General features: G+C 54.6%; 102 protein-coding genes, 1 tRNA gene and 1 pseudogene (1 of these 104 only partly in view). 57 read left to right on the forward strand and 47 right to left on the reverse strand.

Annotated features, from left to right (window positions below):
• From serS to WFN75_RS03325, 6 genes are all read left to right on the forward strand, one after another.
• A protein-coding gene (gene serS / locus WFN75_RS03300) for a serine--tRNA ligase (protein ID WP_040076342.1) crosses the window boundary here: on the forward strand, positions 1-154 show its 3' end. It extends 1139 nt beyond the left edge of the window; only the last 154 of its 1293 coding nucleotides appear in the window; the start codon falls outside the window, past its left edge; it ends in the stop codon at positions 152-154.
• Between the two features lie 210 nt (positions 155-364).
• The gene (dmsA, locus tag WFN75_RS03305) at positions 365-2809 is read left to right on the forward strand and encodes a dimethylsulfoxide reductase subunit A (protein WP_336995617.1); all 2445 of its coding nucleotides are present in this window, start codon (positions 365-367) and stop codon (positions 2807-2809) included.
• A 10-nt stretch (positions 2810-2819) separates the two neighbouring features.
• Positions 2820-3437 carry a DMSO/selenate family reductase complex B subunit gene (locus WFN75_RS03310; protein ID WP_327061698.1) on the forward strand — a complete coding sequence of 206 codons (618 nt, stop codon included), beginning with the start codon at positions 2820-2822 and terminating at the stop codon, positions 3435-3437.
• A 1-nt stretch (position 3438) separates the two neighbouring features.
• Positions 3439-4302 (forward strand): dimethyl sulfoxide reductase anchor subunit family protein, encoded by an 864-nt coding sequence (locus WFN75_RS03315; RefSeq protein ID WP_327061699.1) that lies wholly within the window; start codon positions 3439-3441, stop codon positions 4300-4302.
• A gap of 274 nt (positions 4303-4576) precedes the next feature.
• Positions 4577-5725: an MFS transporter gene (locus WFN75_RS03320; RefSeq protein ID WP_046887192.1), complete on the forward strand. Its 1149-nt coding sequence runs from the start codon at positions 4577-4579 to the stop codon at positions 5723-5725.
• Positions 5726-5848: 123 nt separating this feature from the next.
• On the forward strand, positions 5849-6358 hold the full coding sequence (locus tag WFN75_RS03325) for an anti-virulence regulator CigR family protein (RefSeq protein ID WP_263616804.1): 510 nt from the start codon (positions 5849-5851) through the stop codon (positions 6356-6358).
• Positions 6359-6390: 32 nt separating this feature from the next.
• On the opposite strand, the gene pflA is transcribed toward WFN75_RS03325, so the two are convergent.
• The 5 genes from pflA to WFN75_RS03350 all read right to left on the reverse strand — a co-directional run bounded on the left by pflA (position 6391) and on the right by WFN75_RS03350 (position 13025).
• On the reverse strand, positions 6391-7131 hold the full coding sequence (gene pflA, locus WFN75_RS03330) for a pyruvate formate lyase 1-activating protein (RefSeq protein WP_040076337.1): 741 nt from the start codon (positions 7129-7131) through the stop codon (positions 6391-6393).
• Between the two features lie 202 nt (positions 7132-7333).
• Positions 7334-9616 carry a formate C-acetyltransferase gene (pflB, locus tag WFN75_RS03335; protein WP_046887190.1) on the reverse strand — a complete coding sequence of 761 codons (2283 nt, stop codon included), beginning with the start codon at positions 9614-9616 and terminating at the stop codon, positions 7334-7336.
• A 50-nt stretch (positions 9617-9666) separates the two neighbouring features.
• On the reverse strand, positions 9667-10524 hold the full coding sequence (gene focA, locus WFN75_RS03340; protein WP_046887189.1) for a formate transporter FocA: 858 nt from the start codon (positions 10522-10524) through the stop codon (positions 9667-9669).
• A gap of 405 nt (positions 10525-10929) precedes the next feature.
• A complete protein-coding gene (gene ycaO, locus WFN75_RS03345) occupies positions 10930-12690 on the reverse strand; it encodes a 30S ribosomal protein S12 methylthiotransferase accessory factor YcaO (RefSeq protein WP_212477500.1) in 1761 nt (586 codons plus the stop codon).
• A gap of 107 nt (positions 12691-12797) precedes the next feature.
• The gene (locus WFN75_RS03350) at positions 12798-13025 is read right to left on the reverse strand and encodes a hypothetical protein (protein WP_207293363.1); all 228 of its coding nucleotides are present in this window, start codon (positions 13023-13025) and stop codon (positions 12798-12800) included.
• A 206-nt stretch (positions 13026-13231) separates the two neighbouring features.
• Between WFN75_RS03350 and WFN75_RS03355 the strand changes: the two genes are divergently transcribed.
• From WFN75_RS03355 to WFN75_RS03415, 13 genes are all read left to right on the forward strand, one after another.
• A complete protein-coding gene (locus WFN75_RS03355) occupies positions 13232-13924 on the forward strand; it encodes a DUF421 domain-containing protein (protein ID WP_263616805.1) in 693 nt (230 codons plus the stop codon).
• A gap of 162 nt (positions 13925-14086) precedes the next feature.
• Positions 14087-15175, forward strand: a complete 1089-nt coding sequence (gene serC / locus WFN75_RS03360) for a 3-phosphoserine/phosphohydroxythreonine transaminase (RefSeq protein ID WP_040076331.1) — start codon at positions 14087-14089, stop codon at positions 15173-15175.
• Between the two features lie 68 nt (positions 15176-15243).
• Positions 15244-16527, forward strand: a complete 1284-nt coding sequence (gene aroA, locus WFN75_RS03365) for a 3-phosphoshikimate 1-carboxyvinyltransferase (RefSeq protein WP_046887185.1) — start codon at positions 15244-15246, stop codon at positions 16525-16527.
• A 185-nt stretch (positions 16528-16712) separates the two neighbouring features.
• Entirely contained in the window at positions 16713-17396 is a 684-nt protein-coding gene (gene cmk, locus WFN75_RS03370) for a (d)CMP kinase (RefSeq protein ID WP_040076329.1), read from the forward strand.
• Positions 17397-17507: 111 nt separating this feature from the next.
• Positions 17508-19181 carry a 30S ribosomal protein S1 gene (rpsA, locus tag WFN75_RS03375; RefSeq protein ID WP_006174462.1) on the forward strand — a complete coding sequence of 558 codons (1674 nt, stop codon included), beginning with the start codon at positions 17508-17510 and terminating at the stop codon, positions 19179-19181.
• A 168-nt stretch (positions 19182-19349) separates the two neighbouring features.
• Entirely contained in the window at positions 19350-19637 is a 288-nt protein-coding gene (gene ihfB, locus WFN75_RS03380; protein ID WP_040076328.1) for an integration host factor subunit beta, read from the forward strand.
• Between the two features lie 213 nt (positions 19638-19850).
• Positions 19851-22115: a ComEC family protein gene (locus tag WFN75_RS03385; protein ID WP_336995618.1), complete on the forward strand. Its 2265-nt coding sequence runs from the start codon at positions 19851-19853 to the stop codon at positions 22113-22115.
• Positions 22116-22151: 36 nt separating this feature from the next.
• Positions 22152-23900 (forward strand): lipid A ABC transporter ATP-binding protein/permease MsbA, encoded by a 1749-nt coding sequence (msbA, locus tag WFN75_RS03390; RefSeq protein WP_040076326.1) that lies wholly within the window; start codon positions 22152-22154, stop codon positions 23898-23900.
• Entirely contained in the window at positions 23897-24901 is a 1005-nt protein-coding gene (gene lpxK, locus WFN75_RS03395) for a tetraacyldisaccharide 4'-kinase (protein ID WP_336995619.1), read from the forward strand. Before msbA ends, lpxK begins: the two co-directional genes overlap by 4 nt.
• A 15-nt stretch (positions 24902-24916) precedes the next feature.
• Positions 24917-26146: a winged helix-turn-helix domain-containing protein gene (locus WFN75_RS03400; protein WP_336995620.1), complete on the forward strand. Its 1230-nt coding sequence runs from the start codon at positions 24917-24919 to the stop codon at positions 26144-26146.
• A 45-nt stretch (positions 26147-26191) separates the two neighbouring features.
• Entirely contained in the window at positions 26192-26374 is a 183-nt protein-coding gene (gene ycaR, locus WFN75_RS03405; RefSeq protein WP_040076323.1) for a protein YcaR, read from the forward strand.
• Positions 26371-27117: a 3-deoxy-manno-octulosonate cytidylyltransferase gene (gene kdsB, locus WFN75_RS03410; RefSeq protein WP_336995621.1), complete on the forward strand. Its 747-nt coding sequence runs from the start codon at positions 26371-26373 to the stop codon at positions 27115-27117. The genes ycaR and kdsB overlap by 4 nt, the downstream gene beginning before the upstream one ends.
• Positions 27118-27253: 136 nt before the next feature.
• Positions 27254-28147, forward strand: a complete 894-nt coding sequence (locus tag WFN75_RS03415) for a YcbJ family phosphotransferase (RefSeq protein WP_336995622.1) — start codon at positions 27254-27256, stop codon at positions 28145-28147.
• Here the strand turns inward: WFN75_RS03415 and elyC are convergent.
• The gene (elyC, locus tag WFN75_RS03420; RefSeq protein WP_046887180.1) at positions 28124-28903 is read right to left on the reverse strand and encodes an envelope biogenesis factor ElyC; all 780 of its coding nucleotides are present in this window, start codon (positions 28901-28903) and stop codon (positions 28124-28126) included. The genes WFN75_RS03415 and elyC overlap by 24 nt on opposite strands.
• 124 nt (positions 28904-29027) lie before the next feature.
• On the opposite strand from elyC, the gene cmoM reads away from it, so the two are divergent.
• The 7 genes from cmoM (at position 29028) to WFN75_RS03455 (ending at position 39665) form a co-directional block, all read left to right on the forward strand.
• The gene (gene cmoM / locus WFN75_RS03425) at positions 29028-29807 is read left to right on the forward strand and encodes a tRNA uridine 5-oxyacetic acid(34) methyltransferase CmoM (RefSeq protein WP_212477514.1); all 780 of its coding nucleotides are present in this window, start codon (positions 29028-29030) and stop codon (positions 29805-29807) included.
• Positions 29808-29810: 3 nt separating this feature from the next.
• Complete coding sequence (gene mukF, locus WFN75_RS03430) at positions 29811-31133, forward strand: chromosome partition protein MukF (RefSeq protein ID WP_040076318.1); 1323 nt, start codon at positions 29811-29813, stop codon at positions 31131-31133.
• A complete protein-coding gene (gene mukE, locus WFN75_RS03435) occupies positions 31114-31818 on the forward strand; it encodes a chromosome partition protein MukE (RefSeq protein ID WP_046887179.1) in 705 nt (234 codons plus the stop codon). The genes mukF and mukE overlap by 20 nt, the downstream gene beginning before the upstream one ends.
• The gene (gene mukB / locus WFN75_RS03440) at positions 31818-36266 is read left to right on the forward strand and encodes a chromosome partition protein MukB (RefSeq protein WP_286933343.1); all 4449 of its coding nucleotides are present in this window, start codon (positions 31818-31820) and stop codon (positions 36264-36266) included. Before mukE ends, mukB begins: the two co-directional genes overlap by 1 nt.
• 181 nt (positions 36267-36447) lie before the next feature.
• On the forward strand, positions 36448-38271 hold the full coding sequence (gene ldtD / locus WFN75_RS03445) for a L,D-transpeptidase (protein ID WP_336995623.1): 1824 nt from the start codon (positions 36448-36450) through the stop codon (positions 38269-38271).
• Positions 38272-38449: 178 nt separating this feature from the next.
• Positions 38450-38998 (forward strand): YcbK family protein, encoded by a 549-nt coding sequence (locus WFN75_RS03450; RefSeq protein ID WP_040076314.1) that lies wholly within the window; start codon positions 38450-38452, stop codon positions 38996-38998.
• Between the two features lie 19 nt (positions 38999-39017).
• Positions 39018-39665 carry an MBL fold metallo-hydrolase gene (locus WFN75_RS03455; protein WP_046886687.1) on the forward strand — a complete coding sequence of 216 codons (648 nt, stop codon included), beginning with the start codon at positions 39018-39020 and terminating at the stop codon, positions 39663-39665.
• Positions 39666-39707: 42 nt separating this feature from the next.
• Here WFN75_RS03455 and WFN75_RS03460 read toward each other — a convergent pair whose 3' ends face one another.
• From WFN75_RS03460 to pncB, 4 genes are all read right to left on the reverse strand, one after another.
• Positions 39708-40898, reverse strand: coding sequence for an amino acid aminotransferase (locus WFN75_RS03460; protein WP_336995624.1), 1191 nt, complete (start codon positions 40896-40898; stop codon positions 39708-39710).
• 184 nt (positions 40899-41082) lie between these two features.
• Positions 41083-42171: a porin gene (locus WFN75_RS03465; protein ID WP_046886685.1), complete on the reverse strand. Its 1089-nt coding sequence runs from the start codon at positions 42169-42171 to the stop codon at positions 41083-41085.
• Between the two features lie 601 nt (positions 42172-42772).
• The gene (asnS, locus tag WFN75_RS03470) at positions 42773-44173 is read right to left on the reverse strand and encodes an asparagine--tRNA ligase (RefSeq protein ID WP_046886684.1); all 1401 of its coding nucleotides are present in this window, start codon (positions 44171-44173) and stop codon (positions 42773-42775) included.
• A gap of 166 nt (positions 44174-44339) precedes the next feature.
• Positions 44340-45542: a nicotinate phosphoribosyltransferase gene (gene pncB / locus WFN75_RS03475; protein WP_046886683.1), complete on the reverse strand. Its 1203-nt coding sequence runs from the start codon at positions 45540-45542 to the stop codon at positions 44340-44342.
• A gap of 265 nt (positions 45543-45807) precedes the next feature.
• On the opposite strand from pncB, the gene pepN reads away from it, so the two are divergent.
• Positions 45808-48420 (forward strand): aminopeptidase N, encoded by a 2613-nt coding sequence (gene pepN / locus WFN75_RS03480; protein WP_336995625.1) that lies wholly within the window; start codon positions 45808-45810, stop codon positions 48418-48420.
• A gap of 85 nt (positions 48421-48505) precedes the next feature.
• Here the strand turns inward: pepN and ssuB are convergent, their stop codons facing one another.
• Genes ssuB through ssuE form a run of 5 tightly spaced genes read right to left on the reverse strand, consistent with a single transcriptional unit; the run spans position 48506 to position 52746 of the window.
• The gene (gene ssuB / locus WFN75_RS03485) at positions 48506-49276 is read right to left on the reverse strand and encodes an aliphatic sulfonates ABC transporter ATP-binding protein (RefSeq protein WP_336995626.1); all 771 of its coding nucleotides are present in this window, start codon (positions 49274-49276) and stop codon (positions 48506-48508) included.
• Positions 49273-50064 (reverse strand): aliphatic sulfonate ABC transporter permease SsuC, encoded by a 792-nt coding sequence (gene ssuC / locus WFN75_RS03490; protein ID WP_336995627.1) that lies wholly within the window; start codon positions 50062-50064, stop codon positions 49273-49275. Before ssuC ends, ssuB begins: the two co-directional genes overlap by 4 nt.
• Positions 50065-50073: 9 nt before the next feature.
• The gene (gene ssuD / locus WFN75_RS03495) at positions 50074-51219 is read right to left on the reverse strand and encodes an FMNH2-dependent alkanesulfonate monooxygenase (protein WP_207293405.1); all 1146 of its coding nucleotides are present in this window, start codon (positions 51217-51219) and stop codon (positions 50074-50076) included.
• Positions 51216-52178 (reverse strand): sulfonate ABC transporter substrate-binding protein, encoded by a 963-nt coding sequence (locus WFN75_RS03500; protein ID WP_040076301.1) that lies wholly within the window; start codon positions 52176-52178, stop codon positions 51216-51218. Before WFN75_RS03500 ends, ssuD begins: the two co-directional genes overlap by 4 nt.
• On the reverse strand, positions 52171-52746 hold the full coding sequence (ssuE, locus tag WFN75_RS03505; RefSeq protein WP_233803899.1) for an NADPH-dependent FMN reductase: 576 nt from the start codon (positions 52744-52746) through the stop codon (positions 52171-52173). Before ssuE ends, WFN75_RS03500 begins: the two co-directional genes overlap by 8 nt.
• Positions 52747-52994: 248 nt before the next feature.
• On the opposite strand from ssuE, the gene pyrD reads away from it, so the two are divergent.
• Both pyrD and zapC read left to right on the forward strand, forming a co-directional pair.
• A complete protein-coding gene (pyrD, locus tag WFN75_RS03510; RefSeq protein ID WP_040076299.1) occupies positions 52995-54005 on the forward strand; it encodes a quinone-dependent dihydroorotate dehydrogenase in 1011 nt (336 codons plus the stop codon).
• A gap of 167 nt (positions 54006-54172) precedes the next feature.
• Positions 54173-54715: a cell division protein ZapC gene (zapC, locus tag WFN75_RS03515; RefSeq protein ID WP_263617718.1), complete on the forward strand. Its 543-nt coding sequence runs from the start codon at positions 54173-54175 to the stop codon at positions 54713-54715.
• On the opposite strand, the gene WFN75_RS03520 is transcribed toward zapC, so the two are convergent.
• A complete protein-coding gene (locus tag WFN75_RS03520; protein ID WP_263617719.1) occupies positions 54712-55821 on the reverse strand; it encodes a YcbX family protein in 1110 nt (369 codons plus the stop codon). The two genes, zapC and WFN75_RS03520, sit on opposite strands and share 4 nt — an antisense overlap.
• 98 nt (positions 55822-55919) lie before the next feature.
• On the opposite strand from WFN75_RS03520, the gene rlmKL reads away from it, so the two are divergent.
• The 6 genes from rlmKL to rmf all read left to right on the forward strand — a co-directional run bounded on the left by rlmKL (position 55920) and on the right by rmf (position 63849).
• Positions 55920-58028 carry a bifunctional 23S rRNA (guanine(2069)-N(7))-methyltransferase RlmK/23S rRNA (guanine(2445)-N(2))-methyltransferase RlmL gene (gene rlmKL / locus WFN75_RS03525; protein ID WP_336995628.1) on the forward strand — a complete coding sequence of 703 codons (2109 nt, stop codon included), beginning with the start codon at positions 55920-55922 and terminating at the stop codon, positions 58026-58028.
• 12 nt (positions 58029-58040) lie between these two features.
• Positions 58041-59948: an ABC transporter ATP-binding protein gene (locus tag WFN75_RS03530; RefSeq protein ID WP_040076294.1), complete on the forward strand. Its 1908-nt coding sequence runs from the start codon at positions 58041-58043 to the stop codon at positions 59946-59948.
• Positions 59949-59965: 17 nt separating this feature from the next.
• Positions 59966-61231: a membrane integrity-associated transporter subunit PqiA gene (pqiA, locus tag WFN75_RS03535; RefSeq protein ID WP_233803895.1), complete on the forward strand. Its 1266-nt coding sequence runs from the start codon at positions 59966-59968 to the stop codon at positions 61229-61231.
• Positions 61224-62861: an intermembrane transport protein PqiB gene (pqiB, locus tag WFN75_RS03540; protein ID WP_046886671.1), complete on the forward strand. Its 1638-nt coding sequence runs from the start codon at positions 61224-61226 to the stop codon at positions 62859-62861. Before pqiA ends, pqiB begins: the two co-directional genes overlap by 8 nt.
• Positions 62861-63427, forward strand: a complete 567-nt coding sequence (gene pqiC, locus WFN75_RS03545) for a membrane integrity-associated transporter subunit PqiC (protein WP_040076290.1) — start codon at positions 62861-62863, stop codon at positions 63425-63427. Before pqiB ends, pqiC begins: the two co-directional genes overlap by 1 nt.
• Positions 63428-63681: 254 nt before the next feature.
• On the forward strand, positions 63682-63849 hold the full coding sequence (gene rmf, locus WFN75_RS03550) for a ribosome modulation factor (RefSeq protein WP_010429337.1): 168 nt from the start codon (positions 63682-63684) through the stop codon (positions 63847-63849).
• A gap of 67 nt (positions 63850-63916) precedes the next feature.
• On the opposite strand, the gene fabA is transcribed toward rmf, so the two are convergent.
• Positions 63917-64435: a bifunctional 3-hydroxydecanoyl-ACP dehydratase/trans-2-decenoyl-ACP isomerase gene (fabA, locus tag WFN75_RS03555; RefSeq protein WP_040076289.1), complete on the reverse strand. Its 519-nt coding sequence runs from the start codon at positions 64433-64435 to the stop codon at positions 63917-63919.
• A 68-nt stretch (positions 64436-64503) separates the two neighbouring features.
• On the reverse strand, positions 64504-66264 hold the full coding sequence (locus WFN75_RS03560) for a Lon protease family protein (RefSeq protein WP_336995629.1): 1761 nt from the start codon (positions 66262-66264) through the stop codon (positions 64504-64506).
• 185 nt (positions 66265-66449) lie between these two features.
• Here WFN75_RS03560 and matP point away from each other — a divergent pair, with 185 nt between their 5' ends.
• Entirely contained in the window at positions 66450-66902 is a 453-nt protein-coding gene (matP, locus tag WFN75_RS03565; protein WP_040076287.1) for a macrodomain Ter protein MatP, read from the forward strand.
• 63 nt (positions 66903-66965) lie between these two features.
• On the opposite strand, the gene ompA is transcribed toward matP, so the two are convergent.
• On the reverse strand, positions 66966-68021 hold the full coding sequence (gene ompA, locus WFN75_RS03570) for a porin OmpA (protein WP_046886669.1): 1056 nt from the start codon (positions 68019-68021) through the stop codon (positions 66966-66968).
• Positions 68022-68377: 356 nt separating this feature from the next.
• Positions 68378-68887 (reverse strand): SOS-induced cell division inhibitor SulA, encoded by a 510-nt coding sequence (sulA, locus tag WFN75_RS03575; RefSeq protein ID WP_233803889.1) that lies wholly within the window; start codon positions 68885-68887, stop codon positions 68378-68380.
• 216 nt (positions 68888-69103) lie between these two features.
• Here sulA and WFN75_RS03580 point away from each other — a divergent pair, with 216 nt between their 5' ends.
• Entirely contained in the window at positions 69104-69709 is a 606-nt protein-coding gene (locus WFN75_RS03580; RefSeq protein ID WP_207293416.1) for a TfoX/Sxy family DNA transformation protein, read from the forward strand.
• 2 nt (positions 69710-69711) lie between these two features.
• Here WFN75_RS03580 and yccS read toward each other — a convergent pair whose 3' ends face one another.
• Together yccS and WFN75_RS03590 are read right to left on the reverse strand one after the other, a co-directional pair.
• A complete protein-coding gene (gene yccS, locus WFN75_RS03585) occupies positions 69712-71847 on the reverse strand; it encodes a YccS family putative transporter (protein ID WP_286777809.1) in 2136 nt (711 codons plus the stop codon).
• 15 nt (positions 71848-71862) lie between these two features.
• Positions 71863-72312, reverse strand: coding sequence for a YccF domain-containing protein (locus WFN75_RS03590; protein ID WP_040076281.1), 450 nt, complete (start codon positions 72310-72312; stop codon positions 71863-71865).
• Positions 72313-72434: 122 nt separating this feature from the next.
• Here WFN75_RS03590 and helD point away from each other — a divergent pair, with 122 nt between their 5' ends.
• Entirely contained in the window at positions 72435-74489 is a 2055-nt protein-coding gene (gene helD / locus WFN75_RS03595; RefSeq protein WP_336995630.1) for a DNA helicase IV, read from the forward strand.
• A 34-nt stretch (positions 74490-74523) separates the two neighbouring features.
• Here the strand turns inward: helD and mgsA are convergent, their stop codons facing one another.
• Both mgsA and csgI read right to left on the reverse strand, forming a co-directional pair.
• Positions 74524-74982 carry a methylglyoxal synthase gene (gene mgsA / locus WFN75_RS03600; protein WP_040076279.1) on the reverse strand — a complete coding sequence of 153 codons (459 nt, stop codon included), beginning with the start codon at positions 74980-74982 and terminating at the stop codon, positions 74524-74526.
• Positions 74983-75062: 80 nt separating this feature from the next.
• On the reverse strand, positions 75063-75725 hold the full coding sequence (csgI, locus tag WFN75_RS03605) for a curli synthesis inhibitor (protein WP_212477542.1): 663 nt from the start codon (positions 75723-75725) through the stop codon (positions 75063-75065).
• 171 nt (positions 75726-75896) lie between these two features.
• On the opposite strand from csgI, the gene WFN75_RS03610 reads away from it, so the two are divergent.
• Positions 75897-76310, forward strand: a complete 414-nt coding sequence (locus WFN75_RS03610; RefSeq protein ID WP_040076277.1) for a CoA-binding protein — start codon at positions 75897-75899, stop codon at positions 76308-76310.
• Positions 76311-76345: 35 nt separating this feature from the next.
• Here the strand turns inward: WFN75_RS03610 and hspQ are convergent, their stop codons facing one another.
• Positions 76346-76663 carry a heat shock protein HspQ gene (hspQ, locus tag WFN75_RS03615; RefSeq protein ID WP_040076275.1) on the reverse strand — a complete coding sequence of 106 codons (318 nt, stop codon included), beginning with the start codon at positions 76661-76663 and terminating at the stop codon, positions 76346-76348.
• 60 nt (positions 76664-76723) lie between these two features.
• The gene (rlmI, locus tag WFN75_RS03620) at positions 76724-77914 is read right to left on the reverse strand and encodes a 23S rRNA (cytosine(1962)-C(5))-methyltransferase RlmI (protein WP_207293419.1); all 1191 of its coding nucleotides are present in this window, start codon (positions 77912-77914) and stop codon (positions 76724-76726) included.
• Between the two features lie 92 nt (positions 77915-78006).
• Between rlmI and yccX the strand changes: the two genes are divergently transcribed.
• On the forward strand, positions 78007-78288 hold the full coding sequence (gene yccX, locus WFN75_RS03625; protein WP_336996221.1) for an acylphosphatase: 282 nt from the start codon (positions 78007-78009) through the stop codon (positions 78286-78288).
• Here yccX and tusE read toward each other — a convergent pair.
• Together tusE and yccA are read right to left on the reverse strand one after the other, a co-directional pair.
• The gene (tusE, locus tag WFN75_RS03630; protein WP_040076271.1) at positions 78285-78614 is read right to left on the reverse strand and encodes a sulfurtransferase TusE; all 330 of its coding nucleotides are present in this window, start codon (positions 78612-78614) and stop codon (positions 78285-78287) included. The two genes, yccX and tusE, sit on opposite strands and share 4 nt — an antisense overlap.
• Positions 78615-78706: 92 nt before the next feature.
• Positions 78707-79366: an FtsH protease modulator YccA gene (gene yccA, locus WFN75_RS03635; protein WP_040076269.1), complete on the reverse strand. Its 660-nt coding sequence runs from the start codon at positions 79364-79366 to the stop codon at positions 78707-78709.
• Positions 79367-79635: 269 nt separating this feature from the next.
• Here yccA and WFN75_RS03640 point away from each other — a divergent pair, with 269 nt between their 5' ends.
• Complete coding sequence (locus tag WFN75_RS03640; protein ID WP_212477548.1) at positions 79636-81264, forward strand: ABC transporter substrate-binding protein; 1629 nt, start codon at positions 79636-79638, stop codon at positions 81262-81264.
• A gap of 144 nt (positions 81265-81408) precedes the next feature.
• Positions 81409-81496, forward strand: a tRNA-Ser gene (locus tag WFN75_RS03645).
• 101 nt (positions 81497-81597) lie between these two features.
• Here the strand turns inward: WFN75_RS03645 and WFN75_RS03650 are convergent.
• Entirely contained in the window at positions 81598-82065 is a 468-nt protein-coding gene (locus WFN75_RS03650; protein WP_336995631.1) for a tyrosine-type recombinase/integrase, read from the reverse strand.
• On the opposite strand from WFN75_RS03650, the gene WFN75_RS03655 reads away from it, so the two are divergent.
• The 3 genes and pseudogenes from WFN75_RS03655 to WFN75_RS03665 all read left to right on the forward strand — a co-directional run bounded on the left by WFN75_RS03655 (position 82064) and on the right by WFN75_RS03665 (position 83639).
• On the forward strand, positions 82064-82390 hold the full coding sequence (locus tag WFN75_RS03655) for a PerC family transcriptional regulator (protein WP_336995632.1): 327 nt from the start codon (positions 82064-82066) through the stop codon (positions 82388-82390). The two genes, WFN75_RS03650 and WFN75_RS03655, sit on opposite strands and share 2 nt — an antisense overlap.
• A gap of 498 nt (positions 82391-82888) precedes the next feature.
• Positions 82889-83065 (forward strand): annotated as a pseudogene (locus tag WFN75_RS03660) (ead/Ea22-like family protein); the annotation flags it as partial.
• Between the two features lie 175 nt (positions 83066-83240).
• A complete protein-coding gene (locus WFN75_RS03665; RefSeq protein ID WP_212477554.1) occupies positions 83241-83639 on the forward strand; it encodes a hypothetical protein in 399 nt (132 codons plus the stop codon).
• A 62-nt stretch (positions 83640-83701) separates the two neighbouring features.
• Here the strand turns inward: WFN75_RS03665 and WFN75_RS22620 are convergent, their stop codons facing one another.
• On the reverse strand, positions 83702-84010 hold the full coding sequence (locus WFN75_RS22620) for a colicin Z C-terminal domain-related protein (RefSeq protein ID WP_442913256.1): 309 nt from the start codon (positions 84008-84010) through the stop codon (positions 83702-83704).
• Here WFN75_RS22620 and WFN75_RS03670 point away from each other — a divergent pair.
• On the forward strand, positions 83924-84247 hold the full coding sequence (locus WFN75_RS03670) for an antiterminator Q family protein (protein ID WP_249220362.1): 324 nt from the start codon (positions 83924-83926) through the stop codon (positions 84245-84247). The genes WFN75_RS22620 and WFN75_RS03670 overlap by 87 nt on opposite strands.
• Positions 84248-84692: 445 nt before the next feature.
• Here the strand turns inward: WFN75_RS03670 and WFN75_RS03675 are convergent, their stop codons facing one another.
• The 12 genes from WFN75_RS03675 to WFN75_RS03730 form a co-directional block, all read right to left on the reverse strand.
• Entirely contained in the window at positions 84693-85073 is a 381-nt protein-coding gene (locus WFN75_RS03675; protein ID WP_212477556.1) for a hypothetical protein, read from the reverse strand.
• Between the two features lie 99 nt (positions 85074-85172).
• Entirely contained in the window at positions 85173-85709 is a 537-nt protein-coding gene (locus WFN75_RS03680) for a nucleotidyltransferase family protein (protein ID WP_212477558.1), read from the reverse strand.
• Complete coding sequence (locus WFN75_RS03685; RefSeq protein WP_327061708.1) at positions 85709-86632, reverse strand: XdhC family protein; 924 nt, start codon at positions 86630-86632, stop codon at positions 85709-85711. Before WFN75_RS03685 ends, WFN75_RS03680 begins: the two co-directional genes overlap by 1 nt.
• 10 nt (positions 86633-86642) lie before the next feature.
• Entirely contained in the window at positions 86643-88841 is a 2199-nt protein-coding gene (gene paoC / locus WFN75_RS03690; protein ID WP_336995633.1) for an aldehyde oxidoreductase molybdenum-binding subunit PaoC, read from the reverse strand.
• Positions 88838-89794: an FAD binding domain-containing protein gene (locus tag WFN75_RS03695; RefSeq protein ID WP_327061710.1), complete on the reverse strand. Its 957-nt coding sequence runs from the start codon at positions 89792-89794 to the stop codon at positions 88838-88840. The genes paoC and WFN75_RS03695 overlap by 4 nt, the downstream gene beginning before the upstream one ends.
• Positions 89791-90462, reverse strand: a complete 672-nt coding sequence (paoA, locus tag WFN75_RS03700; RefSeq protein WP_040076262.1) for an aldehyde dehydrogenase iron-sulfur subunit PaoA — start codon at positions 90460-90462, stop codon at positions 89791-89793. The genes WFN75_RS03695 and paoA overlap by 4 nt, the downstream gene beginning before the upstream one ends.
• Before the next feature lie 123 nt (positions 90463-90585).
• The gene (locus WFN75_RS03705) at positions 90586-91344 is read right to left on the reverse strand and encodes an ABC transporter ATP-binding protein (protein ID WP_327061711.1); all 759 of its coding nucleotides are present in this window, start codon (positions 91342-91344) and stop codon (positions 90586-90588) included.
• The gene (locus WFN75_RS03710) at positions 91341-92393 is read right to left on the reverse strand and encodes a FecCD family ABC transporter permease (RefSeq protein WP_216595803.1); all 1053 of its coding nucleotides are present in this window, start codon (positions 92391-92393) and stop codon (positions 91341-91343) included. Before WFN75_RS03710 ends, WFN75_RS03705 begins: the two co-directional genes overlap by 4 nt.
• Positions 92390-93412: an ABC transporter substrate-binding protein gene (locus WFN75_RS03715; RefSeq protein ID WP_336995634.1), complete on the reverse strand. Its 1023-nt coding sequence runs from the start codon at positions 93410-93412 to the stop codon at positions 92390-92392. Before WFN75_RS03715 ends, WFN75_RS03710 begins: the two co-directional genes overlap by 4 nt.
• 146 nt (positions 93413-93558) lie before the next feature.
• Positions 93559-94572, reverse strand: coding sequence for an alpha/beta fold hydrolase (locus WFN75_RS03720; protein ID WP_207293428.1), 1014 nt, complete (start codon positions 94570-94572; stop codon positions 93559-93561).
• Positions 94573-94701: 129 nt separating this feature from the next.
• Positions 94702-96159: a UbiD family decarboxylase gene (locus WFN75_RS03725; protein ID WP_336995635.1), complete on the reverse strand. Its 1458-nt coding sequence runs from the start codon at positions 96157-96159 to the stop codon at positions 94702-94704.
• 10 nt (positions 96160-96169) lie between these two features.
• Positions 96170-96739 (reverse strand): UbiX family flavin prenyltransferase, encoded by a 570-nt coding sequence (locus tag WFN75_RS03730; RefSeq protein WP_046886654.1) that lies wholly within the window; start codon positions 96737-96739, stop codon positions 96170-96172.
• Positions 96740-96830: 91 nt separating this feature from the next.
• Between WFN75_RS03730 and WFN75_RS03735 the strand changes: the two genes are divergently transcribed.
• The gene (locus WFN75_RS03735) at positions 96831-97292 is read left to right on the forward strand and encodes a MarR family winged helix-turn-helix transcriptional regulator (RefSeq protein ID WP_040076254.1); all 462 of its coding nucleotides are present in this window, start codon (positions 96831-96833) and stop codon (positions 97290-97292) included.
• A gap of 23 nt (positions 97293-97315) precedes the next feature.
• On the opposite strand, the gene WFN75_RS03740 is transcribed toward WFN75_RS03735, so the two are convergent.
• Entirely contained in the window at positions 97316-98431 is a 1116-nt protein-coding gene (locus WFN75_RS03740; RefSeq protein WP_336995636.1) for an ABC transporter ATP-binding protein, read from the reverse strand.
• A gap of 329 nt (positions 98432-98760) precedes the next feature.
• Here WFN75_RS03740 and WFN75_RS03745 point away from each other — a divergent pair, with 329 nt between their 5' ends.
• From WFN75_RS03745 to WFN75_RS03770, 6 genes are all read left to right on the forward strand, one after another.
• The gene (locus tag WFN75_RS03745; protein WP_040076252.1) at positions 98761-99978 is read left to right on the forward strand and encodes an extracellular solute-binding protein; all 1218 of its coding nucleotides are present in this window, start codon (positions 98761-98763) and stop codon (positions 99976-99978) included.
• Positions 99979-100034: 56 nt separating this feature from the next.
• Positions 100035-101339 carry a carbohydrate ABC transporter permease gene (locus WFN75_RS03750; protein ID WP_288821437.1) on the forward strand — a complete coding sequence of 435 codons (1305 nt, stop codon included), beginning with the start codon at positions 100035-100037 and terminating at the stop codon, positions 101337-101339.
• Positions 101340-101350: 11 nt separating this feature from the next.
• Positions 101351-102202, forward strand: coding sequence for a sugar ABC transporter permease (locus WFN75_RS03755; RefSeq protein ID WP_327061717.1), 852 nt, complete (start codon positions 101351-101353; stop codon positions 102200-102202).
• 4 nt (positions 102203-102206) lie between these two features.
• Positions 102207-103409, forward strand: coding sequence for a glycoside hydrolase family 53 protein (locus WFN75_RS03760; protein ID WP_207293436.1), 1203 nt, complete (start codon positions 102207-102209; stop codon positions 103407-103409).
• Between the two features lie 29 nt (positions 103410-103438).
• Positions 103439-105496, forward strand: coding sequence for a beta-galactosidase (locus WFN75_RS03765; RefSeq protein ID WP_336995637.1), 2058 nt, complete (start codon positions 103439-103441; stop codon positions 105494-105496).
• Between the two features lie 143 nt (positions 105497-105639).
• Positions 105640-105888, forward strand: coding sequence for a PTS transporter subunit EIIB (locus WFN75_RS03770; RefSeq protein ID WP_080346648.1), 249 nt, complete (start codon positions 105640-105642; stop codon positions 105886-105888).
• Between the two features lie 105 nt (positions 105889-105993).
• On the opposite strand, the gene WFN75_RS03775 is transcribed toward WFN75_RS03770, so the two are convergent.
• A complete protein-coding gene (locus tag WFN75_RS03775) occupies positions 105994-107259 on the reverse strand; it encodes a maltoporin (protein ID WP_046886646.1) in 1266 nt (421 codons plus the stop codon).
• 269 nt (positions 107260-107528) lie between these two features.
• Between WFN75_RS03775 and WFN75_RS03780 the strand changes: the two genes are divergently transcribed.
• Together WFN75_RS03780 and WFN75_RS03785 are read left to right on the forward strand one after the other, a co-directional pair.
• The gene (locus tag WFN75_RS03780) at positions 107529-108605 is read left to right on the forward strand and encodes a LacI family DNA-binding transcriptional regulator (protein ID WP_336995638.1); all 1077 of its coding nucleotides are present in this window, start codon (positions 107529-107531) and stop codon (positions 108603-108605) included.
• A gap of 166 nt (positions 108606-108771) precedes the next feature.
• The gene (locus WFN75_RS03785; RefSeq protein WP_336995639.1) at positions 108772-109167 is read left to right on the forward strand and encodes a VOC family protein; all 396 of its coding nucleotides are present in this window, start codon (positions 108772-108774) and stop codon (positions 109165-109167) included.
• 490 nt (positions 109168-109657) lie between these two features.
• Here WFN75_RS03785 and WFN75_RS03790 read toward each other — a convergent pair whose 3' ends face one another.
• A complete protein-coding gene (locus WFN75_RS03790) occupies positions 109658-110917 on the reverse strand; it encodes an amino acid permease (RefSeq protein WP_442913306.1) in 1260 nt (419 codons plus the stop codon).
• A 701-nt stretch (positions 110918-111618) separates the two neighbouring features.
• Between WFN75_RS03790 and WFN75_RS03795 the strand changes: the two genes are divergently transcribed.
• Positions 111619-112275 (forward strand): hypothetical protein, encoded by a 657-nt coding sequence (locus WFN75_RS03795; RefSeq protein ID WP_336995641.1) that lies wholly within the window; start codon positions 111619-111621, stop codon positions 112273-112275.
• 658 nt (positions 112276-112933) lie between these two features.
• Complete coding sequence (agp, locus tag WFN75_RS03800; protein WP_046886642.1) at positions 112934-114175, forward strand: bifunctional glucose-1-phosphatase/inositol phosphatase; 1242 nt, start codon at positions 112934-112936, stop codon at positions 114173-114175.
• Positions 114176-114208: 33 nt separating this feature from the next.
• Here agp and WFN75_RS03805 read toward each other — a convergent pair whose 3' ends face one another.
• Both WFN75_RS03805 and wrbA read right to left on the reverse strand, forming a co-directional pair.
• Positions 114209-114436 carry a YccJ family protein gene (locus WFN75_RS03805; protein WP_040076238.1) on the reverse strand — a complete coding sequence of 76 codons (228 nt, stop codon included), beginning with the start codon at positions 114434-114436 and terminating at the stop codon, positions 114209-114211.
• 20 nt (positions 114437-114456) lie between these two features.
• A complete protein-coding gene (gene wrbA / locus WFN75_RS03810; protein ID WP_040076237.1) occupies positions 114457-115053 on the reverse strand; it encodes an NAD(P)H:quinone oxidoreductase in 597 nt (198 codons plus the stop codon).
• Positions 115054-115343 lie beyond the last annotated feature (290 nt).

Below are 115343 nucleotides of genomic sequence, written 5' to 3' on the forward strand. Positions count from 1 at the left end.
GAAAACCCGTCTGGTACACACCCTGAACGGTTCTGGTCTGGCTGTGGGACGTACGCTGGTTGCAGTGCTGGAAAACTACCAGCAGGCCGATGGCCGCATCGAAATCCCTGAAGTGCTGCGTCCTTACATGAAAGGCCAGCAGTTCATCGGTTGATTTGCTTTCAAGCATAAAAAGCGCCTACGGGCGCTTTTTTTATCCCCTTGTTTTGACTCGACGCAATAACCCCTCCCTCTAAAGTAGTAATACTTCCCTGCAGATTTGCCAGCACAAAATACTGCTAAAGGGCTAATCTCGTTATTTATATAAGTATATAGCGGTAACTACCGCACTCTCTTTCTTTGTGAGCAACCAGAGCGAATAGCTATGAAAATCAAAGCGCCAGAGGCTTTGCTGACAGCGGAAGTCAGTCGTCGTGGGTTAATGAAAACTACGGCGGTTGGCGGTCTGGCTGTGGCAAGTAGCGCGATCACACTCCCTTTTACCCGTCTGGCATCAGCCGCGAATGCGCTGGCGCCCGCAGGTGTAAATGAAAAGGTAGTCTGGAGCGCATGTACTGTTAACTGCGGCAGTCGCTGTCCACTGCGCATGCACGTTGTTGATGGCGAGATCAAATACGTCGAGACCGATAATACGGGCGATGATAACTACGAAGGGCTGCATCAGGTACGCGCCTGTCTGCGCGGCCGCTCAATGCGTCGTCGGGTCTATAACCCGGATCGACTCAGGTATCCGATGAAGCGTGTGGGGAAACGTGGCGAAGGCAAATTTGAGCGTATCAGCTGGGAAGAGGCGTTCGATACCATCGCTGGCAATATGCAGCGCTTAATCAAAGAGTACGGTAACGAATCGATCTATCTGAATTACGGTACAGGTACGTTAGGCGGTACCTTAACGCGCTCCTGGCCGCCGGGTAAGACGCTTATTGCCCGTCTGATGAACTGCTGCGGCGGATACCTGAACCACTATGGTGACTACTCTACCGCCCAGATTGCCGCCGGTCTGAACTATACCTATGGCGGCTGGGCCGATGGCAATAGCCCGTCCGATATCGAAAATAGCCAGTTGGTCGTGCTGTTCGGTAATAACCCCGGTGAAACACGCATGAGCGGCGGCGGGGTCACTTACTATGTAGAGCAGGCCCGCGAAAAATCCAGTGCGCGGATGATCATCATTGACCCGCGCTATACCGATACTGGCGCAGGGCGTGAGGATGAGTGGATCCCTATCCGTCCAGGCACCGATGCCGCGCTGATCTCGGCGCTGGCATGGGTGATGATCACGGAAAACCTCGTTGATCAGCCTTTCCTCGACAAATATTGCGTGGGATACGATGAAACCACGCTGCCTGCAGGCGCACCGGCTAATGGCCATTACAAAGCCTGGATTCTGGGCCATGGCAATGACGGTATCGCCAAAACGCCGGCCTGGGCCTCTGCGATTACCGGCATTCCACAAGAACGGATCGTCAAGCTGGCGCGTGAAATCGCGGGGGCGAAACCGGCCTTTATTTCACAGGGGTGGGGGCCGCAGCGCCATGCCAACGGCGAGCTGGTCTCCCGTGCCATTGCCATGCTGGCGATCCTGACCGGTAACGTAGGGATCCACGGCGGCAACAGCGGGGCGCGAGAAGGCTCTTACTCCCTCCCGTTTGAGCGGATGCCAACCCTTGAAAACCCGGTGCAGACCAGTATCTCCATGTTTATGTGGACCGATGCCATCGAGCGCGGCCCGGAAATGACCGCCACGCGCGACGGCGTACGCGGTAAAGATAAGCTGGATGTGCCGATTAAAATGATCTGGAACTATGCCGGTAACTGCCTCATTAACCAGCACTCGCAGATCAACCGCACCCATGAAATCCTCCAGGATGACAAAAAATGCGAGCTGATTGTGGTCATTGACTGCCACATGACCTCATCTGCGAAGTATGCCGATATCCTGCTGCCGGACTGCACCGCATCTGAGCAGATGGATTTCGCACTGGATGCCTCATGCGGCAACATGGCCTACGTCATCTTTGCCGATCAGGCCATCAAGCCGCGCTTCGAATGCAAAACCATCTATGAGATGACCACCGAGCTGGCGAAGCGCATGGGCGTGGCGCAACAGTTCACCGAGGGGCGGACTCAGGAAGGGTGGATGCGACATCTTTATGAGCAATCCCGCGAGGCGATCCCGGATCTGCTTCCTTTTGACGAATTTCGTAAGCAAGGCATCTTCAAACAACGCGATCCGCAAGGACACCACGTGGCTTATAAAGCCTTCCGCGCCGACCCCGTAGCCAATCCGCTGACCACACCGTCCGGCAAAATTGAGATCTACTCTGCGCAGCTGGCTGAGATAGCGGCCACCTGGGAGCTTGAAAAAGGCGACGTGATTGATCCGCTTCCGGTTTATAGCCCGGGCTTTGAAAACTATGACGACCCGCAGAGCAAGGATTATCCGCTGCAATTAACCGGGTTCCACTATAAAGCGCGTACTCACTCAACCTATGGCAATGTCGATGTATTAAAGGCGGCCTGCCGCCAGGAGATATGGATCAATCCGCTCGATGCGCAAAAGCGAGGCATTAAAAATGGCGATCGCGTGCGCATCTACAACGGTCGCGGTGAAGTGCATATCGAGGCCAAAGTGACGCCCCGCATCTTGCCTGGCGTGGTCGCGTTAGGGGAGGGGGCCTGGTACAACCCGGATGCTAACCGCGTCGATCAGGCGGGCTGCATCAATGTGCTTACGACGCAGCGGCCTTCACCGTTGGCAAAGGGCAACCCATCACACAGTAACCTGGTCCAGGTTGAGAAGGCATAAGGAGTAGCCGATGACCACTCAGTATGGATTTTATATTGACTCCAGCCGCTGCACCGGGTGCAAAACCTGCGAGCTGGCCTGTAAAGATTACAAAGATCTGACCCCGGATGTGAGCTTCCGTCGCATTTACGAATACGCAGGCGGCGACTGGCAGGAGGATAACGGCGTCTGGCAGCATAACGTCTTTGCCTACTATCTGTCGATTGCCTGTAACCACTGCGAAGACCCGGCCTGCACCAAAGTCTGCCCGAGCGGCGCCATGCACAAGCGGGAAGACGGCTTTGTGGTGGTTAACGAAGAGGTCTGCATTGGCTGCCGTTATTGCCATATGGCCTGCCCGTACGGCGCGCCACAGTACAATGCCGCCAAAGGCCACATGACCAAATGCGATGGCTGTTACGATCGCGTGGCAGAGGGCAAAAAGCCGGTCTGCGTGGAGTCCTGCCCGCTGCGTGCACTGGACTTCGGCCCGATCGACGAGCTGCGGCAGAAACACGGCAAGCTGGCAGCCGTTGCGCCGCTGCCGTCGGCGCACTTTACGAAACCAAGTATTGTCATTAAACCCAATGCCAACAGCCGACCGACAGGTGATACCACCGGCTATCTGGCCAATCCGAAGGAGGTGTGAGATGGGAAGCGGATGGCATGAATGGCCGTTAATGATCTTCACGGTGTTTGGGCAGTGCGTGGTGGGAGGCTTTATTGTCCTCTCATTGGCGCTGTTAAAAGGGTCGTTGCGGGCAGATAAACAGCAACGGCTGATAGGCACCATGTTTGGGCTATGGGTGCTAATGGGAATCGGTTTTATCGCCTCTACCCTGCACCTGGGTTCGCCGATGCGGGCATTCAACTCCCTGAATCGTATTGGTGATTCGGCACTCAGCAACGAAATTGCCAGCGGCGCACTCTTTTTTGCGGTTGGCGGGCTTGGCTGGCTGCTGGCGATGGTGAAAAAACTGCCTGCGGGCCTGCGTACACTGTGGTTGATCGTCACCATGGTGCTCGGCGTGATCTTCGTCTGGATGATGGTGCGGGTCTATAACACCATCGACACGGTACCGACGTGGTACAGCGTCTGGACGCCACTGAGCTTCTTCCTGACCCTGTTTATTGGCGGGCCGCTGCTGGGTTATCTGTTACTGCGTATAGCGAATGTTGACGGCTGGGCAATGCGTCTGCTGCCAGTCGTCACGCTCATTGCGTTGACGGTAAGCGTGGTGGTGGCGCTGATGCAGGGGGCAGAGCTGGCGACTATCCATAGCGCAATCCAGCAGGCCTCGTCGCTGGTACCGGCATACGGTTCCCTGATGGCCTGGCGGGTGGTGGTTCTGGTCGCCGCGCTGGTGTGTTGGATTGTGCCACAACTGAAAGGGAATCAGCCTGCGCTGCCGCTTCTCTCACTGGCTTTTATACTGGTGTTGGTTGGTGAAATGATTGGCCGTGGCGTCTTTTATGGTCTGCATATGACGGTGGGTATGGCTGTCGCAAGTTAACGCGTTTTTTTGTTATATCAAGCCGGGCCGTCGTGCCCGGCTTTCTCTTTTTTCTTCATGAAATTTTTCAACTGAGCGTTTCGCTTGCAATAAACATTAAATCAATAAAAACAGTGGGATGAATTCTGCTGAGTGCGCCACATTGCTTAGCAGGATTAGTTTTATCAATCGACGTCGAACAAATCGTGCGAGGCCCTGAAACCAGTGGATTGACTTTGTTTTTACCAGTGGCATGATGCGCACGAAATCTATACTTCCTCACGGTTTTTAATTCATGTCCACCTATACCCGGCCAGTGCTGTTACTGCTCTGCGGCCTTCTTTTGTTGACGCTGGCGATTGCGGTGTTAAATACCCTCGTCCCGCTTTGGCTCGCCCATGAAAACTTACCGACCTGGCAGGTGGGTATGGTTAGCTCGTCTTTCTTTACGGGCAACCTGCTTGGCACCTTAATGACGGGAAGCCTGATCAAACGTTTTGGTTTTAACCGTAGCTATTATGTGGCGTCGCTGATATTTGCCGTGGGATGTGCCGGATTAGGGCTGATGGTGGGCTTCTGGAGCTGGATGGTCTGGCGTTTTATTGCGGGCGTGGGCTGCGCGATGATCTGGGTGGTCGTGGAAAGTGCGCTGATGTGCAGCGGAACCTCCCGCAACCGTGGGCGTCTGCTGGCTGCCTATATGATGGTTTACTACATCGGTACCGTGCTGGGACAGTTAATGGTCAGCAAATTCCCGACCGACTTGATGAGCGTGCTGCCGTGGGTCACCGGCATGGTGCTGGCGGCGATCCTGCCTCTGCTCTTTACGCGCATTGTGAACCAACATAGCGAACATCAGGAAGCCACGCACGTCTGGCCGATGCTGAGATTGCGTCAGGCGCGTCTGGGCGTTAATGGATGTATTATTTCCGGCATTGTACTGGGTTCACTCTATGGCCTGATGCCGCTTTATCTGAATCACCAGGGCGTCAGCGATTCCGGAATTGGCTTCTGGATGGCGGTGATGGTCAGTGCCGGCATCGTCGGGCAGTGGCCTGTCGGCCGCCTTGCCGACCGTTTTGGTCGCCTGCTGGTTTTGCGCGTACAGGTATTCGTGGTGATCATGGGTTGTCTGGCGATGCTTAGCAACGCGGCGATGGCGCCCGCGCTATTTATTTTAGGCGCAGCGGGCTTTACGCTCTATCCGGTAGCGATGGCCTGGGCCTGCGAGAAAGTAGAACATCATCAGCTGGTCGCAATGAACCAGGCGCTGCTGCTGAGCTACACGATTGGCAGTTTGTTGGGGCCCACCTTTACTGCCATGCTGATGCAGAACTATTCCGACAATTTGTTGTTCATCATGATTGCCAGCGTGTCGTTTATCTATCTGTTGATGTTGCTGCGCAAAGCGGGCAAGCATCCAACCCCGGTTGCACATGCCTGATTAAATAAAAGCCTGTCCATGACAGGCTTTTTTGTCCTCATCACATATCAGAGTTTTACGCATTGTTTGTTTATTACGCCAGGTAATAATTCACACGAGTACTACCACAATAAGGCAGCAATCATGTCTTCTCGTCGTTTTACCACTACAGCGCTGGCGATAGTGTTGTCCTTAAGCTTTGCAACCGTACCTGCGATGGCTAATCCGGGAAATGGAAATGGCCACGGTAACGGGCAGGGTAATAGCGGCAATCATGGCAACGGCAATGCCAATAAAGGTAATGCTGGCAACCCGGACCATAAACAAAAAAACGGTCATCAGAACCACGGCAAATCAAATAAAAGCGTCAGGGATGATGTCGATGCCCGCGTCAGCTACGATCATGCCCGGCATCTGGCGTTGAATTACGGCTTAACGGGGTATGATTCACTGCCGCCGGGGATTGCGAAAAACCTTGCGCGCGGCAAACCTCTGCCTCCGGGCATCGCGAAAAAAGCCGTTCCGGCGTCGATGCTGGGGCAATTACCCTCTTATCCGGGCTATGAATGGCGCGTGGTCGGGAAGGATCTGGTCTTAATTGCGCTGAGTACGGCGATCGTGACCACCATTATTAATGGCGTCTTTGACAAATAAATAATACGCCCGGTGAATACCGGGCGTATTTGTTAATACATGACCTTATGACCGTACTGCTCAAGAATGCCTTTTACGCGTTCCATGGTCTCTTTCTTCGGCGGCTTAACGCCGTCCAGCTTATACTCTTCGCCCATTGCCACCCATTTGTGTTTTCCCAACTCGTGGTATGGCAGCAGCTCAATTTTTTCGACATTACCCATATCGCGGGTAAATTCTCCCAGACGATGGGCAGAATCGTCATCGTCTGACCAGCCTGGCACCACGACGTAGCGGATCCAGGTTTTGATGCCTTTGCCGGAGATGTATTTCGCAAACTCCAGGGTACGATGGTTCGACACGCCAACCAGGTTCTGGTGTATCTCATCGTTCATCTGTTTGAGATCGAGCATCACCAGGTCGGTCACTTCCAGCAGTTCATCAATAACGGGATCGTAACGACGCACAAAGCCATTAGTATCGAGGCAAGTATGGATGCCTTCTTCGTGGCAGGCGCGGAACCAGTCGCGGACAAACTCTGCCTGCAGGATGGCTTCGCCTCCTGATGCCGTCACGCCGCCGCCGGAAGCATTCATAAAGTGGCGGTAGGTTACCACCTCTTTCATCAGCTCTTCGACTGTAACTTCTTTACCACCGTGCGTATCCCAGGTATCACGGTTATGGCAGTACAGGCAGCGCATCAGGCAGCCCTGGAAAAAGGTGATAAAACGGATGCCCGGGCCATCGACGGTGCCACAGGACTCAAAGGAGTGAATGCGACCAATAGTTGACATTGCGGTGATATCTCCAGCTTCGGCCCGTCCGGGGCCTGTTATGTGCACAGCTCGTGCTGACTGTGTCGAGTCTATTTTGGCTGTTATCCATCAAGTATAGATAGCGGGCAAAAGAGACTGTTGCGGGGAGGTGTTAAAAAGGCCCCACTTGCGTGGAGCCTTTATTGTACGCGCTTTACCGCGTGATTTCAGTCAATTCCCGTTACATGGATTGAGTGAAAGTACGGGTAATGACGTCTTTCTGCTGTTCTTTAGTCAGCGAGTTGAAACGTACTGCGTAGCCAGATACACGGATGGTCAACTGAGGATATTTCTCAGGATGTTCCATCGCATCGAGCAGCATTTCACGGTTCATGACGTTCACGTTCAGGTGCTGACCACCTTCGATGGACGCTTCGTGGTGGAAGTAACCATCCATCAGGCCTGCCAGGTTGGTCTTACGCACTTCGTCGTCTTTACCCAGCGCGTTTGGCACGATGGAGAAGGTGTAAGAGATACCATCTTTCGCGTAGGCAAACGGCAGTTTAGCAACGGAGGTCAGAGAGGCAACGGCACCTTTCTGGTCGCGACCGTGCATTGGGTTAGCACCTGGGCCGAATGGCGCGCCAGCACGACGACCATCTGGGGTGTTACCAGTTTTCTTACCATACACAACGTTAGAAGTGATGGTCAGAACAGACTGGGTCGGGATAGCGTTACGGTAAGTAGTGAGTTTCTGAATTTTCTTCATGAAACGTTCTACCAGGTCAACCGCCATGTCATCAACGCGTGCGTCGTTGTTACCAAACTGCGGGTATTCGCCTTCGATTTCGAAGTCGATAGCCAGACCGTCTTCGTCACGAATTGGTTTAACTTTCGCATATTTGATAGCAGACAGGGAGTCAGCCGCAACGGACAGACCTGCGATACCACATGCCATGGTGCGAACAACGTCACGGTCGTGCAGCGCCATCAGAGAGGCTTCGTAGCTGTACTTGTCGTGCATGTAGTGGATAACGTTCAGTGCAGTCACATACTGCTTAGCCAGCCAGTCCATGAAGTGATCCATGCGGTCCATGACTTCGTCATAGTTCAGCACGTCGCCTTTGATTGGCTCAGACTTAGGACCTACCTGCATTTTCAGTTTTTCATCAACGCCGCCGTTGATTGCGTACAGCATGGTTTTCGCCAGGTTTGCACGCGCACCGAAGAACTGCATTTGCTTACCAACAACCATTGGGCTTACGCAGCAAGCGATAGCGTAGTCATCGTTGTTGAAGTCAGGGCGCATCAGGTCATCGTTCTCGTACTGCAGAGAAGAGGTATCGATGGACACTTTAGCGGCGAATTTCTTGAAGTTCAGAGGCAGTTTTTCAGACCACAGAACGGTGATGTTCGGCTCCGGAGAAGGACCCATGGTGTACAGGGTGTTCAGGAAGCGGAAGCTGTTTTTGGTTACCAGCGTACGACCGTCAACGCCCATACCGCCGATAGATTCGGTTGCCCAAATTGGGTCACCAGAGAACAGTTCGTCGTACTCAGGGGTACGCAGGAAGCGAACCATACGCAGTTTCATGACCAGGTGGTCAATCATTTCCTGAGCGTCTTGTTCGGTGATTTTGCCCGCTTTCAGGTCACGTTCAATGTACGCATCCAGGAAGGTGGATACGCGACCGAAGGACATTGCGGCACCGTTCTGAGACTTAACGGCGGCCAGGTAGCCGAAGTAGGTCCACTGGATAGCTTCCTGAGCGTTAGTTGCAGGACCAGAGATATCGCAGCCGTATTTCGCTGCCATCTCTTTAATCTGACCCAGCGCACGATGCTGTTCAGCAATCTCTTCACGCAGACGGATAGTCGCTTCCAGGTTTACGCCGTTTTCCAGGTCAGACTGCAGGGACAGGAACTGGGAGTATTTGTCTTTCAGCAGGAAGTCGATACCGTACAGCGCAACGCGACGGTAATCACCGATGATACGGCCACGGCCATACGCATCTGGCAGACCAGTCAGAACGCCAGATTTACGGCAGTTCAGAATATCTTTGGTGTAAACATCGAATACACCCTGGTTGTGGGTTTTGCGGTATTCGGTGAAGATTTTTTTCAGCATTGGGTCCAGCTCGCGGTTATACGCTTTGCAGGAACCTTCAACCATTTTGATACCACCGAACGGGATAATCGCACGTTTCAGTGGGGCTTCAGTTTGCAGACCAACGATTTTCTCAAGGGCTTTGTTGATGTAGCCAGCATCGTGAGAAGTGATGGTGGAAGCAACGGAGGTGTCAAAATCAACTGGCGCGTGAGTGCGGTTTTCCAGTTTAACGCCTTCCATTACGCTGTCCCACAGCTTGGTGGTCGCATCAGTTGCGCCAGCCAGGAAGGATTCGTCACCTTCATACGGGGTGTAGTTTTTCTGAATAAAGTCACGGACATTGACTTCATTCTGCCAGTCACCTTTCGCAAAACCTTCCCAGGCTGTGGCTAACTTTTCATTAAGCTCGGACATGTAACACCTACCTTCTTAAGTGGATTTTTTATTTACTGCCTGAGACATCATCAATGATGATTATCGCCACGCAGGTAAATGACCCAGTATGTCAACCCGACCAGCAGACCCCCACCGATAATGTTCCCGATAGTGACAGGGATCAGGTTATCTGTGATGAAATTCATAATAGTCAGGTGAGAGAAACTTTCCGGGGAAGAACCGATAGCGGTCCAGAACTCCGGGCTTGCAAAATTACGGATGACGATGCCCATCGGGATCATAAACATGTTTGCAATACTGTGCTCAAAGCCGCTGGCGACAAACATGGCGACAGGCAGAACCATAATCATGGCTTTGTCCATCAGGCTACGGCCGGAGTAGCTCATCCAGACCGCCAGGCAGACCATCAGGTTTGCAAGGATACCCAGCGCCACGGCTTCAATAAATGTATGGTGCATTTTGTGGTCAGCGGTCTGCAGGACATTTAGCCCCCATCCGCCGTTGGCTGTCATATATTCACCCGACAACCACATCAACAGTACAAACAGCAGGCAGCCAATGAGGTTGCCGATGTAAACGTTGACCCAGTTTTTCGCTAACTGCCCCCAGGTAATCTTACCGCTCGCTTTGGCGACAACGATCAACACCGTGGAGGTAAAGAGGTCGGCGCCGCAAATGACGCAAAGAATCAGACCCAGCGAGAAGCAAATGCCGCCAATCAGTTTCGCGATACCAAAGGGCATAGCGGCGGTGCCGGTGGTAGCAGTGATGTAGAAAACGAAGGCTATGGAGATGAACACACCGGCAGTAATCGCCAGGAAAAACGTGGTCATCGGCTGTTTCGTTGCTTTATAGACACCCGCTTCTTCGGCAACTTTCGCCATGGCAGCTGGGAGTAAAAGATCAAAAGGGTTGTCAGCTTTCACACTAACTCTCTCTTTATTAAGTCGGCGACGAGATACTAACAAAGCATTATAGAAGAGAAATTGATATAGATCATATCTCGCCTGGCTTATAGGCCCGCACTCTGCATGGTTTTACAGCAAAAGCGGAGTAAGTATTTGATTATCCGTATAAAAATAAATTTTAAAAGTTATAAAATGATTTGATTTTTTTCTTTGGCCGTCCTCCATAACAGTTAATTATAATGGAGTATTTACTATAAAAAGTTACAACAATAACCAGGTCGCTATTATTATAGTTACCGTTATTTAACTTTATTATTACAATTAAACTTGATTGCCTTATAAATAAAAAACGGGGCAATTAAATTGCCCCGTAATATAACGTAGGCGACGGAATACGCCTACTCTCTATAATGCTATTTGCGGTTATTTTGCCCAGTAAGCGCTTTTGGCTTTCTGCAGTTTCTCGTAGGCTTTTAACAGCGACTGATGCGCCGGGAAGGCTTTCAAATCGCTGTCCACTGCCTGCAGGCCGTAGAACGGTGCCTCACCACTCAGGGCTGCACTGGCAGCCTCAACGGCGTCTGCGCCATACATACGAACGAAGGCGTGTAGATACTGCAGCGGCTCACGCTCTTCTTCCTGAGAGAGCAGCAGCAAGGTCTGCAGGCAACGGTAGTAGTTCGCACGCTCAGCCGAGAAAATAGAGCCGTTGAACTCAATGGTCCATTCAACCCAGGTCAGAGCCTGCTCCAGATCGCCGCCCGCCAGGGCCAGCATTGCCTTTAGCTCACCGATGCGCAGGGTGTACCAGCCGTTGTCTTTACCGGTTGCCAGCCCCAGCAATTCACGTACGCGAGTAAAATCGTCATTACCTTCGTCATCGAGTTGGGTGATGAGGTTGAGATAATCATCTTTTTCCCAACGGCTTTCCGGGAGGGAGAGCAGGGTTTCGCGCAGATGCGTGCCCATGGTGTTATTGGCCAACCACAGATCTTCAACCGGATAGATATCAGACATGCCCGGCGCAAGAATACGGCAAGCATAGACACCCAGATGTTCGTAATCGGCGATATACACTTCCTGATCTTCTTCACGGAAGATAGCCATCAGCGTGGCGAATTCCTCTTCGGTGGTGCCGGAGAAGCTCCAGTCCACGAACGGGTAATCTGCATCCTGCTTGAACATATCCCAGGAGATCAGACCGCTGGAATCGATAAAGTGGGTTTCAAGGTTAGCGTGTTCAGCGACTTCTTCGTCGTCAAAGGTGGGTGGCGTAAAGACGTCGAGATCTTTCAGACCGCGGCCCTGCAGCAACTCGGTAACCGTACGCTCAAGCGCTACGCCGAAGTCTGGGTGCGCGCCAAAGGAGGCAAAGCAGGTCCCGTTGGCCGGGTTAAACAGGACCACACAGATAACCGGGTATTTACCGCCCAGCGAGCCGTCATATGCGAAAATAGGGAAACCTTCGGCTTCCAGTTTAGCAATGGATTCCACCACGCCCGGGTAACGCGCAAGAACCTCGCTCGGGATCTCCGGCAGGCTGATTGATTCGGCGATAATGCGGTTTTTGATATGACGCTCAAACACTTCAGACAGACCCTGCACACGCGCTTCGTTGCGGGTGTTACCGGCGGACATACCGTTAGAGACATACAGGTTGCCAACGATATTCATTGGAATGTAGACGGTCTGTTCGTCGGACTGACGGGTAAACGGCAGGGCACAAATCCCACGCTCGTCATTACCGGATTGCAGATCCACCAGCATGCTGGCGGTCAGTTCGTTGTCCAGATCGTAAAACGCGCGCAGACGATCGTCCAGAATACCTTCCGGCAGCTCGTCATCTTCGGTCAGCGGGAACCACTTCTCGTTCGGATAGTGCACAAACGGGCCGTTGGCAATGGTGTCGCCCAGCCAGAAATCCGCAAAGAAATAGTTGGTGGAGAGACGCTCAAAGTACTCACCCAGCGCAGAAGCCAGGGCCGCTTTTTTCGTGGCGCCTTTACCGTTAGTAAAGCACAGGGCACAGTCTTTATCGCGAATATGCACGGACCAGACGTGAGGTACAGGGTTCAGCCAGGACGCTTCTTCAATATTAAAGCCCAGATCGGTCAGTTTTTGCTGGAAGCGTGCGATGGAATCTTCCAGAGCGGCGTCTTTGCCGGGGATAAAGGTTTGGGTCATGATTAGTCAGTTGTTGATGGCAGGATGCGCAATAATACGGCTTTTAAGGAAGGATGGCTATTAACGGGAGAGTGTCAGGGCATGGGGTGACCACATACCCTGGAAGATTAAAGAATAGGGGCGCAGATACTCACGATCATTGCGGCACCCGACAGACTGGTCCCAACAATTCCGGCCGCCATAACGGCGAAGCCAATGCCCAGCGTAAAGGGCCCGGCGATAGCGCCAAGCACAATAGTGGGAATAAACGCCCCCAGACCAAGGCCGGCCGGTAGAGATAGCAGCCCAAAGCCACCACTGACGACGCAGATTTCGTCACAGGTTAATTCACGCATAAAAAATCCTTTTCAATGAGTTTTGATTTCCAGACGAAAGATTTTAGGGAACAGGCATACCGGGAGTAAATCCCGCGATTGGGAGCAACGTCTGAAATCAGAAGAAATCAGATTTGATTTAGCCCCTGAGCAGCGCAGTCAGGCGGCGGAAAGCGGAACCTGAGCTATGCTTACAGGGAGTAACTTACTGTAAAGGAACAACAAAAATGAAAGCGTTCGATCTCCAACGGATGGCATTCGATAAAGTCCCTCCTGAATTTTTAGGCGAAGTTGCGCTGCGTAGCCTCTATACCTTTGTTTTGGTGTTTCTATTTCTCAAAATAACCGGTCGACGCGGCGTGCGTCAGATGTCGCTTTTCGAAGTGTTAATCATTTTAACCCTGGGCTCCGCGGCCGGAGACGTCGCGTTTTATGACGACGTGCCGATGGTGCCCGTGTTTATTGTTTTTGTGTCACTTGCCTTGCTCTACCGACTGGTGATGTGGCTGATGTCTAAAAGTGAAAAGCTGGAAGACCTGCTGGAAGGGAAGCCGGTCGTTATCATTGAAGAGGGGCAACTGGCCTGGGAAAAAGTGCAAAGCGCGAATATGACGGAGTTTGAGTTCTTTATGGAGCTACGTCTCAACAGCGTTGAACAACTGGGCCAGGTCCGACTGGCTATTATGGAAACCAATGGGCAGATCAGCGTCTATTACTACCCCGATGACGAGGTCAGGCCCGGCCTGTGTATCTTGCCGGATATGCTGATTGACCGTTTTAAGACCGTACCTGAGAGCGGGCAGTATGCCTGCATAAAGTGTAGCCATGTCGTGTCTATGCAGGCAGGCGATCATATGTTATGCCCGCGCTGTACCAATCCAGAATGGACGAAGGTTAGCCGGGCCAAACGGCTCGCCTGACAGCCAATTTGTCGGTTTTGTGACAGGGCGGTGGTAGATTGTATTGTGTGACCTGCGCCACATTTCCAGGGTCATAAGTTTTAGACATTGCGGCGCGTGTCACTGAATGATAAAACCGATATCCACAGTTATAACTTATTGCTTTAAGCGTGGTGAGGGGAAATGGCTCAGGTCTTTAATTTCAGTTCAGGTCCGGCAATGTTACCGGCAGAGGTACTTAAGCAAGCTCAGCAAGAGCTGGTTGACTGGCAGGGTCTCGGTACGTCGGTGATGGAGATTAGCCACCGTGGTAAAGAGTTTATCCAGGTGGCGGAAGAGGCAGAAAAGGATTTTCGCGATCTGCTGAATATTCCCTCGAACTACAAAGTATTGTTCTGCCACGGCGGGGGACGCGGTCAATTTGCTGGCGTTCCGCTGAATATTCTCGGTGACAAAACCACGGCAGATTACGTGGATGCGGGCTACTGGGCGGCAAGCGCAGTAAAAGAAGCGCACAAATATTGTACGCCGAACGTTATCGACGCCAAAGTCACCGTCGACGGACTGCGCGCTGTGAAGCCAATGCGCGAATGGCAGCTTTCTGATAACGCCGCATATCTGCACTACTGCCCGAATGAAACCATCGACGGTATTGCCATTGATGAGACCCCGGACTTCGGTAAAGATGTTGTCGTTGCCGCCGATTTCTCCTCCACTATCCTTTCCGCGCCGCTCGATATCAGCCGCTTCGGTGTTATCTACGCTGGCGCGCAGAAGAACATCGGCCCGGCGGGTTTGACTATCGTCATCGTACGTGAGGATCTGTTGGGTAAAGCCCATACAGCTTGCCCATCCATTCTGGACTACACCGTGTTGAACGATAACGACTCTATGTTCAACACCCCGCCAACCTTTGCCTGGTATCTCTCCGGTCTGGTCTTCAAGTGGCTCAAGCAAAATGGCGGTGTGGCGCAGATGGATAAAATCAATCAGCAGAAAGCTGAACTGCTTTATGGCACCATCGATAAGAGCGACTTTTACCGCAACGATGTGGCTAAAGCCAACCGCTCCCGCATGAACGTCCCGTTCCAGCTGGCGGATAGCAATCTGGACAAAGTGTTCCTGGAGGAGTCCTTCGCTGCGGGTCTGCATGCGTTGAAAGGCCACCGCGTCGTCGGCGGAATGCGCGCCTCTATTTATAACGCGATGCCGCTGGAAGGCGTGAAGGCCCTGACCGATTTCATGATCGACTTCGAACGTCGTCACGGTTAATCGCGCTGTTTTCACCCCCGCAGCATCGCTGCGGGGTTTTTATTATGTTGAGTTGAGAGTTAAGTTTCATGGAATCCCTGACGTTACAACCTATCGCGCGAGTAGACGGCACCATCAATCTGCCGGGTTCAAAGAGTGTTTCGAACCGCGCCCTGTTGCTGGCAGCGCTGGCAAATGGCACGACAGTCCTGACCAACCTGCTGGATAGCGATGACGTACGTCATATGCTCAATGCGTTACAAGCGTTGGGCGTTCACTACACGCTCTCTGACGATCGAACCCGTTGTGAAGTTACTGGCAACGGTGGGGCGCTGCGCGCTGCAGAAGAGCTCGAGTTGTTCCTGGGTAACGCCGGCACCGCTATGCGCCCCCTGGCCGCAGCCCTGTGTCTGGGTAACAGCAATATCGTGCTGACGGGCGAACCGCGCATGAAAGAGCGTCCGATTGGTCATCTGGTGGATGCCCTGCGTCAGGGCGGCGCGAAAATTGACTATCTGGAGCAGGAAAACTATCCACCACTGCGCCTGCGCGGAGGCTTCACCGGCGGTCATGTTGAGGTAGATGGCAGCGTTTCCAGCCAGTTCTTAACGGCACTGCTGATGACCGCGCCGCTGGCACCGCAGGACACCGTGATTACCATCAAAGGCGATCTGGTCTCTAAGCCCTATATCGATATCACGCTGCATCTGATGCAAACCTTCGGCATTGAGGTGGAAAACCACGCTTATCAGCGCTTCGTAGTGCGCGGTGCACAGCAGTATCAATCGCCGGGCCACTATCTTGTTGAGGGCGATGCCTCTTCCGCCTCCTATTTCCTGGCCGCGGGGGCAATTAAGGGCGGTACCGTTAAAGTAACCGGCATTGGCCGTAATAGTGTGCAAGGCGATATCCGCTTTGCAGACGTTCTGGAGAAGATGGGCGCCACGGTGACCTGGGGGGAGGACTTCATCTCCTGTACGCGTGGCGAACTCAACGCCATCGACATGGACATGAACCATATCCCGGATGCGGCGATGACCATTGCGACGGCAGCGCTTTTCGCAAAAGGGACCACCACGCTGCGTAACATCTATAACTGGCGTGTGAAAGAGACCGACCGTCTGTTTGCAATGGCAACCGAGCTGCGCAAAGTGGGCGCAGAGGTAGAAGAGGGCGAAGACTACATCCGCGTCACACCGCCGGCACAACTGCAGGTGGCTGAAATCGGCACCTATAACGATCACCGCATGGCGATGTGTTTCTCGCTGGTGGCGCTCTCGGATACCCCGGTGACCATTCTCGATCCGAAATGTACCGCGAAAACCTTCCCGGACTACTTCGAACAGCTTGCGCGCATCAGTACGCTGGCGTAATCATCCTTTGCCGCATCATCGGATGCGGCATTTCCTTACGTTTCCTGACCCACACTCCCGCGCATTTCTTCTACACTCTGCTTCATTAATTTCGTTATTTGCACGCAAAGGTAACAGTTGCGCAAGATGACGCGTATAATGCGCGGCGTTTATATGAACGGTATGCCTTATTTAAGGAGAAAACGATGACGGCAGTTGCCCCGGTAATCACCATTGATGGGCCAAGTGGCGCAGGGAAAGGTACGCTGTGCAAAGCAATGGCGGAAGCATTGCAATGGCATCTTTTAGATTCGGGAGCAATCTATCGCGTACTGGCTTTGGCTGCGCTGCACCACCATGTGGATGTCGCGTCTGAAGAGGCACTGGTCCCGCTGGCTGCGCATCTGGATGTTCGTTTTGTCTCGACCGACGGCAACCTTGAAGTCATTCTCGAAGGTGAAGACGTGAGCGGTGAAATCCGCACCCAGGAAGTGGCCAATGCGGCTTCGCAGGTTGCCGCCTTCCCGCGCGTACGTGAAGCCTTGTTACGACGCCAGCGTGCATTCCGTGAAACACCCGGTTTGATCGCCGACGGTCGCGACATGGGAACCGTGGTTTTCCCTGATGCGCCTGTGAAAATTTTCCTTGATGCCTCATCGGAAGAGCGAGCGCAACGCCGCATGCTTCAGTTGCAGGAGAAGGGGTTTAGTGTTAACTTTGATCGCCTTTTATCCGAGATAAAAGAACGTGATGACCGCGATCGTAACCGCGCCGTCGCGCCACTTGTTCCTGCAGAAGATGCGTTAGTGCTGGACTCTACCAGTTTAACTATTGAGCAAGTGATTGAAAAAGCGCTACAATATGCGCGCCAGAAATTGGCTCTCGCGTAATCGCGACCGATTTAGTAGTACCCCCGCTGCAATGGATTGACGGCGGGTATGTGAAACAACCCCATCCGGCACGGAGCCAGGTGGACGTTAATATTAACCTGAAGATTAAACATGACTGAATCTTTTGCTCAACTATTTGAAGAATCCTTAAAAACAATCGAAACCCGTCCGGGTTCCATCGTTCGCGGTGTTGTTGTTGCTATTGACAAAGACGTAGTACTGGTTGACGCCGGTCTGAAATCTGAGTCCGCCATTCCGGCTGAGCAGTTCAAAAACGCCCAGGGCGAGCTGGAAATCCAGGTCGGTGACGAAGTTGACGTTGCACTGGACGCAGTAGAAGACGGCTTCGGCGAAACCCTGCTGTCTCGTGAGAAAGCTAAACGTCACGAAGCATGGATCACCCTGGAAAAAGCTTACGAAGAAGCTGAAACTGTGGTCGGTGTTATCAACGGCAAAGTTAAAGGTGGCTTCACTGTTGAGCTGAATGGTATTCGTGCGTTCCTGCCAGGTTCACTGGTAGACGTTCGTCCAGTCCGTGACACCCTGCACCTCGAAGGCAAAGAGCTTGAGTTCAAAGTAATCAAGCTGGACCAGAAGCGTAACAACGTTGTTGTATCCCGTCGTGCCGTTATCGAATCCGAAAACAGCGCAGAACGCGATCAGCTGCTGGAAAACCTGCAGGAAGGCATGGAAGTCAAAGGTATCGTTAAGAACCTCACTGACTACGGCGCATTCGTTGACCTGGGCGGCGTTGATGGCCTGCTGCACATCACCGACATGGCGTGGAAACGCGTTAAGCACCCAAGCGAAATCGTGAACGTGGGCGACGAAATCACTGTTAAAGTGCTGAAGTTCGACCGCGAGCGTACTCGTGTATCCCTCGGCCTGAAACAGCTGGGCGAAGATCCATGGGTAGCTATCGCTAAGCGTTACCCAGAAGGTACTAAACTGACTGGTCGCGTTACCAACCTGACCGACTACGGCTGCTTCGTTGAAATCGAAGAAGGCGTTGAAGGCCTGGTGCACGTTTCCGAAATGGACTGGACCAACAAAAACATCCACCCATCCAAAGTTGTTAACGTTGGTGATGTAGTGGAAGTGATGGTTCTGGATATCGACGAAGAACGTCGTCGTATCTCCCTGGGCCTGAAGCAGTGCAAAAACAACCCATGGCAGCAGTTCGCGGAAACCCACAACAAGGGTGACCGTGTTGAAGGTAAAATCAAGTCTATCACTGACTTCGGTATCTTCATCGGCCTGGACGGCGGCATCGATGGCCTGGTTCACCTGTCTGACATCTCCTGGAACGTTGCAGGCGAAGAAGCAGTACGTGAATTCAAGAAAGGCGACGAAATCGCTGCAGTTGTTCTGCAGGTTGACGCAGAGCGTGAGCGTATCTCCCTGGGCGTTAAGCAGCTGGCAGAAGATCCGTTCAACAACTGGGTTGCACTGAACAAGAAAGGCGCAATCGTAAACGGTAAAGTAACTGCAGTTGACGCTAAAGGCGCAACCGTAGAACTGGCTGACGGCGTTGAAGGTTACCTGCGCGCTTCCGAAGCTTCCCGTGACCGCGTTGAAGATGCAACTCTGGTTCTGAGCGTTGGCGATGACGTTGAAGCTAAGTTCACCGGTGTTGACCGTAAGAACCGTGCAATCAGCCTGTCTGTTCGTGCTAAAGACGAAGCTGATGAGAAAGATGCAATCGCAACTGTTAACAAACAGGAAGATGCAAACTTCTCTAACAACGCAATGGCTGAAGCTTTCAAAGCAGCTAAAGGCGAGTAATTCAAGTAATCCGATTCCTTTGAGCTATAACGCAGTTACAGCTCTAAGGATAACGAGTCTACTTGACAGATTGCAGGATTCGTCCTGTAATCAATAACAAAGGGCGGCTACGGCCGCCCTTGTTTAATAAGCTGTTCAGCTAATAGGTTTGAAGGAACCGGAGGAATCATGACCAAGTCAGAATTGATCGAAAGACTTGCCAGCCAGCAATCACACATCCCTGCAAAAGCTGTCGAAGATGCAGTGAAAGAGATGCTTGAGCATATGGCCTCGACTCTGGCACAGGGCGAGCGCATTGAAATCCGCGGTTTCGGAAGTTTTTCACTGCACTATCGTGCACCACGCACCGGGCGTAACCCGAAGACTGGCGATAAAGTAGAGCTGGAAGGTAAATACGTTCCGCACTTCAAGCCGGGTAAAGAATTGCGCGATCGCGCCAATATTTATGGCGACTGATTCTGCCCTGCTGGCGTGAATGAGTTGTTGAAGAAAAGCACCTGCGGGTGCTTTTTTTTCGTCTTAAATTCCTCTTCCTGAAAGAACCGCGCAATTTTTAGTGCAACCTTGCAATCATCTTGAAAACTTTTCGTACGCGCTTCCTTATTCATCTTAAGCCATATGACCAGGACTGAATGACCGGGCACACTCCCTGCTAACAGGGAGGTGGAAATGAGTCTGACTGCACTATCAACATGCGTCATCCTGGCGATCGTGCCATTGCTATGGCTGCCTGCGTTGCCAGATTTACATGTTATTCAGGCTATCGCCTTCGCAGGGGCCATCGGTGCCTGGTGTCGCTATCGGCCTGTGCGGTTGACCGGCTTCTGGCTTCTCTTTATGGCCTGGGGGCTGCTTGCCGGGCAGGCGATAGTCTGGCCGATGACCCACCTGACCAAAGGCCGGCAGGAGGCCGAGGTCATTCTTACCGCCAGCGATGGTGACACTACGCACCGGGCGAAAATTATCCGCATCAATGGTCAACGCGTCTCACCTGCCGTCGGGGTGAAGCTCTATAGTCAGGCGCTTCCCCAGGCCGGGTGTGCAGGGCAACGCTGGCGCATGACGCTCGCCTTGCGTCCAGTGCATGGACAGCTCAATGAAGGGGGTTTTGACGCGCAGCGCCATGCCCTGTCACAACATTTACCGTTGACCGGGCGTTTCACGCACGCCCAGCTGCTGGATGCCCGATGCAGTCTGCGTGCCCGCTATCTCGCCTCTCTGAGTGCGACGCTGGAGCCATATCAATGGGGATCCGTCATGCTGGGATTAGGCATGGGGGAGCGGCTGACGGTCAAGCCAGAAGTAAATGACCTGATGCGGGAAACCGGTACATCCCATCTGATGGCGATTTCTGGATTACATATTGCGCTGGCCGCATCAGCTCTCTGGCTTTTGGTGCGTGCTTTCCAGTTTTTTATCCCTGTACATCGAATAGGCTGGCGAAGCCCGCTGGTGGCCGGTTTTTGCTTTGCTACATTTTACGCGGGGCTGACCGGTATGCAGCCTCCTGCGCTGCGTACCGTGGTATCGCTGGCGGTTTGCCTCGCCTTACAACTCAGCGGGCGACGCTGGTCATCATGGCAGGTATGGCGGGTTTGCATAGCCGCGATCCTGTTTGTCGATCCGCTGGCTGTGCTCTCTCATAGCCTGCTGCTTTCCGCCTTTGCGGTAGCGGCGCTTATCTTCTGGTTTCAGTGGTTGCCCGTGACGAATAGGAGGTTACCCCGGGGAGTGCAGTCCATTGCGAACTTGCTGCATCTACAGTTGGGAATGCTGTTTTTACTACTGCCCCTGCAGGTTGCGTTGTTTCATGGATTCAGCCTTTCTTCGCTGGCGGCGAACCTGGTTGCCGTACCGCTGGTCACTTTTGTGGCGGTACCGCTCATTTTGCTGGGAATGTTTTGCCATCTTGTGGCCCTGAGCATGGTTGAAAATGGGCTGTGGATGGTCACTGATGCCGTACTTGATCTGCTGTTCAGGTTTTTGAAAATTCTGCCCAATGGCTGGATTGGGGTAGACAATCGGTGGACTGGGTTGGCACTCCTTCCCTGGCTTGCGCTTATCGGCTGGCGGATGCGCGTCTGGAAGAGCTCGCCGGTACTTGGTCTGGTGGTCATCATTGTGTTCACGTTCCCGTTTTGGCGAGCCAGGCACGATAACAGCTGGGCACTGCATATGTTGGATGTTGGACAAGGACTGGCTATGGTCATTGAACGTCAGGGCAGGGCGGTGCTTTATGACACAGGCCCGGCGTGGCCGGGGGGAGACAGCGCTCAACTGCACATTATTCCCTGGCTACGCTGGCATCATTTATATCCTGACGGCGTTATTCTCAGTCACGATCATCTGGATCACGCCGGAGGCCTGAACACCTTGCGCAAAACCTGGCCAGATATGTGGGTTCGTAGTCCGCTGCGTCAGGAAGACCATATGCCCTGTTTTCGCGGTGAACGCTGGCAATGGCAGGGGCTGAGCTTTACCGCACACTGGCCTGTCGATGCCGTTCGCTGGCGCGGAAATAATCGCTCCTGCGTGGTGAAAGTGGATGACGGGGTACACAGCGTATTATTAACAGGCGATATTGAAGCTGAGGCGGAAAAGGCGATGCTGAGTCACCACTGGCAATATCTTCCGTCTACACTTATCCAGGTGCCTCACCACGGGAGCAATACCTCCTCAACGCTGCCTTTGATACAGCGCGTTAATGGGCATATCGCACTGGTCTCTGCTTCACGATTTAACGCCTGGCGCTTGCCGTCGGTGAAAGTGGCAAATCGCTATCGTAAGGAGGGTTATCAGTGGGTCACTACGCCCCAGAGCGGGCAAATCACGGTGACGTTTACACCGCAAGCGTGGCAAATCCAACGTTTACGATATCAATATTTCCGTCGTTGGTATCATCAGTGGTTTGGCGTGCCCGGCGATAACGGGTAGAATATGCGGCTATTTCAACAAATGCTGGTTTTATGAATGCATAACGATAAAGATCTCTCCACGTGGCAGACCTTCCGCCGTCTCTGGCCGATGATTGCACCTTTCAAGCCTGGTCTGATCGTGGCAGCCGTCGCGTTAATTCTCAACGCTGCCAGCGATACTTTCATGCTATCGCTTCTCAAGCCACTGTTGGACGAGGGTTTTGGTAAAACGGATCGCTCTGTGCTGCTGTGGATGCCTTTGGTGGTTATCGGCCTGATGGTCATGCGTGGTATCACCAGCTATGTCTCTAGCTACTGCATCTCCTGGGTGTCAGGAAAAGTGGTAATGACGATGCGCCGCCGTCTGTTCAGCCACATGATGGGCATGCCGGTCTCTTTCTTCGACAAGCAGTCCACCGGGACGCTGTTGTCGCGCATTACATACGACTCAGAACAAGTTGCCTCTTCCTCTTCGGGCGCGCTGATTACCGTGGTGCGTGAAGGCGCGTCGATTATCGGCCTGTTCATCATGATGTTTTACTACAGCTGGCAGCTGTCGCTGATACTCATCGTACTCGCCCCGGTTGTCTCTATCGCCATTCGCGTCGTCTCCAAACGTTTCCGCAATATCAGTAAAAATATGCAGAACACCATGGGACAAGTGACCACCAGCGCAGAGCAGATGCTGAAAGGCCACAAAGAGGTGCTGATCTTCGGCGGTCAGGAGGTTGAAACCAAACGCTTCGATAAGGTCAGCAACAAAATGCGTACCCAGGGGATGAAAATGGTTTCCGCTTCATCCATCTCCGATCCAATCATTCAGTTGATTGCCTCCCTTGCCCTGGCGTTTGTACTGTATGCTGCGAGCTTCCCAAGCGTGATGGAAACCCTGACGGCCGGTACGATTACCGTTGTCTTCTCGTCAATGATTGCCCTGATGCGCCCGCTCAAATCGCTGACTAACGTCAACGCGCAGTTCCAGCGCGGTATGGCAGCCTGCCAGACGCTGTTCAGTATCCTCGATTCAGAGCAGGAGAAAGACGAAGGGACGCGCGTGATTGAGCGTGCAAAAGGCAATGTCCAGTTCCGCAACGTCACCTTTACCTACCCGGGCCGTGAAGCGCCTGCGCTGCGTAATATCAATCTGGATATTCCGGAAGGTAAAACCGTGGCACTGGTTGGCCGGTCTGGTTCGGGTAAATCGACCATCGCTAGTCTGATGACCCGTTTTTACGATATCGATGAGGGTGAGATTTTACTCGATGGGCACGATTTGCGGGAATATACCCTGCAGTCGCTGCGTAACCAGGTTGCGCTGGTTTCTCAGAACGTCCACCTGTTCAATGATACCGTTGCCAATAACATCGCCTATGCCCGTACAGAAGAGTACAGCCGCGAGCAGATCGAAAACGCTGCCCGTATGGCCTATGCGATGGACTTTATCAATAAGATGGATAACGGTCTTGATACCGTTATTGGTGAAAACGGCGTGCTGCTCTCCGGCGGTCAGCGTCAACGTATCGCGATTGCCCGCGCGCTGCTGCGTGATAGCCCGATACTGATTCTCGACGAAGCCACCTCTGCGCTTGATACCGAGTCAGAGCGTGCCATTCAGTCGGCACTGGATGAGCTGCAGAAAAACCGTACCTCGCTGGTGATTGCGCACCGTCTCTCTACCATCGAACAGGCCGATGAGATTGTGGTGGTGGAAGATGGCGTCATTGTTGAGCGCGGCAGCCATGCCGATCTGCTTGAACAACGCGGTGTCTATGCTCAGCTTCATAAGATGCAGTTTGGCGCATGATTGCCCGCATCTGGTCCGGTGAGTCACCCCTGTGGCTGTTGCTGTTACCGCTCTCCTGGCTGTATGGCCTGGTGAGCGGTCTCATACGCCTCAGCTACAGGCTGGGCCTGAAAAAAGCATGGCGTGCTCCCGTGCCCGTTGTGGTCGTTGGAAATCTTACCGCCGGTGGCAACGGCAAAACGCCGGTTGTTATCTGGCTGGTAGAGCAGTTAACGCGTCAGGGGATTCGCGTGGGCGTTGTCTCACGGGGTTATGGCGGCAAAGCGGCTAGCTATCCTCTGGTGCTTAATGCGCAGACAACGACAGCAGAAGCTGGCGATGAACCCGTATTAATCTTCCAGCGTACCGGAGTGCCGGTGGCGGTGTCCCCGGTACGCAGCGAAGCAGTACAGGCGCTGCTGGAACATGTTCCGGTACAGCTGGTCATTACGGATGACGGTCTGCAGCACTACGCGCTGGCGCGTGATAAAGAGATAGTGGTCGTGGACGGTGTCCGTCGTTTTGGGAATGGCTGGTGGTTGCCAGCCGGGCCGATGCGCGAGCGGGCTTCCCGTTTAGATTCCGTCGATGCGATTATCGTCAATGGCGGCGCGGCCCAGGCGGGTGAGATCCCGATGCGGCTGCAGCCGGGGCTGGCAGTTAATCTGCTCAGCGGTGAACGTCGTAACGTGGCTGAACTCCCGGGCCTGGTTGCGATGGCGGGCATTGGCCATCCGCCGCGCTTCTTCGCTACCCTGGAGCAGTGCGGCGCCACGCTGGTAAAAAAAATCCCGCTGGCTGACCATCAGGCAGTGAGCCAGCAGCAGGTTGCGGCGATGACCACTCCGGGCCAGACATTGATCATGACCGAAAAAGACGCCGTAAAATGTCGCCCCTTTGCGCGTGATAACTGGTGGTATTTGCCTGTCGATGCAGAGTTAGAGGGCGAACGCCCTGAAAAACTGCTTCTGGAACTGATCGCCCTCGCGCGCCAGGCTAATGAGGTCGCCACCGCGCATTAACTGACAGGACACGCTATGGCTCTCCCCTGGCTTACGCTTTCAGCTGCACGTCATCTTCATCTTTCTGCCCAGGGGCTGCTAAAAAAGCCTCGCCGCCGCGCAAAGCCTACGGACATCCTTCCTGCCATTCAACGCATGTCGTTGCTGCAGATCGATACCATCAATATTGTCGCCCGCAGCCCTTACCTAGTGCTCTTCAGTCGTCTTGGTGCGTATTCGCCTGAGTGGCTTGATAACGCCCTCAGTAACGGCGAACTGATGGAGTACTGGGCCCATGAGGCCTGCTTTCTGCCGCGCAGTGATTTTGCCCTGGTGCGCCATCGCATGCGCGCCCCGGACAAGATGGGCTGGAAATACCGTAAAGAGTGGATGGAACAACACGCCGAGGAAATTAAAGCGCTGACAGAGCATATCCAGCAAAACGGCCCGGTCCGTTCCGCTGACTTTGAACATCCGCGTAAAGGTGCCAGCGGCTGGTGGGAGTGGAAGCCCCATAAACGCCATCTCGAAGGACTCTTTACCGCCGGGGAAGTGATGGTGATCGCGCGGCGGAATTTCCAGCGAGTCTACGATTTGACCCACCGGGTGATGCCGCACTGGGACGATGAGCGGGATATGCTCTCTCAGAGCGCGGCTGAAGCTATCATGCTGGAAAACAGCGCCCGCAGTCTGGGCATTTTTCGCCCGCAATGGCTGGCCGATTATTATCGGCTGCGCCAGCCAGCCCTGGCGCCCCTTATGCAGGAGTGGCAGGCGCAACAGCGGATCATTCCCGTGGAGGTAGAGTCCTTAGGCGCAATGTGGCTGCACAGCGATCTGCTACCTGAACTGGAACTCGCGCTGGCAGGAAAACTGACAGCAACCCACAGTGCGGTTTTATCCCCCTTTGACCCGGTGGTATGGGACCGCAAACGCGCCGAACAGTTTTTTGATTTTAGCTATCGGCTGGAGTGCTATACCCCGGCTCCCAAACGCCAGTATGGCTATTTTGTCCTGCCCTTGCTGCATAAAGGGCAGCTGGTGGGGCGAATGGATGCCAAAATGCACCGTAAAGCTGGCGAGCTTGAGATTATTTCTCTCTATCTGGAAGAGGGGACGCGAGTCACCGCCGGGCTGGAGAAGGGGCTGCGCGCCGCAATAACCGAATTTGCTGCCTGGCAGGGAGCAACGCGCGTTCGGCTGGGTCAACTGCCGCACGGTCTATTTGCTACCTGTCGAAGTGGCTGGGAAATAGACGCGGTCTGAAAAAGGAATATGGTAAGCTTTAGCCATAACCTATACGGAGGAATCATGGATCACCGTTTACTTGAAATCATTGCCTGCCCGGTGTGCAACGGCAAACTCTATTACAGCCAGGATAAGCAGGAACTTATCTGTAAAGTGGATAGCCTGGCGTTCCCTCTGCGTGACGGGATCCCTGTCCTGCTGGAAACCGAAGCCCGCGCGCTGGCGGCAGAAGAGAGCAAACCATGAGTTTTGTGGTCATCATTCCTGCGCGTTTTGCCTCCACCCGTCTGCCGGGTAAACCGCTGGTCGATATCAATGGCAAACCCATGATTGTGCATGTCCTTGAGCGTGCGCGGGAATCGGGTGCCGAGCGTGTGATCGTGGCAACCGATCATGAAGAGGTGGCTCGTGCGGTGGAAGCCGCCGGGGGCGAAGTGTGCATGACCCGTGCCGATCACCAGTCTGGTACCGAACGTCTGGCCGAGGTGGTTGAGAAGTGCGGTTTTAGCGCCGACACGGTCATTGTTAACGTCCAGGGCGATGAGCCCATGATCCCGGCGGTGATTATCCGTCAGGTCGCGGAAAATCTGGCGCAGCGTCAGGTGGGAATGGCCACGTTGGCGGTGCCCATTCACAGTGCGGAAGAGGCATTTAACCCTAACGCCGTAAAAGTGGTGATGGATGCCGAAGGCTACGCGCTCTACTTCTCCCGCGCGACCATTCCATGGGATCGCGACCGTTTTGCCGCTTCGCGCGAAACCGTGGGCGATACTTTTCTCCGTCATCTGGGGATCTACGGCTACCGCGCCGGGTTTATCCGCCGCTATGTGACCTGGGCTCCGAGCCCGCTGGAGCAGATCGAACTGCTTGAGCAGCTGCGCGTGCTCTGGTACGGCGAGAAGATCCATGTCGCCGTGGCCGAACAGGTGCCTGGGACAGGGGTCGATACCCAGGAAGATCTTGAGCGCGTTCGCGCAGAGTTACGCTAATCCCGCCCATCCCCTCCGTCGAGGGGATTTTTCGCTTCATTTGATGAAATCTTTTCCCGGATTGATCTCAGAAGGGTGACATCCGTCGTCCGCGCGCCCATTATAAAAGCAGTAGTCTTGATGGGGGTAATCTAAAATGGAACAGCTGCGAGTGGAGCTCAGCCATCTGCTGGGAGAAAAATTGAGCCGCGTGGAGTGTGTCCACGAAAAGGCCGATACCACGCTCTGGTCTCTGTATGACAGCCAGGGTAATCCGCTGCCGCTACTGGCCAGAAGTTTCTCCTCCCCGGACGTTGCCCGACAGCTGGCGTGGAAGATCTCCATGCTGGCGCGCAGCGGTACGGTGCGCATGCCCACGGTTTACGGTGTCATGACCCACGAGGATCATCCCGGCCCGGATGTATTACTGATTGAACGTCTGCGCGGGGTCTCTGTTGAAGCCCCGGCGCGCACCCCGGATCGCTGGGAACAACTTAAAGATCAGATCGTCGAGGCGCTGCTCTCCTGGCATCGACACGATAGTGGCGGGCTGGTCGGCCCGGTCGACAGCACTCAGGAAAACCTCTGGCCGCTCTGGTATCGCCAGCGCGTTGAAGTCCTTTGGGGAACACTGAATCAGTATCAGAACACCGGATTAACGATGCAGGACAGGCGGATCCTGTTTCGTACCCGGCAGTGTCTGCCCGCACTTTTCGAAGGTTTCAACGACAACAGCGTTTTGATTCACGGCAACTTTACGCTGCGTAGCATGCTTAAAGATCCGCGTAGCGATCAGCTGCTGGCGATGGTGGAGCCGGGGGTTATGCTTTGGGCACCGCGCGAGTACGAGCTGTTTCGTCTGAGCGACAGCGGCTTGGCAGAAGGATTGCTCTGGCACTACCTACAGCGCGCACCCGTGTCCGAATCCTTCCTCTGGCGTCGCTGGCTTTATATATTGTGGGATGAAGTGGCACAGCTGGTGAATACCGGCCGTTTCAGCCGTGCCAACTTCGATCTGGCCTCTAAATCACTGCTCCCCTGGCTCGTCTGAAGCACCCTTCAGCCATTGCCAGATTCTGCCCAGCGTCTCATACCCTACGCGATCGCTGTGCATTAACCAGACTGGAGAGGGGATGACCTTCTCCCAGGGGTTGAGCGGGGCGTTGATCGCCAACTGGTTTGCCGGCGCAGGTAGCGGATGCAGCCCCACATGCCTGAAGAAAATCATCGCACGTGGCAGATGCGAGGCGGAGGTCACCAGCAAGAAGGGCGCATCGCCAATCGCCTTCTTGACCGCTGCCGCCTCTTCTTCCGTATCTTTCGGGCTATCGAGTGTGATGATCTCGCTTCGCGGTACTCCCAGTGATTCTGCTACGCGTGCACCCGCTTCGGCCGTGCTTACCGGGTTCGTCTTCGCTGCCGCGCCGGTGAAGATCAACTTCGATCCGGGGTTCGCCCGCCACAGGCGAATACCTTCGTTAAGCCGCGGCAGGCTATTGTTAATCAGGTTAGAGCTGGGTGCCCACTGGGGATCCCAGGTATAGCCGCCCCCCAGAATCACAATGTAGGCCACTTTCTGTGTATTCTGCCAGGTAGGATAGCGCTCCTCTATGGGTCGCAAGAGCCCATCGGCAACCGGCTGCAGGCTTAACAGCAACAAGGCCAGCCAACCGACGGTGGTCAAAATTTTTCCCGCCTTCTGAAACCGGCTGAACCACAGCAACGCCAGCCCCAGCGCGATAATCAACAGCAGCAACGGCAGCGGCAACATCATGCCGCCAAGGTATTTCTTCAGTGTAAAAAGCATCCTTTTTGGTTCCTTTTTTAACCATATAGCAGGCTAATAGCGGTGATATTACACCAGAGAGGTTCATTCTCCGCGCGGGTGTGACAAAATAGCGGTTTTGCAGTTAGCGAGTGGAACTCTCCCAATGCGGGATCGCAATTTTGATGACATCGCGGAAAAGTTTTCGCGCAATATTTACGGCACCACGAAAGGGCAGTTACGTCAGACGATCCTCTGGCAGGATCTGGACAACATTCTTGCCGAAACAGGTGACCGTACGTTGCGTGTACTCGATGCCGGTGGCGGGGAGGGGCAGACTGCCATTTTGATGGCGCAGCGTGGTCACCACGTCACACTTTGCGATCTCTCTTCTGAAATGGTTGCGCGTGCACAACGGGCCGCAGAAGAGAAAGGTGTGAGCGAGAACATGCATTTTATACATTGCGCCGCTCAGGACATCCCGCAGCATTTGGAAACGCAGGTTGATCTGATATTGTTCCATGCGGTGCTGGAATGGGTGGCTGAGCCGCAGGCGGTGTTAAAAACGCTGTGGTCGATGTTGTCGCCTGGCGGTACGTTATCGCTGATGTTTTACAACGCCAATGGCCTGCTGATGCGTAACGTACTGGTGGGCAATTTCGGCTATGTGCAGCAGGGTATGTACAAAAAGAAACGGCGCACGCTTTCGCCGGATTTCCCCCGTGAACCGCAGCAGGTCTATGGCTGGCTGGAGGAGATTGGCTGGGAGATCACCGGTAAAACAGGCGTGAGGGTGTTTCATGATTATCTGCGTGATAAACAAAAACAGCATGACTGTTTAGACGCCTTAACAGAAATTGAAACGCGGTATTGTCGTCAGGAGCCTTACTTAAGCCTTGGCCGCTATATTCACGTCACCGCGCGCAAGCCGCAGATGCAAGGATAATCTATGAGTGAATTTTCCCAGACAGTCCCCGAACTGGTTGCCTGGGCCAGGAAAAACGATTTCTCCATCTCGCTGCCGGTAGACCGACTCTCTTTCCTGCTGGCGGTTGCCACGCTGAATGGCGAACGGCTGGACGGTGAAATGAGTGAGGGTGAACTGGTGGATGCGTTCCGCCATGTCAGTGATGCGTTTGAGCAAACCAGCGAAACCATTAGCGTGCGTGCCAACAACGCAATTAACGATATGGTGCGTCAACGTCTGCTGAACCGCTTTACCAGCGAGCTGGCGGAAGGCAATGCCATCTATCGTCTGACCCCGCTCGGTATTGGTATCACCGATTACTATATTCGCCAGCGTGAATTCTCGACCCTGCGTCTCTCTATGCAGCTGTCGATTGTGGCCGGCGAGCTGAAGCGCGCGGCCGATGCGGCGGATGAAGGTGGCGATGAGTTCCACTGGCATCGTAATGTTTACGCCCCGCTGAAATACTCGGTGGCCGAGATTTTTGACAGTATCGACCTTACCCAGCGCCTGATGGACGAACAGCAGCAGCTGGTGAAAGACGATATCGCCCAACTGCTGAACAAAGACTGGCGTGCGGCCATCTCCAGCTGTGAACTTTTACTGTCAGAAACCTCCGGTACGCTGCGGGAACTGCAGGATACGCTCGAAGCGGCAGGGGACAAACTGCAGGCAAATCTGCTGCGCATCCAGGATGCGACCCTGTCCCACGACGATCTGCACTTTGTTGATCGTCTGGTCTTCGATCTACAAAGCAAGCTTGACCGTATTATCAGCTGGGGTCAGCAGGCTATCGATCTGTGGATCGGTTACGATCGCCACGTGCATAAGTTCATCCGTACCGCAATCGATATGGATAAAAACCGCGTCTTCGCTCAGCGCCTGCGCCAGTCCGTACAGAACTATTTTGATGCCCCCTGGGCATTGACCTACGCCAGCGCTGACCGTCTGCTGGATATGCGCGATGAAGAGATGGCTCTGCGCGACGAAGAGGTGACCGGGGAGCTACCGCCCGATCTGGAATATGAAGAGTTCAACGAAATTCGTGAGCAGCTGGCAGCAATGATTGAAGAGCAGCTGGCGGTTTATAAAGCCAAACAAACGCCACTGGACCTCGGTCTGGTGGTGCGCGACTATCTTGCCCAATACCCGCGCGCGCGCCATTTCGATATTGCGCGCATCGTGGTCGACCAGGCCGTACGTCTGGGCGTCGCGCAAGCAGATTTCACCGGACTGCCGCCGAAGTGGCAGCCGATTAACGATTACGGAGCCAAGGTACAGGCGCATGTCATTGACAAATATTGAACAAGTGATGCCAGTTAAGCTGGCCCAGGCGCTGGCAAATCCGTTATTTCCTGCGCTGGACAGCCAGCTGCGTGCCGGCCGTCACATTGGCCTGGACGAGCTGGATAATCACGCCTTTTTGATGGATTTTCAGGAATACCTCGAAGAGTTTTACGCGCGTTATAACGTGGAGCTCATCCGTGCGCCAGAAGGATTCTTTTACCTGCGCCCACGCTCCACCACCCTCATCCCCCGTTCGGTCCTCTCCGAACTGGATATGATGGTCGGTAAGATCCTCTGTTATCTCTACCTCAGCCCGGAACGTCTGGCGAATGAAGGTATCTTCACCCAGCAGGAGCTGTATGACGAACTGCTGAATCTGGCCGAAGAGAACAAGCTGCTGAAGCTGGTGAACAATCGCTCGACGGGTTCGGATCTCGATCGTCAGAAATTACAGGAAAAAGTGCGTTCTTCTCTGAACCGCCTGCGCCGTCTTGGGATGGTCTGGTTTATGGGCCATGACAGCAGCAAGTTCCGCATCACTGAATCAGTGTTCCGCTTTGGTGCCGATGTGCGCACCGGCGACGATCCGCGTGAAGCACAGCTGCGAATGATCCGTGACGGTGAAGCGATGCCGGTGGAGAACCATCTGCAACTCAATGATGAGAATGAAGAGAACCAGCCGGATAGCGGGGAGGAAGAGTAATGATTGAACGCGGTAAGTTTCGCTCACTAACGCTGATTAACTGGAACGGCTTCTTTGCGCGTACCTTCGATCTGGATGAGCTGGTCACGACGCTCTCCGGTGGTAACGGGGCGGGTAAATCCACCACCATGGCGGCGTTTGTTACGGCGTTAATCCCTGATTTAACCCTGCTGCATTTCCGTAATACCACCGAAGCGGGTGCCACCAGCGGCTCGCGTGACAAGGGCCTGCACGGTAAGCTGAAGGCGGGCGTCTGTTATTCGGTGCTTGACGTGATTAACTCCCGCCACCAGCGCGTGGTGGTGGGTGTTCGTCTGCAACAGGTTGCCGGTCGCGATCGTAAAGTCGATATCAAACCCTTTGCCATTCAGGGCCTCCCGACCTCTATTCAGCCTACCGCACTGCTCACCGAGACCCTGAACGATCGTCAGGCCCGCGTCCTGAGTCTGCAGGAGCTGAAAGATAAGCTTGATGAGATCGAAGGCGTGCAGTTTAAACAGTTCAACTCCATTACCGACTATCACTCGTTAATGTTTGATCTGGGTATTGTGGCCCGTCGCCTGCGCTCAGCTTCCGATCGTAGCAAATACTACCGTCTGATTGAGGCCTCGCTTTACGGGGGGATCTCCAGCGCCATTACCCGCTCGCTGCGCGACTACCTGTTGCCAGAAAATAGCGGCGTGCGTAAAGCCTTCCAGGACATGGAAGCTGCCCTGCGCGAAAACCGCATGACGCTGGAAGCGATTCGCGTTACCCAGTCTGACCGCGATCTGTTTAAGCATCTGATCAGCGAAGCCACCAACTATGTGGCGGCAGACTACATGCGCCACGCCAACGAGCGTCGCATCCATCTGGATAAGGCCCTTGAGTACCGTCGCGAGCTCTTTACGTCGCGTAAACAGCTGGTGGCAGAACAGTACAAACACGTTGAGATGGCCCGCGAACTGGGCGAGCACAACGGTGCCGAAGGGGATCTGGAAGCCGATTACCAGGCGGCCAGCGATCACCTGAACCTGGTGCAGACGGCCCTGCGTCAGCAAGAAAAAATTGAGCGTTACGAAGCGGATCTCGATGAGCTGCAAATTCGTCTGGAAGAGCAGAACGAAGTGGTGGCCGAAGCGGCCGACAAGCAGGAAGAGAACGAAGCCCGTGCCGAAGCAGCCGAACTGGAAGTGGATGAGCTGAAAAGCCAGCTCGCCGATTACCAGCAGGCGCTGGATGTTCAGCAGACCCGTGCCATTCAGTACACCCAGGCGCTGCAGGCGCTTGAACGGGCTAAAGCCCTCTGTCATTTGCCGGATCTGACGCCGGATAGCGCCGACGAATGGCTGGAAACCTTCCAGGCCAAAGAGCAGGAAGCCACCGAGAAACTGCTCAATCTCGAGCAGAAAATGAGCGTAGCCCAAACGGCGCACAGCCAGTTTGAACAGGCTTATCAGCTGGTAGTGGCTATTAATGGCCCGCTGGCGCGTAATGAAGCCTGGGATGTGGCGCGCGAATTGCTGCGTGACGGCGTCAACCAGCGCCATCAGGCAGAGCAGGTGCAGCCCCTGCGCATGCGTCTGACTGAGCTGGAACAGCGCCTGCGCGAGCAACAGGATGCTGAGCGTCTGCTGGCGGAGTTCTGTAAACGCCATGGCAAGCGCGTCGATATCGACGAGCTGGAATCGCTGCACCAGGAGCTGGAGACCCGCATTGCCTCTCTCTCCGACACGGTATCCAGCGCCAGTGAACAGCGTATGACGCTGCGTCAGGAACAGGAACAGCTGCAATCGCGTATGCAGCGCTTGCAGCAAAGAGCACCGGTCTGGCTGGCCGCCCAGAGTAGCCTGAATCAGCTGAGCGAGCAGTGTGGCGAAGAATTTACCTCCAGTCAGGAGGTAACAGAATATCTGCAGCAGTTGCTTGAGCGTGAGCGAGAAGCAATTGTTGAGCGAGACGAAGTCGGCGCGCGTAAACGTGAAGTTGATGAAGAGATTGAACGCTTAAGCCAGCCGGGCGGTGCAGAAGATGCTCGTCTGAATACGCTGGCAGAGCGGTTTGGCGGCGTGTTGCTGTCAGAAATTTACGATGATGTCGGTCTGGATGATGCGCCTTACTTCTCCGCGCTGTATGGCCCGTCGCGAAACGCCATTGTCGTGCCGGATCTGTCGCTGATTTCAGAGCAGCTGGCGGGCCTGGAAGATTGTCCGGAAGATCTCTACCTGATCGAAGGGGATCCGCAGTCGTTCGATGACAGTGTTTTCAGCGTCGACGAGCTGGAAAAGGCGGTTGTAGTCAAGATCGCCGATCGCCAGTGGCGTTACTCGCGCTTCCCGGAGCTGCCGCTGTTTGGCCGCGCCGCGCGTGAAAACCGCATTGAAAGCCTGCACGCCGAGCGTGAAAAGCTCTCTGAACGTTATGCGACCTTGTCCTTTGACGTCCAGAAAACCCAGCGTCTGCACCAGGCCTTTAGTCGCTTTATCGGCAGCCATCTGGGCGTGGCCTTTGAAGACGATCCGGAAGCTGAAATCCGTAAGCTCACCACCCGCCGTGCTGAGCTGGAACGTGCGATCGCCAACCACGAGAATGATAACCAGCAGAGCCGCGTGCAGTTTGACCAGGCGAAAGAGGGCGTGGCTGCGTTGAACCGTATTCTGCCGCGGCTGAATCTGCTGGCGGATGACACGCTCGCCGATCGCGTCGATGAGATTCAGGAGCGTCTGGCTGACGCGCAGGAAGCCGCGCGCTTTGTGCAGCAGTACGGTAATCAGCTGGCGAAGCTGGAGCCGATGGTCTCTGTTCTGCAGAGTGACCCGGAGCAGTTCGAACAGCTAAAAGAGGATTATGCGTACTCCCAGCAGGTGCAGCGCGAAGCACGTCAGCAGGCATTTGCCCTGACGGAAGTCGCCCAGCGCCGGGCGCACTTTAGTTACTCTGACTCCGCCGACATGTTGAGCGGAAACAGCGATCTGAACGAAAAACTGCGCCATCGCCTGGAGCAGGCCGAAGGTGAACGTACCCGCGCCCGTGAAGCGATGCGCGGTCACGCGGCACAACTGAACCAGTACAATCAGGTGCTGGCGTCCCTGAAAAGTTCTTATGACACCAAGAAAGAGCTGTTAACCGACCTGCATAAAGAGCTGCAGGATATCGGCGTGCGTGCAGACAGTGGGGCAGAAGAGCGCGCGCGTCAGCGTCGCGATGAACTCCATGGCCAGCTCAGTAACAACCGTGCCCGTCGCAATCAGCTGGAAAAAGCGCTCACCTTCTGTGAAGCGGAGATGGACAACCTGACCCGTCGTCTGCGCAAGCTGGAACGTGACTACCACGAAATGCGCGAGCAGGTCGTCACCGCCAAGGCGGGCTGGTGCGCAGTAATGCGTATGGTAAAAGACAATGGCGTGGAACGTCGTCTGCACCGTCGCGAACTGGCCTATCTCTCCGGGGATGAGCTGCGTTCAATGTCGGATAAGGCGCTGGGTGCGCTACGTCTGGCGGTGGCAGATAACGAACATCTGCGCGATGTGCTGCGCATGTCGGAAGATCCAAAACGCCCTGAGCGTAAAATTCAGTTCTTCGTGGCGGTGTATCAACACCTGCGTGAACGTATTCGCCAGGATATTATTCGTACGGACGATCCGGTTGAAGCCATCGAGCAGATGGAGATTGAACTGGGGCGTTTGACCGAAGAGTTGACCTCACGTGAGCAGAAGCTGGCTATTAGCTCCCGCAGCGCGGCGAACATCATTCGCAAAACCATCCAGCGCGAACAGAACCGTATCCGCCAGCTCAACCAGGGGCTGCAGAGCGTCTCGTTCGGTCAGGTGAATAGCGTGCGTCTGAACGTAAACGTGCGTGAGACGCATGCCACGCTGCTGGATGTTCTCTCGGAGCAACACGAACAGCATCAGGATCTGTTTAACAGTAATCGTCTCACCTTCTCTGAAGCGCTGGCGAAGCTCTATCAGCGCCTGAATCCACAGATCGACATGGGGCAGCGTACGCCGCAAACCATCGGCGAAGAGCTGCTGGACTACCGTAACTACCTCGAAATGGAAGTGGAAGTTAACCGTGGCTCCGACGGCTGGCTGCGCGCAGAATCGGGGGCGCTCTCTACCGGGGAAGCGATCGGTACCGGTATGTCGATTCTGGTAATGGTCGTTCAGAGCTGGGAAGATGAAGCGCGGCGTCTGCGTGGCAAGGATATCTCGCCATGTCGTCTGCTGTTCCTGGATGAAGCGGCGCGTCTGGATGCCCGCTCTATCGCCACGCTGTTCGAACTGTGCGATCGTCTGGAGATGCAGTTGATCATCGCGGCGCCAGAGAATATCAGTCCTGAGAAGGGCACCACCTACAAACTGGTGCGTAAAGTGTTCCAGAACAGCGAACACGTACATGTTGTCGGCCTGCGCGGATTTGCGCCGCAGCCGCCGGAATCCTTCCCGGGCACGGCAGACGCCTCCTGAACACTCCGAAAATAACAAAAGGCGGCGAATAAGCTGCCTTTTTTATTCCTTGATGATGTACCCGCGGCTACGATATCTTTAAAATTCTTTACATAAGGCAAGGCTTACCGCGGTATGCCTTCCTATACTGTAAAAAAGCCCGCTGAAGAGGGCGTTGTACACTGCTAACAGGGGGCAAGGGATGTTGCTAAACGAGAAATATGGGGGCCGGCTGTCTGCGCTAAGCATCTGCCTGGCATTACTGGCCGCACCGCTGGTCAACGCATGGGCCGATGAGCCGGAACTGGTGCCGACAGATAGCTCTGCCACCACCGGATCGCAGCCGACGGCGTTATTACAGCCGCTGGAGCAATCACCGGCAACAGCAATAATGGCGGGTATTCAACCGCTGCCTGCCGATACCAACACGGCACAATTGCGACAAGAACTGCTGGCAAACCTGCCCGCGGGTTATACCCCTGCCTACGTTAATCAACTGACGCTGTTATATGCCGCCCGTGACATGAAGCCCATGTGGGAGGATCGCGATGCGGTTCGCGCTTTCCAGCAGCAGCTCGCTGAGGTAGCCATCGCCGGCTTCCAGCCGCAGTTCACCACCTGGGTTGAACTGCTGACCAATCCTGACGTCACTGGCATGGCCCGCGACGTGGTGCTTTCCGACGCCATGATGGGCTACCTGCAGTTTGTTGCCGGTATTCCGGTTAACGGGAATCGGTGGCTTTACAGCAACAAGCCCTACAAACTCGCCACACCGCCGCTGTCGGTGATTAACCAGTGGCAGCTGGCGCTGGACAAAGGCTCGGTGCCGCGTTTTATCACCAGCCTTGCACCCGCACATCCGCAGTATTCAGTCATGCACCAGTCGTTGCTGACGCTGGTGGCCGCTACCCAGACATGGCCACAGCTGCAAAGCACAGCGACGCTTCGTCCGGGACAGTGGAGTAGCGATGTGCCTGCACTGCGCGAAATATTGCAGCGGTCGGGCGTCATTGACGGTGGCCCGAAAATTGCCCTGCCGGGTGACGATCCGCAAAACGTGGTGGTGAGCCCGTCCGCACCGGCCGTCAGTAAAAAAGCCCAGGCTGCGCCGAACAAGCCTGCGGCCTATGATCGCAACCTGGTGGCCGCGGTCAAAGCTTTCCAGTCCTCCCAGGGGCTGGGTGCTGATGGGGTGATTGGCCCCTCAACGCGGGACGCCCTGAATCTGACGCCGGCCCAACGTGCTGGTGTACTGGCGCTTAATATTCAACGACTGCGCCTGCTGCCGGGAACACTCACGACCGGCATTATGGTGAATATTCCGGCTTACTCGCTGGTCTATTATCAGAACGGCAACGAAGTGCTGGCATCGCGGGTTATCGTTGGCCGCCCGGATCGGAAAACGCCGATGATGAGCAGCGCGTTAAACAACGTCGTGGTCAACCCGCCGTGGAATGTCCCGCCGACCCTGGCGCGCAAAGATATTTTGCCGAAGGTGTGGAACGATCCGGGGTATCTCGAGCGTCATAACTATACCGTGCTGCGTGGCTGGAATAGTAAAGAGCCGATAGATCCCTGGCGGGTTGACTGGGGCACCATCACCCCGTCGAATCTGCCTTTCCGCTTCCAGCAGGCTCCAGGAGCCCATAACTCTCTTGGCCGCTATAAGTTCAATATGCCCAGCTCGGATGCCATTTACCTGCATGACACGCCAAACCATAATCTGTTCCAGAAAGAGGCCCGTGCGCTCAGTTCAGGCTGTGTGAGGGTGAATAAAGCCTCTGAGCTTGCGAATATGTTATTGCAGGATGCGGGCTGGAATGACACCCGCATATCCGATGCCCTGAAGCAGGGTGATACGCGTTATGTGAATATCCGTCATAATATTCCGGTTAATCTTTACTATCTGACGGCTTTCGTTAGTGAGAATGGCCAGACCCAGTATCGTACAGATATTTACAATTACGATGCAATCTCGCGATCCGGCGCACAAATCTTGCCGAAAGCGGAACTTTTAATCAGGTAAATGAAGCAGTTCGGAAAATTCTGTTGTCGTAACTTTGGGTTAAAACGGGGCAATCTGGCTGTGAGCCCCGTCTTTCCTGGGTTTGGGCGCCTTGACGTTAGCTTTATAGCCCGGTAAGGTGCCCTTCGTGCGCAGAAGTGCATATAAACGATAACATTGACCTGTAGACCTGATTATCATGGACAAATTTGACGCTAATCGCCGCAAGTTGTTGGCATTAGGGGGCGTTGCGCTGGGCGCAGCACTCTTACCGACGCCATCATTTGCCACCCTCTCAACGCCACGTCCGCGTATTTTGACCCTCAACAACCTGCATACAGGTGAGTCAATTAAGGCCGAGTTTTTTGATGGCAGAGGCTATATTCAGGATGAATTAGCAAAACTGAACCATTTTTTCCGTGATTTCCGCGCGAATAAAATTAAAGCCATCGACCCCTTGCTGTTCGATCAGCTTTTCCGTCTACAAGGATTGTTAGGCACGCGTAAGCCCGTGCAACTTATCTCCGGCTATCGCTCCCTTGATACTAATAACGAGCTCCGTGCGCACAGTCGTGGCGTGGCTAAAAAAAGTTATCACACCAAAGGGCAGGCGATGGACTTTCATATTGAAGGTGTTTCGTTAGCCAATATTCGCAAAGCGGCGTTATCTCTGCGCGCAGGTGGTGTAGGATATTACCCACGTAGCAACTTTGTGCATATTGATACCGGTCCAGTCCGGCACTGGTAATAACGAACACAGGAGCAGTATGAACTATCGTATTATTCCGGTTACCGCGTTCTCCCAGAACTGTTCATTGATCTGGTGTGAGCAGACCCGCCTGGCGGCGCTGGTTGATCCCGGTGGTGACGCAGAGAAGATCAAACAAGAAGTGGCAGCATCCGGGGTGACTTTGACCCAGATTCTGTTAACCCATGGTCATCTCGATCACGTTGGGGCGGCTGCAGAACTGGCACAACATTATGCTGTGCCGGTAATTGGCCCGGAAAAAGAAGATGAGTTCTGGCTGCAGGGATTACCCTCTCAAAGCCGAATGTTTGGTCTTGATGAGTGCCAGCCCCTGACGCCTGACCGCTGGTTAAATGAAGGCGATAACGTTAGCGTCGGCAATATCTCTTTGCAGGTGCTGCACTGTCCGGGGCATACGCCAGGGCATATCGTCTTCTTTGATAGCGCATCCCGGCTGCTCGTCTCCGGCGATGTGATCTTCAAAGGCGGCGTCGGCCGCAGTGATTTCCCGCGCGGCGATCATAACCAGCTTATTCAGGCGATTAAACAGAAGTTATTGCCGCTTGGTGATGACGTGACGTTTATTCCGGGACATGGCCCGATGTCTACTCTGGGGTATGAGCGTTTGCACAACCCTTTCCTGCAGGATGAGATGCCTGTCTGGTAAGCAAAAAAAAGCCCGCGATGCGGGCTTTTTTTTATCTATGTCTTACAGCACTGCGACGATGGCTTCGCACAGCGGCGCCATGTTATCTGGCGTCATGCCTGCCACGTTAACGCGGCCAGAGGCGACGGCGTACACGCCAAACTCTTCACGCAGACGCAGCACCTGTTCTTTGGTCAGGCCGCTGAAGGAGAACATCCCGTTCTGTTTGATGATGAAGCTGAAGTCGCGATTTGCCCCTTTCTCCGCCAGGGTGGTGACAAACAGCTGACGCATACGCTGGATGCGCTCACGCATGTCATTCAGCTCTTGCTCCCACAGGGCACGCAGCGCGTCATTGCTCAGAATGGTCGCAACCACTAAAGCACCGTGTGCTGGTGGGTTGGAGTAGTTGGCGCGAATCACGGATTTCATCTGGCTGAACGCACGGTCAACGGTGTCTGCATCAGCAGCAACCAGCGTACAGGCACCCACGCGCTCATTGTACAGACCGAAGTTTTTGGAGTAGGAGCTGGCCACAATCAGCTCTTTATGCAGCGCTGCGAAAGCACGCAGACCTTCTGCATCCTCTTCCAGACCACGAGCGAAGCCCTGATAAGCGAAGTCAAACAGCGGCAGCCAGCCTTTCTCTACGGAGAGCTGCGCCAGCTGTTGCCACTGCTCAAGAGTCGGATCGATACCGGTAGGGTTATGACAGCAGCCGTGGAACAGCACCACATCACCGGCCTGCGCTTCGCTCAGGCTTGCCAGCAGGCCGTCAAAGTCGAGGGTATGATTTGCCGCGTCGTAGTAAGCATACTCGCGTACTTCCAGCCCTGCGGAGTTAAACACGCTCTTGTGGTTAGGCCAGGACGGATTGCTTACCCAGACGGTTTTCGCAGAGGTGTTTTTTGCAAGGAAATCGGCGGCTACGCGCAGGGCACCGGTACCGCCAGGGGTCTGCGCAGTGCGAGCACGTTTATCGCTAATCAGGGTGTTGCCTTTGCCAAACAGGAGCTCCTGAGTGCAGCGGCCAAATTCCGGAATACCGTCGATGCCGAGGTAATTTTTGGTGTTTTCATTTTCCAGCAGGTACTGCTCAGCCTTTTTAACGCTGGTCAGCACCGGGGTTTTGCCGGTTTCATCTTTATAGACACCAATACCAAGGTTAATTTTGCCGGGGCGGTCATCGGCACGAAACAGATCGGCCAGGCCCAGAATTGGGTCGGCAGGGGCGGCGGTAATGTTCTCAAACATGACGAGGTTCCATTGTGATTACAGAAGTGAAATCCGCTACCAGATTAACGGTTGATTTACACATTGCCAACCGTTTGCGATAAAAAGCGTGCGGCTTTTCAAAAGTCGCTATTTTTTTCTTTGGCACATAAAAAAACAGGGCCGAAGCCCTGTTTATTAAGCATATAACAAAGTGGTGTACTGATTAGAACTGGTAAACGAGGCCCAGAACGTAGGTATCGTCAGTTGCCAGACCAGTTGCAGCGGTGTAATCGTTGTCATCCAACAGGTTGAAACGGTATGCACCGTACACGTTCATGTTTTTGTTGAAGTAGTACCAGCTACCCACTTCTACGTATTTAACCAGGTCAGCGCTGCCGCCGTTGAAATCAGTACCCGCACGAGCGCTCAGCTCTTTACCTTTGGACTGAACGTAACCTACGGAAGGACGCAGGCCGAAATCGAACTGGTACTGAACTACCGCTTCGAAGTTTTCAGTTTTGTTTGCGAACTGGTCATCATTCTCACGCGTCATGTTGCTGGATTCGCCGTACATAACCGCTGCGTACAGGTTGTTCGCATCGTATTTAACGGAGGTCGCCCAGCCTTCAGCACGGGTACCTTTGCCATCAGCTTCCTGATCGTTGGTACGATCGGAGTTGGTGTAGGCTGCAGTAACGTTGAAGCCGTCCAGGAAGTCATAACCCAGAGAGTAGCTGCCGCCGTCGCCGTTCTGACGCTCAACATCGTGGCCGCTTACGTTTTTACCCTGGTACTGCAGACCCAGTGACAGACCATCTACCAGGCCGAAGAAGTTGGAGTTACGGTAGGTAGCAACACCGGTAGTACGGCAGGTCATGAAGTTGTCGGTCTGGCAGAGGGTATCGCCACCGTATTCAACCAGCATGTCGGTAGAAGCCAGCGCGTCGTAGAACACGCCATAGTTACGACCGTAATCGAATGAGCCGTAGTCACCCGCTTTCAGGCCAGCAAAGGCCAGACGGGTACGGGTGTCCTGAGAACCTTCCGCGCTGCTGGCGTTCAGGTTGTATTCCCACTGGCCGTAACCGGTTAATTGATCATTAACCTGAGTTTCGCCTTTGAAACCGATACGAGCATAAGAGTCATCTGCGCTGTTGCTGTCGCCGCCAGATTTATCCCAAACGTGTTTGCCAACGACTTTGCCGTACAGATCCAGCTTGTTAGCGTTTTTGTTATAGATTTCTGCTGCGTTAGCTGCACCGGCTACCAGCAGGGCAGGGATAACCACTGCCAGGATATTGCGCTTCATCATTATTTATTACCCTCATTGGTTTTTTTATGACACTCGCCACTGCCGTCAATAAATTCTGTCAATAAATGTTTCCGGAACTATTGATGAGAGTTTGGTGTCTTTATGTATCTGACAGGCATCTTTCCATTCAAATTACCCTTTCGCTAGCCTGAAAGTGCTACAAACATCAAGAATCGGTTACAAAAAGCAATTATGTGTAACTAAATGTGAATTTTGAGGAACTTTGTGAAGCACCTCAAACTTCAGAGCTGAGTGGCGATAAAAACGCCGTCTCGATTTCTATCTATATGAATTGCTTATCTTAATTTTAGATAATGGCATTTCTTATTACCAAAAACATTTACAGCCTCTTTTTCTTATATGTATCTCCAGACATCCAGACCGCCAAAAAATTGCACAAAAAATGTGCTAATGCTTTAGAAAAGTATTAGGCGCAATAAGACTGGGGTTTATTTTTTGTTTGTAGATGATTCTGGAAATAAAAGGTAACAGCTGAGAGGATTTAGCGGGGTTGCTTTTAGAAATGATTGACGTTCAACTGACAGAAGTTGACATTGCAGCATAAAATAATGGCCAGCAAGGCTGGCCATAAATTAAATATTTAGAACGAGGCGTTGCGCGGCGTACGCGGGAACGGAATCACGTCACGCACGTTTTGCACGCCGGTGACATAGGCAATGAGACGCTCAAAGCCCAGGCCAAAACCGGAATGCGGCACGGTGCCGTAGCGGCGCAGGTCGCGATACCAGCTGTAATCTTCCGGGTTCAGACCCATCTCTACCATACGTGCATCCAGCACATCCAGACGCTCTTCACGCTGCGAGCCACCGATAATTTCACCGATGCCCGGGGCCAGTACGTCCATCGCGGCGACGGTTTTCCCGTCTTCGTTAAGACGCATATAGAAAGCTTTAATGTCTTTAGGATAGTTTTTAACGACCACAGGGGCTTTAAAGTGCTTCTCAGCCAGGTAGCGTTCATGCTCGGACGCTAGATCAACACCCCAGAACACCGGGTTCTCAAACTTCTCGCCGCATTTTTCCAGAATCGCGACAGCGTCGGTGTAATCCACCTGAGCGAAGTCTGTGGTAACAAAGCGTTCGAGGCGTGCAATGGCGTCGCTATCTACGCGCTCAGCAAAGAACTTCATGTCGTCTGCACGTTCTTCAAGAACGGCTTTAAAGACATATTTCAGCATCGCTTCAGCCAGGCCAGCAACATCGTCCAGATCTGCAAACGCCACTTCCGGCTCCAGCATCCAGAACTCCGCCAGGTGGCGACTGGTATTGGAGTTTTCTGCGCGGAAGGTAGGACCGAAGGTGTAGATTTTTGACAACGCACAGGCGTAGGTTTCACCGTTCAACTGGCCGGATACGGTCAGGAACGCCTCTTTACCGAAGAAGTCTTTGTCGTAATCCACTTTGCCTTCTGGCGTACGCGGCAGGTTTTCCATGTCCAGCGTGGACACGCGGAACATCTCTCCTGCACCTTCGGTGTCAGAGGCGGTGATCAGCGGAGTCGAAACCCAGAAATAGCCCTGCTCATGGAAGAAACGGTGCAGCGCCTGTGCAAGGGTATGACGAACGCGGGCCACGGCACCAATCATGTTGGTACGTGGGCGCAGGTGAGCCACTTCGCGCAGATACTCGATGCTGTGGCGCTTCGCCGCCATAGGGTAGGTGTCCGGATCTTCAACCCAGCCGGTGACTTCAACGGAGGTCGCCTGCAGTTCGAAGCTCTGGCCCTGGCCCGGGGAGGCTACCACGGTGCCGGTAACAATCACGGAACAGCCCGTGGTCAGGTGCAGAACGTCATCATTGTAATTGGGCAGAGAATTATTAATGACGGCCTGTACAGGATCAAAGCAGGAACCGTCATAGACGGCAAGGAAGGAGATGCCAGCTTTAGAATCTCGGCGGGTACGCACCCATCCGCGCACGGTGACTTCACTGTCAACGGCGACACGGCCCTGGAGTACGTCGGCTACAGGCACAACGCTCATAATATTCTCTCTGTAATTAGTCGGAAAAAATAAATACTTGTCCGCCCACGATGGGGGGATATCTATGTTACCTGGCATCTGCCATCAGACAAGCAGATTTCGCAGTCAAAAGAGAAGAAATAAGAAATAAATGAGAGAAGGGAGCCCACAAGGCTCCCTGAAAACGTCAACTGGCTTTTTTAACCTGGGGCAGGTCGAAGGCTTTGCGCAAAGCGCGTACAAATGCTTTGTCATGGCAGATAGTTTTGCCCGGGCTATCCGAAAGTTTAGCCACCGGTTTGCCATTACATTCTACCAGTTTAATGACAATATTTAGCGGTTTCACCTGGGGGATGTCGCAGGTCAGGCGGGTGCCAATGCCGAAGCTTAAATTCACTCTTGATGAGAAATGGCGATAGAGATCGACGGCTTTGGTCAGGTCCAGGTTATCCGAGAAGACCAGCACTTTAGTGAGCGGGTCGATACCCAGCTTTTGATAATGGGCGATGGCTTTCTCACCCCATTCAACCGGATCCCCGGAATCATGCCGCAAACCTTGATAGCGCTCGGCAAATTCTGGCCCGAAATCGCGCAGGAAGGCATCCATGGTTATACAGTCGGTCAGGGCAATACCCAACTGATTGGGATACTCTTCCAGCCAGGCGGCAAGCGCTGCACGCTGGCTGGTGGCGAGGTCGGGGCTAATCTGCTGATGTGCCTGGAACCATTCATGCGCCTGGGTGCCCATCGGCGTCAGGGAGAGGCGACGCGCCAGGTCATAGTTACTGGTGCCGACAAACCACGGCTCTTGCTGAAGCCGTTGCGCAATAGCCTGCTGCACATCGCGAGAGAAACGACGACGCGTGCCAAAATCCATTAAGCGGAAGCGAGACATATCCAGCGATTCCGTCAGACGAGAGAAGTCGACAAGTTTCTCTTCCAGCATCATCAGGGCCTGATCGACGCCGGCATCAGGCGTGCGGTAACGGTGTACCAGTTCGCTGATGACCGCGAGCAGCGGGACTTCCCACATAATCACTTCCCGCCACGGCCCGGCAAGGCGGATATTGAGCTTACCGTTTTCGTTGGAGATAGTGACCTGTTCCGGGTTATAGCGGAAATCACGCAGGAAGTTGAGATAGTCTTCTTTAAAGAAAGGCAGGGCCGAGAGCCACTGATATTCGTCGTCCCGCAGCGTCAGATGCTGCATAGCATCGACCTGTTCGCGGATAGCTTCAGCATAGATGCCGAGCAGGTCGTCACCACGGCAGCGAAACTCCGCCGCTACCTGTACATCGTAGTAATGGTGAAAAACGGCTTGCTGCATATGCAATTTATACGCATCGGTATCCAGCAACGTATGCAGAACAGGAGAAGCGAATTGAGTCATAGGTGCGCAGTAGCATCCTCTCACGGGAGCGTTTAGTACAATAAACAACTATTGAAACCGCTGGAGTATACCTTGTTTAGCGATTTATTGAACCCCGATCACACCATAAGCTGGAATTAGGGTCGAGGGCATTTCGTGCCCCGTGTTATACAAATGTAGCAAAAAGGGTGTTTGTAACTGAAAAGATGAACATTCTGCGTAGCGCGATCTACACAACAGGAATAGACTGGATTCGTTATTCGACAAACGATGCAAAAGGTTTTCTATGACACAACAGCCACAAGCCAAATACCGCCACGACTACCGTGCGCCTGAATACCTGATTAGCGATATTGATCTGACTTTTGACCTGGATGCCACAAAAACTCTTGTTACGGCCGTAAGCCAGGTGACGCGCCAGAGCGCGACGGCTGTTCCCCTGCGCCTCGATGGTGAAGACCTGACGCTCGTTTCCATCGCGGTAAACGACCAGGCCTGGACAGACTATAAAGAAGAAAACGGCCAGCTGGTTATTGATAACCTGCCGGAGCGTTTTACCCTGCGCATCGTGACCGAAATTAGCCCGGCAGCCAACACCGCGCTGGAAGGGCTGTACCAATCAGGTGAAGCACTCTGTACGCAGTGCGAAGCCGAAGGTTTCCGCCATATTACCTGGTATCTGGATCGCCCGGACGTTCTGGCGCGCTTCACCACCAAAATCATTGCCGATAAAACTCGCTATCCATTCCTGCTCTCCAACGGTAACCGTGTGGGCGAAGGCGAGCTGGAAAACGGGCGTCACTGGGTGCAGTGGCAAGATCCGTTCCCGAAACCTTGCTACCTCTTTGCGCTGGTGGCAGGCGACTTCGATGTGCTGCGCGACACCTTCAAAACCCGCTCCGGACGCGACGTGGCGCTGGAGCTGTTCGTTGACCGTGGCAACCTCGACCGCGCGCCATGGGCGATGACGTCGCTCATCAACTCCATGAAGTGGGACGAGGAGCGCTTTGGCCTCGAATATGATCTCGACATCTACATGATCGTCGCCGTCGACTTCTTCAACATGGGGGCGATGGAGAACAAAGGCCTTAACGTCTTTAACTCCAAATACGTGCTGGCCCGTACCGATACCGCGACCGATAAAGATTACCTGGATATCGAGCGCGTGATTGGCCATGAATATTTCCACAACTGGACCGGTAACCGTGTGACCTGCCGCGACTGGTTCCAGCTGAGCCTGAAAGAGGGCTTAACCGTCTTCCGCGATCAAGAGTTCAGCTCCGATCTGGGTTCGCGTGCGGTTAATCGCATCAGCAACGTGCGCACCATGCGCGGTCTGCAGTTTGCTGAAGATGCCAGCCCGATGGCCCACCCGATTCGCCCGGACAAAGTGATTGAGATGAATAACTTCTACACCCTGACGGTGTATGAAAAGGGTTCTGAAATCATCCGTATGATCCACACCCTGTTAGGGGAAGAGAACTTCCAGAAAGGGATGCAGCTCTACTTTGAGCGTCATGACGGCAGCGCCGCCACCTGCGATGACTTTGTGCAGGCGATGGAAGATGCTTCTAACGTTGATCTCTCGCACTTCCGCCGCTGGTACAGTCAGGCCGGTACGCCAATTGTTACCGTAAAAGATGATTACAATCCTGAAACCGAGCAGTACTCTCTGACCATCAGCCAGCGTACGCCGCCAACGGCCGAGCAGGAAGAGAAGCACCCGCTGCACATTCCTTTTGCCATCGAGTTGTATGACAACGAAGGAAACGTGATCCCGCTGCAAAAAGGGGGTCACCCGGTGCACAATGTGCTCAACGTTACCCAGGCGGAGCAGACATTTGTATTCGATAATGTCTATTTCCAGCCGGTGCCGGCGTTGCTGTGCGAGTTCTCTGCGCCCGTTAAGCTCGAATATAAGTGGAGCGATCAACAGCTCACCTTCCTGATGCGTCACGCGCGCAATGACTTCTCCCGCTGGGATGCGGCCCAGAGCCTGCTGGCGACCTACATTAAGCTGAACGTAAACCGCCATCAGCAAGGACAGCCGCTGTCGGTGCCGGTCCACGTGGCTGACGCTTTCCGCGCCATTCTGCTGGACGAGAACATCGACCCGGCGCTGGCGGCAGAGATCCTGACCCTGCCTTCCACCAGTGAAATTGCTGAGCTGTTTGAGATCATCGATCCGATCGCCATTGTGGCGGTACGCGAAGCGCTGACCCGCACCCTGGCGACCGAACTGGCCGATGAGTTCCTGGCGCTGTACAACGCGAATAAGCTTGACGAATACCGTGTCGAACATGCTGATATCGGCAAACGTTCACTGCGTAATACCTGTTTGCGCTACCTGGCCTTCGGCGAAACCGAACTGGCTGATACGCTGGTAAGCAAGCAGTACCACGACGCGGATAATATGACCGACGCGCTGGCTGCCCTGGCCGCTGCGGTGGCCGCTGAGCTGCCGTGCCGCGACGCGCTGATGCAGGCGTATGACGACAAGTGGCATCAGGACGGCCTGGTAATGGATAAGTGGTTCATTCTGCAATCCACCAGCCCGGCGGCAGACGTGCTGAATACTGTTCGCCGTCTTCTGAAGCACCGTTCATTTACCATGAGCAACCCGAACCGCGTACGTTCTCTGATTGGCGCCTTTGCCAGCAGCAACCCGGCGGCTTTCCATGCCGAAGACGGCAGCGGGTATCAGTTTATGGTCGAGATGTTGACGGAGCTGAACAGTCGTAACCCGCAGGTGGCGTCGCGTCTGATTGAGCCGCTGATTCGACTGAAGCGTTACGACGAGAAACGTCAGGCGAAGATGCGTGCGGCGCTCGAGCAGTTGAAAGGGCTGGAGAACCTGTCTGGCGATCTATACGAGAAGATCACCAAGGCACTGGCCTGATAATCAGGTAAAAGCAAAACGGCAACCCTGGTTGCCGTTTCTTATTTTCTCCCTCTCCACGTGGGAGAGGGCCGGGGTGAGGGCATCAGGCATTAACCTTAATCAATGCCCGCTCACTGACCCCACGCTTCATCACCCGATCCAGCACCTCCGCTTCCAGTTCCGCCAGCCTCGCCGAACCGATGCGACGCGGACGCGGAATATCCACGTTCAGATCCAGACCAATTTTCCCCTCTTCTATTAACAGCACGCGATCGGCCATCGCCACGGCTTCGCTCACATCATGGGTTACCAGCAATACCGTAAACCCGTGTTCCTGCCAGAGGGACTCAATCAAACCCTGCATATCTATCCGCGTCAGGGCATCGAGTGCGCCAAGCGGTTCATCCAGCAGCAGCAAACCCGGGCGGTGAATCAGCGCCCGGGCTAAAGCGACGCGCTGTTTCTGCCCCCCGGACAACGCTGCAGGCCATTCGCTCGCGCGATCCTGCAGACCCACGGCGGCCAGCGCCTGGCTTGCCGCCTCCCGCCAGTGACCTTTCAGCCCCAGACCCACGTTATCGATAACCGTTTTCCACGGCAGCAGGCGCGCGTCCTGAAACATCATCCGGGTATCCTCCTGAATCTCCGCCAGCGGCGTATTGCCCGCCAGCAGTTCACCACCATTGGGGGCCTCCAGCCCGGCGAGCAGGCGCAGCAGCGTACTCTTGCCACCGCCGCTACGGCCAACCACTGCTACAAACTGTCCGGCGGGGATATGCAGATCCAGTTGGTTCAGAATGGTGTTGTCACCGTAGCGTTTGGTCACGCCGTTCAGCAGCAACGGCGTTCCCTGGTTCAAGCGTGCAGTATTCATGCGTGTGCCTCACTTTTGACATAGGCCGGATTCCAGCGCAGCCAGATACGTTCCAGCCACTGGGTGCTGACGTCGGCGAGTTTGCCGAGCAGGGCATATAGAATAATCGCCACCACGACGACATCGGTCTGCAGGAACTCGCGGGCATTCATCGCGAGGTAGCCGATACCGGAGTTGGCCGAAATGGTCTCTGCCACAATCAGCGTTAACCACATCAGGCCGAGGGCAAAACGTACCCCCACCATAATCGAGGGCAGGGCGCCGGGGAGGATCACATGGATAAACAGGGCAAAGCCCGATAAGCCATAGCTGCGTGCCATCTCGACCAGCCCACGATCAATGTTACGAATACCGTGCCAGGTGTTGATATAGATAGGGAAGAGGGTGCCGAGGGCCACCAGGAAAATCTTGGCGCTCTCATCAATGCCGAACCACAGAATTACCAGCGGAATCAACGCCAGATGCGGCACGTTTCGCAGCATCTGGATGGAGGTGTCCAGTAGCCGCTCGCCCCAGCGGGAAAGTCCGCTGATCAGCCCCAGCGTCAGACCGATCGTCCCGCCGATTGTGAAGCCAATCAACGCCCGCCAGGAGCTGATCGCCAGATGCTGCCACAGCTCGCCGCTTGAACTTAGCGCCCAGAAAGCCTCTATCACCCCTTCCGGAGAGGGAAGTATCCGGCTCGACAACCAGCCCACTGACGAGGCCAGTTGCCAGATAGCCACGATGCTGACAGGCAGTACCCAGGGCGCAATACGCAGCAGCCAGGTTGGGGAAGGTTTCGCCATACCTCCTCCTCAGCTCTGCGCGACGTTACGCGGAATAAATTCGTTGGCGACCGCCTCGCCCTGCAGTTGCAGGCGCTGCGGCTGTGGGACCTCCGGGATAGCAACATCCAGATGAGGGAAAAGAAGCTCACCCACTTTGTACGCCTCTTCCAGATGGGGATAACCAGAGAGAATAAAACTGTCGATACCCAGATCGGCATACTCATTAATCCGCGCCGCCACGGTCGGACCATCCCCCACCAGCGCCGTGCCGGCGCCCCCGCGCACCAGACCGACCCCGGCCCACAGGTTAGGGCTAATCTCCAGATTTTCGCGTTTACCCTGGTGGAGGGAGGCCATCCGATGCTGTCCTACGGAGTCGGTTCTGGCGAAAGCAGCCTGCGCTCTGGCAATGGTTTCATCGTCCAGATGGGCAATCAGGCGATCGGCGGCTTGCCAGGCTTCTTCGTTCGTTTCACGCACAATCACGTGCAGGCGGATACCAAAACGCACGTTGCGCCCGCGCGCCGCCGCTTTGGCGCGAACCTGTTCAATCTTTTCTTTCACAAGTTCCGGCGGCTCGCCCCAGGTGAGATAGAGATCGACCTGCTCAGCGGCAAGATCCTGGGCCACATCTGATGAACCGCCAAAATAGAGCGGTGGGCGCGGCTGCTGCACCGGCGGGAAGTAGAGCTTCGCATCGCGGACGTGGATATGTTTGCCCTCGAAGGTAACCGTCTCCCCCTCCAGCAGACGCCGCCAGACGCGGGTAAATTCAGCCGAGGCTTCGTAACGCTCGGCGTGATCCAGAAACACGCCATCGCCAGCCAGCTCCTGTGGGTCACTCCCGGTCACCAGGTTAAACAGAGCGCGGCCATTGGATAAACGGTCCAGCGTGGCGGCCTGACGCGCTGCCACCGTTGGCGAGGTGACGCTCGGGCGCAATGCCACCAGAAACTTTAAGCGCTGAGTCACCGGAATCATCGAAGCCGCGACCAGCCAGGCATCTTCACAGGAACGTCCGGTCGGGATAAGCACCCCGGTAAACCCAATCCGGTCCGCCGCCTGGGCAATCTGCTGAAGATAGCCCTGATCCACCGGGCGTGCACCGGACTCGGTGCCAAGATAGTGACCATCACCGTGGGTAGGTAAAAACCAGAACAGATTCAGACTCATGATTTTGCTCCTTTATGCGCTGTCGGTTGCCATATACGGTCACGGATATCGATTTTTTTCGGTACCAGTCGATTTTCGTAGAAGAGGTCGGCGGTCTGCTGCTGCAACGCCGCGGTGTGAGTATCCACCGGCTTAATGACGGTGGGTGGGCGGTGATCCAGATAGCTGGCAATGACCGGCTCAGGAAGACCCATAGTCTTTGCCAGCAGAGCGATACTGGCCTGCCGCTGGCTCTGGGTCAGGGCATCTGCGTCGCTGAAGGTATCCAGCACCCCCTGAATAAAGGCACCGTTCTTTTCCGCATAAGGACGCGCTGCCAGATAGAAAGAGCCGGTCTGCTTGAGGGTTTCACCATCTTTCAGCACTCTAACTCCCCCCTGCAGCAAGGCTGCGGAGTAATAGGGATCCCAGATAGCCCAGGCGTCCACATTATGTTGCTGAAACGCGGCGCGGGCATCGGCCGGGGAAAGATAGACTGGCTGTATCTCTTTAAACGTCAGACCGGCCTGTTGAAGGGCCCGTAACAACAGATTGTGTGAACTGGAGCCTTTCTGGAACGCCACTTTGCGGCCTTTGAGATCGGCGACGGTTTTGATCGGGCTGTTTTCCGGTACCAGAATCACTTCCGCTTTTGGTTTTGGCGGCTCGACGCCAACATACACAAGGTCTGCGCCGGCGGCCTGAGCAAAGATGGGGGGAATATCGCCGGTGCTACCCAAATCAATGCTGCCCACATTTAAGGCTTCCAGCATTTGTGGCCCCGCCGGAAACTCGACCCATGAAAAATGGGTGTTCGGGTAGCGTTTTTCCAGTAATTGATGGCTTTTAGCCAGCACCATGCTGACGCTACCTTTCTGATAACCAATCCGCAGATTTTCCGGTGCGGGTTCGGCGGCCTGGGCAAAGGAGGCGATCGCGATGATACCGGCCAGGCTCAGGCGGGCGAGGGTGTTAAACATGGGCGACTCCTTTCAACTGACCAAAAGCAGGAACCTGGACGTCACGACGATGCAGCGCCTGCCAGAAGGTCTCAAGGGCGCTATCAAGCCGGATTTGCAGGTTGGGGGAGAAATGCGGTTTATGCTGATAGTCAATGACTTGCGAATCATCGGCAAATACGCCGTGCAGGATCTCCTGCGCTTTCAGGGCGCTAAGCACCGGTTTGAGGGCATAATCTACCGCCAGCATGTGCGCCACCGTGCCGCCTGTGGCAAGAGGTAGCACCACTTTGCCCTCAAGGGCGCGTTCCGCAAGCAGATCAAGCAGCGTTTTCAACGCGCCGGAAAACGAGGCTTTATAGACCGGGGTCGCCACAATCAGGCCGTCTGCGCCTTGCAACTGCTCACTAAAAGCCTTTAATGCCGGGCTATCGAAGCGGGCATAAAGCAGATCCTCTGGGGAAAAGTTGTGCAGATTCCAGTGGCATACTTCGACCTCCAGCGAGGTAAGTTTCTCGCGGGCATATTCCAGCAGTGCGCTGGAGCGTGAAGGAAAACGCGGACTTCCAGCCAGAGTAATAACGCGCATACATGCTCCTTATAACCAATTGTTTGCTTTTATCTAACATTGATAACATTTGCAGGCAGTGTGTCATTGCGCGCTTATTCCACTAAATGATTTATACGCAAGTGAAATGCTAAAAAACGAATAAGGAGGAGAGGGAAAGTAAACGATTGCGTTGCGCCACGCTTTTTTTGCCGCAGGTCAATTCCCTTTCGGGCAAGATTCGCAGATAATACGCCCCCGGTTTGCACACCGGGAATCCAGGAGAGTTCATGTACTACCCCTTCGTTCGTAAAGCCCTTTTTCAGCTCGATCCAGAGCGCGCCCATGAATTTACATTCCAGCAATTACGCCGTATCACAGGAACGCCGCTCGAAGCGCTAGTGCGCCAGAAAGTGATGGATAAACCGGTGCAGTGTATGGGGCTGACCTTTAAAAATCCGTTGGGTCTCGCAGCAGGACTCGACAAAAACGGTGAGTGCATCGACGCGCTGGGTGCGATGGGGTTCGGCTCTATTGAGATCGGCACCGTCACGCCACGCCCGCAGCCGGGCAATGAGCAACCGCGTCTGTTCCGCCTGGTCGAGGCCGAAGGGTTGATCAACCGGATGGGCTTTAACAACCTCGGTGTGGACCACCTGGTCGAGAACGTGAAAAAGGCCCATTTCGATGGTGTGCTGGGTATCAATATCGGTAAAAATAAAGATACGCCGGTAGAGCAGGGTAAAGATGACTATCTGATTTGTATGGAAAAAGTCTATGCCTATGCGGGTTATATTGCGGTGAATATCTCTTCGCCGAACACCCCGGGCTTACGCTCGTTGCAATATGGCGATGCCCTTGACGATTTATTAATTGCGATAAAAAATAAGCAGAATGATCTTCAGTCCCGGCATCATAAATATGTACCGGTCGCCGTGAAGATCGCCCCGGATCTTTCTGAAGAAGAATTGATCCAGGTTGCCGACAGCTTAGTTCGCCATAATATTGATGGCGTTATTGCAACCAATACGACACTGGATCGATCCCTGGTACAGGGAATGAAGCATTGCAACGAAGCGGGAGGACTCAGTGGCCGACCGGTGCAATTAAAAAGTACAGAAATTATTCGCCGCCTGTCAGCGGAATTAAAAGGTCAACTGCCGATTATTGGCGTGGGTGGCATCGACTCGATAATGGCGGCCCGCGAAAAAATGGCCGCCGGCGCTTCGCTGGTGCAAATTTATTCTGGCTTTATTTTTAAAGGCCCGCCGCTGATAAAAGAAATCGTTAATCACCTCTAATCTTTTCTCTCATTATGACGACCAGGGCTTTATTTCCAGCTCTGGTTGTTTTATATTCCGGGACTGTTGCTTATTTAGACATTATAGTCTTTGATTATTGAAGTAAAAAAACGAGACGGTAATAAGGACTTTCTTACGACAGGACGTTTCGGGGACGGGAGAGGCAAATGCGAATTAAACCTGACGATAACTGGCGCTGGTATTATTGTGAAGAGCACGATCGCATGATGCTGGATTTAGCCAATGGCATGCTTTTTCGTTCTCGTTTTGCCCGCCGGATGTTAACCCCAGATGCCTTCGCCCCCAGCGGTTTTTGCGTGGATGATGCCGCGCTCTATTTCTCTTTTGAAGAGAAATGCCGCGACCTGGAACTCTCTAAAGAACAGCGTGCTGAACTGGTGCTTAATGCTCTGGTGGCGATCCGCTTCCTCAAACCTCAAATGCCTAAAAGCTGGCATTTCCTCGCCCATGGTCAGCGCTGGAGTCCGGCGATGGGGGATGCTGCCTGCGTTCATTTGAGCGATACGGCAGAAGAGGTAAGTTTGCTGGTGGTTGAGTCTGGCGAAAACGCCGCGCTCTGCCTGCTGGCGCAGCCCGGTGTGGTGATTGCCGGGCGCACAATGCAGTTAGGTGATGCAATAAAAGTAATGAATGACCGTCTTAAACCGCAAATACGGGTGGATTCGTTCAGTCTGGAGCAAGCCGTTTAAGGCGCCAGCTGTAGCGACGTTTTAGGAACGCAGCTACAGCACAAAATCGTGCCGTCATTACCCATGGCGGATTGCTTCAATGCGGTCACTTCCCCATCCAGCAACTGAATACGACAGCTCCCACAAATGCCCGCACGGCAGGAATAGGGTACGCGAATACCTGCCTGCTCAAGCTGCTCAAGTAAAATCTGCTGATTATTGCCGTTCAGGGTTTTATCTTGCCACTGAATAGTCACGGTACTTTGCGGCAGGCTCTCTACCTCGATCTCCTCTTCCGTTGCGCCGGCGCCGTAAACTTTCGCCGGCCCGGTTGCGAGAATTTCAATCTCATCGCCCACGCGGATCACGCCGCTATTGCGCGCTATCAGGTTCTGACCGAAATCCACGTCGCCGTTATCTTGCGCCGTACGGAATGATTGCAGCGTTTTCAGCGGCTCGCCCGCAGGGTGTTTCTGCCCTTTTTCCGGACTGATAGTGGTGAAGATACAGCGGCTGCACGGCTTCGCCACGTCAAAAATAACGCTACCAATGCGGATAACTTTCCAGGTGTCCTCTTCCCAGGGCTGCGCGCCGGTTACCACAATATTGGGGCGGAACTGCTCCATCTGCACGCTGGCCTTGCAGCGGTTTTGCAGATCGCGCAGGGAGGCCTCGTTGGCCAGCAGGTAGGGATAGCCATCGGCAAAGGAGAGGGGAACGCCCTCGTGGCGCTTCACGCGACGCGTAGGAGTCTGTCCGACCCAGCGTAGCTGCACGTCACGGGCGAAAAAGCCGCTCAGCCAGCGGTTAATGGCCTCAGGCGCGATATGCGCGGTGAAGTGGTTACCCCATACCTCCGTCGGTGCGTTGTCCGGGGCAAAATCGCTAAAACGTACCACGGCGCTGGAGCCATCCGGCGCGGTCAGGTGTAAACCATCGTGCAGCGGAGAAGGGATAAAGCGGACCATCTGCGGAAACTGACGCGCAGTAATGAAAGTACCATCCGTTTCGGTGAGCATAAAAATACGATCAAAGGCAAAACCGCTGACATCTGCCAGTGCATGCGTCAGCCCAATACCACGCATCGATTTGACCGGATGGATAAAAAGCCTGGATAACGTAGGCACGGCAATCTCCCGCAAATGAAAATAAGCCCTCAACTTTATGACATAGAGCGCATATTAGCTATAATGCGCAGCAATTTTCTAAGAGTAAAAGTGACGATATGAATTCTCTGTTTGCCAGTACGGCCCGTGGGCTGGAAGAGCTGTTAAAAACTGAACTGGAAAGCCTGGGCGCGACAGCGTGTCAGGTGGTTCAGGGTGGTGTCCATTTTGAGGGCGACACACGGCTTATTTACCAGAGCCTGATGTGGAGCCGCCTGGCCTCGCGCATCATGCTGCCGATGAAAGAGTTTAAGGTCTATAGCGATCTCGATCTCTACACCGGCGTACAGATGATCGACTGGACAGAGATCTTTGCGCCGGGGGCGACCTTTGCGGTGCACTTCAACGGCGTGAATGATGAGATCCGCAACAGCCAGTACGGCGCGCTGCGTGTGAAAGATGCCGTGGTCGACTGTTTTACCCGTAAAAATCGTGAGCGCCCGAACGTTGATCGTGAAAACCCCGATCTGCGTATTAACGTGTGGCTGAATAAAGAGACGGCGAGCCTTTCACTGGACATGAGCGGTGAAGGTCTGCATCAGCGCGGATATCGCGATCGCGCCGGTGCGGCGCCGATCAAAGAAAACCTGGCCGCCGCGATTGTCATGCGTTCTGGCTGGCAGCCGGGCACTCCGCTGCTCGATCCGATGTGTGGTTCAGGAACCCTGCTGATTGAAGCCGCTATGTATGCCACCGATCGTGCGCCGGGTTTGCACCGTGGCAACTGGGGGTTCAGCGGCTGGGCGCAGCACGATGACGCCATCTGGAAAGAGGTGAAGGCCGAGGCACAGACCCGTGCCCGTGCCGGGCTGGCGGCTTACGGTTCGCGTTTCTACGGCTCGGACAGCGACTCCCGCGTCATTGAGCGCGCGCGCAGCAACGCCCGTCGGGCGGGCATTGGCGAGCTTATCGACTTCAACGTGAAAGACGTGGCGCAGCTGAGCAATCCACTGCCGAAAGGGCCGTACGGCACGGTTATTAGCAACCCGCCTTACGGCGAGCGTCTGGACAGCGAGCCGGCTCTGATCGCTCTGCACAGCCTGCTGGGCCGGATCATGAAAGATCAGTTTGGCGGCTGGAATCTGTCGCTGTTTAGCGCCTCTCCGGAACTACTGAGCTGCCTGCAGCTGCGCGCCGACCGCCAGTTCAAAGCCAAAAACGGCCCGCTGGACTGCGTGCAGAAAAACTATCATCTCACGGAGAAATCCGGCGAAAGCAAGCCGACCACCGTGGCGGAAGACTACGCGAACCGTCTGCGTAAAAACCTGAAGAAATATGAAAAGTGGGCGAAGCAGGAGGGCATAGAGTGCTATCGCCTGTACGACGCCGACCTGCCTGAATACAACGTAGCCGTTGACCGTTACGCCGACTGGGTTATCGTGCAAGAGTATGCGCCACCGAAAACTATCGACGCGCAGAAAGCCCGCCAGCGTATGCTGGATGTGATTGCGGCAACCATCGGCGTGCTGGGTATTGCCCCGAATAAGCTGGTGCTGAAAACCCGTGAACGTCAGAAAGGCAAAAATCAGTACCAGAAGATGGGCGAGAAAGGCGACTTCCTTGAAGTGGGAGAATATAACGCGCGTCTGCTGGTGAATCTTACGGACTATCTGGACACTGGCCTGTTCCTCGATCACCGCATCGCCCGTAAGATGCTGGGCCAGATGAGCAAAGGAAAAGACTTCCTTAATCTCTTCTCCTATACCGGAAGCGCCAGCGTACACGCCGGCCTGGGCGGTGCGCGTAGCACCACCACGGTGGACATGTCCCGCACCTATCTGGAGTGGGCTGAACGTAACTTGCGTCTGAATGGCCTGACCGGCCGCCAGCATCGCCTGATGCAGGCCGATGTACTGGGCTGGCTGCGCGATACCGACGAACAATTCGATCTGATCTTTATCGATCCACCGACGTTCTCCAACTCTAAGCGTATGGAGGACTCGTTTGACGTCCAGCGTGACCACCTGCGCCTGATGACCGACCTGAAGCGCCTGCTGCGCAAAGGCGGCACCATCATGTTCTCGAACAACAAACGCGGCTTCCGCATGGATCACGACGGCCTGAGCGCTCTGGGACTGAAAGCTGAAGAGATCAGTCAAAAGACGATCTCTCAGGACTTCGCCCGTAACCGTCAGATCCACAACTGCTGGCTTATTACTGCCGCCTGAAAGGAATAGTAAATGTCATTAATCAGTATGCACGGCGCATGGCTCTCCTTTAGCGATGCTCCCCTTCTCGATGATACTGAACTGCATATCGAGGATAACGAACGCGTCTGTCTGGTAGGCCGCAACGGCGCGGGTAAATCTACCCTGATGAAGATCCTGAACCGTGAACAGGGGCTGGACGATGGTCGTATCGTCTATGAACAGGATCTTATCGTCTCGCGTCTGCAGCAGGACCCACCGCGTAACGTGGCGGGCACAGTTTATGATTTCGTTGCGGAAGGGATCTCTGAGCAAGCCGAATACCTGAAGGGTTATCACGACATTTCACATCTGGTGATGACCGATCCGAGCGAAAAAAATCTCAATGAGATGGCTCGCCTGCAGGAGTTGCTGGATCATCATGGCCTGTGGCAGCTTGAAAACCGCATCACCGAAGTGCTGGAACAGCTCGGTCTGGATCCGGACATGGAGCTGGCATCGCTCTCCGGCGGCTGGCTGCGTAAAGCGGCGCTTGGCCGGGCGCTGGTAAGCGGCCCGAAAGTGCTGCTGCTGGATGAACCGACTAACCACCTGGATATCGAAGCTATCGACTGGCTGGAAGGGTTCCTGAAGACCTTTAACGGGACAATTATCTTTATCTCGCATGACCGTTCGTTTATTCGCAATATGGCTACCCGTATTGTCGATCTCGATCGCGGCAAGCTGGTGACCTATCCGGGCGATTACGATACCTATCTGCTGGAGAAAGAAGAGAACCTGCGCGTTGAAGAGCTGCAAAATGCCGAGTTTGACCGCAAGCTTGCGCAGGAAGAGGTCTGGATCCGCCAGGGCATCAAAGCCCGTCGTACCCGTAATGAAGGCCGCGTACGCGCCCTGAAAGCGATGCGTAACGAACGTAGCCAACGCCGTGAAGTGATGGGCAGTGCCAAAATGCAGGTTGAAGAGGCGGCCCGTTCCGGGAAGATCGTCTTCGAACTGGAAAATGTCAATTATCAGGTTGATGGCAAAGTGCTGGTAAACAACTTCACGGCTCAGGTTCAACGCGGTGACAAAATAGCCCTGATCGGCCCTAACGGCTGTGGTAAAACCACGCTGCTGAAATTGATGCTCGGCCAGCTAAAAGCCGACAGCGGCCGGGTCCACTGCGGTACCAAACTGGAAGTGGCCTACTTTGATCAGCACCGTGCTGAGCTCGATCCTGACAGAACGGTGATGGATAACCTGGCGGAAGGTAAGCAAGAGGTGATGGTAAACGGGAAACCGCGCCATGTGCTGGGCTATCTGCAGGACTTCCTCTTCCACCCGAAACGCGCCATGACGCCGGTGCGCGCACTTTCCGGGGGAGAGCGTAATCGACTGCTGCTGGCACGTCTGTTCCTGAAACCCAGCAACCTGTTGATCCTCGATGAACCGACGAACGATCTTGATGTGGAAACGCTGGAACTTCTTGAAGAACTGATTGATAGTTATCAGGGCACCGTGTTGCTGGTTAGCCACGATCGTCAGTTTGTGGACAATACCGTGACCGAGTGCTGGATCTTCGAAGGCGAAGGCCGCATCGGGCAATATGTCGGGGGGTATCACGATGCCCGCGGGCAGCAGTCTCAATCACAGGCGCTGAAGCAATCCCGCAGCAAAAATGATGCGGAAGCCGCTGTCACCAAATCCGAAGCGGTAAAACGAGGCAGCAGTAAGCTAAGCTATAATCTCCAGCGCGAGCTGGAAGGGTTGCCGCAGCGTATGGAAGAGCTGGAAGCAAACCTTGAAGCCTTGCAGGCCCAGGTCGCCGATGGCGCGTTCTTCAACCAGCCGCATGACCACACTCAAAAAGTCCTGGCGGATCTGGCGCTGGCCGAGCAGGCGCTGGAAGAAGCATTCGAACGCTGGGAGTACCTTGAGGCTCTGAAAAACGGCGCTTAAGTAAATATGGAGCCAGAATGTGTGAACATCACCATGCCGACAGGCACATTTTATGCTCACAGTGTGACCTGCTCGTGGCGCTCCCGGCACTTGAGCATGGTCATAAAGCGGCATGCCCCCGCTGTGGGACAACGCTGACAACCGAGTGGGACGCACCGCGCCAGCGTCCCACCGCGTATGCGTTTGCAGCCCTGTTTATGCTGCTGCTCTCTAACCTGTTCCCGTTCATCTATATGAAGGTCGGGGGTATCACCAGCGAAGTCGAACTGCTGGAGATCCCCCGCGTTATGTTCAGCGAAGATTATGCCAGCCTCGGCACCTTCTTCTTGTTGTTCGTTCAACTGGTGCCGGCGTTCTGTCTGGTGGTCATTTTGCTGCTGGTAAATCGCGTCAAAATGCCCCTGAGCGTAAAGATTTTGCTGGCGCGGATCCTCTTCCAGCTGAAAAGCTGGGGAATGGCTGAAATTTTCCTCGCCGGGGTGCTGGTCAGTTTCGTGAAGCTCATGGCTTACGGTGATGTGGGGGTCGGCAGCAGCTTTATTCCCTGGTGTCTGTACTGTGTACTGCAGTTGCGCGCTTTCCAGTGCGTGGATCGCCGCTGGGCATGGGACGATATCGCTCCTGCGCCAGCGCTCCCGCATGCGCCGCAGGTGGGCGTTCCCGGAATTCGCCAGGGTCTGCGCTCATGTCCTTGCTGTACGGCGATTTTACCGGCCGATCAGCGAGTCTGCCCGCGTTGTGGCACCAAAGGGCATGTCCGGCGCAAAAACAGCATTCAGTGGACACTGGCGCTGCTCTTTACCTCCATCATGCTCTATCTCCCTGCCAATATTCTGCCGATCATGATTACCGATCTGCTTGGCGACAAGATGCCCTCGACCATTATGGCCGGGGTTGTTCTGCTGTGGGGGGAGGGGTCGTACCCCGTGGCGCTGGTTATTTTTATTGCCAGTATTATGGTGCCGACCCTGAAGATGATTGCGATTGGCTGGCTCTGCTGGGATGCAAATGGGCACGGACAACGTGATAGCGAACGGATGCACCTGATTTATGAAGTCGTCGAGTTTGTCGGCCGGTGGTCCATGATAGACGTGTTTGTCATTGCAGTTTTATCGGCGTTGGTGCGCATAGGGGGATTGATGAATATCTATCCCGCTCTGGGAGCGCTGATGTTTGCATTGGTCGTGATTATGACCATGTTTGCGGCCCTGACCTTCGACCCTCGTTTATCGTGGGATCGTGAGCCAGAGCCAGACCATGAGGATAATAAAAAGCATGGATAACAAAAGTGGAGAGGCGAAAGTGCAGAAGGTTAAACACTGGTCGCCGGTCTGGATCTTCCCCATCGTGACTGCGCTAATCGGTGCCTGGATCCTGTTTTATCATTACAGCCACCAGGGACCGGAAGTCACCCTTATTACCACTAACGCAGAGGGCATTGAGGGGGGGAAAACCACCATTAAAAGCCGTAGCGTAAACGTGGGCGTAGTGGAAAGTGCGACGCTGACCGACGATTTGACCCATGTCGAAATTAAAGCGCGCCTGAATGCCGGTATGGAAAAGGTGCTTCAGGGCGACTCCGTTTTTTGGGTCGTTAAGCCGCAGGTTGGCCGCGAGGGCATTAGCGGCCTGGGGACACTGCTTTCCGGGGCCTATATTGAGCTGCAGCCGGGAACCAAAGGCGGGCAAAAAAATGAGTATCAGCTTCTGGATTCTCCGCCCCTTGCGCCACCTGATGCCAAGGGTATCCGCGTCATTCTCGACAGCAATAAAGCCGGGCAGCTGAGTCCGGGCGACCCGGTGCTGTTCCGGGGCTATCGCGTCGGTTCGGTCGAAACCAGCACCTTCGATACCCAAAAACGCACCATCAGCTATCAACTGTTTATCAATGCGCCAAACGATCGTCTGGTGACCAGTAATGTGCGTTTCTGGAAGGATAGCGGTATCGCCGTCGATTTGACCTCGGCCGGTATGCGGGTTGAAATGGGCTCGCTCACCACGCTGTTTGGCGGCGGCGTCAGCTTTGATGTGCCGGAAGGACAAGAGCTGGGTCAGCCTGTTGCAGAGAAAAGCGCCTTTAAGCTGTTCGACGACCAGAAATCGATACAGGATGCGCTCTACACCGATCACATCGATTACCTGATGTTCTTCAAAGACTCTGTCCGCGGTCTGCAGCCGGGCGCGCCGGTAGAATTCCGGGGTATCCGCCTGGGTACGGTTGGTCAGGTTCCCTTCTTTGTACCCGGACTGAAACAGGTGCTGGATGACGACTACCGTATTCCGGTGCTCATCCGTATTGAGCCGGAACGTCTGATCAACCAGATTGGTGAAGATCAGGATATCGGGACGCATATTACCGAGCTGATGAACCGTGGTCTGCGCGGCTCGCTGAAGACCGGTAATCTGGTGACCGGCGCGCTCTATGTAGATATGGATTTCTATCCGAAAGCGCCAGCCATTACCGGAATGCGGGAGTTTGGCGGGTATAAAATCATCCCAACCATGAGCAGCGGGCTGGCGCAGATCCAGCAGCGCCTGATGGATACGCTGGATAAGATTAACAACCTGCCGTTAAACCCGATGCTTGAAGCGGCCACGCATTCTCTGAATGAGAGCCAGGCCACGATGCGTCGTCTGCAGACCACGCTGGATAATCTGAATAAGCTCACTGCCAGCCAGTCGATGCAGCAGCTACCTCAGGATATGCAGAAAACGCTGCGCGAGCTGAATCGCAGCATGCAGGGCTTCCAGCCAGGCTCCGCCGCGTATAACAAGATGGTGGCGGATATGCAGCGCCTCGATCAGGTATTGCGTGAACTCCAGCCGGTGCTGAAGACGTTGAATACGAAGAGCAACGCGCTGGTCTTTGAAGCGAAAGATCAAAAGGACCCTGAGCCGAAGGGGGCTAAATAATGAAAAAATGGTTATTGATCGCCGCAGCAGCAGTGCTGACTGCCTGTAGCTCGGGTAGCGACAACAAGAGCTATTACCAGTTGCCGCTGGCTAGCCAAACGGGAGGCAACAGCATGGCCAGCCAGGGTAACCGCTTACTGTGGGTAGAACAGGTCGCGGTGCCGGATTATCTGGCAGGTAATGGCGTGGTTTATCAAACCAGCGATGTTAAGTATGTCATCGCAACGAATAATCTGTGGGCAAGCCCGCTTGATCAGCAGTTGCGCAATTCGCTGGTGGCGAACCTCAGCAGCCAGTTACCTGGCTGGGTTGTTGCTTCGCAGCCTCTGGGTAGCGATCAGGATACGCTTAACGTCAATGTGACCGGTTTTCACGGGCGCTATGACGGGCGCGTGATTATCAGTGGCGAATGGCTGGTTAACCATCAGGGGCAGCTGATTAAACGTCCTTTCCATCTGGAGCTGAAACAGCAGAACGATGGCTACGAAGAGATGGTGAAGGTGCTGGGCCAGGGCTGGGCGCAGGAAGCCAAAAGCATCGCCAGTGAGATTTCACGCTTGCCATAAGTAAAATTCATTATCCAAAACCGCAATCTGCCTCTCGCTGATTGCGGTTTTTTTTTGATGGTATCTCAGTCTGTTACTTGTGCCGCATCACAGATTTTGTACAAACGAACTTCCGTATAGTTCACATTTATGACACTGGCGTGAATTTTGCGCATTGACGCTGGGCTTTATTCGCGGTATTCGTTAGATGTGATTGCACATTTAGTAATCACTGTTTTCTTTTCCACCAGATCAAATAATGAGGGAAACGAGGCATGAAGAGACAGAAACGAGATCGCCTTGAAAGGGCTCATCAACGTGGTTATCAGGCTGGTATCGCCGGACGTTCTAAAGAAATGTGTCCCTATCAGACCTTAAATCAAAGGTCGCAATGGTTAGGGGGCTGGCGAGAAGCCATCGGAGACAGGGCAGTACTTGCTTGATAGCGTCTCTTTAAAAAAGAAACCTCCGCATTGCGGAGGTTTCGCCTTTAACGCCTTCAGTCAGCAATCAGAAAGCTGATGTATCCTGGAACAGGCCGACCTTCAGGTCGGTTGCGCTGTAAATCAGACGACCGTCTACCAGCACTTCACCATCTGCCAGGCCCATGATCAGACGACGGTTCACAACGCGTTTGAAGTGAATACGGTAGGTCACTTTCTTCGCAGTTGGCAGAACCTGACCGGTGAATTTCACTTCGCCCACGCCCAGCGCGCGGCCTTTACCTTCGCCACCCAGCCAGCCGAGGTAGAAACCAACCAGCTGCCACATCGCGTCGAGGCCCAGGCAGCCTGGCATTACCGGGTCGCCAATAAAGTGGCAACCGAAGAACCACATATCCGGGTTGATATCGAGTTCTGCTTCTACGTAACCCTTATCGAAGTTGCCGCCGGTTTCCGTCATCTTCACGACACGGTCCATCATCAGCATGTTCGGGGCCGGTAACTGTGGGCCTTTCGCGCCAAACAGTTCACCGCGACCAGAGGCAAGAAGATCTTCTTTTGTATAGGATTCGCGTTTATCTACCATGTTCTCAGTAAGCCTTATTTTAGTGAAGGACGCAGGATAGCTAACACGTGTACGCTGAACAAGTCCGATCAGTTAGGACTAAACCATCCCAACCAGCGCAGCGGCCACGGATAACGATGACGAGACTCCTGCTGAGTCGCCTGGGCGATGCGTTCCTGAATGGTCTGCATGAGCGTTGTCTGACCCTCGCCATCCCATATCAGGTTTGTGAGTAAGGGTAGCGCATCCGCAATATCTTCAATCGCCCAGAGGGAGAATTGTTCCTCTTCCACTGCTTTCAGCACATCCTGGCTGAGGCTCAGGTGACGCACGTTTGCCAGCGGAATGATCACACCCTGTTTGCCGTTCAGACCACGCTGCTGACAAACCGTGAAGAAGCCTTCAATCTTCTCATTGAGGCCGCCTACCGGTTGGGCACGACCAAACTGATCCACTGAGCCGGTTATGGCGATATTCTGGTTAACTGGCACGTCGGCCAGCGCGCTAATCAGGGCACACAGCTCGGCCATGGAGGCGCTATCGCCATCTACTTCGCTATACGATTGTTCAAAGGTCAGCGAGGCAGTGAAGGGGATCTGCTGCTCAAGCTGTAGCTCTGACATCAGATAGGCCTGCATGATCATCATGCCTTTAGCATGAATATTACCGCCCAGTTCCGCTTTGCGCTCGATGTCGATAAATTCGCCATCGCCAATATGCACAACGCAGCTAATGCGCGAAGGTTCGCCAAAGGCGCGCGGATGGCCCGGGAATTCAATCACCGACAGGGCATTGATCTGCCCGACACGTTCACCTTCCGTTTCGACCAGGATCTGATCAAGCAAGATTTCATCCTGCATCCGGTCAGCAAGATACCCTTCACGCCATTGGCGTTGCAAAAGCATCTGGCTCAGTTGCTCACCAGTGAAGAAGGCATCCGGCGTTAAAGCGGCCACTTCACGGAGTTGCTTACCCAGCCACAGAGGGCAGAGGGGCAAGGTTTCTTGATCGCCCGTGTAACGGACGGCTTCACGAATCAGCACTGGCCAGGCATCAGGGGCAGGGACAGGCAGACCAGCACTTTCGGCCAGGGCGTTTACCCATAAACACCATTGCTGCATCTCTTCTGCATCAGCAATCTGAATGTTGTCTTCAAATTCGCTGTAAATGGCCTGATCGGCCAACTCCGGCTCCATCTCCTGGAAATCGGCCAGTGCTTCGCGATCACCCACCAGCACCACTTTCAATGTCAGTGGCATAGAAGGAACGGAGACCGGAAGTGGACGAGACTCGTCAAAACCGACCCAATCAAAGCGCTGCTGGCTCACTATATTCTTTAAACGCATCCACAAGAGCGGCTGGGCCAGCAGGGTACGCAGGGAGATGAGCAAGACACCGCCATTGGCCTGGTGCACCAAACCCGGCTGGAGGCTGACCTCACCATTAAACTGACGCAAGCAGCCAAAAAGCTGTTCAGCCTCTACCCAACCGGCCGTTGTAACACCGCCAGTGACCGCAAAACGGCCATCTGCAATCTCAGTGGGGGTAAAGGTGATAGTCGTGCCGTTGACGCAATACGTACCGCCAGAGACGGCGTCATTCTCCGGCAACAACTGCCGCATGGCGTCCGCCAGCAGGTTGAGATACTCCGCTTCATCCGGTGCCTTCAGCAACATAAAAGGCGACGTTGCCCAGGGGCTTAACGCCTGCTCCATTGCGTAATGCAAACGTGGCTGCGTATCGCTTAATGCGGATTCGTCTTCTTTCGCGAGCTCGGGCTGTGCAAACAGTTCCTGATAGCTATCGGTATCCGGAACCAGGTCACGCCATGCTAATTTCGTAATCGTCAAAGTTGATGTTTTTTAGTCAGATGTAAAACGATGGATTATACCGTAAGGCTCAGGCTCTGCCCACGAAGGAATAGGAGTTTCACGCGGTGAATCTCATCTGGCGGTCACAGGCGTTGATTTCTTTTCAGCAGATTGGCAAAAAACTGATATTCTGGACAGAGTTACACGGTCACATTGGGATCGCAATGAAATATCAACAACTGGAAAATCTCGAAAGCGGCTGGAAATGGAAGTACCTGGTCAAAAAACACCGCGAAGGAGAATTGATAACTTGCTACCTTGAAGCCAGTGCGGCGAAAGAAGCGGTAGATTTATTGTTGACCCTCGAGAATGACCCCGTTCGGGTTAACGGCTGGATTGAACGCCATATCAACCCCACGCTGCTGAACCGCATGAAGCAGACTATCCGCGCGCGGCGTAAACGGCATTTTAATGCTGAACATCAGCATACCCGTAAGAAGTCGATTGATCTGGAATTTTTAGTCTGGCAGCGTCTGGCGGGGCTGGCTCAACGTCGGGGGAAAACCTTGTCTGAGACCATTGTTCAGCTTATTGAAGATGCTGAACATAAAGAAAAATACGCCAGCAAGATGTCGACACTGAAAACCGATCTGCAGGCATTGCTGGGCAAAAAATAGCGTTAGCTTTTTCGCAGGCAATAAAAAACCCCGCAGAGCGGGGTTTTTTTATAAGACGATAACTTATGCCGCAGGCTGAGTTACAACGTCTTTGATGCCTTTAACTTCGATCTCTACGCGACGATCTGGTGCCAGGCAGTCGATCAGCGCTGCACGTGCTTTCACGTTGTCGCAGGTGCTGCCGGTAACTGGGTTAGATTCGCCCATACCACGTGCGGAGATCTTGTTGCTTGGGATACCTTTAGAGATCAGGTAATCAACAACAGACTGAGCACGTTTCTCGGACAGACCCTGGTTGTAAGCGTCAGAACCGATGCGGTCAGTGAAGCCCAGAACCACTACGGAACCGTCTTTCGGATCCAGGTTGCTCAGCTGGCTGTACATCTGATCCAGAGCCTGCTGGCCTTCTGGTTTCAGAGTTGCTTTGTTGAAGTTGAACAGAACGTCAGACTTCAGAGTGAAGTGCTTGGTCTGTACTTCTGGAGCTGGAGCCGGTGCTGGAGCTACGATTGGCGCAGCTTCTTCCTGCTGGCCGAAGCGGTAGGAAACACCTACGCTCAGCAGGCCGTTGTCTGGACGGGTACCAACGGTGTTTGCATCACCGATGTTGTTGGTCCACTGGTATTCCAGACGGGTAGCGATGTCACGGGTCATTGCCCATTCCAGGCCGCCAGCGAATACTGGGGAAACGCCAGTGTCGTGGTCTTTGAAGGAAGCGCCGCCAGGAACGTTAGCTTTAGCATCTGCACGCCAAACCATACCACCCAGACGGGTATAAACGTCCAGATCGTCAGTGATTGGGTAACCCAGTTTAGCGGTCAGCTGAACGCCCTGAGCCTTGAATGCGCCGTTGATGTTGTCGCCTTTGTATGGCATACGACCTAACCAGTCGTAACCCATTTCAAAGCCAACATACGGGTTAACCTGGTAACCACCGAATGCACCAGCGCCCAGCTGGTTTTCGTGGGTTGGACCATTGTTGTTGATAAAACCAGTATCGTGGAACTGAGACCAGCCCAGTTTAGCACCAGTATACCAGGTGTTATCTTTCGGAGCGGCCTGCGCTACGGTAGCGAAGCCAGCCAGTGCCACTGCAATCGCGATAGCTGTCTTTTTCATTTTTTGCGCCTCGTTATCATCCAAAAATCGCCATGAGAATCTCAATGAGAGTTCACGGTTAAATCCTTCACCGGGGGGCGGGGACAATAGAGTAACTCTACCGATATCTTCGGCTTAGGCCGAGCACCCCTGGCGATGTAAAGTCTACAACGTAGTTGGAAACTTACAAGTGTGAACTCCGTCAGGCATATGAAAAAAAAAGTTTTGTATACACAATATTTAACATAAATTGTGGTTATTCATGCCAGACGAAATCAGAGAAACCGCACCAGACAAGACTCTTCGTCGGATTTACACATGGAATTAATGGTGTACAAGTGGCGCAAAAAAAATTCCAGGAAAACTCTTATTTTTACTTAATGATACAAATTCGAGTGAATTTTTAGCCCAGAAAAGTGTCCCTTGCCCTGGGGACCAACCTGAACCGGACGCATTATAAAGCCCAGCGCGTTTCCTTCTTCAGCCGCTTCAGCGAGCAAATATTGCTCATCATCCGATAACGCTTCAGTAAACCAGCCAATAACCACACTGTAATTACCGGTGCGCAATGCTCTGGCCATGGATTCAACAGTATGGCAAGGCGCAAGCTGACTAACCTGCATAACTTTAGTCAAAGGCAGACCCGCTGACTGCACCCACTGGCGACTTAATTTCTGATTAGGCGTGAGCCACAACTGCCAGCGAGACTGCTGCCCCAGTTGCTGTAAAAGCGGCAGCAGCAGGAGTTGGGTCATCATGGGCTGGTCTTCACGGTAGAGCACTTCACTAATCAGCCCGGTGGAGGGACGCGCAGAAGAAGTCATTGCGCTATTGCCTGCAGTTGAAGTGAAAGATGTTGTGCGATTTGAATAGCCTGAAGAGTACATAATCAATCCAGCCCTGTAGTTACTGTATGGATATACAGTAACCCCTGTGCGACTAAAGATCAACCTCATTTTCTGAAAGCGTCTCGCAAAATTCACTCGTTGTTGCTGCCTCTTTCAAAATCATCTTGCCCATCGCCCGCAACTTACCTATTTTTTGACTAACGGATCCGTTAATAAAAACTTCATTTGTTACTTCATGATTTAAAAGGAATTATTATGAAAAAGATATCCTATGAACGGATCTATCAATCTGAAAAATACCTGTCCTCATTGGGAGAAGTAGAGCATCGCGCGTTGTTTGGCGGGTACGCACTGGCCGTAGACAATACGGTGTTCGCCATGGTTTCAGCAGGCGAGTTGTACCTGCGGGCCTGCGAAGAAAGCGCCTCCTATTTCGTCAAACAGGGCGCCTCATTCTTAACGCTGTTAAAACGTGGGCGGCCCGTCTTACTAAACTATTATCGGGTGGATGAGACCCTCTGGCAGGATCAAGAGCGACTGCTACGGCTCTCGTCGTTTGCGCTCGAAGCCGCCCGCCGGGAACGCTGTAAACGCTTTAAACAGGACCGCCTGAAAGATCTCCCCAACCTGACCTTCCAACTCGAACTGCTTCTGTGCGAAGCCGGAATTCCAAACGAAGAGGCGTTACGCACACTCGGCGCTGAGGCATGCTGGTTGAGGATCAAGCGGTTGAATAAGCATCTTAGTTACAAAGTGCTGTTTGCACTGGAAGGGGCGATCCAGGGGCTACATGAAGCGGCTCTCCCGGCAATACGACGCCGGGAGCTGATTGAGTGGTATAAAACATTGCCAGCGCAATAACGCTACTCTGGCAAGTGAGCAACCTGTTGTTGTAGTCGACAAATTTCTGGCAGCAACGCAATAAGCAGACCGATCTGTTGTAGAACCAGTGGCGCTTTGCTCTCCGTGCCAGGTTCAAGATGCGATATACGTTGCGCCAGTTCATTTAATGCTTGCTCTACCCGCGGCTCATCCGCCGGGCGCTGATGCAGTGCATCATCCACATAGCAGACAGCATCATCCAGCAGATCCAGTATCGCTGGGTTCGTGAGCCGCTCACGGTGCGCGCCCAGTGCAGATATATAGCTGGTGAAGGTGTGATTCAGGCACAACAGCCGGAAAGCCACCTCGCGGATCTCCGCCGTGGCGCGTGGCTCCCGCGTCATATTTGAAACCACCGAGGCCAGTTCGGCATCGCGATTATGCGCATCCCGCCGGGCAATACGATAAGCCAGGCGGTTATCGCGCCCCTGGTGGTACTGTTCGAGGATCGCGTCCAGGTAACGACAGTTGGCATTGACCGCCTGAGCCAGTACCCGCGGTAAGTTGCGAAACCGCCAGTCGGGCCAGATAAAACTCACTGCTGCCCAGGCGATAGCGCAGCCTATCAGGGTATCGATCACTCTTGGTAATGCCACTTCGAACCCTTCACCAAGGAGATTAAAGCAGAGCAAAACCAGCAAGGTTATAAACATGGTGGCATGCGCGTATTGCACATTACGGAAGGCAAAGAACAACACCCCGGTAATAACAATCAGAATCAGCTGTCCTTCCACTGAGGGGACGAAATAGAGGATCGGCAGGCCCAGCGCCACCCCGGCGAGGGTGCCAAGAATACGCAGCGCCAAACGGTGTCGGGTGGCATTGTAGTTAGGCTGGCAAACAAACAGGCTGGTCAACAGGATCCAGTAACCATGATGCATCCCGGTAATCTGGATAAAGGCATAACCCACACATAACACCACCGACATCCGCACGGCATGACGGAACAGCGCCGATTCAGGCGAGAAGTGGCGGCTTAGGCGCAGCCAGATATCACTGAAACCATGCATACTGTCGTCTGCCAGCTGGTTTTCCGCCTCATTGCCGGGCTGCGCCAGGGCCTGTTCGGATTCGATGGAGGCGAGCTGGGCATCAATCGCCCGCAGGTTATTAAGCAGGAAACCGAGGGCTTTCATCTGCTCGGCCGAGGTACCGCTGGCCTGCACGCGATCGAGCGCCGCATCCAGATGGCTAAAGGCTCGCTCGAAACGGGGATCATGCTGGTAAGGCGTGCGCAATAAAATAGAGCGAGAGAGCTGCTGACAGGCTTGCGACTGCATCGACAGCAGACGCTGAAAACGGAACATGACATCGCTATAACGAAATTTCTCGCGCAGGGCCGAGTATTGAACGTGAGAGGAACTGGCGCGCTCATGAATATCCTGCGCCACAAAATAGTAATGCAGGGTACGGCGGGTGCCACGCTGACCGCGGTCGCCGCGTAAGCGGGTAAGGAGCGAGGCTTTCGTCTGGTTTAGCGTTGTCACCAGTTGGCCATTCGCCAGCGCCACATCGTAAAGGGGAGCCTGGCTTTCATCTTCAATGTCCGGATCGAAAAGCCGTGATTTAAGTTCCAGATAGTGGGCCAGCTGTTCATAGCTGCGCGCCAGGTTGTCCTGCAGCGGGCGAATGGGGAAGATCAGATGACCCGCAAGGGTTAACAAGTTATACCAGATAGCGCCAATGAGCAGCAGCACCGGCTGTTGATACCACTGGTCGTAAAGCGATACGCCCAGCATGGTGTAAATGGCTATCAGCAACGCGCCGAACGCGATAGTGGCATAGCGCTGGCCCAGGCCACCCAGCAAGATAAAGCAGCTTGTCGAGAGCAGTAGTCCTAATGCAAAGAGCCAGGGCCAGGGGAAGAGCAGCTCCACGGAGGCCGAGGCGATAAAAAAGCAGATTAAGGTAATAACCAGGTTACGCAGTCGTCCGGCGAGGCGATCGTCAAGATCGGCCAGGGCGCCAGCAACCACCCCCAGCGTCAGGGGGATGGTCAGCTTTACCTCGCCCAGCCACCAGGGCAGGGCGGTGCTGCCGCAAAGGGCGATGAAGATCCTGACGTTATAAAGCCAGGCGCTGTTCCATGTATAGCGACGTAGCAGTGGGCTGAGCATGCGCGCAGGTAATCCTTATGACTGAAATCGACGACGGGCGCTATTTTCACGGGCGGCACGGGCGACCTCCACCGGGACCACTCTACGTCCGACCGGCCACAGGGCGATAGCGGCAATCTTAAAATTGGCGATACCAACCGGGATACCAATAATAGAAATACACTGAGCAATGCCCGCCGCAATGTGCATCAGGCACAGCCACCAACCGAAAAAGATCAGCCAGAGAATATTAAGCAGCGTACCGCCGGTGTTCATGATTGCGCTCTTCCCGTCCGGGTTTAACTCATCGACGTGAACGGCTTCGTTACCATAAGGGAAAAGCGAAAGACGGGTGATTTCCCAGCATGATCGCGTTAGCGGCAGGGTGAAAATCAGGACGATACTCACCAGGGTTGCCAGCAGCCAGGAGAGGGTGGTGGCAAAACCACCCAACACAAAATTCAAAATATTCAAAACGGTACGCATAATCCCTCAATTCCTTCCGGTTTGTTCACAGCCTGATGATTGTAACGTTTTTTTGCGCTGGAGCACCTTAAAACTGGCAGTTACACTATCAGGCAACTATCACCCCGTGGATCAGGCTGGACATGGAACTGAAAGCAACTTCGTTAGGCAAGCGCCTGGCACAACATCCCTATGACAGGGTTGTCCTGCTCAACGCAGGCGTTAAGGTTTCAGGCGAGAAGCATGAATATCTCATCCCCTTTAACCAACTGTTGGCTATCCACTGTAAGCGCGGTCTGGTCTGGGGTGAGCTGGAGTTCGTGCTACCGGCGGATAAAGTGGTGCGCCTTCATGGTACCGAGTGGGCTGAGACCCAACGCTTTCATCATCATCTGAATACACTCTGGCAAACGTGGAGTGCTGAGATGAGCGACATCGCGGCACAGGTCTTACAGCAAGTGCTGGCGGAGATCGCAGAGAGCAATGAGCAGAACAGCTGGTTAACCCGCGACAAGACCCTTGGTCTGCAGCAAAAAATCACCCAGGCGCTGACAGCGCTGCCATTACCTCCCTCCCGGCTGGAGGAGTTTGATAACTGCCGTGACGCGTGGCGGCAGTGTCAGGCGTGGCTGAAAGATATTGACCAGAGCCGTCTGCTGCATAACCAGGCGTGGACGGATACCATGCTGACGCGCTACGCCGATTTTTTTGCCGGGATCGAATCTTCCCCCCTCAACCCGGCGCAGGCGCGGGCAGTGGTCAACGGCGAACACTCGCTATTAGTGCTGGCCGGTGCGGGTAGCGGTAAAACGTCAGTGCTGGTGGCGCGTGCCGGGTGGTTGCTCACCCGCGGCGAAGCGACAGCAGATCAGATCCTGCTGCTGGCCTTTGGTCGTAAAGCCGCGCAGGAGATGGATGAACGGATCGAAGCGCGTCTGCATACGCAGGAGATCACCGCCAGAACTTTCCACGCGCTGGCGCTGCATATTATTCAGCAGGGCAGTAAAAAAGTGCCGGTCGTCAGTAAGCTTGAAAACGACACCCCCGCCCGACAGGCTCTGTTCATCAAGGCCTGGCAACAGCAGTGCAGCGAGAAAAAAGCGCAGGCAAAAGGCTGGCGGCAGTGGCTTGAAGAGGAGCTTAACTGGACCGTCCCGGAAGGGAGTTTCTGGCAGAACGAGAAGCTGGCTCGCCGTCTGGCGCCGCGCCTGGACCGCTGGGTGAGCCTGATGCGTATGCACGGCGGCGCGCAGAGCGAGATGATTGCCGGTGCGCCGGAGGAGATCCGCGATCTCTTCTCGAAGCGGGTGAAGCTAATGGCGCCTCTGTTAAAAGCCTGGAAAACGGCCCTGAAAGAGGAGAATGCCGTGGACTTCTCGGGGCTTATTCATCAGGCGATTCTCATTCTGGAGAAAGGACGCTTTGTGAGTCCCTGGAAACATATTCTTGTGGACGAGTTTCAGGATATCTCGCCTCAGCGCGCGGCGTTGCTGGAGGCGCTGCGGGGGCAAAACAAACACACCTCGCTCTTTGCGGTCGGCGATGACTGGCAGGCTATCTACCGCTTTAGCGGCGCGCAGTTGTCGCTTACTACTGCCTTCCACCACTATTTTGGTGAGGGGGACCGCTGCGATCTGGATACCACCTATCGCTTCAACAACCGAATCGGTGAGATCGCCAACCGCTTTATACAGCAAAATCCGCATCAGCTGGCGAAGCCGTTAAACAGCCTTGCCGCGGGGGATAAAAAAGCGGTCACCCTGCTGGCTGACGATCAGCTCGACGCGCTGCTGGATAAGCTGAGTGGTTATGCCAAACCGGAGGAGCGGATTCTGCTGCTGGCGCGCTACCATCATCTGAAGCCTGCCACGCTGGAAAAGGCCGCGACTCGCTGGCCGAAATTACAGCTCGACTTTATGACTATCCACGCCAGTAAGGGGCAACAGGCGGATTACGTCATTGTGCTGGGATTGCAGGAGGGAAGTGACGCATTCCCGGCCCCTGCCAGGGAGTCGGTCATGGAGCAAGCGCTGCTGCCCGTTCCGGAAGATTTCCCCGATGCCGAAGAGCGGCGACTATTGTATGTGGCGATAACCCGCGCCCGTCATCGCGTGTGGTTACTCTTTAATAAAGCGCAGCCGTCGTCTTTTGTGGCGGTATTGCGTGACCTGGATGTGCCAGTAGCCAGAAAACCTTGAGATCGTGCCGGGTGGGGGCCACCCGGCAAAGAGCTTACTTGAGACGCTCTGCGAGGTAACGCTGATAATCTGGAATCAGAATATCAACCTGACGATTAAACTGCGGTGACTCGATAATAAAGTCAGCCGTCGACAGGTTTGTGGCAACCGGGATATTCCACACCGTGGCCAGACGCAGCAGCGCTTTCACGTCCGGATCGTGTGGAACGGCGTTAAGCGGGTCCCAGAAAAAGATCAGTACATCAATCTTGCCTTCCGAAATCAGCGCCCCTACCTGCTGATCGCCGCCCATCGGGCCGCTAAGCAGGGCATTCACGTCAAGACCTGTTTCACGGTTAATCAGATTGCCGGTGGTCCCGGTCGCGGAAAGGGCATGGTGTTGCAGCAGGGGTTTATGGCGCTGCACCCAGTTGAGCAGCATCTGTTTGCAGTGATCGTGGGCGACCAGCGCAATGTGTTTACGTTCCGGGAGTGAGCGGGTAGTCAGTTCCATTATCGGTTTCCATCAATGTAAATGGCTACAGATTACTGGAAGCATCTGACGCTGCAAGAGAAAGGGCAAAAAATTGCGGCTCAGGAGGGGGGTTGTTGCTTCGCCCACTGCATGAAACGGTTGCGGGTATCCGTATCCGCCTGCGCAAACCAGTATTTTAACCGCTGTTCGGTCAAAGTTTGCGATTGAGGGGGCGGCATATCCAGTTCAGACACGCCCGACAGCAGCGTACTGTCGTCGGCCATCCTGATGGCAAACTGCGGCAGCGAGGCCGTCAGCCCGGCGCTGTTATACCGCTCAGTATCGCTTTCGTAATTGATCCCTTTCGAGGTGGTGGTGATGGCGAGGATATCCAGTTTGACCGGAATCGGCATCGCATCTCCGTCCAGCAGCTCAATGCGCGGCGCGTTATCAAATGACTGAGACTCTTTTTCCGTCTCCAGACGCGGCAAACTAAAGTTGACCTGGCTGATGCGCTGCGTGTTGAAGCTGGCAACCAGCGGTGGGGAGATATAGATCCGCTGCTCATGGCTGGCGAGGCGAATGGTTTTTTCAACCCGAAAAACGATCTGATGGGGGCCGTTATCCAGCTCAATGCTATCTGCGCCACGCAACAGCGAGCTGGAGACCCTTTTACCATCCAGCACCAGCAGATCGATATCGGTGGAGAGTCTCAGCGTGGTAGCGGAAGCGCAAACCGGCATCATCAATACCATCATCAGTGTGGCAATGCCGGTTTTCATAACGGGCTCCTGGGTATCCGATACGTCGCGGAATAATGTATCTAAATTTTTCGGTGATCATGTTTACTAACATATAGACATAATTGCGCCGTTTGCCCTCATACGAACGTATGGGTTAGATGGTTGCCAGCTCAGCTTTGACTTACACTCACAATAAGCCAGGAGGAAAAAATGAAAGAGAACGATATCGTAAACATTTTGACATCGACCCGCACCATTGCGCTGGTAGGGGCGAGTGATAAGCCCGAGCGTCCAAGCTACCGGGTCATGAAGTATCTGCTCGATCAGGGTTACCATGTGATTCCCGTCTCCCCCAAAGTGGCCGGTAAAACGCTATTAGGCCAGCAGGGCTACGGGACTCTGGCCGAGGTGCCAGAAAAAATCGATATGGTCGATGTGTTCCGCAATTCAGAAGCGGCCTGGGGCGTTGCGCAGGAGGCTATTGCCGTGGGGGCGAAAACATTGTGGCTGCAGTTGGGCGTCATTAACGAACAGGCGGCCGTGCTGGCGCGTGAGGCGGGGCTGAACGTGGTCATGGATCGTTGCCCGGCTATCGAAATACCCCGTCTGGGAATGGCAAAATAATAAAAAACCCGGTAGCCCTGGCTACCGGGTTTTTTTTAGTTCCGCAAACGTGGCGCCTGCAACTGTTTACGGATGGTCTGCGCCAGTTCGTCCAGGGTCGGCTGTTCAGGGTGTTCATCCTGTGCTTCGCCACTCAACTGGGCTTCGGCAAGATAGGTATGCACCGGCTGGCCATCGTCATCTTCCATTACCACGTGGTACCAGGGTGCGGCGCGGAGATCTGCGTTAACCGCCAGCTCATCGGCTGACGGTTCATCGAGTGAGTATTCCGGGTCGATATCAACAACCACGCCCAGATACCCTAACAGAGAGTGGCGGACCTGCTGGCCGATACCGAATTTGCTGGCAATCATAGTCACCTCCCGGGAAACGTTACTTACACTATAAGTGTGGGCAACATTCCACTTTTCAAGTTACATGACGCGACAGGCAAATCCTTTCAGATAAAGCCCTTCAGGATAGGTTGCGATCACCGGGTGATCGGCCGCCTGACGGAACTGCTCTATAAATTGTACATCACGACCGGCATCTACAGCGGCATCGGCCACAATTTTCTGGAATAATTCGTTTGTCATCAGGCCAGAGCAGGAGAAGGTCAGGAGTACGCCGCCTGGGTTAAGCAGTTGTATCGCCAGCATATTGATGTCTTTATAACCGCGGCAGGCACCCATCAGCTGATTTTTGTTTTCCACAAATTTCGGCGGATCCATCACGATAACGTCGAATTTCTCGCCCTGGTCGCGATATTTACGCAGCAGCTTAAACACATCATCGCGCACAAACTCAGCTTTACTCAGATCCAGCTTGTTGAGTTCAACGTTTTGTTTCGCCACGTCCAGAGCCTCCTGAGAGGTATCCACGCTCACCACGCTGGCACAGCCGCCCATCAGCGCAGAAACCGCAAAGCCGCCCGTGTAAGAGAAGCAGTTAAGGACGCGTTTGTCTTTTACGTACTGGCGGGTCGCCAGACGACTGTCACGCTGATCGAGGTAATAGCCGGTTTTATGTCCGCCCTGGATATCCACCAGCAGCTTCATGCCGTGCTCTTGAATCGGAAGCAGCGCAGGTGGCAGTTCGCCGGTGACCGGGCCCTGGGTCAACTCCATACCCTCTTTTTTGCGCACCGCCACGTCGCTGCGGTCATAAATCGCGCATTCCGGATAGAGGCCTTGCAGGGCGCTAATCAACGCCGCGCGTTGATACTCCGCCCCCGCGCTCAGCAGCTGCAGAACCAGGAAGTTGCCAAAGCGGTCGATCGTCACGCCCGGCATGCCGTCGGACTCCCCGGCAATCAGACGATAGCTGTCTAACCCGTCACGCTGTGCCAGCCAGTCTCGCCACTGCTGCGCCTGCTGCAAGCGGCGGGTAAAGAAGGCGATATCGATGGTTTCCTGAGGATCAAAGGTCCAGACGCGCGCACGGATTTGTGACGCGGGCGAGTATGCGCCGCGGGCTAACCATTTCCCCTGATGGTCAACGATATCGATGGTTTCACCGAGGCTGGCTTTTCCTTCCATTCGGGCAACGGCACCGGAAAAGACCCAGGGATGACGACGCAGTAATGACTTCTCGCGCCCTTTGGCTAACACTAAACGTACACTCATAATTGGCTATTCTGTCGATTCAATGAAATGGTCGCCATTTTCCCGAGTTCAGGGGGGAAATGCAACGCGCCACGAGGATAAGGAGAACGATGATGTCAAATATCTGCACGATCGCATGGGTCCACGGCACGGTTCAGGGGGTAGGCTTTCGTTACAGCACCCAGCGAGAAGCGACGCAACTTGGGTTGAACGGCTACGCGCGAAACATGGATGACGGCAGCGTTGAGGTCGTGGCTTGTGGTGATGCAGCGCAGGTGGAAAAGCTCATCGCCTGGCTGAAGGCAGGAGGGCCGCGCAGTGCTCGGGTTGAAAAGGTCTTATCAGAACCGCATCAACCCGGCCGGGAATATACCAACTTTGGTATTCGCTATTAAATACACTTCACCGGTTTAGGCAGGCCGGCGATCTTGGTCGCCTGTTTCGCCGGGCCTTTCGGGAACAGACGATAGAGATAGCGGCTGTTGCCTTTCTCTTCGCCAAACTTTTTAGCCATCGCCTTCACCAGCATACGAATCGCAGGGGAGGTATTAAATTCCAGATAGAAATCACGCACAAAACGCACCACTTCCCAGTGTTCAGGCGACAAAGTGATGGCCTCTTTTTCGGCAATCACTTCCGCCAGCGCTTCGCTCCACTGGCTGCTCTCTTTCAGATAACCGTCGTTATCGGTCTCGATCTCTTTACCGTCAAAGCTCAACATAGTTCATCACACGTCAGTCAAAAACCGCTGCAGTGTAGCAAAAAACAGAGCCCCGCATAAGCGGGGCCCGGGGATACAGCACAGTGAGGGGGTTAATCGCGGCTGGCAAAGCCCAGGATACTCAGCAGGCTGACGAAGATGTTGTACAGCGACACATACAGGCTCACGGTGGCGCGGATGTAGTTAGTCTCGCCGCCGTGAATGATGTTGCTGGTTTCATACAGAATAGCGCCAGAGGAGATCAGGATAAACACGGCGCTGATCGCCAGGTGCAGAGCCGGCAGCTGCAGGAAGATGTTTGCTACCATACCCACCAGCACAATCACAATACCTGCCATCAGCATACCGCCGAGGAAGGACATGTCTTTACGGGTGGTCAGCACATAGGCCGAGCAGCAGAAGAAGACCAGGGCCGTACCGCCCAGCGCCATACCAATCACGTCACCCATACCTGCTGACAGGTAAGTATTCAGGATCGGCCCGAGGATATACCCCAGGAAGCCGGTAAAGGCGAAGGCAGATAAAATACCAACGGGTTTATCTGCGGTTTTATAAGTCAGGAACATCAGGCCATACATGCCCACCAGCGTCAGAATCAGCCCTGGAGAAGGCAGCATCAGTACGGTGCTGGCAGTCGCGGTGAGGGCCGAAAACGCCAGCGTCAGGCTCAGCATGAAATAGGTATTGCGCAGCACTTTATGGGTGCTAAGCAGCGACGCGCGGTCGCGGGAAGAAGTAATTATACGATCCATGAGTCACTCTCTTATGACAGATGTAATTAACGGCAAGAATAGAGAACGACGCAGCCGTAACAAAGTGATTTTACCCATCTTTACTCAGTTCTTCAGGGCTTTACCCAGCATGATCTCTCCCAAAAGGCTTTTACCGCAGAAGGAAAAATGGTTTCAGCAGATTATCGAGATCAAGATCTTATAGGTCTCTGAAATATATTGCTTTATTTTAGTTACCCAGCTAAGAGTTAAATCCGCATCGTCAAAAAACAGACAATAAGGCGAAGGAAATGAAACCACAACCACGCACTATCTTTACACTCTCTTTGCTGACGGCAGGCATCCTGTGCGCTAGCGCAACGGCGTTTGCGGCCAGCGTGCCGGCAGGAACGCAGCTTGCAGAGAAGCAGGAACTGGTCAGGAATAATGGCAATGAACCGGCCTCGCTCGACCCACATAAAGTCGAAAGCGATGTCGAATTCAATATTATCAGCGATATATTCGACGGGTTGGTGAGTGTCTCTCCGCAGGGTGAGATTCAGCCGCGCCTGGCGGAAAAATGGGAAAACAAAGACAATACCGTCTGGACCTTCCATCTGCGTCCGGGCATTACCTGGAGCGACGGCACACCGATTACCGCGCAGGATGTGGTCTGGAGCTGGCAGCGGCTGGTCGATCCGAAAACCGTCTCTCCTTACGCCAGCTATCCGGGCAGTATGCATATCGTGAATGCCGCCGAGATTGCCGAAGGCAAGCAGCCCACGGATAAGCTGGGCGTGAAGGCGATTAATGACACCACGCTCGAAGTAACACTCACCCAGCCGAATGCGGCCTTCCTTGCGATGCTGGCGCACCCGTCTATGGTGCCGATCGATAAAGTCCTGGTGAGTCGTTTTGGCGAGAAGTGGACCAAGCCCGAGCACATCGTCTCCAGTGGGGCTTACAAGCTGTCGCAGTGGGTGGTAAACGAACGCATCATTGCCGAGCGCAATCCGCGTTACTGGGATAACGCCCATACCGTGATTAACAAAGTGACCTATCTGCCAATCACCTCTGAAGCGTCTGACGTTAACCGCTACCGGGCAGGAGAGATCGATATTGTCTATACGGTGCCTATCAATCAGTTTGCCCAGTTGAAAAAAACGCTGGGCAGCGAGCTGGACGTCTCCCCGCAGCTTGCCACTTACTATTACCAGTTCAATACCACCCGCGCGCCATTTAACGATGTCCGCGTGCGTAAGGCGCTGAATTTGGCGCTCGATAAAGAGATCATCGCCGATAAAGTGTTGGGGCAAGGGCAGCGACAGGCATGGTTGATCAGCCAGCCAGATATCGGCGGCGTCACGCTGAAGAACCCGGACTACGCCAGCTGGCCGATGGATAAACGCATCGCGGAGGCAAAAAAGCTGCTTAACGAAGCCGGCTTTAACGAAAGTCACCCGCTGAGCTTCAACCTGCTTTACAACACCTCTGAGTCGCACCAGCGCATCGCCATTGCTGCAAGCTCGATGTGGAAGAAAAATCTCGGCGTGGAAGCCAGGCTGCAAAATCAGGAGTGGAAAACCATGCTGGATACCATGCACACCCATACGTTTGATGCGGTGCGCTACGCCTGGATTGCGGATTATGACGATGCCGCCACCTTCCTGAATAACTACCGCACCGGTGACAGCCAGAACACCAGCCAGTACAGCAACCCGGACTATGACCAGGCGCTGGTTAACGCCGCGAAGGCCAAAACCCCGGCGGAGCGCGGTAAGTTTTATCAGCAGGCCGAAGATCTGCTGGCGCGCGATGTTCCTGCTATTCCGGTCTATCACTATGTGCGTACGCACATAGTGAAACCCTGGGTGGGCGGTTTTACGCCAGATAAGCTGGGCTACTACTACACCAAAGATATGTACATCAAAAAGCATTAAGGCTTAAAACGTGAGATTTTGTGCTGATAAAACGGTCAATGCGTTGTTATTTCAACCGATTGACTGCGATTTGGCTGTTTTTCAGGCAAACGAACACAATGGTGCTTTACAGGGCGTACTGAGGTGTTTATAGTGCGCCTCATTGGAAGCGTGGCCGAGCGGTTGAAGGCACCGGTCTTGAAAACCGGCGACCCGAAAGGGTTCTAGAGTTCGAATCTCTACGCTTCCGCCAAATTAAACAAGGGGTTACCGAAAGGTAGCCCCTTGTTGCTTTGGGCTCTCGGTATTGTATTGGTATATCCTCTTGGTATATTTCGCCCCTTCCTCACCTATTCAAACCTCATGATTCATTGGTGGAATGTTCAATGTCGGAGAGATTTTCACTTTTCGATCATACGTCACTACCTGATGCTCTGTTTTATGACCGCTGAATAACTGCTTCTCTTTGCTGCGACCTTCATAATCTGAGATGGCCTTCGCTTTGATGCCATGGAACGTTCCGGGGATCGGGCGACCTAGCTTCAACCCTGCTTTTTTCTTCGCGTTGTTCCACCATGTATTAAAAGTCTTCTTGTTCATGCGACCACCAGAGGGTGAGGGCAGAACATAGCCCCTGGCTGACTGGTGGAAAAAGTGTTGTCGTGCCAGTTCAATAGTGGCCCGTAACCGAGGGGTCCACTGTTTGATCTGCTTCTTACCAGTTTTGTTTTGTTCAATAAAAATACCATCTGCGCGAAGGTCAGGGACCTGGAGATCAAACACATCACCTTCACGCGCCGCGCACAGATATGTAATCTCCATGGCTAGCGCCACCGCTGGCAAATTGCTGCGGGAGCTGAGCGATGAGGGTGTGATCATCCGCACCCGAAACAGCGTGCAGTTCGTCTACACGGCTGCGCCCGATGCTGACATTCCAGACGTTATCTTGCCCTGCATGATCCTGAAAAGTGACCCGGCGAGAATCATGGCAGCTGAACAGAAAGCGAAGGCGCTGACTGATAAGGGTTTATGGCGCCGTGCAGCTGGTGTTTATACCGACATGTTCAGCATCGCCTGCAGCTCAGTTGAAGTGGCACGTATAGCCAAACGCCGCAATGAATGCCTGCGCATGGCGAGGAGAGCATGAATATGCCAGCAATAAGCTTTGGACAATCATTCGCGCTATCCAGTCCGGTGGTGAGATTACCCCGCGTCAGGTTTGCCGATTACTCGACTGCGACAGCAAAAAGGCCTGTCGCATGCTTGAGCACCTTATATCTGCAGGCGCAGTTAAGAACATTGGCCAGCCACGGCACCCCGTGTTCGTCATGCAGCCGGGGGGAGAGAAGCGCATCAAGCCATTGCAGGTAGTGCTGGTGGAGCGCCAACAGCCAAGCATTACAAACGTCTGCCGCCAAAACTGGCAGGGCTATCAGGTACACAAAATTTTCGGGAGCGCCCGGGTATGAACGATTCACTGAACAACAAAGAGTTGGTGGCGGTAGGTCATCAGTATGCGAAGGCGATGAGCAGCGACACGCCGATCATCGATATGGCATAAATTGTTTCCCGTCTGGCTGGGCGGTTGGACTGCACGACCGCGGCTTTGCGCGAAATGACGAAGGAGCGCGATGCGCTGGGTGCGGACAACGAATACATCCGCAACCGATACAAAGAATTGGACCTGCTAATCGGTAAAAACATTCTAGTAATGCAGGCTGCCATAATCGAATGGCAGGGGACCTGAGACGCCAGAAAAGGGCTGGCCTGGATTTATAACACGCCGTTTGGTCCAGGAGAGTTGCCGGATGAAGCTGAGAAATAAAACCAGGCGGCAATTCATAAAAGCCTATCCGAGATTAGATTTTTAACCCCACGGCCCAATCAAAACGTGATACGCTTACAAAACAATAAAATGGAAGAATGTGAGCTCTGTTAAAAATAGTCATCATTTTAATTGATGGGTTATGAGCATTCAAAACTACGGAGCGGTATAAATGAAATCATTTGAAAAGCTAGCACTCGGATTGCTTTTTATTACGTCCTCTTCACTAGCATCCAGTGTGACCAGTGGGCTTGTATACAAATCAAACCATGAAACCTTCGTTTTGACAAAGGAATGTGTTTCAGAAGTGAGATTTTACGATGGGGTTTTCGATTCTAAAGTTTTCTACTCAACGCGTATAAGATTAAAAAACACCAAGGATTGTGCCCAAAAGCTAAACGCCATAGTAAAAAATAACGTAGGGGGGCGTTTGCAAGTGTATTTTAACTCAAAATTAGTAATGGATAGTTACATTGCCAGTGAAATAAGAATGGAAAAAGGAATAAAAATGGCTGTGGGAAATCCACAATTAGGTAAAGATATAGAAAAGTTTTACGAAAATAAAAATTAAATTCATTACCTCAAACATCATGGTCACCGCTTATCGAAATGACCATGGTGTTTGTTTCTTTATTATTTTGGGAAGCCCACTGTTACTGTCACCGGAACTGAGTGATATTTGGCCCTTACAACAACAATCCCATCACCTGTTATTGGTATTGACCCGGGCCCCATAGACTTAATGGTTTTCATCTGGTCATGCTCTGGATATCTAACCTCAATGTCAAATGATGATTCCATGTTAGATGAAGGACTGAAATTTATTGTTGAACCTTGTGGATTCTTCAAACTCCCTTGAAAGCCATCAAGTCCAATCCAATCAGACCACACAGCCGGAAGCGCAATTACACGCCGGCAGGATTTAAAAGGCTTTTCCCTCACGGTAAAAAATATCGACTGCAGTATGACGATGATGAAGGCATCTTGCTTGATGGTTGTGTAACTCGATTAAAAAAATATAATTTAGAAGAATACGAGTTGATTATTGCTCACTTTGTTATTGGCATCTCCATACGTACTATTGCTAAAAAAAAGAAATGTTCTGATGGCACTGTCAGGAAGCAACTGCAGTGTGCGACAGGATTTATTGACGGGCTTATATACTTTCTCAAGGAATAGAGGGGATAAACTTTAAGAATATACCCACCATGCCTACGAAAGTAGGCATCCATGCAAAAAATAATAGGCAGTCTAAAACATTTCTGCAGAAAATTTCTTTGACATTCTACTTATCGATAACTTCCTGAAGGCTATTTTTTAGATCAGTGGTATCATCTTTAATACGAACATTCAATTGTTTGAGTTATATATCGTTAGAGTGTGAGATGCGCTCAAGTTTTTTTTCTGAGATAATAACATCGCAAAGGAAATTACCCCAGTGATAATCACGCCTACGAATGTTATCATCCACTCCGAATTGGTCGTAAATTTGAAGATAGCTAGTGATGCCGCTAGTGAGATAGGTTAACGCTGGGTTAGAAAAATGCTCAAAACCAGGGTTAATAAAAAACAACTGAGTGACAGAGCAAACCCGGCTCGGTGTCCGGGTTCGTAGGTGATATCTTTAATCAGCCCAGCCTGATTTCGTGTTAATTGCTGACTCAGCCATGGTGTACTTCTGTACTGTGTCGTTTTTGAAGAGGATGGTCAGCTCTTTTTTGGTGCCATTGGTTCCGTTATGAAACAAGCCATAGAACGGAATGAATGTTGTACCGTTAACCTTTACCTTAGCAAATGAGTACTTCCAGATTTCATTGCCGCCGTCAGTATAAGACACCCCATCCGGGGATCCGAAGAAAGCCTTCACTTCAGCTTTGGTGGTTTTGCCTTCCTGAATTTTAGACTGGACGCTTGTTTCCGTTTCGTTCTTAAGCTGCTGGTTTCCTGAGGATGCGCATCCTGCGAGAGTTGCTGCTAACGCGGCGGCTAATACTATTTTTTTCATTTTATGTTTCCGTTGATTGCAATCAGAAACATCCTAACATATTGCATTGACTATAAAAAACCCGACGAGGTGGCCGGTTAATATTATCATTTATTCCTTTTATGCTTCTCCAGCGCGCTGCAAATCACCAAGGGTATCGATATCCCTGACAATTCCCTCATCCTCCAGCATCAGATCTGCCACTGCCCCCTGACGACGTGCAGCCTGCACAATAGACCTCGCACCAGCCTCGCCGCGTAACGCGCGCAAGGCGGCATAATACCGACGGCCAAAGCCCACCGGATGCCCCGGCTGATGACAGTAGTGCGGTACGACGACAGAGGTGTGCGTCAGGGCGTGGGCAACGGCCCTTAGCGTGTCGGGTTGGATAAAGGGCAAATCGGCCGGCAGGATCAGCCAGCCGGAGGCCTCCGGTGTAGCCATCACGCCCAGCGCAATTGACTCACCCATCCCGGCAGTTCCCCCCTCGGGCCTCACCAGATGCCATTCAAGCCGCGAGGCCGTAACGGCGGCCAGGGTATGGTCCAGCACCCTTTGCCCGTTAAGCCTCGCCTCCAGTTTATGGCTCAGCCCGCCGGAGGCCAGAAAGCGTTCGCCGCGCCCGGCCGCCAGCACAATCACCACCGGGGCGGCCACTAACTTGCCGCTCCGGCCTGCCGCGTGGCGGCGATATCCGCCAGCACGGAGAGGGCCAGCGTGCTGGCATCCCGCGCCCGGGGAAAGAGGCCGATGGGGGCCTTAATCCTGGCGATATCCTCTTGATGCCAGCCCAGCGCGAGCAAGGTTTCGCTGCGCTGCGAATGGGTGCGCTGGCTGCCCAGCGCGCCGATATAAAAGGGGCGAGCGCGCAGAGCGGCCTGCAATACTGGCAACTCTCGGTGGAGATCATGCCAGAGCAGCACCACGGCGGTATCCGCATCGATAAGGGGGTCTGAAGCGTCCGTAAAACCGGTTACCTCATAGCCTGCCGCCTGGGCCAGCGCGGCGGTCGCTTGCGCCTCGACCGACTGACCCTGCAGGACCAGCTGCACGCGGGGCCGATAGCCGCGTTCAAACCCGCCGCTGCGCCAGCCCGTCGTGACAGCGCCCTCTATCGCATCGAGCTGCTGCGTGGCGGGGCAATAATGCAAACCGGCCGGGGTACGTCTTTCCAGGCTGTTAAGGACCGCCAGCAGCGGGCGAGCTGAACGCAGCCGGTGAAGGGTGAGGGTGATCCCGCCCCCGCAGGGTAAGACAATGTCAAACCAGGGCGATCCTTTGCCATACCGTATCTGGCGATCCTGACCTTTGACCAGGAGATCCAGCGCCTCGAAGGCCACAGCCGACTCCACGCAGCCGCCGGAAACGAAGCCACAATAGTGGCCATCGTCGCGCACGCACATCTGTGACCCCAGCGCGCGGGCCGCGCCGCCCTCGATATCGGTCAGGGTCACCAGCACGGCCTCTTTTCCGGCGGTGAGCGCCTCGACGGCAAAGCGCAGCACGGCGATGCTGTCATCGGTGACAAAGGCGCGGGAAGGGGAGGGAAGCGGCGCGTTGGAGGCAATGTTATTGAGCATCAGGCCTCCCTCACACCGCATCCGGCAGGGCATCGATAAGCTTATCGAGGGTGATCGGGTAATCACGCACCCGCACGCCGGTGGCGTTATAGATAGCGTTGGCAATCGCCGCGCTCACCCCGCACAGCCCAAGTTCGCCGACCCCTTTGGCCTTCATGGGGGAGGAGATGGGATCGGTATCCTCAAGGAAAATGACCTCCTGCTCCGGAATATCGGCGTGAACCGGCACTTCGTAAGCCGCCATATCATGGTTGACGAAGTAACCCAGCCGGGTATCTACCGCCAGCTCCTCCATCAGCGCCGCGCCCAGCCCCATGGTCATCGCCCCGATCACCTGGCTGCGCGCGGTGATCGGATTGAGGATCCGCCCGGCGGCGCAAACGGCCAGCATACGGCGCACCCGCACTTCACCGGTAGCGCTGTCCACGCCCACCTCGACGAAGTGTCCGGCAAAGGTGGACTGCTGATACTCCTTATCCAGGTCGCCAAACTCGATGCTGTCCTCGGCGGTCAGCACGCCTGATTTTGCCGCCTCGGCCAGCGGCGCGCTGCGCCCCTGGGCGGATATTGTCTCGTCGGCAAATTCGGCTGTCGCCGGGTCGAAACCCAGCTGCTGGGCAATGGCTTCCCGCAGCTTTACGCAGGCGGCGTAAACGCCTGCGGTAGAGGTATTCGCCCCCCACTGGCCGCCCGATCCGGCAGAGACCGGGAAGCGTGAGTCGCCCAGCCGCACGTCGACCTTCTCCAGCGGCAGGCCCAGCATTTCGGCAGCGGTCTGCGCAATGATGGTATAGCTCCCGGTACCGATATCGGTCATGTCCGTCTCGACCGTCACGCTGCCATCGGCGTTGAGATGGACCCGCGCGCTGGATGTTGCCACCAGGTTGTTACGAAAGCCTGCCGCCATTCCCATACCTACCAGCCAGCGCCCATCGCGCACCTGGCCGGGCTGCGCATGCCGTTTTTGCCAGCCAAAGCGTTCCGCCCCCGTGCGCAAGCATTCGACAAGCTGGCGACGAGAGAAGCGGCGCTCGGGGTTAGCCGGGTCGACCTGGGTGTCATTCAGAATGCGAAAGGCAACCGGGTCCACGCCCGCCTTGTCGGCAATTTCGTCGATAGCGATCTCAAGGGCCATCAGGCCGGGGGCCTCACCCGGCGCGCGCATGGCATTGCCCTCAGGCAGATCAAGCGTGGCCAGCCGCAGGCCAGTATGGCGGTTTGCGCCAGCGTAAAGCAGCTCGGTTTGCTGGACTGCCGTTTCCGGCGTGCCGCCGGGAAGATTGCCCGACCAGCTATCATGCGCGATGGCGACAATCTTTCCTTCGGTGTCGGTACCGATACGGATGTGCTGGAGGGTGGCCGGACGATGGGTCGTGTTATTGGGGATCGTCGGCCTCGGCAGCATCACCTTGACCGGGCGCTTCACCGCCCGCGCCCCCAGCGCCGCCAGCAGAGCATCGCTGCGTAAAAAGAGTTTGCCGCCGAAGCCGCCGCCAATATACGGCGAAACGATGCGCACGTTCTCCGGCGGGATCTTCAGGGTCAGGGCCAGATCGGTACGGCACCAGTCAATCATCTGGTTTGAGGTCCAGACCGTAACGTTGTCGCCCTCCCAGACGGCCATAGAGGCATGGGGCTCCATCGCCATATGGCTCTGGTCCGGAGTGGTGTAGATCGCGTCGAGCTTTACCGCCGCCGAAGCAAAGGCGGTGGCCACGTCCCCGACGTTTTTGTCGGGGGTATCTTCCGGCGGCTTGGTGACGGAGGCTTTTTCCGCCGCCAGATCGTAGGCGCCCTGCGCTCGTTTACAGGTCACCTTGACCAGCGCTGCGGCCGCACGGGCCTGCTCGAAGGTCTCTGCCACCACCAGCGCAACCGCCTGATGGTAGTGCTCAATTTCAGGGCCGCCTAACAGGGTGGCCGTATTTTTCTCTCCCTTGCCAAGCGGTCCGGCGTTATCGGCGGTAATCACTGCCAGCACGCCGGGGGCCGCTTCCGCCGCCTTTGTGTCTATGGCGGTAATGCGCCCTTTGGCGATGGGGGCGCCGACGACGTGGCCGTAAGCAGCATTGGGGGCGATATCATGCCATTCGTACGCATAGTGCGCGCTGCCCGTGGTTTTACGGGGGCCGTCGATACGCGTATGGGGTTGGCCGACAACCCGAAGCGTGTCGATAGGGTTAGTGGTGGCGGGTTTGTCGAATTTCATGCGTGAGCCCTCGCTTCAGACAACACAGAGGCGAGCGTGCGCTTCGCCAGGGTGAGTTTAAAGGCGTTTTCAGGCGTGGGATGGGCATCCGCAAACAGCCTGTCATACACCGCCTGCGCCCCGTCCGGAAGGCGGGCATCTGCTTCATCCAGCCGCCACGGTTTATGGGCTACGCCGCCCAGGGCCACGCGGCCCGTGCCGTCAGGCTGAACGATGGCCGCCACCGACACCAGCGCAAAGGCATAGGAGGCGCGATCGCGCACTTTGCGATAGATATGGGTTCCCCCTGGTGGCGGAGGCAGCGTGACCGCAACGATCATCTCTCCCGGCGCCAGGACGGTTTCCTGGTGTGGCGTGGTGCCCGGGGCGCGCCACAGTTCATCGACGGGAAAGGTCCGTGTCTTGCCGTCCGGATCGACCGTTTCGACTTTGGCGTCCAGTACGCGCATGGCGACCGCCATATCGCTGGGATGCGTGGCGATGCAGGCGTCACTTGCACCCACCACCGCCAGCTGGCGGCTATAGCCCTCGCGCGCCGCGCAGCCGCTGCCGGGCAGGCGCTTATTACAGGGTTGGTTGGTATCATAAAAATAGGGGCAGCGGGTTCGCTGCAGCAGATTACCGGCGGTGGTGGCCTGATTACGTAGCTGGCCGGAGGCCCCGGCAAGCAACGCCCGCGACAAGACCGCGTAATCTTTGCGCACCCGGGCATCGGCGGCCAGATCGGTATTACGCACCAGCGCCCCGATACGCAGACCGCCGTCGTCGGTGGCTTCAATGCTATCCAGTCCGAGATGGTTAATGTCGATCAGGTGGACGGGGGTTTCGATCTCCAGCTTCATCAAATCCAGCAGATTGGTCCCGCCGGCAATGAATTTTGCCCCCTCGTGGCGTTGGGCGCTCTGTGCAGCCTCGGCCGGGGTCTTTACGCGCTCATAGGTAAAGGCTCTCATGATTTCAGCTCCCCGGCGGCCTCTTCAATGGCGGCAAGAATGTTGGAATAGGCGCCGCAGCGGCAGATATTGCCACTCATGCGCTCGCGCAGCTCGTCAGGGGTCATTTCCGGCGGCGAGACCAGATCGAGAGTCACGTGGCTCGGGATCCCGGCTTCGATCTCTTTTAATACCGCGACCGAAGAGCAGATCTGCCCCGGAGTGCAGTAACCGCACTGGTAGCCGTCGTGTTTAATAAAGGCGGCCTGCATGGGGTGCAGCGCCTCAGGGGTACCCAGCCCTTCAATGGTGGTGATATCGGCATCCTGGTGCATCACCGCCAGCGTCAGGCAGGCATTCAGACGGCGGCCATCCACCATCACGGTGCAGGCGCCACACTGACCGTGGTCGCATCCTTTTTTGCTGCCGGTCAGCTGCAGATTCTCACGCAGGGCATCCAGTAAGGTGGTACGGGTATCGACCTCCAGGGTTCGCGGTTCCCCGTTAACCGTAAAAGAGAGTGGAAGACGTTCAGCGGGGGGCGTGGCCGCAGGGCGCTCGTCACCAAACGCCATACCCGGCGCAACGGCGGCGGTGGCGGCGGTGCCCGCGCTGACTTTCAATAGGGTACGACGCGTCAGGCTAAAATCCTGCTCGCCTTCGTCAGGGGTATTGCCATGGTTGCTCATGCCAGGCCTCCGGTATCAAATGAGAAAAGTTATTCCTGAAACGCTTTTTTAAGCTTCAAGCATAGTCCCTGCTGTAGGCAGGATTATTCCTAATTCGTTTGTCGGGAGGCTGGCGCAGGCAGGCTAGTCCATGAGATAGCGGATAACGGTGACGCCCTCTTCTTGCCGTACGCGGGATTTTACCCGCCAGGTCTGTTCAATTCGCTCCGGGGTGAATACCGTTGCGGGCTCGCCGCTTGCCACGACCCGCCCGCCTTTTAGCAGCACCAGCCGCTGGCAGAATCGGGCCGCCAGGTTGAGGTCATGCAGCGCGACGACCACCGTCAGCGGCAGGCTGGCAATCAGGCGCATTAGCTCCAGCTGATGCTGAATGTCGAGATGGTTTGTCGGCTCATCCAGCAGCAGTACCTGCGGTTGCTGAGCCAGGGCGCGGGCGATTTGGCAGCGCTGGCGCTCGCCACCGGACAGATGACGCCACTGCCGATCGCGCAGCGAGGTGAGCTGCATCAGGCGCAGCGCCTCTGCCACAGCCTGCTCATCTTCGGCGTGCCAGCCCTGTAACAGCCGGCGATGCGGGGTACGTCCCAGGGCGACAATCTGCCCGACGCTGAGATCCCCATCCACCTCGGCATGCTGCGTAACAAACGCCATCTGACGGGCGCGCTGCCTGAGGGGGAGGGCATCAAGGGCAATCCCATTCAGGCGTACCTGCTGCGCACCGGCGGGCAGCAGCCCGGCCAGACAGCGGAGCAGGGTCGACTTCCCCGAACCGTTTGGCCCCAGCAGGCCAACACGCTGCCCGGTGCTTACCTCCAGATCGATACCATGCAGTACGGTTTTTGATTGCAACTGCACCTGCAGTCCCTTCGCTGAGATATTCATCTTTTTCTCTCCCGGCTGCGCCACAGTATCAGGACAAACGCGGGGGCCCCCACCAGCGCGGTGACCACGCCGATCGGCAGCACCTGGTGGGCGATCAACGTCCGGGAAACCATATCTGCGAGGATCATAAAATGGCTGCCGATAAGAAAGGTTAAAGGAATGGATCGCTGATGGCCCGGGCCGCTCACCATGCGCGAGATATGCGGGATCACGAGGCCGACAAAGCCCACGGCGCCGATGGTGCTGACCATCACGGCGGTGATCAGCGCGCAGGTTAGCAATAACACCACGCGTACCCAGGTGACCGGAACCCCAAGGGTGGTAGAGACTTCATCGCCGAAGGTAAAGGTATCCAGCGCCCGGGAGAAAGCCACGATTATGAGCAATCCCGCCAGCGTAACCGCCAGCGCCAGTAAAGCATCGGGCCAGCGCACCCCGCTCAGGCTCCCCAGCAGCCAGAACATGACGCTGCGTGACTGCTCGGCGTTGGCCGAGGTGCTTACCACATACGCGGTCAGCGCGTTAAACAGCTGGGTACCGGCAATGCCCGCCAGCAAAATGCGCGGCGGGCTGTCGGTCATGCCGCGGGTAATGACCATGATCAGCCCAAAAGCGCCGCAGGCGCCGAGAAAGGCACCGCTGCTGACGCCCAGCGTGGTACCGCCGATGCCCAGCAACATCACGCAGACTGCCCCCAGCGATGCCCCGGCGGAGATGCCCAGCAGATAGGGCTCTGCCAGCGGGTTGCGTAGAATCGACTGCAAGACCAGCCCGCACAGGGCCAGCCCGCCGCCGCTGCAGGCCGCCATCAGCGCCCGGCTCATGCGATACTCCCAGACAATACCCGCCTCTACCTGGGGAAGGTCGAAGGCGGTCAACCCTAACCCGTTAAGAATGGCCTGACCTGCCGTGATAAAGGAGACCGCCATCTCCCCCTGAGTGGCGGCGAGCACCAGCATCAAGGGTAGCGCCAGCACGCCTGCCGCCAACAGCGTGCGGTATCGCCAGCGCGGAGGTGAGACGGGCAGACGCATGGCCAGAGTGCTCATGGCTGCGCCTGGAAGGTGGCCAGCTGTTGACCGATCAGCTCGACCGCATCCACGTTGCGCAGAGACGGATTTAACGACATGGCCGGCACCACGATGATGTGATTATTTTTGACCGCAGGAATATGTTGGGTAACCGGATCGCTGCGTAAAAAGGCCATTTTCACCGCGACGTCATCGGCGGGATAGAGCCGCCGCGCCATCTCAGCTATCACGATAATATCCGGCTGCGCCTTGGCAATACGCTCCCAGGTGACGGCTGGCCACTCGTCGTGCGAGTCGATAACATTGTTCAGCCCCAGGGTCTGGCCGATCCAGCCCGGCGCGCCAAAATTGCCCGCGACCCAGGGATCGCCGTTCAGGCGGCTACTGGAGAACCAGAACAGCACCTTCAGCGGCGTTTTCCGCTGGCTGGCGGCCTGCTTTTGCGCCTTTTCGATGCGTTGCGTCAACGCCTTGATGAGGCTGTCGCCCTGCTGGGGGACGGCAAACAGCGTAGCCAGTTCGCGGACTTCGCGTTCAATTTCCGCAATGGAGAAGGGGGTGCTGCGCGCGCCATCCCCGTTCGAGCTGTCGGTGACGCGCTTGCCAATGCAATCCGCAGGGGAGATCCAGGTGTTGATCCCGAGCGCGGCGAACTGGTCGCGGGTGGCCACTTCGCCCTGGGGGCCGATATGCCAGTGATACTGGGCCAGTACCAGCTCGGGTTTTTGCGCGATCACCGCCTCAAAGGAGGGGGCGTTATCGGCCAGCTTTTTCAGCCCTTTGCCCTGGGGGGCAAGCGTATCCGGTAGGGGGCCAAACCATACCGAGGTAGCGGCAATTTTCTTCTCCAGCCCCAGTGCCAGCAGCAGCTCGGTTTCATGTTGCCCCACGGTCACAACGCGTTCTGGTGGGTGAGTAAACGTGTGTTTGACGCCGCAATTCTCCAGCGTCAGCGGGAAGGGGCCAGCCGCAAAAGCCTGGGCGGTGAACAGGAGCCATGCAGATGCAGCCAGGGAAAGTAAATGTTTAACGGACACGTGCCAGACCTCAAAAATGTTATGTTATAACATAATACATGTAGTGTGGCGGGGTTCAACCCCTGAACAGAGCAAAGCGTCGATCGGCGGGAGAGGAGGAAGTATGAAGATGCAACGGGCGCAGTCGGACGCTGCGCCCGTGAAGGTTATTGCGTGGCGCGCTTTTGCAGGCCGTCGAGCAACGCCTGATGGAAGCGCACCGGGTCCTGCATCTGCGGTGCATGGCCCATATCGTCAAACTCTATCAGAGTGGCATGGGGGATCCGCTTCGCCGTCTCTTTCCCGAGCACCGCGTAGTTCCCCAACTGCTGGCGAATTTCAGGCGGGGCGAGATCCTTGCCGATGGCGGTATTGTCTTTGGTGCCGATCATCAACAGCACTGGCATCTTCAGTTCACTGAACTCATACATCACCGGTTGGGTGTAGATCATGTCGTAGAGCAGGGCGGAGTTCCACGCCACGCGCGCTTTACCAGGGCCGTTATTTAACCCGGCCAGCATCGTAACCCAGCGCTCGTACTCCGGCTTCCACTCCCCGGCGTAATAGGTATTCTTCTCGTACTGACGAATGCCCTCGGCGCTGGTTTTCAGCTCACGCTGGTTCCACTCATCAACGGTGATATGCGGTACGCCGCGCGCTTTCCAGTCTTCCAGCCCTATTGGGTTCACCATCACCAGCTGCTCGACCTGCTGCGGCCACATCAGCGCGTAGCGGGTGGCGAGCATACCGCCGGTGGAGTGGCCGATAACCGTCACCTTATCAACACCCAACTGCTTCAGAAGGGCGTGGGTATTATCCGCCAGCTGCTGAAACGTATACTGATACTGTTCCGGCTTGGTGGATTTGCAAAAACCGATCTGATCCGGGGCGATGACCCGATAGCCGCTGGCGCTCAGGGCTTTGATGGTGGCCTCCCAGGTACCGGCGCAGAAGTTTTTACCGTGCATCAGCACCACGGTGCGGCCATTCGCGTTCTCGGGTTTGACATCCAGATAAGCCATATCCAGACGCTGTTTCTGCGAGGTAAACGTAAAGTGCTGAACCGGCCACGCGTAGTCAAAGCCTTCCAGTTTCTCCCCGTAAGCCGGGGCATCGGCCGCCAGTGCCGGAGTGGAAAGGGCAACGAAAAGCGCAAGGCAGGATAATCGTCGTGCGGTCATGCAGGCTCTCCCATAGCAAAGAGTGAAAGTGAACAACAATGACACACTGTAGAGCACCAGACGGAACGGGGGTGTAAAGCGGGGTAAAGATGGCCGGGGCTGCGGTAATTTCCGCAGCCCGCTGGAAGGTTATTCCCAGTTATCCAGTACGCGCTGGCGTACTGCTTCAGGGTAACCCTGGTCAAAGGAGGCATGCAGATGGCGTTTCTCCTGCAGGGTATCAAAGACCACTTTCGCCCCTTTGCCTGCGATGTACTCCGCTTCGTCATAGCATTGAGGCAGGCGTATCACTCGCTGGTCATCAAAGACCACGCGGCGGCCCACCGGGTGCACGCGGGTCGACAGCACCCATACCACTTCTCGCAGGTTGGTAGGATCGAAATCGTCATCCACCACGTACACTTTCGGAATAAAGACCATCGCATCGGTTTTAAATAGCACCTCGCCAATTCGGCGACTTAATGCTTCGCTACTGACGCCGGGCAGCCGTTCGCGCCAGTTTTGCGCCACTACCACCAGCAGCCAGTGCACGGTAGAATCCTCCGGGATCCAGGCGGTCGTAATCGGCAGGTTTGCCTCGCGCAGCGAGGTCAGCGCATCGGCGGCCAGGCCCATCGCCCAGAGGGTATGTGATTCGTCGGTAGGACGCCCCGTTATCGACATGGGCCAGATAGGATCGTCCCGGTGGGTAATGGTCTCTACGTGGAAGGTAGGCTGCGCGGACGAGCCTTCTCCCAGATAGCCGCCGTACTCCCCATATGGCCCCTCCTGGCAATCCCGTTCGATGGAGACATGCCCCTCGATAACAATTTCGGCCGTGGCGGGAACGTCCAGATCGATGCCGATTGCCCTTACCACCGGCACTGGCGCTCCCGCCATCGTACCGATGTAGTCAGCCTCATCCGCATGTGCCGGAATGGGAATACCGGACACGCACGAAATCGCTGGCGCAGGGCCCTGTACCAGCGCATAGGGCATAGGCTGACCCAATTTCACCCATTCGCCCCAGATCTGGCCAATATGCTGGCTTGGCACGATCAGCCCCACCATACGTTTGCCGTCCACCTTCATTACGCGGGCGATAGACCAGTTCACCCATTTACCGTCTGGGGTTTTGACAATCAGCGTGCCCCAGGTGTTGGCATAACGGCCACCGTCTTTATCATGTGCAAACGGGATAGGGAAACGATCGAGGCTGGCGTCATCGCCGCGCAAAATGTTCTGATGGCAAAGGGCATCGGCAGATCCCACGCGTACCGGCGGTATGCCGGGCTGACTGCGCGCGGCAGATAACGCTTCGATAATTTGCGGGCCAGTGGACTCGGGTGCCAGCCCCAGGGACATCGCCACACGGGCATAGGGCATGTCGCTGCGGGAGGAGAGGCTGGCCGGGGCGCCAAACAGACGAAAACCGGGCGCTACGCCGGCAACCTTATGAAATAGCGGGGCAGGGGACTGGCGTTCATAGCTGCGACGCGTGATAGCGCTCGGCTCAAAATCACCGTCAACTTCCCGGCGGACGTGCATGATATCGCCCATCTCATCCAGGGCATCAATAAAGCTTCTTAAATCATCGTAATATTTCATCTGACTTTCCTTAAGTCCTGGGACGCGGTTCGCCCCAACGTTGCGTTAATGCGTTATCAAGCCCGAACTGATCGAGGATGCGCGACGCGCAGTGGTTAATGATGTCGTCGGTGCTTTGCGGGTGGTTGTAAAAAGCGGGCATGGGCGGCAACATCATGGCGCCCGCACGGGTCAGGGCGAGCATGTTCTCCAGATGGATAGCGTTGAGCGGCGACTCACGCGGCACCAGCACCAGCTTGCGCTGCTCTTTTAAGGTGACGTCGGCGGCGCGGGCAATTAAACCATCACCGTAGCCACAGCGAATGGCGGCGAGGGTTTTCATGCTACAGGGCACGACGATCATCCCATCCACCCGAAACGAACCGCTGGAGATGGCCGCCGCCTGGTCATGTTCGCTGTAACTCTTTGAGGCGAGGGCCAGAACCTCCTGTACACTGTAGGGCGTTTCCAGTTGGAGGGTTGCGCGTGCCCATTTCGAGATGACCAGATGCGTCTCGACGCCCAGCTCTTTGAGCGCGACTAGCACGCGCACACCAATGGCGGCGCCGGTTGCGCCCGTCATGCCAACAACAATTTTCATGGGGTTTATAAGAACCTTTATGATATAGTTTGAACTTAAACTGTTTGTGTTCGAACTATATGGATATCGATTCAGGGAGTCAAGACAGCCAATGTCAAATCATCGCGACTTAATTCATGCCGCGCCGCTGTGGCCGCACGGTGATAGCTCACTTATGCACCTGATGCGCCGGGCGGGGCAGCACGCCACGCTCTGCTGGAGTCAGTGCGTGGACACGGGATTATCTGCCGTCCAGTACGCCATTCTGGTGGTGCTGGCCGAGGAGACCTCTTGCGATCAGCAAACGCTGGGCAGCCGGGCGGGCTTTGATAAAGCCACCGGCACCTATGTGATTGATCGTATGAGTAAGAGTGGATTACTGACGGTGCAGACCGATCCCGACAACCGCAGGCGCAAGCTGGTCTCGATGAGTGCGGAAGGCGAGGCGATGCTGGCGAAGATGATTACGCAGGCAAAACAGGCTGAAAACGTGATTACTGAAGGAATGAGTGCGCAGGATATTGCCGATCTGAAGCGACTTCTAAGCAAGATTGGTGGCCTGCAGGCGCCCTGAAAGGGCGTCCCACAGGATCAAGGTCAGGCGACCGCGCGGGCGTTCTCTTCGATATCCGCACTGACGCGCACGTCGTCGGCATCAAAGATCATGCAGTGGCGATCGTCAAAAGCGAGTTCAATCTTCTGCCACGGGGCAAATTTCACGTCGCCCGGCAGGAGGATCTTCACGTTGTCGTGACCATAACACTGACCGAACAGATAGGTATTGTTACCCAGTCGCTCCACCACTTCGCAGTTAAACGTGATGCGCGTCCCCAGGCGGGTATCGGTGGTTAAATGTTCCGGACGAATGCCCAGCGTCACCTGACTACCGGGGGCGAGCGGGGAGGTCTGGATCGCCAGGGTCAGAGAATGTTGCTGCGACAGGCTCACGGTTAGCTCCCCGGGTTGCCAGGCGGTGACGGTGGCGGGCAGGAAGTTCATTTTGGGTGAGCCAATAAACCCGGCGACAAACTTGTTCACCGGTTTGTAATAGAGATCCATCGGGGCGCCCATCTGCTCCACTTTGCCGTAATTCATCACCACAATTTTGTCGGCCAGCGTCATCGCCTCTATCTGATCATGGGTGACATAGACCATGGTGGTTTTCAACTCCTGATGCAGGCGTGCCAGATGCAAACGCATCTCCACCCGCAGTTCCGCATCCAGGTTGGAGAGGGGTTCATCGAACATAAAAACGCGTGGGTTACGCACAATCGCGCGGCCTATGGCCACACGCTGGCGCTGGCCGCCGGAGAGCTGCTTTGGTTTACGGTCCAGAAGATGCGAGAGCTGTAGCGTTTTGGCCACCATCTCAACCTGATGGCGAATCTGATCTTTAGGCACCTTATTCACTTTTAGCCCGTAGCCCATATTCTCGGCTACCGTCATATGCGGATAGAGCGCATAGGACTGGAATACCATCGCCACGCCGCGATGAGACGGCGCCACGTCATTCATCACCTCGTTGCCAATCAGCACCTCACCTTCGCTCAACTCTTCCAGACCGGCAATCATTCGCAGCAGGGTCGATTTACCGCAGCCAGAAGGGCCGACGAAAACGGCAAACTCACCGTCCTGAATATCCAGATTCACATTGTGCAGCGTAACGGTGTCGCCAAAACGTTTGGTGACACTCCTCAATTGTATATTCGACATTAACGTTCCCCGGTAAGCCGTCGTTTCTGTCATTTGTGTATTACGTATAACAATTCACAAAGACGTTGTCCGGCGGCGCAAATTATCTGTCACGACTATAACTTCCTCTATTTGCATGCCCTATACAGATATTTCATTAATGTTATGAGGATCACACAACTTACAGTTTTTTGTAGAGTTATCATGATGTGAAGGGTAGCGTATAACAAACCAAAGAGGTCAGGGACCATCCTTTGCAGGCCAGCTATAGCAGGTTTTGCAGGCGCAAGGATAGATCGTCTGGCACCATAACAACCCTAAAATTGTTATACCTTCACATGAGGTTGATAATGAAAAAGAACATTCTCGCTGCTCTTATCCTCTCTGCTATCGCCACCGTTCAGGTTCATGCCGCGCAGCAACTTAACGTCTGGGAAGACATCAAGAAATCTTCAGGCATCAAAGATGCGGTGAGCGACTTTGAAAAGCAGTACGACGTTAAGGTCAACGTGCAGGAGATGCCCTACGCACAGCAGCTGGAAAAACTGCGTCTGGATGGCCCGGCAGGTATCGGCCCGGATGTCCTGGTCATCCCTAATGATCAACTGGGCGGGGCCGTGGTGCAAGGGTTGTTAACCCCCCTGAATATGGCGGCTGGCGCGACTGAGCAGTACACACCGGCGTCAATCAACGCTTTCAAAATGGATAACGTCCTCTATGGCGTGCCTAAAGCGGTCGAAACGCTGGTCTTAATCTACAACAAAGACCTCATCGACAAACCGCTGGATAGCCTGCAGGCGTGGTACGACTTTTCTAAGCAACAGCGGGCGAAGGATCAGTACGGCCTGCTGGCGAAATTTGACCAGATTTACTACAGCTGGGGCGCGATTGAGCCGATGGGCGGCTACATCTTCGGTAAAAACGACAAAGGCGGCTATAACCCGCAGGACGTTGGGCTGAACAAACCGGGCGCGGTCGAAGCGGTTACCTTCCTGAAAAAATTCTATGCCGACAATGTCTTCCCGGCGGGGATTATCGGCGACAACGGCCTGAACGCCATCGACTCCCTGTTTACCGAGAAAAAAGCGGCGGCGGTGATCAACGGCCCCTGGGCTTTCCAGCCGTATGAAGCCGCGGGCATCAACTACGGCGTGGCGCCACTGCCGACCCTGCCGGATGGCAAGCCGATGAGCTCATTCCTGGGAGTGAAGGGCTATGTGGTCTCGACCTGGAGTAAAGACAAAGCGCTGGCGCAGAAATTCATCGAATTTATTAATCAGCCGCAGTACGTAAAAACCCGCTACGTGGCCACCCGTGAGATCCCACCGCTGACGGCAATGATTGACGATCCGCTTATCAAGAATGACGAGAAAGCCAGCGCGGTGGCGGTGCAGGCCGCGCGTGCATCTGCCATGCCGGGCATTCCGGAGATGGGTGAAGTGTGGGGCCCGGCAAACGCCGCGCTGGAGCTGAGCCTCACCGGTAAGCAGGATCCGAAAGCGGCGCTGGATGGCGCAGAAAAACAGGTTCAGATGCAAATCGAAGCCATGCAGGCCAGCAATCAGTAATTGTCAGAGGTAACAAAACGGGCGCCCCCGCGCCCGTTTTTTGAAAGGAGTGGTCAGTGAGTATCATCCCAGAAAATTATGCCAGCGCGCGGCCAGCCGGGCGTCATGCCTGGTGCGGCCTGCTGTTGGCGCTCATCCCGGGTTTCGGCCAGTTTTATCATCGTCAGTGGCTCAAGGGCGTTATCTTTCTCGTGCTGCTGGTAAGCTTTGTCGGCGTGTTTGCAGACTTCCTGGGCGAAGGGCTTTGGGGGCTGGTGACGTTAGGCGAAGAGGTACCGCGCGACAACTCTATTTTCCTGCTGGCAGAAGGGATTATCAGCGTGCTGATCATCGCCTTCGGCGTGGGACTCTATGCGCTTTCGCTGCGGGACGCGTGGGCCAACGGTCGTAAACGTGACGAGGGACAACAGCTTAACAGCGTGCGCAAGCAGTACCAGATGCTGCTGAGCGAAGGCTTCCCCTATCTGATGATCTCGCCCGGCTTTATTCTGCTGGTGTTTGTGGTGGTCTTTCCGATTCTGTTCGGGTTTGCCATCGCCTTCACCAACTACAACCTCTATCACACGCCGCCGGCGAAGCTGGTGGACTGGGTTGGTTTCAAGAACTTTATCAACATTTTCACCCTCTCCATCTGGCGTTCCACCTTCCTGGACGTGCTGCAGTGGACGGTGGTCTGGACGCTGCTGGCGACCACGCTGCAGTGTTCCGTCGGCGTGTTGTTAGCCATCCTGGTGAACCAGAAAGATCTGCGCTTCAAGCCGCTTATCCGTACCATCTTTATTCTGCCGTGGGCAGTGCCGGGTTTTGTCACTATTCTGGTGTTCGCCGGCATGTTTAATGACTCTTTTGGCGTCATCAACAATGCCATTCTGGCTTTCTTTGGTATTGCGCCCAGGGCGTGGATGACCGATCCGTTCTGGACCAAAACCGCGCTGATCATGATGCAGACCTGGCTCGGCTTCCCGTTTGTTTTCGCCATGACCACCGGCGTGCTGCAGGCGATCCCGGACGATCTCTACGAAGCCGCCACCATGGATGGCGCCAGCAGCTTTACCCGGCTGCGCACCATTACGTTGCCGCTGGTGCTCTACGCCATTGCCCCGATCCTGATCACGCAATACACCTTTAACTTCAATAACTTCAACATTATCTACCTGTTCAACAACGGCGGGCCGGCGGTAGTGGGGTCGAATGCCGGCGGGACGGATATCCTGGTGTCGTGGATCTATAAGCTCACCATGTCTTCGTCCCAGTATGCGATTGCCGCAACTATCACCATCCTGCTGTCGATCTTTGTCGTCGGGCTGGCGCTGTGGCAGTTCCGTGCCACCAAATCGTTCAAAAATGACGACATGGCATAGGAGAGAGAACAATGGCTCAATCACAAAGTATTAAACGTGAGAAGTGGCTCCGCCTCTCGCTCTCCTGGCTGGTGATCCTGCTGGTCTCCATCGTCATTATCTATCCACTGGTGTGGACGGTAGGGGCTTCGCTGAACGCGGGCAACAGCCTGCTCAGCTCGTCGATCATCCCGGAAAATCTCTCATTCCAGCACTATGCCGACCTGTTCAATGGCCAGGTGAACTATATGACTTGGTACTGGAACTCAATGAAAATCAGCTTTATGACCATGGTGCTGACGCTAATCAGCGTGAGTTTTACCGCCTATGCCTTCTCGCGTTTTCGCTTTAAGGGGCGGCAAAACGGGCTGATGCTGTTCTTGCTGCTGCAGATGATCCCGCAGTTCTCGGCGCTGATTGCCATTTTCGTCCTCTCGCAGTTGCTGGGGTTGATCAACAGCCACCTGGCGCTGGTGTTGATTTACGTCGGCGGCATGATCCCGATGAACACCTATCTGATGAAAGGGTATCTGGATGCGATCCCGAAGGATCTGGACGAATCGGCCCGCATGGATGGGGCCAGTAACTTCCGTATCTTCATCGAGATCATTATGCCGCTGTCAAAACCGATTCTGGCGGTGGTGGCGCTCTTCTCCTTCACCGGGCCGCTGGGGGATTTCATTCTTTCCAGCACCATTTTGCGTACCCCGGACAAATACACCTTACCTATCGGGCTTTATAACCTGGTGGCACAAAAAATGGGTGCCAGTTACACCACCTACGCGGCAGGGGCAGTGCTGATTGCCGTGCCGGTGGCGATCCTCTATCTGGCGTTACAAAAATACTTCGTCTCCGGCCTCACCTCCGGCAGTACCAAAGGATAAGCACATGAAAAGATTCCAGCCCGCTCTGCTTGCGCTCTGCCTCTCGTGCGGATTTGCCGCCAGCACCTTCGCTGCTGATGCGCTGAAAACCCGTCCGTTTAACGGCATGCCGGATGATTTTATCAAAGGCGCGGATATCTCCACCTTGCTGGAGGCCGAGCAGCATGGGGCGACGTTTTACAATGCGCAAAACCAGAAGCAGGACGCCATCGCGATTCTGAAAGCGAACGGTGTGAATTACGTACGCCTGCGCCTGTGGGTTGACCCGCAGGACGGCCAGGGCAATACCTATGGCGGCGGCAGCAACAACCTGGAGAACACGCTCGCGCTGGCGAAACGCGTAAAGGCCCAGGGGATCAAATTACTGCTCGATTTCCACTACAGCGATTTCTGGACCGACCCGGGCAAACAGTACAAACCAAAAGCCTGGGAGAAAATGGACTATCCGCAGCTTAAAACGGCGATCCACGATTACACCCACGACGTTATAGCCCGCTTCAAGAAAGAGGGTGTGTTGCCGGATATGGTGCAGATTGGCAACGAAATTAACGGCGGGATCCTCTGGCCGGAGGGAAAAAGCTGGGGGCAAAACGGCGGGGAGTTTGACCGCTTAGCCGGGCTGCTGAATGCGGCCATCGACGGCCTGAAAGAGAACCTCACCGAAGGCGAGCAGGTGAAAATTATGCTGCATCTGGCTGAAGGTACGAAAAATGACACCTTCCGCTGGTGGTTTGATGAAATCACAAAGCGTAACGTGCCGTTCGATATTATCGGCCTGTCAATGTACACCTACTGGAACGGCCCCCTCAGCGCGCTGAAGGCCAACATGGATGACATCAGCCAACGCTACAACAAAGATGTGATCGTAGTGGAAGCCGCCTATGGCTATACCCTGGAAAACTGTGACAACGCAGAAAATAGCTTCCAGGCCAAAGAAGAGAAAGATGGCGGTTATCCTGGCACCGTCCAGGGCCAGTACGACTATATACACGACCTCATGCAGACCGTTATTGATGTGCCGGCGCAGCGTGGCAAAGGCATCTTTTATTGGGAGCCAACCTGGATTGCCGTTCCGGGTACCACATGGGCCACTAAAGCTGGCATGAAATATATCCACGATGAGTGGAAAGAGGGCAATGCCCGCGAGAATCAGGCCCTGTTTGATTGTCAGGGAAAAGTGTTGCCATCAATGACAGTATTTAAATAATCCCCCTCTGATTTCAGGAAGCTGTAAATATGACTAAATTCGCGCCTTTATTTCCTAAGGTTGCTGCGTTACTGCATGGCGCCGATTATAACCCGGAACAATGGGAAAATTACCCCGGTATTATTGAAAAAGACATTACCATGATGCAGCAGGCAAAATGTAATGTGATGTCAGTCGGGATATTTAGCTGGGCGAAACTCGAACCGCGCGAAGGGGAATATGATTTTGCCTGGCTGGATGCGGTAATTGAGAAACTTTACGCGGCGGGTATTCATATATTCCTCGCCACCCCGAGCGGTGCGCGTCCGGCGTGGATGTCGCAAAAATATCCGGAAGTGCTTCGGGTAGGGCGTGACCGCGTGCCGGCGCTGCACGGTGGGCGACACAACCACTGCATGACCTCGCCGGTCTATCGTGAAAAAACGCTGAAGATTAATCGCCTGCTGGCGGAGCGCTACTCGCAGCACCCCGCCGTGCTGGGCTGGCATATCTCTAACGAATATGGTGGCGAGTGCCACTGCGGCCTGTGTCAGCAAAAATTCCGCGACTGGCTGAAAGCGCGTTATAAGACGCTGGATGCACTCAACCATGCGTGGTGGAGCACCTTCTGGAGTCACACCTACACGGACTGGTCGCAAATTGAATCGCCCGCGCCGCAGGGTGAGGTCTCCATCCACGGCCTGAATCTGGACTGGCGACGCTTTAACACCGCGCAGGTGAGCGACTTCTGCCGTCATGAAGTGGCGCCACTCAAAGCGGTAAATGCCGACCTGCCGGTGACCACCAACTTTATGGAGTACTTTTACGATTACGACTACTGGCAGCTGGCGAAAGAGATCGATTTTATCTCCTGGGACAGCTATCCGATGTGGCACCGTGAGAAAGAGGAAACGACGCTGGCCTGCTACACCGCCATGTATCACGACATGATGCGTTCGCTTAAAGGCGGCAAGCCTTTTGTGCTGATGGAGTCTACGCCCAGCACCACCAACTGGCAGCCTATCAGTAAGCTGAAAAAACCGGGGATGCACCTCCTCTCGTCTCTACAGGCTGTGGCTCACGGGGCGGATTCGGTGCAGTATTTCCAGTGGCGTAAAAGCCGCGGCTCGGTAGAGAAGTTCCACGGGGCAATTATCGACCATGTGGGGCATCTGGATACCCGCGTCGGGCGTGAGGTGAGCAAGCTCGGCGATATGCTGGCGCGTCTGTCGGTGGTGGCGGGTTGCCGCACCGAGGCGCGGGTGGCCATAATCTTTGACCAGCAGAGCCGCTGGGCGATGGACGATGCCGCAGGCCCGCGCAATATGGGCCTGGAGTACGAAAAAACCGTGAATGAGCACTACCGTCCCTTCTGGGAGAAAGGCATTGCCGTTGACGTGATCGATGCCGACCAGCCGTTGAGCCAGTACGCGCTGGTGATTGCCCCTATGCTCTACATGGTCCGCCAGGGATTCGCCGAACGCGCCGAAGCCTTTGTGGCCGAGGGAGGCCATCTGGTCACGACCTACTGGAGCGGTATTGTGGATGAAACCGATCTCTGCTTTACGGGCGGCTTCCCTGGCCCGCTGCGCAAGCTGCTCGGGATCTGGGCGGAAGAGATCGACTGTCTGGGCGAGGGGGAACGTAACCTGGTGCAGGGGCTGGCGGGCAATGCGTCGGGTCTGCAGGGGCCGTACCAGGTGCGTCATCTCTGCGAGCTGATCCACACCGAAACCGCCCATGCGCTGGCGACCTACCGGGATGATTTTTATGCCGGTCGACCGGCGGTAACGGTTAACCGCTTTGGCAACGGCAAAGCCTGGCACGTGGCGTCGCGCAACGATCTGCAATTCCAGCGTGACTTCTTCGCAGGCATTATTAACGAACTGGCGCTGCCGCAGGCCGTCGATGCTGATTTCCCACCGGGCGTGGTGGCTACCGCCCGTACTGATGGCGAGAGTACCTGGGTATTTGTGCAGAACTTCACGGCGCAGCAACAACTGGTCACGCTGCCAGAGGGCTATACCGACAGTATGAACGATGCCGCGGCGGTGGGCGAAACCGTGCTCCTGCCGTGGGATTGTCGCGTGCTGAAGCGCAGGGCATAACACCCGGCGCCACGCATAACACGCCTGCTCAAATGAGCAGGCATTTTTTTACCCCTGGATACCCTAAATCATTCGGCTTGCAGACCAGGATGCGTATCGCGTTTGCAGCGTGAAGGATGACGGATATAACCGAGAGGCTACTGATGGATACCAAAATCACTCAGCGTTTAATTCCGGCGTTTGGCGGAGAAGAGAATATCGAACATATCGAAGCCTGTATTACCCGCCTGCGCGTCACGGTAAAAGATTTAAATAAGGTTGACTCGCAGGCAATACAGGAGGAGGGGGCGTTAGGGGTCATTATTATTGGGCAACAAGTCCATGCGATATTTGGCCGACAATCCGATACCTTGCGCCAATTACTCGACGACCATTTTAATGGCCGTAAATAAATAAAAAAAACGGGATAGCCAATAAATGGTTATCCCGTAAAGGCCAAAATAACTACCCAGTGTTGGAGATAAAATAATGATAACAGGCAAATCAGAGAATAATGCTTACCACCAGGCTTCAACCTGGATGCCAAAGTTCCAGTTATTATTCGCGGTGCCATCCTGGAATGATTGACCCTTCTCAGAATCATTCAGATAAGAGGCAAATACGCGCAGTTCCGGACGCGACATAAAATCAGGGCCATCCGCCAGACCCAGAGCGATGGTGTACTTCTCGCCGCTCTGTTTGTATTTCGCGCCGTCGGTGTAGGTGTCTTTCTGATAGAACCCGCCTACCTCGCCGATAAGACGCACATACTCCGTAAACTGATACTGCGCGCGGCCGACGAGGGAGATCAGGCGTGACTTCTCGGTGTAGAGGGTGGTGTCATCCGCCGAGCCCCAGGTGAGAACGTGGTTGAAAGAGAGCTTATCGGTGATGGGAATCAAGCCGGTGTTGATAACACGGTAACCCGAAGCATCGTTGACATAGTTCCACATGTCATACCAGCCTCCGCCCTGAGAGACCATATTCTGCGCCAGCCCTTTGTTGGCATACTGCAGCACCAGCTTGTTATAGCCGCCCAGCATCTCCTGGCTAATCTCGCCGGTGACCATCACGCCGTTATCAGCGTCATACAAGCCGCCGTACTCTTTCTGCTTGTTGGTGGGGTTTGGCATCGCGTAATCGATGCCCACTTCGGTCCACGCGCCTGCCCAGGGTTTCCAGCCGGCGTAGCGTACGTCGATATAGTTGATGTTGACATCGTTGTCACCATCCACGCGGTAATCCACGTCATTGGCATCGCCACGGATCCACGCCACGGAGATGGCACCGGGGCCGAGGGTGTAGTTTTCAATACCGGCACCGGCGCCGGAAATGTTCCAGTATTTGGTATCGATGATGTGCAGGTCATGACGCTGGTAATAGCGTTTACCGCCCCAAATTACCGCGTTAGGATCGCCCGGGATCAGCCCTTTGATCTGCAGGTTGAGCTGACGCAAGCCGAACTCGGCGTCGTCATCCAGGGTCGATTCGTTGTCATTCGAGCCATCGGACACCATGCTGACCATACTGTCGAGGTAAAAACTGACATCGTTCTTCTTGTAAACTTCTGAGCCTAACTCCAGCTCACCGTAGGTGTCGGTCTCGTTACCCAGACGACCAATCTTGTTTTTTTGCCACTCTTCCATCCCGCCATCCCGCGAGACGCCCACACCAGAGCGAAGATATCCATGGAAATCAATAGGTACTGAAGACGCCGCTAACAGCGAAGGTGAGGCCAGCGCAGCCGCCAACGCAACGGATACAGAGCGGATCGTAGTGTTCATTGTAACCCTCTTATTGTTTTGTAATACGTTCACAAATCCGCTGTCATAAAATGCCTAAACTCTTTTTGTGGCAATTGTGATGTCATAAATGTGTGATTAAGTGCAAATAAAACAGCGAGATTTGTTACGAGAGATGAGATTCAGACAGGAATGTGGCAATGTGAGCGTCATACTTTTTTAGAGCGTGAGCCGCGCCATGATGCTGCGATGAGCGTTTTTTTAAATGGCCCCTGTTACAATCAAACAATAACGACACAAGGAACCGGACCATGAAGTCGAAAAGCGCGACGTTAGAGGATGTGGCTCGCCATGCGGGCGTCTCCTATCAGACCGTGTCCAGGGTACTGAACAAATCTGCCAATGTATCCGAAGCCACGCGCCATAAGGTGGAGAAAGCCATTGAAATACTGCGTTATGTTCCGAACCGGCTGGCACAGCAACTGGTCGGCAAGCAGACGCAGACCGTAGGGCTGGTCACCATTTCTCTGGCCCTGCATGCCCCTTCACAGGTGGCGGCGGCGGTAAAACGCTATGCCAATCTTGAAGGTTACCAGGTGCTGATCTCCATGATCGATGAGAACGTCAACCACAGCATTCAGGATTCGATCAACGAGCTGAAGTCTCAGCTGGTGAACAAAGTGATCATCAACGTGCCGCTGGAGGCTGACGAGGCGCAGAAAATCGCGTCAGATAACGATGACATCGTCTGCCTGTTCCTGGATGTTGATCCCTACAGCTCTGTGTTTAACGTTTCGTTTAACCCGGCGGATGGCACGCGCGCCAGCGTGAAATATCTGCATGAACTCGGCCACCGAGAGATCGCGCTGCTGGCGGGACCGGCCAGTTCAGTCTCGGCAGAGCTGCGCCTGAAAAGCTGGGTGGAGACGTTGAAGAGTTATGGCCTGGAGCCTGCCACCATCGTGCGCGGCAACTGGGATGCGCAGAGCGGTTACGCGGGGGCGCTGCAAATGCTGCGTGAGACAGCCCACTTTACCGCCGTGCTGGTGGGGAACGACCAGATGGCGCTGGGGGTGCTAAGCGCCTTCCATCAACATCAGATCCCGATTCCGGGCGAGAAATCGGTGATTGGTTACGATGACACCTATGAAAGCTCATTCTTCTATCCGGCACTGACGACCGTCTCGCTGGATCTGGATCTGCAGGGTAAAGAAGCGGTGCGCCGCATTCTGGACCACGGAGATGAGAGTACGCTGCGCTTGTCGTCCATCCTACCGGCGCGGCTGGTGGTGCGGCACTCCACTGGCCCGAAAGGGGAGAAGGGGAAAAATCTGCAGGCGCTCGCCGACCAACTGCGGGCCATTGCCCATCAACTGGAGGAGCGGTAAAGCCCCCTCATCATGGCGACTAGCCAGAGTTGCCTCTGAGCGTGCCTCACGCACAGAGGCGCAAGGGCAGCGGCAGGGAGGTAAGCTCTAATGGACAAATATCTAAGCGATTCAGCGATAAACTCAGGCTTCTGACCCCGGAAAATAGCCCAACAGGAGCCGCTGAATGTTTCCTCACCTGCGCATTGCCAGACCCGTGACGGATCTCGCACGATCTTTTCATATGTACGCCAGCGGCCTGGGGCTGCAAAAGATTGCCGACTTTGACGATCATGACGGCTTTAGCGGCATCATGCTGGGCCGTGCGGGGCTGCACTGGCATATGGAGTTAACCCTCTGTCTGCACCATCCGGTACAGCCTTCCCCGACATCAGAAGATCTGCTGGTCATGTACTATCCGGAAAAGCAGGCGTGGGAAGAGGCCTGTGAAAAGATGATCGCGGCGGGCTTCAGGGCGGTGAACGCGTTTAATCCATACTGGGATAAGCAGGGGGCAACCTTTATCGATCCTGACGGGTACAGGGTCGTTATCCAGAACCGAGCCTGGGAGTCACCTAAATAACGGATCAGAATGTCGGCTCTGCCTGGTACGCATGCAGAACCGCCATGCACACAGGCTTACGCACGCGATAAACATCAGACTCCAGCCGAATGGCTGTATGCGTTATCCCACCACGGGAGACTGCGCCTTTAGAGTGAAAATAAAGGCGCAGATAGCACGTGAAATTACAGTTTTTTGTACCTTATGGTCTGCCCAAAAAAGCGTGTTCTGTTAACGCTGTTCTGAACCGCACCAGGCGCCGAGTAACGCCTTCAACACACTGATAAGACCCAACACTATGAGCGCTGCCAAAGCGGCCAGCAATACAAAATTTGCCATCGGTTAATCCCTTCTGATAACACGTTTCTCAGAAAGCGTAGACGCTGTTTTCAAATTTTCCTCCCTTAATAATCCAGTGCGCTCTTTTTGTTAAATGCTTCGTTCCGCATAGGGCATTTCGGGGCGTCTGGTGGAGGCTGAGGAACATCGCACTGGAGCTGCCAGCGTTGTCCTACAACATCGGCCAGAGTAGCGCCGAGAGGGTCGCCAGCCCGCCGAGAACCACCCACACCACGGTCATGCCACGCAGCTGCGCCAGCGCAGTACGCGTGCAAATAAGCCAGGCGGGAATGAGGAACACGATCACCGCAATGAGCGGCCCACAAAACGTCTCGATCAGGTTGATGACGTCCGGGTTCGCGTAGACGATGCCGAACGTGAGCAGAAAAAGTCCCAGAGAGGCGGCGCGTTTGCGAGACGCCGCGTTTTTACCCGATCCGCTGGCCACCAGCTGGCTAAAGGTTTCTGCTACCGACAGGCCCACCCCGAGGAAAGATTTTGTCATGCCGAGTATGGCGATGAACGGAGCCACATAAAAGATGAGGTTGAAGCTGCCGTTTCCTTTAATCACAGAGAGCACGTTCAGGTTCTCCGCCTTCGCCTGCACGAAGCTGTCATGCGGAATACTTAGCACGCAGCTCAGCACGAAGAAGATGATACTGGTAAAGATGGCGATATAAGCCACGCGGATCACCCACAACGCCTTTTCCTCGCCCCCGGCTTTTTTCTCTTTATACCAGGAGGTGAGGGGGGAGATCATCGGCGCACAACAGAACGAAAACGTAATCAGCGGCAGCGTCAGCCAGATGCCTTTCAGCGTCACCGGCAGCGGAGTGGTTTTCACCTCAGCAACCGCACCGGTGAAATTTGCAAGATGCCACTCCGGGATCAGTGAAACGGCGATAAGCAGCACCGATGCCGCGAAGGGCAGTGCCAGCGCGCTCATCGTCGCGACGACCTTATCGCGCCCCTTACTCAGTACCCCATATAGCGCAGCGACCACGATAAATGAAAGCGGCCCACGGCTGATGCGGGTCATCTGCAGATGATCCACGAGGAAGTTATCCAGCGCATTGACCAGCGCCACCCCGTAGACCAGGGTCACAGGGAAGAAGGTCACGCAGTAGAATAAGGTCATCAACTTCTCGCCGTGACCACTAAAGAAAGAACCGAAGATGGGCAGCATTCCTTTTTCGGTCTGCTCTTCCCGCAGATAGACCCGACATAAAAGCAGGTGCGGTATCAGGGATAATGGCAGGCCCAGCAGCAGCATCACCAGGAAGATGACCGGCCCGCGCGTACCAATTTCCACCGGCAGGAAAAGCGTTCCCGCCCCGACCGCTGTGCCATACAGACCCAGGGTCCAGATATTGTCCTGCCAGCGCCAGCCCTTACGTACAGGGAGGGTGACTGTCGTCGTTGAACTATTCATCATGTTTTACCGCGTGGAGAATAATGCCTGAAACAGGGAGACCAAACCGGGAAATCGAATAAGTGTTGCCGGTCATCTTGCCAGTGAGGGGTGTAAAAAGGAGATCATCTGCCTCTGGAAATCGCAGTAGAGATATAACGTCCAGTGCTATCACGTACTGGGCCGAGAGGAGGTGCTTTCGCATACTCAAAACCTTGTCAGTATACCTGTCAGCAACTGTCATTATTTATAGAGTATGCTTTAACAGGCGGTTAATAAGAAAAGGCATTTGTGACATTAACGACTAAATAACGCCTGACTTTCCCTGCCTGCACGCTTGTTAATCAAAAAAAAATACCTTAATAATTAATTACCATAAGTAATTTTATTTCTGAAGGAGAAGCTTATTCGAATATTTTATAGCGGAGCTGAATAGATGCGCCTGGGGGGAATTAAAAAAACATGAACAATACAATCTCATAACCAGCCTATAGCGTTACGCACGCTAAGGATGCTGCTGAAAATAGCGGGTGTGGGATGCCATAATTTTGTGGCGACAGGACATTGCCGGTTGGGTGAATTTTGTCTGTTTGTTTATATATTGTCACAGGTTGGCAGCAATGATCGCTAAACCGCACAAATGTGCTAATTTTATAGCATCTATTAACAAAAGATGGCCATTTTCATAAGTTACCCTAATTTTTTGTCAAAGTTATAACATTATGAAAATATCCAAAAACCTTAGTCCTGCGTTCTGGTTCACCTTAATGCTGCCGTTACTGTTTATGGCGGTACGGTTCTCTCCCTTATCCTTATTTGATGCCTCTATGGTGGGTCAGATAGAAAATTATCAGGCACTCTGGTTACTCTTTTGCGGCGTATTCACACTGGCCGCGATGTTGCCACTCTCCCTCAGTAAGCCCACCCGGCTATTCTGGATCTGGTCTGCATACTGGTGGTTTGTTCTGCTGGGGAGAAGCATTAGCTGGGGGCGTGAATATTTCCCGGATGTGCCACATCTCTATTTCCGTATCATCTCCGTGCTCTGGATTGCACCGCTGATCGTTGCGCTTTTTTCCAGGGCTCTCAGGGCAGAAATAGCACGCAAAATCAGAGATATTCCTTTCCCGGTGGCTATCTTTTCCCTGGCGCTCATCTCTTTCCTCATCTCCGATACGGTTGAGCATAAAAGAGTGCTCGCCTTCCTTTTCGTTGATAGCCCTGAACATCAGGATATTATTGAAGAGCTGTATGAAATACCCTTTATGGTCGCGCTATTTATGACGGCATGTTATTACATGCGGATTGATAAATTAGCCTTAGCACATCCGGCTCGAAACCGTCCCGATAACAGAGAAGCATCGATAACGCGCACATAATTAATCGCTATCACGAGTCGTCATGCTGTGTTTTTACGGCATGATGGCAAAACAAAAATAGCAGCCAGGCTCGACTCCCCCTCTTTATGCCGCGAAAGGGGGATATTTAACGGCCGTCACAAAGCGAAACCGACTATCTCTCTCCTTCATAAAAAGTGAGGAGTGTGCTCACGCCTTACCGCATTGCAACGCGTACTGAGCCGTATAAAACGCGTCGAGGGGCGTATCGTCCCGGTAGACCGCCCGGGTGTCCTCTCTGCATATCCACTCATCAAGAAACCAGTCATCTTTACATCTGGCGTCCCGGGATGGCTTCACCGTCCAGGTGGATTTTCTGCCAAAGAGTCCCCTCCGCTGAACGATACTGCCGATGCCTCTCTCGTCGCCCATGCGAATGATCTCAAACTTCGCCATCATAGCCTCATGCTAACGAATACTAAGCCCAGATTATCCCACCTCTGCGGCGCGGTTTCTTCACAGTCTGCGCTATATTGCCTTCGTTAATGAAGATGCAAGCCGGGGTTGTAACTCGGGTGACCGCGTAAAAGCCGTTTCGTGGCGTGAACCGTCGAACGTTTCACTTTGCGACCCGCATCCGCGCAATCTGTCATAAACCTGTCACACTCAAGGCGATGCGTAAAAAAAAGAGGAAGAAGGGATGAAAAGAGCACTCCTGGCGATCGCCGTGGCAAGCAGCGTCGCACTCAGTTCTGGGGTACAGGCGCAAACCGCGCCGGAAGGGTATCAGCTTCAGCAGGTTTTAATTATGAGCCGCCATAACCTGCGCGCTCCGCTGGCCAATAACGGCAGCGTACTCGAACAATCCACGCCCAGCCAGTGGCCGGAGTGGGATGTACCGGGCGGGCAGCTCACCACCAAGGGCGGCGTCCTGGAAGTGTATATGGGCCATTACATGCGGGAATGGCTCGCCGACGAGGGGATGGTTAAGGCTGGGGAGTGTCCGCCGGCCAGTAACGTCTATGCCTACGCCAACAGCCTACAACGCACGGTCGCTACCGCGCAGTTCTTTATCACCGGCGCCTTCCCGGGCTGCGACGTGCCTGTCCATCATCAGGAACAGATGGGCACCATGGATCCGACCTTTAACCCGGTGATTACCGATAACTCTCCAGCGTTTAAAGAAAAAGCCCTTAAGGCGATGGAGGCCGAGCGGCAAAAAATGCAGCTTGGTGAGAGTTACAAACTGCTGGAGCAGATGACCCACTATGCCGACTCCCCCTCCTGTAAGGAGAAGCAGGTGTGTGATTTGAGCGAGGCGAAAGACACCTTCAGTGCAGACTACCAAAAAGAGCCGGGCGTTTCGGGCCCGTTGAAGGTGGGGAACTCGCTGGTGGATGCCTTTACGCTGCAGTATTACGAAGGCTTCCCGATGGATCAGGTGGCGTGGGGCGAAATCAAAACCGACCAGCAGTGGCGGCTGCTGTCGAAGCTGAAAAATGGCTATCAGGATTCGCTGTTCACCTCGCCAGAGGTGGCACGTAACGTGGCTAAACCGCTGGTGAAATATATCGATAACGCGCTGGTCACCGACCAGGCGAAGGCGCCGAAAATCACGGTACTGGTCGGGCATGATTCCAATATCGCTTCGCTGCTGACGGCGCTCGACTTTAAGCCTTATCAGCTACACGATCAGTACGAGCGTACGCCAATTGGCGGCAAGATCGTCTTCCAGCGCTGGCACGATAAAAACGGTAACCGGGATCTGATGAAGATTGAGTATGTTTATCAGAGTGCGGAACAGCTGCGAAACGCGGATGTCCTGACGCTGAAATCCCCGGCTCAGCGCGTGACGCTGGAGCTGACGGGCTGCCCAATTGATGCAAATGGTTTTTGTCAGATCGACAAATTCAATGCGGTATTAAACGACGCGGCGAAGTAAAAAAGTCCCCCCCGCGCTGGCGGGGGGTAGTTGTCAGACGTTTTGCCGTTCTATGGTTTGCTCGCCCCAGAACAGCGAGTCTTTATCCGTCTTCTCAAAGGCGCGCACCAGTACTTCATCGCTGCCTTCTTCCCATATTTTCTCCGCCAGCTTCTCATCGTAGTTTGCGACTTCAAAGATAGCCTCTGCGATTTCTGGCGATGTATTACGTAAACTCGCCCATTCGCCCACGCGATGCGCTTTTGCTTCTTGAGTTGGCATATTCGTCCTCCTGTTTACGGTTAACCTTTCAGTTTGACGGCTAAGCCGGCAACATGTTCACCCTGATAGCGGGCAATATTCAGCTCCGCCTCGCTGGGCTGGCGGGAGCCATCTCCCCCGGCAATGGTCGTGGCGCCGTAGGGGGTACCACCACGTACCTGAGAAATATCAAACAGTTCCGGTGAGCCGTAGCCAATAGGTACAATCACCATCCCATGATGTGCAAGGGTAGTCCATGTAGAGGTAATTGTCTGTTCCTGGCCGCCACCGGTGCCGGTTGAGCTAAACACGCTGGCAATTTTGCCGCGCAGCGCGCCGTTGGCCCACAGCCCCCCGGTCTGATCGAGGAAAGTGCGCATCTGTCCGGCCATATTGCCGAAGCGCGTTGGGGTGCCAATGATAATCGCATCGTAGTCCGCCAGCTCCTGCGGGGTGGCGACCGGGGTATCCTGTGTTTTACCCCCTGCGTTGGCAAACACCTCTGCGGGCATGGTTTCAGGTACACGTTTAATGGTTACCTCAACGCCCCCAATTCTTCTGGCGCCTTCCGCCACTGCCTGCGCCATCGTTTCTACGTGTCCGTACATCGAATAATAGAGCACCAGAATTTTCGCCATCTTGCTTCACTCCTCAATTATCGTCGCGCAGCCGAGCGCTGCAGTACCTTAAAGATATGACGTGCTGGCAGGAGTGCAAATTATTGCGCGGGTTGTTTGATCTGAGCACTGCTGCTTTTGCGGGGCAGGTGAGCGTCGCTTAAGATTCGCTCTGGCCACAAATCGAACTCCATTGCACCGTGCGGCAGCGCTGGTTTGACGATAACCGGCGTTAGGGTCTGCTGGCGCGCCGCGCCTCACTCAGTCGTTGCAGCCCGAAGATCATTGTGGCGAAAGAGATGAGGCGCATT

It is taken from the genome of Leclercia sp. UBA7405 (assembly GCF_037152215.1).
Classification (GTDB): domain Bacteria; phylum Pseudomonadota; class Gammaproteobacteria; order Enterobacterales; family Enterobacteriaceae; genus Enterobacter; species Enterobacter pneumoniae.

Bases quoted from the DNA above. Each gene is read 5' to 3' on its own strand.
- lpxK (WP_336995619.1), top strand. From the start codon at position 23,897: ATGATTGCCCGCATCTGGTCCGGTGAGTCACCCCTGTGGCTGTTGCTG.
- asnS (WP_046886684.1), bottom strand. From the start codon at position 44,173: ATGAGCGTTGTGCCTGTAGCCGACGTACTCCAGGGCCGTGTCGCCGTT.
- dmsA (WP_336995617.1), top strand. From the start codon at position 365: ATGAAAATCAAAGCGCCAGAGGCTTTGCTGACAGCGGAAGTCAGTCGT.
- WFN75_RS03745 (WP_040076252.1), top strand. From the start codon at position 98,761: ATGAAAAAGAACATTCTCGCTGCTCTTATCCTCTCTGCTATCGCCACC.
- WFN75_RS03400 (WP_336995620.1), top strand. From the start codon at position 24,917: ATGGCTCTCCCCTGGCTTACGCTTTCAGCTGCACGTCATCTTCATCTT.
- WFN75_RS03530 (WP_040076294.1), top strand. From the start codon at position 58,041: ATGTCATTAATCAGTATGCACGGCGCATGGCTCTCCTTTAGCGATGCT.
- pflA (WP_040076337.1), bottom strand. From the start codon at position 7,131: ATGTCAACTATTGGTCGCATTCACTCCTTTGAGTCCTGTGGCACCGTC.
- WFN75_RS03735 (WP_040076254.1), top strand. From the start codon at position 96,831: ATGTCAAATCATCGCGACTTAATTCATGCCGCGCCGCTGTGGCCGCAC.
- WFN75_RS03580 (WP_207293416.1), top strand. From the start codon at position 69,104: ATGAAAAAGATATCCTATGAACGGATCTATCAATCTGAAAAATACCTG.
- WFN75_RS03775 (WP_046886646.1), bottom strand. From the start codon at position 107,259: ATGAACACTACGATCCGCTCTGTATCCGTTGCGTTGGCGGCTGCGCTG.
- ssuD (WP_207293405.1), bottom strand. From the start codon at position 51,219: ATGAGTCTGAATCTGTTCTGGTTTTTACCTACCCACGGTGATGGTCAC.
- WFN75_RS03460 (WP_336995624.1), bottom strand. From the start codon at position 40,898: ATGTTTGAGAACATTACCGCCGCCCCTGCCGACCCAATTCTGGGCCTG.
- WFN75_RS03785 (WP_336995639.1), top strand. From the start codon at position 108,772: ATGTTTCCTCACCTGCGCATTGCCAGACCCGTGACGGATCTCGCACGA.
- ihfB (WP_040076328.1), top strand. From the start codon at position 19,350: ATGACCAAGTCAGAATTGATCGAAAGACTTGCCAGCCAGCAATCACAC.
- ssuC (WP_336995627.1), bottom strand. From the start codon at position 50,064: ATGGCGAAACCTTCCCCAACCTGGCTGCTGCGTATTGCGCCCTGGGTA.
- tusE (WP_040076271.1), bottom strand. From the start codon at position 78,614: ATGTTGAGCTTTGACGGTAAAGAGATCGAGACCGATAACGACGGTTAT.
- pqiA (WP_233803895.1), top strand. From the start codon at position 59,966: ATGTGTGAACATCACCATGCCGACAGGCACATTTTATGCTCACAGTGT.
- pepN (WP_336995625.1), top strand. From the start codon at position 45,808: ATGACACAACAGCCACAAGCCAAATACCGCCACGACTACCGTGCGCCT.
- WFN75_RS03355 (WP_263616805.1), top strand. From the start codon at position 13,232: ATGAAAGCGTTCGATCTCCAACGGATGGCATTCGATAAAGTCCCTCCT.
- agp (WP_046886642.1), top strand. From the start codon at position 112,934: ATGAAAAGAGCACTCCTGGCGATCGCCGTGGCAAGCAGCGTCGCACTC.
- pyrD (WP_040076299.1), top strand. From the start codon at position 52,995: ATGTACTACCCCTTCGTTCGTAAAGCCCTTTTTCAGCTCGATCCAGAG.
- mgsA (WP_040076279.1), bottom strand. From the start codon at position 74,982: ATGGAACTGACTACCCGCTCACTCCCGGAACGTAAACACATTGCGCTG.
- csgI (WP_212477542.1), bottom strand. From the start codon at position 75,725: ATGAAAACCGGCATTGCCACACTGATGATGGTATTGATGATGCCGGTT.
- pqiC (WP_040076290.1), top strand. From the start codon at position 62,861: ATGAAAAAATGGTTATTGATCGCCGCAGCAGCAGTGCTGACTGCCTGT.
- WFN75_RS03350 (WP_207293363.1), bottom strand. From the start codon at position 13,025: ATGCGTGAATTAACCTGTGACGAAATCTGCGTCGTCAGTGGTGGCTTT.
- rlmI (WP_207293419.1), bottom strand. From the start codon at position 77,914: ATGAGTGTACGTTTAGTGTTAGCCAAAGGGCGCGAGAAGTCATTACTG.
- WFN75_RS03805 (WP_040076238.1), bottom strand. From the start codon at position 114,436: ATGCCAACTCAAGAAGCAAAAGCGCATCGCGTGGGCGAATGGGCGAGT.
- WFN75_RS03725 (WP_336995635.1), bottom strand. From the start codon at position 96,159: ATGAAATATTACGATGATTTAAGAAGCTTTATTGATGCCCTGGATGAG.
- cmk (WP_040076329.1), top strand. From the start codon at position 16,713: ATGACGGCAGTTGCCCCGGTAATCACCATTGATGGGCCAAGTGGCGCA.
- yccS (WP_286777809.1), bottom strand. From the start codon at position 71,847: ATGCTCAGCCCACTGCTACGTCGCTATACATGGAACAGCGCCTGGCTT.
- elyC (WP_046887180.1), bottom strand. From the start codon at position 28,903: ATGCTTTTTACACTGAAGAAATACCTTGGCGGCATGATGTTGCCGCTG.
- WFN75_RS03755 (WP_327061717.1), top strand. From the start codon at position 101,351: ATGGCTCAATCACAAAGTATTAAACGTGAGAAGTGGCTCCGCCTCTCG.
- WFN75_RS03705 (WP_327061711.1), bottom strand. From the start codon at position 91,344: ATGAATATCTCAGCGAAGGGACTGCAGGTGCAGTTGCAATCAAAAACC.
- WFN75_RS03760 (WP_207293436.1), top strand. From the start codon at position 102,207: ATGAAAAGATTCCAGCCCGCTCTGCTTGCGCTCTGCCTCTCGTGCGGA.
- WFN75_RS03675 (WP_212477556.1), bottom strand. From the start codon at position 85,073: ATGAAAAAAATAGTATTAGCCGCCGCGTTAGCAGCAACTCTCGCAGGA.
- mukF (WP_040076318.1), top strand. From the start codon at position 29,811: ATGAGTGAATTTTCCCAGACAGTCCCCGAACTGGTTGCCTGGGCCAGG.
- WFN75_RS03315 (WP_327061699.1), top strand. From the start codon at position 3,439: ATGGGAAGCGGATGGCATGAATGGCCGTTAATGATCTTCACGGTGTTT.
- paoC (WP_336995633.1), bottom strand. From the start codon at position 88,841: ATGAAATTCGACAAACCCGCCACCACTAACCCTATCGACACGCTTCGG.
- kdsB (WP_336995621.1), top strand. From the start codon at position 26,371: ATGAGTTTTGTGGTCATCATTCCTGCGCGTTTTGCCTCCACCCGTCTG.
- wrbA (WP_040076237.1), bottom strand. From the start codon at position 115,053: ATGGCGAAAATTCTGGTGCTCTATTATTCGATGTACGGACACGTAGAA.
- ycaR (WP_040076323.1), top strand. From the start codon at position 26,192: ATGGATCACCGTTTACTTGAAATCATTGCCTGCCCGGTGTGCAACGGC.
- WFN75_RS03710 (WP_216595803.1), bottom strand. From the start codon at position 92,393: ATGAGCACTCTGGCCATGCGTCTGCCCGTCTCACCTCCGCGCTGGCGA.
- ycaO (WP_212477500.1), bottom strand. From the start codon at position 12,690: ATGACCCAAACCTTTATCCCCGGCAAAGACGCCGCTCTGGAAGATTCC.
- WFN75_RS03740 (WP_336995636.1), bottom strand. From the start codon at position 98,431: ATGTCGAATATACAATTGAGGAGTGTCACCAAACGTTTTGGCGACACC.
- WFN75_RS03790 (WP_442913306.1), bottom strand. From the start codon at position 110,917: ATGAATAGTTCAACGACGACAGTCACCCTCCCTGTACGTAAGGGCTGG.
- serC (WP_040076331.1), top strand. From the start codon at position 14,087: ATGGCTCAGGTCTTTAATTTCAGTTCAGGTCCGGCAATGTTACCGGCA.
- WFN75_RS03720 (WP_207293428.1), bottom strand. From the start codon at position 94,572: ATGACCGCACGACGATTATCCTGCCTTGCGCTTTTCGTTGCCCTTTCC.
- rlmKL (WP_336995628.1), top strand. From the start codon at position 55,920: ATGAATTCTCTGTTTGCCAGTACGGCCCGTGGGCTGGAAGAGCTGTTA.
- ompA (WP_046886669.1), bottom strand. From the start codon at position 68,021: ATGAAAAAGACAGCTATCGCGATTGCAGTGGCACTGGCTGGCTTCGCT.
- WFN75_RS03500 (WP_040076301.1), bottom strand. From the start codon at position 52,178: ATGTTTAACACCCTCGCCCGCCTGAGCCTGGCCGGTATCATCGCGATC.
- rpsA (WP_006174462.1), top strand. From the start codon at position 17,508: ATGACTGAATCTTTTGCTCAACTATTTGAAGAATCCTTAAAAACAATC.
- yccA (WP_040076269.1), bottom strand. From the start codon at position 79,366: ATGGATCGTATAATTACTTCTTCCCGCGACCGCGCGTCGCTGCTTAGC.
- WFN75_RS03655 (WP_336995632.1), top strand. From the start codon at position 82,064: ATGGCTAGCGCCACCGCTGGCAAATTGCTGCGGGAGCTGAGCGATGAG.
- msbA (WP_040076326.1), top strand. From the start codon at position 22,152: ATGCATAACGATAAAGATCTCTCCACGTGGCAGACCTTCCGCCGTCTC.
- fabA (WP_040076289.1), bottom strand. From the start codon at position 64,435: ATGGTAGATAAACGCGAATCCTATACAAAAGAAGATCTTCTTGCCTCT.
- pncB (WP_046886683.1), bottom strand. From the start codon at position 45,542: ATGACTCAATTCGCTTCTCCTGTTCTGCATACGTTGCTGGATACCGAT.
- WFN75_RS03415 (WP_336995622.1), top strand. From the start codon at position 27,254: ATGGAACAGCTGCGAGTGGAGCTCAGCCATCTGCTGGGAGAAAAATTG.
- mukB (WP_286933343.1), top strand. From the start codon at position 31,818: ATGATTGAACGCGGTAAGTTTCGCTCACTAACGCTGATTAACTGGAAC.
- sulA (WP_233803889.1), bottom strand. From the start codon at position 68,887: ATGTACTCTTCAGGCTATTCAAATCGCACAACATCTTTCACTTCAACT.
- WFN75_RS03665 (WP_212477554.1), top strand. From the start codon at position 83,241: ATGAAATCATTTGAAAAGCTAGCACTCGGATTGCTTTTTATTACGTCC.
- WFN75_RS03770 (WP_080346648.1), top strand. From the start codon at position 105,640: ATGGATACCAAAATCACTCAGCGTTTAATTCCGGCGTTTGGCGGAGAA.
- WFN75_RS03640 (WP_212477548.1), top strand. From the start codon at position 79,636: ATGAAACCACAACCACGCACTATCTTTACACTCTCTTTGCTGACGGCA.
- WFN75_RS03695 (WP_327061710.1), bottom strand. From the start codon at position 89,794: ATGAGAGCCTTTACCTATGAGCGCGTAAAGACCCCGGCCGAGGCTGCA.
- pflB (WP_046887190.1), bottom strand. From the start codon at position 9,616: ATGTCCGAGCTTAATGAAAAGTTAGCCACAGCCTGGGAAGGTTTTGCG.
- helD (WP_336995630.1), top strand. From the start codon at position 72,435: ATGGAACTGAAAGCAACTTCGTTAGGCAAGCGCCTGGCACAACATCCC.
- ssuB (WP_336995626.1), bottom strand. From the start codon at position 49,276: ATGAATACTGCACGCTTGAACCAGGGAACGCCGTTGCTGCTGAACGGC.
- WFN75_RS03385 (WP_336995618.1), top strand. From the start codon at position 19,851: ATGAGTCTGACTGCACTATCAACATGCGTCATCCTGGCGATCGTGCCA.
- WFN75_RS03325 (WP_263616804.1), top strand. From the start codon at position 5,849: ATGTCTTCTCGTCGTTTTACCACTACAGCGCTGGCGATAGTGTTGTCC.
- zapC (WP_263617718.1), top strand. From the start codon at position 54,173: ATGCGAATTAAACCTGACGATAACTGGCGCTGGTATTATTGTGAAGAG.
- WFN75_RS03650 (WP_336995631.1), bottom strand. From the start codon at position 82,065: ATGGAGATTACATATCTGTGCGCGGCGCGTGAAGGTGATGTGTTTGAT.
- aroA (WP_046887185.1), top strand. From the start codon at position 15,244: ATGGAATCCCTGACGTTACAACCTATCGCGCGAGTAGACGGCACCATC.
- WFN75_RS03320 (WP_046887192.1), top strand. From the start codon at position 4,577: ATGTCCACCTATACCCGGCCAGTGCTGTTACTGCTCTGCGGCCTTCTT.
- WFN75_RS03610 (WP_040076277.1), top strand. From the start codon at position 75,897: ATGAAAGAGAACGATATCGTAAACATTTTGACATCGACCCGCACCATT.
- WFN75_RS03310 (WP_327061698.1), top strand. From the start codon at position 2,820: ATGACCACTCAGTATGGATTTTATATTGACTCCAGCCGCTGCACCGGG.
- hspQ (WP_040076275.1), bottom strand. From the start codon at position 76,663: ATGATTGCCAGCAAATTCGGTATCGGCCAGCAGGTCCGCCACTCTCTG.
- WFN75_RS03685 (WP_327061708.1), bottom strand. From the start codon at position 86,632: ATGCTCAATAACATTGCCTCCAACGCGCCGCTTCCCTCCCCTTCCCGC.
- mukE (WP_046887179.1), top strand. From the start codon at position 31,114: ATGTCATTGACAAATATTGAACAAGTGATGCCAGTTAAGCTGGCCCAG.
- WFN75_RS03730 (WP_046886654.1), bottom strand. From the start codon at position 96,739: ATGAAAATTGTTGTTGGCATGACGGGCGCAACCGGCGCCGCCATTGGT.
- matP (WP_040076287.1), top strand. From the start codon at position 66,450: ATGAAATATCAACAACTGGAAAATCTCGAAAGCGGCTGGAAATGGAAG.
- WFN75_RS03780 (WP_336995638.1), top strand. From the start codon at position 107,529: ATGAAGTCGAAAAGCGCGACGTTAGAGGATGTGGCTCGCCATGCGGGC.
- WFN75_RS03465 (WP_046886685.1), bottom strand. From the start codon at position 42,171: ATGATGAAGCGCAATATCCTGGCAGTGGTTATCCCTGCCCTGCTGGTA.
- ldtD (WP_336995623.1), top strand. From the start codon at position 36,448: ATGTTGCTAAACGAGAAATATGGGGGCCGGCTGTCTGCGCTAAGCATC.
- WFN75_RS03765 (WP_336995637.1), top strand. From the start codon at position 103,439: ATGACTAAATTCGCGCCTTTATTTCCTAAGGTTGCTGCGTTACTGCAT.
- WFN75_RS03450 (WP_040076314.1), top strand. From the start codon at position 38,450: ATGGACAAATTTGACGCTAATCGCCGCAAGTTGTTGGCATTAGGGGGC.
- yccX (WP_336996221.1), top strand. From the start codon at position 78,007: ATGTCAAATATCTGCACGATCGCATGGGTCCACGGCACGGTTCAGGGG.
- WFN75_RS03590 (WP_040076281.1), bottom strand. From the start codon at position 72,312: ATGCGTACCGTTTTGAATATTTTGAATTTTGTGTTGGGTGGTTTTGCC.
- WFN75_RS03455 (WP_046886687.1), top strand. From the start codon at position 39,018: ATGAACTATCGTATTATTCCGGTTACCGCGTTCTCCCAGAACTGTTCA.
- pqiB (WP_046886671.1), top strand. From the start codon at position 61,224: ATGGATAACAAAAGTGGAGAGGCGAAAGTGCAGAAGGTTAAACACTGG.
- rmf (WP_010429337.1), top strand. From the start codon at position 63,682: ATGAAGAGACAGAAACGAGATCGCCTTGAAAGGGCTCATCAACGTGGT.
- paoA (WP_040076262.1), bottom strand. From the start codon at position 90,462: ATGAGCAACCATGGCAATACCCCTGACGAAGGCGAGCAGGATTTTAGC.
- cmoM (WP_212477514.1), top strand. From the start codon at position 29,028: ATGCGGGATCGCAATTTTGATGACATCGCGGAAAAGTTTTCGCGCAAT.
- ssuE (WP_233803899.1), bottom strand. From the start codon at position 52,746: ATGCGCGTTATTACTCTGGCTGGAAGTCCGCGTTTTCCTTCACGCTCC.
- WFN75_RS03795 (WP_336995641.1), top strand. From the start codon at position 111,619: ATGAAAATATCCAAAAACCTTAGTCCTGCGTTCTGGTTCACCTTAATG.